This is a genomic window from Streptomyces sp. NPDC007983 (assembly GCF_042958345.1).
Lineage (GTDB): Bacteria > Actinomycetota > Actinomycetes > Streptomycetales > Streptomycetaceae > Streptomyces.
Genome location: NZ_JBIBJI010000003.1, coordinates 623,926 through 737,864, shown reverse-complemented (window position 1 = coordinate 737,864; position 113,939 = coordinate 623,926). Strand labels below are relative to the sequence as shown.

At 72.5% G+C, this 113,939-nt stretch carries 95 protein-coding genes and 4 pseudogenes (1 of these 99 running past the window's edge); 57 read left to right on the top strand and 42 right to left on the bottom strand.

Annotated features, from left to right (window positions below):
* Positions 1-1,371, top strand: partial view of an IMP dehydrogenase gene (guaB, locus tag ACFZCY_RS12485; protein ID WP_055557377.1) — the 3' portion only. It extends 132 nt beyond the left edge of the window; only the last 1,371 of its 1,503 coding nucleotides appear in the window; its start codon lies off the left edge, out of view; the stop codon is at positions 1,369-1,371.
* Positions 1,372-1,465: 94 nt separating this feature from the next.
* Positions 1,466-2,590, top strand: a complete 1,125-nt coding sequence (locus ACFZCY_RS12480) for a GuaB3 family IMP dehydrogenase-related protein (protein ID WP_063736842.1) — start codon at positions 1,466-1,468, stop codon at positions 2,588-2,590.
* A gap of 64 nt (positions 2,591-2,654) precedes the next feature.
* On the opposite strand, the gene ACFZCY_RS12475 is transcribed toward ACFZCY_RS12480, so the two are convergent.
* Complete coding sequence (locus ACFZCY_RS12475; RefSeq protein ID WP_391171707.1) at positions 2,655-3,326, bottom strand: hypothetical protein; 672 nt, start codon at positions 3,324-3,326, stop codon at positions 2,655-2,657.
* 322 nt (positions 3,327-3,648) lie between these two features.
* On the opposite strand from ACFZCY_RS12475, the gene ACFZCY_RS12470 reads away from it, so the two are divergent.
* Positions 3,649-4,797 carry a rod shape-determining protein MreB gene (locus ACFZCY_RS12470; protein ID WP_391171705.1) on the top strand — a complete coding sequence of 383 codons (1,149 nt, stop codon included), beginning with the start codon at positions 3,649-3,651 and terminating at the stop codon, positions 4,795-4,797.
* Between the two features lie 108 nt (positions 4,798-4,905).
* On the top strand, positions 4,906-7,101 hold the full coding sequence (locus ACFZCY_RS12465; protein ID WP_391171703.1) for a DUF6049 family protein: 2,196 nt from the start codon (positions 4,906-4,908) through the stop codon (positions 7,099-7,101).
* Positions 7,102-7,110: 9 nt separating this feature from the next.
* Here the strand turns inward: ACFZCY_RS12465 and ACFZCY_RS12460 are convergent, their stop codons facing one another.
* Entirely contained in the window at positions 7,111-8,382 is a 1,272-nt protein-coding gene (locus ACFZCY_RS12460; protein ID WP_391171701.1) for a nucleotide sugar dehydrogenase, read from the bottom strand.
* Between the two features lie 233 nt (positions 8,383-8,615).
* Here ACFZCY_RS12460 and ACFZCY_RS12455 point away from each other — a divergent pair, with 233 nt between their 5' ends.
* The gene (locus ACFZCY_RS12455) at positions 8,616-10,322 is read left to right on the top strand and encodes an FAD-dependent oxidoreductase (RefSeq protein WP_391171699.1); all 1,707 of its coding nucleotides are present in this window, start codon (positions 8,616-8,618) and stop codon (positions 10,320-10,322) included.
* Between the two features lie 18 nt (positions 10,323-10,340).
* Here the strand turns inward: ACFZCY_RS12455 and ACFZCY_RS12450 are convergent, their stop codons facing one another.
* On the bottom strand, positions 10,341-11,525 hold the full coding sequence (locus ACFZCY_RS12450) for a serine hydrolase (protein ID WP_391171697.1): 1,185 nt from the start codon (positions 11,523-11,525) through the stop codon (positions 10,341-10,343).
* Between the two features lie 212 nt (positions 11,526-11,737).
* Between ACFZCY_RS12450 and ACFZCY_RS12445 the strand changes: the two genes are divergently transcribed.
* A complete protein-coding gene (locus tag ACFZCY_RS12445; RefSeq protein WP_391171695.1) occupies positions 11,738-13,801 on the top strand; it encodes a protein kinase in 2,064 nt (687 codons plus the stop codon).
* A gap of 163 nt (positions 13,802-13,964) precedes the next feature.
* Positions 13,965-16,643 (top strand): protein kinase, encoded by a 2,679-nt coding sequence (locus ACFZCY_RS12440; RefSeq protein WP_391171693.1) that lies wholly within the window; start codon positions 13,965-13,967, stop codon positions 16,641-16,643.
* Between the two features lie 5 nt (positions 16,644-16,648).
* On the opposite strand, the gene ACFZCY_RS12435 is transcribed toward ACFZCY_RS12440, so the two are convergent.
* Entirely contained in the window at positions 16,649-18,217 is a 1,569-nt protein-coding gene (locus ACFZCY_RS12435; protein ID WP_391171690.1) for an AMP-binding protein, read from the bottom strand.
* Positions 18,218-18,370: 153 nt separating this feature from the next.
* Here ACFZCY_RS12435 and ACFZCY_RS12430 point away from each other — a divergent pair, with 153 nt between their 5' ends.
* The 3 genes from ACFZCY_RS12430 to ACFZCY_RS12420 all read left to right on the top strand — a co-directional run bounded on the left by ACFZCY_RS12430 (position 18,371) and on the right by ACFZCY_RS12420 (position 21,603).
* Positions 18,371-19,534, top strand: a complete 1,164-nt coding sequence (locus ACFZCY_RS12430; RefSeq protein WP_391171688.1) for an acyl-CoA dehydrogenase family protein — start codon at positions 18,371-18,373, stop codon at positions 19,532-19,534.
* Between the two features lie 8 nt (positions 19,535-19,542).
* Positions 19,543-20,532: an acyl-CoA dehydrogenase family protein gene (locus tag ACFZCY_RS12425; protein ID WP_391172134.1), complete on the top strand. Its 990-nt coding sequence runs from the start codon at positions 19,543-19,545 to the stop codon at positions 20,530-20,532.
* Positions 20,533-21,003: 471 nt separating this feature from the next.
* Positions 21,004-21,603 (top strand): ATP-binding protein, encoded by a 600-nt coding sequence (locus ACFZCY_RS12420; RefSeq protein WP_391171686.1) that lies wholly within the window; start codon positions 21,004-21,006, stop codon positions 21,601-21,603.
* Positions 21,604-21,885: 282 nt separating this feature from the next.
* On the opposite strand, the gene ACFZCY_RS12415 is transcribed toward ACFZCY_RS12420, so the two are convergent.
* On the bottom strand, positions 21,886-22,812 hold the full coding sequence (locus tag ACFZCY_RS12415; RefSeq protein ID WP_391171683.1) for a cyclase family protein: 927 nt from the start codon (positions 22,810-22,812) through the stop codon (positions 21,886-21,888).
* 98 nt (positions 22,813-22,910) lie between these two features.
* Between ACFZCY_RS12415 and ACFZCY_RS12410 the strand changes: the two genes are divergently transcribed.
* The 4 genes from ACFZCY_RS12410 to ACFZCY_RS12395 are packed head-to-tail and all read left to right on the top strand — an operon-like array spanning position 22,911 to position 27,704.
* A complete protein-coding gene (locus ACFZCY_RS12410; RefSeq protein ID WP_391171681.1) occupies positions 22,911-23,822 on the top strand; it encodes an SDR family oxidoreductase in 912 nt (303 codons plus the stop codon).
* 40 nt (positions 23,823-23,862) lie between these two features.
* A complete protein-coding gene (locus ACFZCY_RS12405) occupies positions 23,863-25,164 on the top strand; it encodes an acyl-CoA dehydrogenase family protein (RefSeq protein ID WP_391171679.1) in 1,302 nt (433 codons plus the stop codon).
* Positions 25,161-26,624 (top strand): aldehyde dehydrogenase family protein, encoded by a 1,464-nt coding sequence (locus ACFZCY_RS12400; RefSeq protein WP_391171677.1) that lies wholly within the window; start codon positions 25,161-25,163, stop codon positions 26,622-26,624. The genes ACFZCY_RS12405 and ACFZCY_RS12400 overlap by 4 nt, the downstream gene beginning before the upstream one ends.
* Before the next feature lie 27 nt (positions 26,625-26,651).
* On the top strand, positions 26,652-27,704 hold the full coding sequence (locus ACFZCY_RS12395) for an alcohol dehydrogenase catalytic domain-containing protein (RefSeq protein WP_391171675.1): 1,053 nt from the start codon (positions 26,652-26,654) through the stop codon (positions 27,702-27,704).
* On the opposite strand, the gene ACFZCY_RS12390 is transcribed toward ACFZCY_RS12395, so the two are convergent.
* Entirely contained in the window at positions 27,626-28,708 is a 1,083-nt protein-coding gene (locus ACFZCY_RS12390; protein ID WP_391171673.1) for a helix-turn-helix domain-containing protein, read from the bottom strand. The genes ACFZCY_RS12395 and ACFZCY_RS12390 overlap by 79 nt on opposite strands.
* A gap of 43 nt (positions 28,709-28,751) precedes the next feature.
* Here ACFZCY_RS12390 and ACFZCY_RS12385 point away from each other — a divergent pair, with 43 nt between their 5' ends.
* Positions 28,752-30,128 (top strand): MFS transporter, encoded by a 1,377-nt coding sequence (locus ACFZCY_RS12385; RefSeq protein WP_391171670.1) that lies wholly within the window; start codon positions 28,752-28,754, stop codon positions 30,126-30,128.
* Here ACFZCY_RS12385 and ACFZCY_RS12380 read toward each other — a convergent pair.
* The 4 genes from ACFZCY_RS12380 to ACFZCY_RS12365 all read right to left on the bottom strand — a co-directional run bounded on the left by ACFZCY_RS12380 (position 30,103) and on the right by ACFZCY_RS12365 (position 35,299).
* Positions 30,103-30,726, bottom strand: a complete 624-nt coding sequence (locus ACFZCY_RS12380; RefSeq protein ID WP_391172132.1) for a flavin reductase — start codon at positions 30,724-30,726, stop codon at positions 30,103-30,105. The genes ACFZCY_RS12385 and ACFZCY_RS12380 overlap by 26 nt on opposite strands.
* Before the next feature lie 64 nt (positions 30,727-30,790).
* Entirely contained in the window at positions 30,791-31,609 is an 819-nt protein-coding gene (locus ACFZCY_RS12375) for an enoyl-CoA hydratase-related protein (protein ID WP_391171668.1), read from the bottom strand.
* Between the two features lie 73 nt (positions 31,610-31,682).
* A complete protein-coding gene (locus ACFZCY_RS12370; RefSeq protein WP_391171666.1) occupies positions 31,683-33,923 on the bottom strand; it encodes an acetate--CoA ligase family protein in 2,241 nt (746 codons plus the stop codon).
* A gap of 218 nt (positions 33,924-34,141) precedes the next feature.
* Complete coding sequence (locus tag ACFZCY_RS12365; RefSeq protein WP_391171664.1) at positions 34,142-35,299, bottom strand: NAD(P)-binding domain-containing protein; 1,158 nt, start codon at positions 35,297-35,299, stop codon at positions 34,142-34,144.
* 198 nt (positions 35,300-35,497) lie between these two features.
* Between ACFZCY_RS12365 and ACFZCY_RS12360 the strand changes: the two genes are divergently transcribed.
* The 7 genes from ACFZCY_RS12360 to ACFZCY_RS12330 all read left to right on the top strand — a co-directional run bounded on the left by ACFZCY_RS12360 (position 35,498) and on the right by ACFZCY_RS12330 (position 41,856).
* Entirely contained in the window at positions 35,498-35,932 is a 435-nt protein-coding gene (locus ACFZCY_RS12360; protein WP_391171662.1) for an OB-fold domain-containing protein, read from the top strand.
* A gap of 179 nt (positions 35,933-36,111) precedes the next feature.
* Positions 36,112-37,827, top strand: coding sequence for an ATP-binding protein (locus tag ACFZCY_RS12355; RefSeq protein ID WP_391171659.1), 1,716 nt, complete (start codon positions 36,112-36,114; stop codon positions 37,825-37,827).
* Positions 37,824-38,240 carry a roadblock/LC7 domain-containing protein gene (locus ACFZCY_RS12350; protein ID WP_391171657.1) on the top strand — a complete coding sequence of 139 codons (417 nt, stop codon included), beginning with the start codon at positions 37,824-37,826 and terminating at the stop codon, positions 38,238-38,240. Before ACFZCY_RS12355 ends, ACFZCY_RS12350 begins: the two co-directional genes overlap by 4 nt.
* A complete protein-coding gene (locus ACFZCY_RS12345; RefSeq protein ID WP_391171655.1) occupies positions 38,237-38,638 on the top strand; it encodes a DUF742 domain-containing protein in 402 nt (133 codons plus the stop codon). The genes ACFZCY_RS12350 and ACFZCY_RS12345 overlap by 4 nt, the downstream gene beginning before the upstream one ends.
* Positions 38,619-39,245, top strand: a complete 627-nt coding sequence (locus ACFZCY_RS12340) for an ATP/GTP-binding protein (RefSeq protein WP_391171653.1) — start codon at positions 38,619-38,621, stop codon at positions 39,243-39,245. The genes ACFZCY_RS12345 and ACFZCY_RS12340 overlap by 20 nt, the downstream gene beginning before the upstream one ends.
* Positions 39,242-40,609, top strand: a complete 1,368-nt coding sequence (locus ACFZCY_RS12335; protein ID WP_391171651.1) for a cytochrome P450 — start codon at positions 39,242-39,244, stop codon at positions 40,607-40,609. The genes ACFZCY_RS12340 and ACFZCY_RS12335 overlap by 4 nt, the downstream gene beginning before the upstream one ends.
* An 11-nt stretch (positions 40,610-40,620) precedes the next feature.
* Positions 40,621-41,856 (top strand): cytochrome P450, encoded by a 1,236-nt coding sequence (locus ACFZCY_RS12330; RefSeq protein ID WP_391171649.1) that lies wholly within the window; start codon positions 40,621-40,623, stop codon positions 41,854-41,856.
* A 26-nt stretch (positions 41,857-41,882) separates the two neighbouring features.
* Here the strand turns inward: ACFZCY_RS12330 and ACFZCY_RS12325 are convergent, their stop codons facing one another.
* Together ACFZCY_RS12325 and ACFZCY_RS12320 are read right to left on the bottom strand one after the other, a co-directional pair.
* The gene (locus tag ACFZCY_RS12325; protein WP_391171647.1) at positions 41,883-42,596 is read right to left on the bottom strand and encodes a pyridoxal 5'-phosphate synthase; all 714 of its coding nucleotides are present in this window, start codon (positions 42,594-42,596) and stop codon (positions 41,883-41,885) included.
* Between the two features lie 54 nt (positions 42,597-42,650).
* Entirely contained in the window at positions 42,651-43,820 is a 1,170-nt protein-coding gene (locus tag ACFZCY_RS12320; RefSeq protein ID WP_391171645.1) for an acetyl-CoA acetyltransferase, read from the bottom strand.
* 68 nt (positions 43,821-43,888) lie between these two features.
* Here ACFZCY_RS12320 and ACFZCY_RS12315 point away from each other — a divergent pair, with 68 nt between their 5' ends.
* Entirely contained in the window at positions 43,889-45,100 is a 1,212-nt protein-coding gene (locus ACFZCY_RS12315; protein ID WP_391171643.1) for an acyl-CoA dehydrogenase family protein, read from the top strand.
* Between the two features lie 17 nt (positions 45,101-45,117).
* On the top strand, positions 45,118-45,603 hold the full coding sequence (locus ACFZCY_RS12310; RefSeq protein ID WP_391171641.1) for a nitroreductase/quinone reductase family protein: 486 nt from the start codon (positions 45,118-45,120) through the stop codon (positions 45,601-45,603).
* Between the two features lie 183 nt (positions 45,604-45,786).
* On the opposite strand, the gene ACFZCY_RS12305 is transcribed toward ACFZCY_RS12310, so the two are convergent.
* Entirely contained in the window at positions 45,787-46,434 is a 648-nt protein-coding gene (locus ACFZCY_RS12305; protein ID WP_391171638.1) for a TetR family transcriptional regulator, read from the bottom strand.
* 355 nt (positions 46,435-46,789) lie between these two features.
* Here ACFZCY_RS12305 and ACFZCY_RS12300 point away from each other — a divergent pair, with 355 nt between their 5' ends.
* From ACFZCY_RS12300 to ACFZCY_RS12290, 3 genes are all read left to right on the top strand, one after another.
* Complete coding sequence (locus ACFZCY_RS12300) at positions 46,790-47,713, top strand: VOC family protein (protein WP_391171636.1); 924 nt, start codon at positions 46,790-46,792, stop codon at positions 47,711-47,713.
* Between the two features lie 197 nt (positions 47,714-47,910).
* Positions 47,911-50,580, top strand: coding sequence for a PQQ-binding-like beta-propeller repeat protein (locus ACFZCY_RS12295; protein WP_391171634.1), 2,670 nt, complete (start codon positions 47,911-47,913; stop codon positions 50,578-50,580).
* A 131-nt stretch (positions 50,581-50,711) separates the two neighbouring features.
* A complete protein-coding gene (locus tag ACFZCY_RS12290; protein WP_391171632.1) occupies positions 50,712-51,290 on the top strand; it encodes a hypothetical protein in 579 nt (192 codons plus the stop codon).
* A gap of 12 nt (positions 51,291-51,302) precedes the next feature.
* Here ACFZCY_RS12290 and ACFZCY_RS12285 read toward each other — a convergent pair whose 3' ends face one another.
* From ACFZCY_RS12285 to ACFZCY_RS12275, 3 genes are read right to left on the bottom strand one after another with little or no spacing between them, the layout of a single operon-like run.
* Complete coding sequence (locus tag ACFZCY_RS12285) at positions 51,303-52,079, bottom strand: enoyl-CoA hydratase-related protein (RefSeq protein ID WP_391171630.1); 777 nt, start codon at positions 52,077-52,079, stop codon at positions 51,303-51,305.
* Entirely contained in the window at positions 52,076-52,528 is a 453-nt protein-coding gene (locus ACFZCY_RS12280) for an OB-fold domain-containing protein (RefSeq protein WP_391171628.1), read from the bottom strand. The genes ACFZCY_RS12285 and ACFZCY_RS12280 overlap by 4 nt, the downstream gene beginning before the upstream one ends.
* 8 nt (positions 52,529-52,536) lie before the next feature.
* Positions 52,537-53,682 carry a lipid-transfer protein gene (locus tag ACFZCY_RS12275; protein ID WP_391171626.1) on the bottom strand — a complete coding sequence of 382 codons (1,146 nt, stop codon included), beginning with the start codon at positions 53,680-53,682 and terminating at the stop codon, positions 52,537-52,539.
* A gap of 101 nt (positions 53,683-53,783) precedes the next feature.
* Here ACFZCY_RS12275 and ACFZCY_RS12270 point away from each other — a divergent pair, with 101 nt between their 5' ends.
* Positions 53,784-55,385 (top strand): FadD3 family acyl-CoA ligase, encoded by a 1,602-nt coding sequence (locus ACFZCY_RS12270; protein ID WP_391171624.1) that lies wholly within the window; start codon positions 53,784-53,786, stop codon positions 55,383-55,385.
* Between the two features lie 89 nt (positions 55,386-55,474).
* Here ACFZCY_RS12270 and ACFZCY_RS12265 read toward each other — a convergent pair whose 3' ends face one another.
* From ACFZCY_RS12265 to ACFZCY_RS12255, 3 genes are all read right to left on the bottom strand, one after another.
* Positions 55,475-55,654 (bottom strand): hypothetical protein, encoded by a 180-nt coding sequence (locus ACFZCY_RS12265; protein ID WP_391171622.1) that lies wholly within the window; start codon positions 55,652-55,654, stop codon positions 55,475-55,477.
* Between the two features lie 228 nt (positions 55,655-55,882).
* Complete coding sequence (locus ACFZCY_RS12260; RefSeq protein ID WP_391171620.1) at positions 55,883-56,140, bottom strand: hypothetical protein; 258 nt, start codon at positions 56,138-56,140, stop codon at positions 55,883-55,885.
* Positions 56,141-56,355: 215 nt separating this feature from the next.
* Positions 56,356-59,292 carry a BTAD domain-containing putative transcriptional regulator gene (locus ACFZCY_RS12255; RefSeq protein ID WP_391171618.1) on the bottom strand — a complete coding sequence of 979 codons (2,937 nt, stop codon included), beginning with the start codon at positions 59,290-59,292 and terminating at the stop codon, positions 56,356-56,358.
* Between the two features lie 254 nt (positions 59,293-59,546).
* On the opposite strand from ACFZCY_RS12255, the gene ACFZCY_RS12250 reads away from it, so the two are divergent.
* Positions 59,547-60,773, top strand: a complete 1,227-nt coding sequence (locus ACFZCY_RS12250) for an amidohydrolase family protein (RefSeq protein ID WP_391171616.1) — start codon at positions 59,547-59,549, stop codon at positions 60,771-60,773.
* 132 nt (positions 60,774-60,905) lie between these two features.
* On the opposite strand, the gene ACFZCY_RS12245 is transcribed toward ACFZCY_RS12250, so the two are convergent.
* Complete coding sequence (locus tag ACFZCY_RS12245; protein WP_391171614.1) at positions 60,906-61,952, bottom strand: helix-turn-helix domain-containing protein; 1,047 nt, start codon at positions 61,950-61,952, stop codon at positions 60,906-60,908.
* 173 nt (positions 61,953-62,125) lie between these two features.
* Here ACFZCY_RS12245 and ACFZCY_RS12240 point away from each other — a divergent pair, with 173 nt between their 5' ends.
* The 5 genes from ACFZCY_RS12240 to ACFZCY_RS12220 all read left to right on the top strand — a co-directional run bounded on the left by ACFZCY_RS12240 (position 62,126) and on the right by ACFZCY_RS12220 (position 67,666).
* The gene (locus ACFZCY_RS12240) at positions 62,126-63,073 is read left to right on the top strand and encodes a TIGR03619 family F420-dependent LLM class oxidoreductase (protein ID WP_391171612.1); all 948 of its coding nucleotides are present in this window, start codon (positions 62,126-62,128) and stop codon (positions 63,071-63,073) included.
* A 10-nt stretch (positions 63,074-63,083) separates the two neighbouring features.
* Complete coding sequence (locus tag ACFZCY_RS12235) at positions 63,084-63,878, top strand: glucose 1-dehydrogenase (protein ID WP_391171610.1); 795 nt, start codon at positions 63,084-63,086, stop codon at positions 63,876-63,878.
* Between the two features lie 104 nt (positions 63,879-63,982).
* Positions 63,983-65,110 (top strand): LLM class flavin-dependent oxidoreductase, encoded by a 1,128-nt coding sequence (locus tag ACFZCY_RS12230; RefSeq protein ID WP_361485363.1) that lies wholly within the window; start codon positions 63,983-63,985, stop codon positions 65,108-65,110.
* 62 nt (positions 65,111-65,172) lie between these two features.
* Entirely contained in the window at positions 65,173-66,915 is a 1,743-nt protein-coding gene (locus ACFZCY_RS12225) for an amidohydrolase family protein (protein WP_391171607.1), read from the top strand.
* A gap of 7 nt (positions 66,916-66,922) precedes the next feature.
* On the top strand, positions 66,923-67,666 hold the full coding sequence (locus ACFZCY_RS12220) for a glucose 1-dehydrogenase (RefSeq protein WP_391171605.1): 744 nt from the start codon (positions 66,923-66,925) through the stop codon (positions 67,664-67,666).
* A 6-nt stretch (positions 67,667-67,672) separates the two neighbouring features.
* On the opposite strand, the gene ACFZCY_RS12215 is transcribed toward ACFZCY_RS12220, so the two are convergent.
* Positions 67,673-67,903, bottom strand: coding sequence for a hypothetical protein (locus tag ACFZCY_RS12215; protein WP_391171603.1), 231 nt, complete (start codon positions 67,901-67,903; stop codon positions 67,673-67,675).
* 6 nt (positions 67,904-67,909) lie between these two features.
* Positions 67,910-68,254 (bottom strand): hypothetical protein, encoded by a 345-nt coding sequence (locus ACFZCY_RS12210; protein ID WP_391171601.1) that lies wholly within the window; start codon positions 68,252-68,254, stop codon positions 67,910-67,912.
* A 117-nt stretch (positions 68,255-68,371) separates the two neighbouring features.
* Between ACFZCY_RS12210 and ACFZCY_RS12205 the strand changes: the two are divergent.
* Positions 68,372-68,549 (top strand): annotated as a pseudogene (locus ACFZCY_RS12205) (transposase); the annotation flags it as partial.
* Between the two features lie 55 nt (positions 68,550-68,604).
* On the opposite strand, the pseudogene ACFZCY_RS12200 reads toward ACFZCY_RS12205, so the two are convergent.
* The 3 genes and pseudogenes from ACFZCY_RS12200 to ACFZCY_RS12190 form a co-directional block, all read right to left on the bottom strand.
* Positions 68,605-69,418, bottom strand: a pseudogene (locus tag ACFZCY_RS12200) (FG-GAP repeat domain-containing protein); the annotation flags it as partial.
* A 183-nt stretch (positions 69,419-69,601) separates the two neighbouring features.
* Positions 69,602-69,802 carry a DUF397 domain-containing protein gene (locus tag ACFZCY_RS12195; protein ID WP_391171599.1) on the bottom strand — a complete coding sequence of 67 codons (201 nt, stop codon included), beginning with the start codon at positions 69,800-69,802 and terminating at the stop codon, positions 69,602-69,604.
* Positions 69,799-70,668, bottom strand: coding sequence for a Scr1 family TA system antitoxin-like transcriptional regulator (locus ACFZCY_RS12190; RefSeq protein WP_391171597.1), 870 nt, complete (start codon positions 70,666-70,668; stop codon positions 69,799-69,801). Before ACFZCY_RS12190 ends, ACFZCY_RS12195 begins: the two co-directional genes overlap by 4 nt.
* Positions 70,669-70,864: 196 nt before the next feature.
* On the opposite strand from ACFZCY_RS12190, the gene ACFZCY_RS12185 reads away from it, so the two are divergent.
* From ACFZCY_RS12185 to ACFZCY_RS12165, 5 genes and pseudogenes are all read left to right on the top strand, one after another.
* The gene (locus tag ACFZCY_RS12185; protein WP_391171595.1) at positions 70,865-71,314 is read left to right on the top strand and encodes an ATP-binding protein; all 450 of its coding nucleotides are present in this window, start codon (positions 70,865-70,867) and stop codon (positions 71,312-71,314) included.
* Positions 71,315-71,560: 246 nt separating this feature from the next.
* Positions 71,561-72,529 carry an endonuclease/exonuclease/phosphatase family protein gene (locus tag ACFZCY_RS12180; protein WP_391171593.1) on the top strand — a complete coding sequence of 323 codons (969 nt, stop codon included), beginning with the start codon at positions 71,561-71,563 and terminating at the stop codon, positions 72,527-72,529.
* Between the two features lie 662 nt (positions 72,530-73,191).
* On the top strand, positions 73,192-73,359 hold the full coding sequence (locus tag ACFZCY_RS12175; protein ID WP_391172149.1) for a hypothetical protein: 168 nt from the start codon (positions 73,192-73,194) through the stop codon (positions 73,357-73,359).
* Between the two features lie 51 nt (positions 73,360-73,410).
* Positions 73,411-74,100 (top strand): FCD domain-containing protein, encoded by a 690-nt coding sequence (locus tag ACFZCY_RS12170; RefSeq protein WP_391171591.1) that lies wholly within the window; start codon positions 73,411-73,413, stop codon positions 74,098-74,100.
* Positions 74,097-74,450: pseudogene (locus ACFZCY_RS12165) on the top strand (phosphotransferase); the annotation flags it as partial. The gene ACFZCY_RS12170 and the pseudogene ACFZCY_RS12165, both read left to right, overlap by 4 nt.
* Before the next feature lie 192 nt (positions 74,451-74,642).
* Here the strand turns inward: ACFZCY_RS12165 and ACFZCY_RS12160 are convergent.
* A complete protein-coding gene (locus ACFZCY_RS12160) occupies positions 74,643-75,563 on the bottom strand; it encodes an alcohol dehydrogenase catalytic domain-containing protein (RefSeq protein WP_391171589.1) in 921 nt (306 codons plus the stop codon).
* A gap of 85 nt (positions 75,564-75,648) precedes the next feature.
* On the opposite strand from ACFZCY_RS12160, the gene ACFZCY_RS12155 reads away from it, so the two are divergent.
* Positions 75,649-76,224: a TetR family transcriptional regulator gene (locus ACFZCY_RS12155; protein WP_391171587.1), complete on the top strand. Its 576-nt coding sequence runs from the start codon at positions 75,649-75,651 to the stop codon at positions 76,222-76,224.
* Here the strand turns inward: ACFZCY_RS12155 and ACFZCY_RS12150 are convergent.
* Complete coding sequence (locus ACFZCY_RS12150) at positions 76,106-76,540, bottom strand: DUF397 domain-containing protein (RefSeq protein ID WP_391171585.1); 435 nt, start codon at positions 76,538-76,540, stop codon at positions 76,106-76,108. The two genes, ACFZCY_RS12155 and ACFZCY_RS12150, sit on opposite strands and share 119 nt — an antisense overlap.
* Here ACFZCY_RS12150 and ACFZCY_RS12145 point away from each other — a divergent pair.
* Both ACFZCY_RS12145 and ACFZCY_RS12140 read left to right on the top strand, forming a co-directional pair.
* Positions 76,491-76,634 (top strand): annotated as a pseudogene (locus ACFZCY_RS12145) (endonuclease/exonuclease/phosphatase family protein); the annotation flags it as partial. The gene ACFZCY_RS12150 and the pseudogene ACFZCY_RS12145 sit on opposite strands and share 50 nt — an antisense overlap.
* Positions 76,635-76,643: 9 nt before the next feature.
* A complete protein-coding gene (locus tag ACFZCY_RS12140; protein WP_391171583.1) occupies positions 76,644-77,459 on the top strand; it encodes an APH(3'') family aminoglycoside O-phosphotransferase in 816 nt (271 codons plus the stop codon).
* 12 nt (positions 77,460-77,471) lie between these two features.
* On the opposite strand, the gene ACFZCY_RS12135 is transcribed toward ACFZCY_RS12140, so the two are convergent.
* Positions 77,472-78,992: a CehA/McbA family metallohydrolase gene (locus ACFZCY_RS12135; RefSeq protein WP_391171581.1), complete on the bottom strand. Its 1,521-nt coding sequence runs from the start codon at positions 78,990-78,992 to the stop codon at positions 77,472-77,474.
* Between the two features lie 165 nt (positions 78,993-79,157).
* On the opposite strand from ACFZCY_RS12135, the gene ACFZCY_RS12130 reads away from it, so the two are divergent.
* Entirely contained in the window at positions 79,158-80,012 is an 855-nt protein-coding gene (locus ACFZCY_RS12130; RefSeq protein WP_391171579.1) for a TIGR03619 family F420-dependent LLM class oxidoreductase, read from the top strand.
* 121 nt (positions 80,013-80,133) lie between these two features.
* Positions 80,134-82,728 carry a bifunctional FO biosynthesis protein CofGH gene (locus ACFZCY_RS12125; RefSeq protein WP_391171577.1) on the top strand — a complete coding sequence of 865 codons (2,595 nt, stop codon included), beginning with the start codon at positions 80,134-80,136 and terminating at the stop codon, positions 82,726-82,728.
* Here the strand turns inward: ACFZCY_RS12125 and ACFZCY_RS12120 are convergent.
* Positions 82,708-84,669 carry a heavy metal translocating P-type ATPase gene (locus ACFZCY_RS12120; protein WP_391171575.1) on the bottom strand — a complete coding sequence of 654 codons (1,962 nt, stop codon included), beginning with the start codon at positions 84,667-84,669 and terminating at the stop codon, positions 82,708-82,710. The two genes, ACFZCY_RS12125 and ACFZCY_RS12120, sit on opposite strands and share 21 nt — an antisense overlap.
* A 67-nt stretch (positions 84,670-84,736) precedes the next feature.
* Between ACFZCY_RS12120 and ACFZCY_RS12115 the strand changes: the two genes are divergently transcribed.
* Positions 84,737-85,093: a metalloregulator ArsR/SmtB family transcription factor gene (locus tag ACFZCY_RS12115; protein WP_391171572.1), complete on the top strand. Its 357-nt coding sequence runs from the start codon at positions 84,737-84,739 to the stop codon at positions 85,091-85,093.
* A gap of 67 nt (positions 85,094-85,160) precedes the next feature.
* On the top strand, positions 85,161-85,607 hold the full coding sequence (locus tag ACFZCY_RS12110) for a GNAT family N-acetyltransferase (protein WP_391171570.1): 447 nt from the start codon (positions 85,161-85,163) through the stop codon (positions 85,605-85,607).
* Between the two features lie 10 nt (positions 85,608-85,617).
* On the opposite strand, the gene ACFZCY_RS12105 is transcribed toward ACFZCY_RS12110, so the two are convergent.
* A complete protein-coding gene (locus ACFZCY_RS12105) occupies positions 85,618-85,878 on the bottom strand; it encodes a hypothetical protein (RefSeq protein WP_391171568.1) in 261 nt (86 codons plus the stop codon).
* Between the two features lie 84 nt (positions 85,879-85,962).
* Complete coding sequence (locus tag ACFZCY_RS12100; protein WP_391171566.1) at positions 85,963-86,310, bottom strand: MerR family transcriptional regulator; 348 nt, start codon at positions 86,308-86,310, stop codon at positions 85,963-85,965.
* A gap of 916 nt (positions 86,311-87,226) precedes the next feature.
* Here ACFZCY_RS12100 and ACFZCY_RS12095 point away from each other — a divergent pair.
* From ACFZCY_RS12095 to ACFZCY_RS12075, 5 genes are all read left to right on the top strand, one after another.
* Complete coding sequence (locus tag ACFZCY_RS12095; protein ID WP_391171564.1) at positions 87,227-87,430, top strand: cold shock domain-containing protein; 204 nt, start codon at positions 87,227-87,229, stop codon at positions 87,428-87,430.
* 243 nt (positions 87,431-87,673) lie between these two features.
* Complete coding sequence (locus ACFZCY_RS12090; RefSeq protein WP_391171562.1) at positions 87,674-89,125, top strand: DEAD/DEAH box helicase; 1,452 nt, start codon at positions 87,674-87,676, stop codon at positions 89,123-89,125.
* Between the two features lie 58 nt (positions 89,126-89,183).
* On the top strand, positions 89,184-89,582 hold the full coding sequence (locus tag ACFZCY_RS12085) for a CBS domain-containing protein (RefSeq protein ID WP_391171560.1): 399 nt from the start codon (positions 89,184-89,186) through the stop codon (positions 89,580-89,582).
* A gap of 53 nt (positions 89,583-89,635) precedes the next feature.
* Positions 89,636-89,944, top strand: a complete 309-nt coding sequence (locus tag ACFZCY_RS12080; RefSeq protein WP_391171558.1) for an SCO5918 family protein — start codon at positions 89,636-89,638, stop codon at positions 89,942-89,944.
* Between the two features lie 327 nt (positions 89,945-90,271).
* On the top strand, positions 90,272-91,396 hold the full coding sequence (locus ACFZCY_RS12075; protein WP_391171556.1) for an ADP-ribosylglycohydrolase family protein: 1,125 nt from the start codon (positions 90,272-90,274) through the stop codon (positions 91,394-91,396).
* Here ACFZCY_RS12075 and ACFZCY_RS12070 read toward each other — a convergent pair.
* The 3 genes from ACFZCY_RS12070 to ACFZCY_RS12060 form a co-directional block, all read right to left on the bottom strand.
* The gene (locus ACFZCY_RS12070) at positions 91,374-92,684 is read right to left on the bottom strand and encodes a glycosyltransferase 87 family protein (RefSeq protein WP_391172129.1); all 1,311 of its coding nucleotides are present in this window, start codon (positions 92,682-92,684) and stop codon (positions 91,374-91,376) included. The genes ACFZCY_RS12075 and ACFZCY_RS12070 overlap by 23 nt on opposite strands.
* A gap of 249 nt (positions 92,685-92,933) precedes the next feature.
* Positions 92,934-94,505, bottom strand: a complete 1,572-nt coding sequence (locus ACFZCY_RS12065; protein ID WP_391171554.1) for a sodium:solute symporter family protein — start codon at positions 94,503-94,505, stop codon at positions 92,934-92,936.
* Positions 94,506-94,819: 314 nt separating this feature from the next.
* Entirely contained in the window at positions 94,820-95,599 is a 780-nt protein-coding gene (locus tag ACFZCY_RS12060; protein WP_391171552.1) for an SDR family oxidoreductase, read from the bottom strand.
* A gap of 143 nt (positions 95,600-95,742) precedes the next feature.
* On the opposite strand from ACFZCY_RS12060, the gene ACFZCY_RS12055 reads away from it, so the two are divergent.
* Positions 95,743-96,615: a hypothetical protein gene (locus tag ACFZCY_RS12055; RefSeq protein ID WP_391171550.1), complete on the top strand. Its 873-nt coding sequence runs from the start codon at positions 95,743-95,745 to the stop codon at positions 96,613-96,615.
* Positions 96,616-96,758: 143 nt separating this feature from the next.
* Here ACFZCY_RS12055 and ACFZCY_RS12050 read toward each other — a convergent pair whose 3' ends face one another.
* The 3 genes from ACFZCY_RS12050 to ACFZCY_RS12040 all read right to left on the bottom strand — a co-directional run bounded on the left by ACFZCY_RS12050 (position 96,759) and on the right by ACFZCY_RS12040 (position 99,188).
* The gene (locus ACFZCY_RS12050) at positions 96,759-96,968 is read right to left on the bottom strand and encodes a DUF397 domain-containing protein (RefSeq protein WP_055557831.1); all 210 of its coding nucleotides are present in this window, start codon (positions 96,966-96,968) and stop codon (positions 96,759-96,761) included.
* A 178-nt stretch (positions 96,969-97,146) separates the two neighbouring features.
* The gene (locus tag ACFZCY_RS12045) at positions 97,147-98,019 is read right to left on the bottom strand and encodes a helix-turn-helix transcriptional regulator (protein ID WP_123105023.1); all 873 of its coding nucleotides are present in this window, start codon (positions 98,017-98,019) and stop codon (positions 97,147-97,149) included.
* A gap of 422 nt (positions 98,020-98,441) precedes the next feature.
* On the bottom strand, positions 98,442-99,188 hold the full coding sequence (locus ACFZCY_RS12040) for a GPP34 family phosphoprotein (protein ID WP_361485284.1): 747 nt from the start codon (positions 99,186-99,188) through the stop codon (positions 98,442-98,444).
* A gap of 256 nt (positions 99,189-99,444) precedes the next feature.
* Between ACFZCY_RS12040 and ACFZCY_RS12035 the strand changes: the two genes are divergently transcribed.
* Together ACFZCY_RS12035 and ACFZCY_RS12030 are read left to right on the top strand one after the other, a co-directional pair.
* Positions 99,445-102,147, top strand: coding sequence for a D-alanyl-D-alanine carboxypeptidase (locus ACFZCY_RS12035; protein WP_391171546.1), 2,703 nt, complete (start codon positions 99,445-99,447; stop codon positions 102,145-102,147).
* Positions 102,148-102,334: 187 nt separating this feature from the next.
* Positions 102,335-104,245, top strand: a complete 1,911-nt coding sequence (locus ACFZCY_RS12030) for an MFS transporter (RefSeq protein ID WP_391171544.1) — start codon at positions 102,335-102,337, stop codon at positions 104,243-104,245.
* Between the two features lie 6 nt (positions 104,246-104,251).
* Here the strand turns inward: ACFZCY_RS12030 and ACFZCY_RS12025 are convergent, their stop codons facing one another.
* From ACFZCY_RS12025 to ACFZCY_RS12005, 5 genes are read right to left on the bottom strand one after another with little or no spacing between them, the layout of a single operon-like run.
* Positions 104,252-105,550, bottom strand: a complete 1,299-nt coding sequence (locus ACFZCY_RS12025; RefSeq protein ID WP_391171542.1) for an extracellular solute-binding protein — start codon at positions 105,548-105,550, stop codon at positions 104,252-104,254.
* Complete coding sequence (locus ACFZCY_RS12020; RefSeq protein WP_391171540.1) at positions 105,547-106,479, bottom strand: hypothetical protein; 933 nt, start codon at positions 106,477-106,479, stop codon at positions 105,547-105,549. Before ACFZCY_RS12020 ends, ACFZCY_RS12025 begins: the two co-directional genes overlap by 4 nt.
* Positions 106,476-107,948 carry a VWA domain-containing protein gene (locus tag ACFZCY_RS12015; RefSeq protein ID WP_391171538.1) on the bottom strand — a complete coding sequence of 491 codons (1,473 nt, stop codon included), beginning with the start codon at positions 107,946-107,948 and terminating at the stop codon, positions 106,476-106,478. The genes ACFZCY_RS12020 and ACFZCY_RS12015 overlap by 4 nt, the downstream gene beginning before the upstream one ends.
* A gap of 12 nt (positions 107,949-107,960) precedes the next feature.
* Complete coding sequence (locus ACFZCY_RS12010) at positions 107,961-110,294, bottom strand: tetratricopeptide repeat protein (RefSeq protein WP_391171536.1); 2,334 nt, start codon at positions 110,292-110,294, stop codon at positions 107,961-107,963.
* Entirely contained in the window at positions 110,291-111,952 is a 1,662-nt protein-coding gene (locus ACFZCY_RS12005) for a trypsin-like peptidase domain-containing protein (RefSeq protein ID WP_391171535.1), read from the bottom strand. Before ACFZCY_RS12005 ends, ACFZCY_RS12010 begins: the two co-directional genes overlap by 4 nt.
* Before the next feature lie 548 nt (positions 111,953-112,500).
* Between ACFZCY_RS12005 and ACFZCY_RS12000 the strand changes: the two genes are divergently transcribed.
* Positions 112,501-113,253, top strand: coding sequence for an IPT/TIG domain-containing protein (locus ACFZCY_RS12000; RefSeq protein WP_391171533.1), 753 nt, complete (start codon positions 112,501-112,503; stop codon positions 113,251-113,253).
* A 36-nt stretch (positions 113,254-113,289) separates the two neighbouring features.
* A partial coding sequence (locus tag ACFZCY_RS11995) for an IPT/TIG domain-containing protein (RefSeq protein ID WP_391171531.1) occupies positions 113,290-113,939 on the top strand: 650 nt, incomplete at its 3' end.

The window sequence follows — 113,939 nt, the reverse complement described above, 5'->3', positions numbered from 1 at the left end:
AACGTGCGGGTGAACGTACCGCTGCTGTCGGCCGCCATGGACAAGGTCACCGAGGCCCGGATGGCCATCGCCATGGCCCGCCAGGGCGGCGTGGGCGTGCTGCACCGCAATCTGTCCATCGAGGACCAGGCGAACCAGGTCGACCTGGTGAAGCGGTCCGAGTCCGGCATGGTCACCGACCCGATCACGGTCCGGCCGGACGCCACGCTGCACGAGGCGGACGCGCTGTGCGCGAAGTTCCGCATCAGCGGCGTCCCGGTCACCGACGCCGCGGGCAAGCTGCTGGGCATCGTCACCAACCGGGACATGGCCTTCGAGGTGGACCGGGGCCGTCAGGTCCGCGAGGTCATGACCCCGATGCCGCTGGTCACCGGCAAGGTCGGCATCTCCGGTGACGACGCGATGCAGCTGCTGCGCCGCCACAAGATCGAGAAGCTGCCGCTGGTCGACGACGCGGGTGTGCTCAAGGGCCTGATCACGGTCAAGGACTTCGTGAAGGCCGAGCAGTATCCGAACGCGGCGAAGGACGACGAGGGCCGGCTGGTCGTCGGCGCGGCCGTCGGCGTCGGCGACGAGGCGTTCGACCGGGCGCAGGCGCTGGTCGAGGCCGGGGCCGACTTCCTGGTGGTCGACAGCGCCCATGGGCACAGCCGGGGCATCCTCGACATGATCGCCAAGGTGAAGTCCAATGTCTCGGTCGACGTGGTCGGCGGCAATGTCGCCACCCGTGACGGCGCCCAGGCGCTGATCGACGCGGGCGTGGACGGGGTGAAGGTCGGCGTCGGCCCGGGCTCCATCTGCACCACCCGGGTGGTCGCGGGCATCGGCGTCCCGCAGGTGACCGCGATCTACGAGGCGGCCCGCGCGTGCCACGCGGCCGATGTGCCGCTGATCGGCGACGGCGGCCTGCAGTTCTCCGGCGACATCGCCAAGGCGATCGCGGCCGGCGCGGACACGGTGATGCTGGGCAGCCTGCTCGCCGGGTGCGAGGAGTCGCCGGGCGAGATGGTCTTCATCAACGGCAAGCAGTTCAAGTCCTACCGGGGCATGGGCTCGCTGGGCGCGATGCAGACCCGCGGCCAGGCCCGCTCGTTCTCCAAGGACCGCTACTTCCAGGACAACGTGCTCTCCGAGGACAAGCTCGTCCCCGAGGGCATCGAGGGCCAGGTGCCCTACCGCGGCCCGCTGGCCTCGGTCGCCCATCAGCTGGTCGGCGGCCTGCGCGCCTCCATGGGGTACGTCGGCTCGGCGTCCGTGGCGGAGCTGAAGGAGAAGGGCCGCTTCGTGCGGATCACCTCCGCGGGCCTCAAGGAGAGCCACCCGCACGACGTCCAGATGGTCTCCGAGGCGCCGAACTACTCCGGGCGTTAACCCGCGGGACCCCCGCGCGACCCCCGCGCGACGGGCCGCGCGCGGGGGATGGCGATACTGGTACGGCAGAACAAGCCAGCGAAAGGCACCCCACGTGACTGAGATCGAGATCGGGCGCGGCAAGCGCGGCCGCAGGGCGTACGCGTTCGACGACATCGCCGTCGTGCCGAGTCGTCGCACCCGGGACCCGAAGGAGGTCTCGATCGCCTGGCAGATCGACGCCTACCGCTTCGAGCTGCCGTTCCTGGCCGCCCCGATGGACTCGGTGGTCTCCCCGCAGACCGCGATCCGCATCGGCGAGCTGGGCGGCCTCGGGGTGCTCAACCTCGAGGGCCTGTGGACCCGGTACGAGGACCCGGAGCCGCTGCTCGCCGAGATCGCCGAGCTGGACGAGCGCACCGCGACCCGCCGGCTCCAGGAGATCTACGCCGAGCCGATCAAGGAAGAGCTGATCGGGCAGCGGCTGAAGGAGGTGCGCGACTCGGGCGTGGTCACCGCCGCCGCCCTGTCGCCGCAGCGCACCGCGCAGTTCTCCAAGGCCGTGGTGGACGCCGGGGTCGACATCTTCGTCATCCGGGGCACCACCGTCTCGGCCGAGCATGTCTCGGGTGCCGCCGAGCCGCTGAACCTCAAGCAGTTCATCTACGAGCTGGACGTCCCGGTCATCGTGGGCGGCTGCGCCACGTACACCGCCGCGCTGCACCTGATGCGCACCGGCGCGGCCGGGGTGCTCGTCGGGTTCGGCGGCGGCGCCGCCCACACCACCCGCAATGTGCTGGGCATCCAGGTGCCGATGGCCACGGCGGTGGCCGATGTCGCCGCCGCCCGCCGGGACTACATGGACGAGTCCGGCGGCCGCTATGTGCATGTGATCGCCGATGGCGGGGTCGGCTGGAGCGGCGATCTGCCGAAGGCGATCGCGTGCGGCGCCGACTCGGTGATGATCGGCTCGCCGCTGGCCCGGGCCACCGACTCGCCGGGCCGTGGCCACCACTGGGGCATGGAGGCCGTGCACGACGAGGTGCCGCGCGGCAAGCGCATGAACCTGGGCGTGGTCGGCACCACCGAGGAGGTCCTGCTCGGCCCCTCGCACACCCCGGACGGGTCGATGAACTTCTTCGGCGCGCTGCGCCGGGCGATGGCGACGACCGGCTACTCGGAGCTGAAGGAATTCCAGCGCGTCGAGGTGACGGTGGCCCCGTCGAACGACAAGCGCTGAGCGCACGCGCAGGACATGGGGAAGGCCCCGGCCGCATCGCGGCCGGGGCCTTCCCCATGCTGTGCTAGCGGTTGCTGACCCGGAAGGCGGTACCGGCGGCGGCGATCGGGGAGAGGATCATGAAGATCCAGGTGATCGCGTCGGCGTCCTTCTTCCAGGTGTCGAACAGGTCGCCGAAGTGGTCGAAGAAGATCTCGTTCGCGGACGGGATGTCGGCGGAGGCCGCGGCGGCGCCACCGATCTTGTCCACGTAGTTGGCGGTCGCGTCGTTGAGGATCATCGCGTAGCCGTACAGCTCGCCGAGGAAGATGGCGACGAGCGCCAGAACCGCGCCGACCACCCACAGCGCGACGTTGCGGCCGCCGAGCTTGGCGACCACGAGGCCGACGAGCGCGCCGAGGGCGACACCGGCGTAGGCGAACTTCCGGACCTCCGGCGGATTCGACTCGGTGTCCGCGAGCGAGCTCAGCAGGAACGCGTACGCCAGCGCACCGACGACAGCGGCCACGATGGCGGCACCGACCGCGGCGAGCGGGTTGCCCTGGCGGCCCACCTGCGGCGCGGGCGGCGGGAATCCGCCGCCGAACTGCGGCTGGGACGCGCCGGGCTGCGGGTGCTGCGCCTGCGCCTGCGGGTAGCCGTAGCCGGGCTGCGGCGGGGCGGGCTGCTGCGGGTAACCACCCTGCTGCTGCGGGTAACCGCCTGGCTGCTGTGGCTGCTGCCAGTTCTGGCTCATGAAATCCCCCGGGGATGAAGGTGATTCGCGTTCGGGGACAGCCGTGGCCGAAATGCGGCGACGGCGGGGAACGCGAAAGATTCGAGCCATAAAGTAACAGGAGTGCATGACAATCAGACAAGTCACTTCTGGGGTCCGTGACACGCCTGGGACCAGACGGAGACATGGTGTCCCGGTAAAGACGGACATTGATCCGCTATTCGGTGACGCGCCGGGCGCCCGGGATGCGGATCAGTCGTACAAGTGGGGCGGGGAGTCCGCGCGGTGGAGCGAATATCCGCGGCGACAGGACAGAATCCGGCATAAGCAATAATGTCAACTTATGGCGCAGAACAAGTCGTTCACTGGGCGAGACATGGGCATCGACCTCGGCACCGCGAATACGCTGGTGTACCTGCGGGGCAAGGGCATCGTGCTCAACGAACCGTCGGTCGTGGCGGTCAACACGGCCGACGGCAGTGTGCTGTCGGTGGGTTCGGCGGCAAAGGAGACCATGGGGCGGACCCCGACGAACATTGTCGCCGTTCGACCGCTCCGCGATGGGGTCATCGCCGATTTCGAGGTCGCCGAGCGCATGCTGCGGTACTTCATCAAGAAGGTGATGGGCAGCCGGCGGCTGGCCCGCCCCCGCGTCGTCGTCTGTGTGCCGTCCGGCATCACCGGCGTCGAGCGTCGCGCGGTGATGGAGGCCGCGACCCAGGCCGGGGCGCGGCAGGTGCATCTGGTGGAGGAGCCGATCGCGGCGGCGATCGGCGCGGGCCTGCCGGTGGGCGAGCCCACCGGCTCGATGGTCGTCGACATCGGCGGCGGTACGACGGAAGTCGCCGTCGTCTCGCTGGGCGGCATCGTCACCGCGCGCTCGGTGCGCACGGCGGGCGACGCGATGGACGTCGCGATCAGCACGTACGTCAAGAAGCAGTACGCGCTGGCCATCGGCGAGCGGACCGCCGAGGAGATCAAGGTGTCGATCGGGTCCGCCTCGCCGACCGGCTCCTGGTCCGCGCCGCGCGGCGGAGCGTTCGCCCGGCTGACGGAGCGCAATGTCGAGGTGCCCGACAGCGGTGACAACGAGGACACCCAGGCCCTGCAGCCGCCCGACCGCTGCACCATCCGCGGCCGGGACCAGGCCACCGGGCTGCCCAAGGTCCTCGAACTCACCGCGGACGAGGTGCGGCACGCGCTCGCCGAGCCGGTGGATAGCATCGTCGCCGCCGTCCGGTCCACGCTGGACGAGACCCCGCCGGAGCTGGCGGGCGACATCATGGACCGCGGCATCGTGCTCACCGGCGGCGGCGCGCTGCTGAGCGGCCTGGACGTACGGCTCGGCCGTGAACTGGACATTCCGGTGCTGGTCGCCGACGACCCGCTGGACTGCGTCGCCGTCGGCACCGGCCGCTGCGTCGAGGACTTCGCTTCGCTGCGGGCCGCGATGGACGCCAGCCCCCGCCGCTCGGACACCGTGCGGGTCTGACGCCCCGCCGCACCCCACTCCATCGGGCCGCCCCGGCGTGCGGCCCGGCAGCCGCCGTGGTCGGCTGGTGACCGGACCGGTTCGTCAGGCGGGAGGTACGGCGGCGAGGTGACGGCGGGAGCACGGGTGTACGGGTGGACGATCGCCGTGGCGGTCGCGCTGCTCCTGCCCGGCGGGCCCGCCACCGCCGCCCCGGCCGCTGCCGCCGACAGCGCCGCCACGCCCGTCGGCACGCCCGCCGCCCCGGCCGCGCGCGCCCCGCGCCCGTACCCGCTCACCGTCGAACTGCGGTCGCTGAGCCCCACCGTGGTCCGCCACGACGGCGACCTCAGGATCAGCGGCAGCGTCACCAACACCTCCGGGCACCGCGTCACCGGCGCCCACATCGGCGTGCGCATCGGCGCGGCCGGGTCCGCCGACACCCGCGGCGCGCTCGCAGACCACGCCGCGCGCACCACCCTGACCCGCGCCGACGGCGCCGAAGTCGCCGCCCACACCGCCCGCCTCGCCCGGCTCGGCGCCCACGCCGCCGGGCGCCGCTTCGATCTGACCGTGCCCGTCTCCGGCCTCGGGCTGGACGGCCCGGGCGCGTATCCGCTCACCGTGACCGCGACCGCCGCGGACGGCCGGGTGCTCGGCCTGACCCGCGGCTATCTCCCCGCCTACCCCGACGGCACCGGCCTGGAGCGGCTGCGCACCAGCGTCCTGTGGCCCCTCACCGACGTCCCCCACATGGAGGCGCTGACCCGGCGCACCGGCGACGGCAGCGTGCTGCCGGTCTTCCGCGACGACGCGCTGACCGCCGCGTTCGGCCCCGGCGGGCGGCTGCGGCGGCTGGTCGAACTGGGCGAGGACGAGCCGGTGACCTGGGCCGTCGACCCCGATCTGATCGTCCAGGCGCAGGCCATGACGCGCGGCTACCGGGTGGCCCGCACCCCCGGCAGCAGCGATCCGCAGGAGGCCGGGCCGGGCAGGGGCGGCCGGGAGGCGGCCGGGTGGCTGGCCGCGCTGCGCAAGGCGGTGCGCGGCCGGGACGTCATCGCCCTGCCGTACGCGGACCCCGATCTGGCCTCGCTCGCCCGCGGCGGCGACCCGGCGCTGGCCGCGCTGCTGCGACGCGCGTCCGCCACCGGCACCAGCGTGGTGAACCGGGCGTTGGGCGTCCGCGCCCGCGCGGGGGTGGCCTGGCCCGCGGGCGGCATGCTGGACGCCGGGATCGCCGGGTACGCGCGGCGGCTCGGCCTGGACACGATGCTCGCCTCCGGCGAGGGGCCCGACTCCTACGGCGCGGCGCTCGTCGCCGGGGGCGCCACGGACGACGGGCCGGTCGCGCTCGGTGGCGGCGGCACCGCGCTGACGTACGACGCGACCCTCGCCTCCCTGCTGTTCCGCAGCCACCCGGCCGGGGGCGCCGCCGGGGCGCCCGCCCGGCTCGCGCTGCGGCAGCGGCTGCTGGCCGAGACCCTGACGGCGGTACGGGAGCTGCCGTACGCGGCGCGCGACCTGGTGCTCGTACCGCCGCGCCGGATGCCGGTCGGGGTCGGGCGGGCGCTGCTCTCGGCGCTGGCCGCGGGTCAGGAGGCGGGCTGGCTGGAGCCGTCGCGGTTCGGGGACGGCCTGCGGGCGCCGGAGGCGGGGGAGTTGCGGGACGGCGGCCATCCGGCCGGGCTGCGCGCCACCGAGCTGCCGCCGGAGCGGCTGGCGGCGGTGGCCCGGGACCGGCGGCGGCTGCGCGCGCTGGCCATGGTGCTGTCCGACGCGCGGGCCACGGTGGCGTCGGTGCGGGCGGCGCTGGCCCGGTCGGTCTCGACGGGGTGGCGGGGCGACGCGGCGGGGGCGCGCGCGTACCAGGAGGGTGTGGCCCGCTATCTGACCGCGTCGATCGCCTCGGTGCGGCTGGTGCCCAAGTCGAGGGTGGTGGTGACCGGGGGCTCCGCGACCATCCCGGTCACGGTCGCCAACGGGCTGCAGCAGGACCTCACCGGGGTCGAGCTGCGGGTGCTCTCCAGCCGCCCGGAGCGGGCCCGCGCGGTCGACCGCGCCGTGGACGTACGGGCGTCGCGCGCGGTGAGCCGTACGGTACGGGTCCGGGTGAGCGCGCACGCGAACGGGCCGGTGCGGCTCACCGCCCAGCTCTACACCCGCGCCGACGGGCGGCCGTGGGGAGCGCCGATGACGTTCACCGCCGAGGTGCGCTCGGTGCCGTCGGGCGCGGTCGCGTTCGTCGCGGGCGGGGTGGGGCTGATGGTGCTGGCGGCGACCCTGCGGCTGCGCAGCGCGCGGCGGCGGGGCGTCCGGAAGTGAAGAGCCCCCTCAGAGGCGGTGGGCGGTGCCCGCCGGGCTCGCGCCGCGGGTGTCCAGCAGCAGCTGGGCCTTGGCCGCCAGGCCCTGCAGGTCGTAGGTGCGGTGGTGCTGGAGCAGGACGGTCAGGTCGGCCTCGGCCGCCGCCTCGTACAGCGCGTCCGCGCGCGGCACCGGGCGGCCGAGCACCCGCCAGCCCGGCACATACGGATCGTGGTAGCTCACCTGGGCGCCCAGCTCCATCAGCCGGGCGGCGATCTCGCGCGCCGGGGAGCCCTCCTCGTCCGCCACGTCCGGCTTGTAACTGACGCCGAGCAGCAGGACATGGGCGCCGCGCGCCGACTTGCCGTGCTCGTTGAGGAGCGCCGTACAGCGCCGGGTGACGTAGCCCGGCATCCGCCCGTTGACCTGCTGCGCCAGCTCGACCATGCGCAGCGGCAGGCCGAGCCCGCGCTGCGGGTGGGTCATCCGGTCGCATTCGATCGGCGCGCCGTGACCGCCGACGCCGGGGCCCGGGCGGAAGGACTGGAAGCCGAACGGCTTGGTCTCGGCGCAGCGCACCACGTCCCACAGGTCGACGCCGTTGTCGTGGCAGAACGCCGCCATCTCGTTGACCAGGGCGATGTTGACGTGCCGGTAGTTGGTCTCCAGGACCTTCACCGTCTCGGCCTCGCGCGGCCCGCGGGCGCGGACGACCTTCTCGGTGAGGCGTCCGTAGAACGCGGCGGCCGCCTCCGTGCAGGCGGCGGTGAGGCCGCCGATGACCTTGGGGATGTTGGCGTAGCCGTAGGCGCGGTTGCCGGGGTCGAGGCGGCCGGGGGAGTAGGCGAGGTGGAAGTCGCGCCCGGCCCGCAGCCCGGACCCCTCCTCCAGAAGCGGACGCAGGAATTCCTCGGTGGTGCCGGGGTACACGGTGGATTCCAGCAGAACAGTGGTGTGCGGGCGCAGCCACCCCGCCAGCGTGCGCGCCGCCTCGCCGACCGCGGACAGATCCAGCCGGCGGTCCTCGCCGAGCGGGGTGGGCGAGCAGATCACGGCGGTGCGGACCCGGCCCAGATCGGCCGGGTCGGTGGTGGTCCGGAAGCCGCCGGAGATCATCCGGCGCAGCTCGGCGGCGGTCAGCGAGCCGTCGCCCGCCCCGGTGGGCAGCCGCCCGGCCCGCAGCTCGTCGGCGGCCCGGGAGTCCGGGTCGTAGCCGACCGTACGGACACCGGCGGCGGTGGCGGCCTGGGCGAGCGGGAGGCCGAGATGGCCGAGTCCGATGACGGCGAGATCTGCGGGCATCACTTCGTGCCGTCCTTCCCGAGGCGATTCCGGATGGCGCAAAGGCAGACTAAGCGGAAATATGACTCGTATTCAGTATTGACGGAGGGTGGCGACGCGGTGTTGCGGTCACCGGCAGGGGACGGCCCGCGCGGCGGCCCGCCAAGGGCCCGGCCCCGGCATGGCACGGCAGGGAGAAAGCCAGGAAAATCATCACGCGAGCGTCGTGACGTCGACCACAACGGGAGGCAGCGGTGAAGACACCGGCACTGGGACCGGCCGAGCGCGGCGAGGCGCTGGCCCGGATGGCGGACCGTGAGCTGGACGTGCTGGTCGTGGGCGGCGGCGTGGTCGGCGCGGGCACCGCGCTCGACGCCGCGACCCGCGGCCTGGAGACCGGACTGATCGAGTCCAGGGACTGGGCCTCCGGCACCTCCAGCCGCTCCAGCAAGCTGGTCCACGGCGGCCTGCGCTACCTGGAGATGCTCGACTTCGCCCTCGTCAGAGAGGCCCTGAAGGAGCGCGGACTGCTGCTGGAGCGGATCGCTCCGCACCTGGTCAAGCCCGTCCCGTTCCTCTACCCGCTCAAGCACCGGGGCTGGGAACGGGCCTACGCCGGGGCGGGCGTCGCGCTCTACGACGCGATGTCGATCTCCTCCGGGCACGGCCGCGGGCTGCCCGTCCACCGCCACCTCTCGCGCACCCGCGCCCTGCGCGTCGCCCCCTGCCTCCGCAAGGACGCCCTGGTCGGAGCGCTCCAGTACTACGACGCCCAGGTGGACGACGCCCGCTTCGTCACCTCCCTGGTGCGCACCGCCGCCCGGTACGGCGCACAGGTCGCCAACCGGGCCAGGGTGGTCGGGTTCCTGCGCGAGGGAGCGCGCGTCGTCGGTGCCCGGGTGCATGATCTGGAGCAAGGGGGTGAGTTCGAGGTCCGGGCCCGCCAGGTGGTGAACGCCAGCGGGGTGTGGACGGACGAGACACAGGCGCTGATCGGGGAGCGCGGCCAGTTCCACGTCCGCGCGTCCAAGGGCATCCACCTCGTGGTGCCCAGGGACCGCATCCACTCCACGACCGGGCTGATCCTGCGCACCGAGAAGAGCGTGCTGTTCGTGATCCCGTGGGGGAGGCACTGGATCATCGGCACCACCGACACCGGCTGGGACCTGGACAAGGCGCATCCGGCCGCCTCCAGCGCCGACATCGACTACCTGCTGGAGCACGTCAACGAGGTCCTCGCGGTGCCGCTGACCCGCGACGACGTCGAGGGCGTCTACGCGGGGCTGCGCCCGCTGCTGGCCGGGGAGTCGGACGCGACCAGCAAGCTCTCGCGCGAGCACACGGTCGCCCACCCGGTGCCGGGCCTGGTGGTGGTCGCGGGCGGCAAGTACACGACGTACCGGGTCATGGCCAAGGACGCCGTGGACGAGGCGGTGCACGGCCTCGACCAGCGGGTCGGGCCCTGCGTCACCGAGGACGTGCCGCTGGTCGGCGCCGTCGGCTACCAGGCGCTGTGGAACGCGCGGGCGCGCATGGCCCGCCGCACCGGGCTGCACGTCGCCCGCGTCGAACACCTGCTGAACCGGTACGGCGCGCTGACCGAGGAGGTGCTGGAGCTGATCGCCGCCGATCCGTCGCTCGGCGAACCGCTCACCGCCGCCGACGACTATCTGCGCGCCGAGGTCGTCTACGCCGCCTCCCACGAGGGCGCCCGCCACCTGGACGACGTCCTCACCCGGCGCACCCGCATCTCCATCGAGACCTTCGACCGGGGCACCCGCGGCGCCCGCGAGGCGGCCGAGCTGATGGCGCCGGTCCTGGGCTGGGGGCCGGAGCAGATCGACAAGGAGGTCGAGCACTACGAGAAGCGGGTGGAGGCGGAGCGCGAATCGCAGCGGCAGCCGGACGACCTGACGGCGGACGCGGCCCGGCTGGGCGCCCCGGACATCGTGCCGCTGTAGGCGGCGAGCCCCGGATGGTCATCGGTTCGGGCAGAACACCGCCGTGAGCAGGGCGGTCTCGGCCTTCGCGTCCGGCGGCCCGGCGCTGTTGAGGCGGTAGACGAGGGTGCGGCGGCCGTCGCGGGTGGCCACGGCCAGCGCGTACGAGCCGCTGACCTCGCCGTTGTGCCCCCAGACCGTCGTCCCGCACGGCAGCCGCACCGGGAACAGGCCCATCCCGTACCGGCCGCCGGACGCCGAGGTGTCCTCCATCCGCCGCAGCTGGGCCTTCGGCACCACCGCGCCGCGCAGCAGCGCGCCGAGCAGACGGGACAGATCGCCCAGCGTGGAGATCATCTCGCCCGCGGCTCCGGCGGAGGACGGGTCGAGGTCGGTGACATCGCGCCAGCGGCCGCCCCGGGAGTCGTACGCGCGGCCGTGCGGGGCCGGGAGGGTGGTGCGGACGCCGGGGAACGAGGTGTCGCGCAGGGCGAGCGGATCGAGGACCCGGCGCTCGGCCTCGGCGGCGTACGGGCGTCCGGTGACCCGCTCGACGATCATGCCCAGCAGGACGTAGTTGGTGTTGGAGTAGTGCCACTTCGCCCCGGGCGCGAAGGCGGGGCGGTGGGTGAGAGCGGCCCGCACCAGGGAGGCGGGGCTGTGCGCCTCCGTACGGCCCGCGCCGTCCGCGCCGTCCGCGCCATTCGTGCCGTCCGTGCCCCCCGTGGCCGACAGCTGACGCGCCAGCACCGGGTCGGCGGTGTAGTCGAACAGCCCGCTGGTGTGGGTGAGGAGCTGACCGAGGGTGATTTTTCGGCCATTGTTGCCATGGCCGCGCACCAGCCCCGGCAGATGCTGCTCGACGGTGTCGGCCAGGCCGAGCCTGCCCTCGCCGATCAGCCGCAGCGTCAGCGCCGCGATGACGGTCTTGGTGACGCTGCCCGCCCGGAAGCGATCGTCCCGATCGACGCGCCGCCCGCTCCGGGTGTCCGCGACCCCGGCCGCGGTGAACCGGGCCCCGCCCCCGTCCCGGACGAGCGCCGCGGCCGCGGGCGCCGTGCCGTCGGCCACCAGCCGCCGCAGGGCCGTCCGTACGGCACCGCGCTCCTCCCGCTCGGCGGCCTTCCGGCCCCCGCCGGCCACGCTCGCGCGGGCGTCCGCGTCCGCCGTACAGCCCGACAGGGCGACGGCCATGGCCGCGACCAGCGCCACGACGGTCGGCATACGGCCTCGCCTGTGCCATCGTATGGCGGAGATGGGCATGACACGGGCCTCTCGTTCCCTGCGGACCCCCGATGTTCGCAGGTGCACGCAACGGCCGCCGCACCGTGCCCGCTCCACCGCCCGGACCCCGGGCTTTCCCGGGGTCGCGGATGAGAGACAATGGACGCTCTCCCAGGGTGGGTTCAGGGTGGGTTGATTCGCAGAGGGGTCGCATGTCGGAGGCTGAGAAGACGCAGGGTTCGACTGGGCGCCTCCTCGCCGGGCGATACCGGCTGGGGGAGATTCTCGGTCAGGGCGGCATGGGCACCGTCTGGCGCGCGAGCGACCAGACCCTCGGCCGTACGGTCGCGGTCAAGGAGCTGCGCTTCCCGTCCAGCGTCGAGGAGGACGAGAAGAGACGGCTCATCACCCGCACGCTGCGCGAGGCGAAGGCGATCGCCCGGATCCGCAGCAACGGCGCCGTCACCGTCTATGACGTGGTCGACGAGGACGACCGCCCCTGGATCGTCATGGAGCTGATCGAGGGCCGCTCGCTCGCCGACGTCGTCCGGGACGACGGGCCGCTCACCCCCCGGCGCGCCGCCGAGGTCGGCCTCGCCGTCCTCGACGTGCTGCGCGCGGCCCACCAGGCGGGCATCCTGCACCGCGACGTGAAGCCGTCCAACGTGCTGATCTCGGACGACGGCCGCGTCGTCCTCACCGACTTCGGCATCGCCCAGGTCGAGGGCGACCCGTCCGTCACCTCCACCGGCATGCTCGTCGGCGCGCCGTCCTACATCTCCCCGGAGCGGGCCCGCGGCCACAAGCCCGGCCCGCCGTCCGACCTGTGGTCGCTGGGCGGCCTGCTGTACGCGGCGGTCGAGGGCGTACCGCCGTACGACAAGAGCACGGCCATAGCGACCCTCACCGCGGTCATGACCGAGCCGGTGGAGCCGCCGAAGAACGCGGGCCCGCTGGAAGAGGTCATCTACGGTCTGCTGGTCAAGGACCCCGACCAGCGGCTGGACGACGCGGGGGCGCGGGCGCTGCTGGAGCACGCGCTGAGCGCGCCGGAGGACACCGCGTCGAAGAAGGTCCCCGCCGACGCCACCCGCACGATGAGCCTGCCGCCCGCCCCCTCGGCGGAGGACGAGGCGGCCGCGGAGGCCAAGTCCGCGGCGGTCGCGGAGCGCGCCCGGGGTGCGCTGAAGTCCGTACGGAACGCGAAGACGGAGCAGAAGGCGGACCCGGCGAAGAAGCCGGAGACGTCGAAGAAGGCCGATTCCGCCAAGCCTTCGAAGTCCGCGGCGGCCGCGGCAGGCGCGCAGTCCTCGAAGAAGGCCGACCTCACGAAGAAGGGGGAGCCGGCTGCTGGTTCGGCTTCCTCCTCGGCCTCCGCTTCCTCCTCCGGTTCCGGGAAGCCCGAGGACGCGTCCGGTCCGTACCGCCCGGTGCCGCCCCGCGCCCCGATCACCGATGTGGTGTCCAAGCGGACGCTGATCATCATCGCGGTCGTCGTGGTCGCCATCGTGGCCACCGTGCTCGCCGTCGCCTTCAGCGGCGGCGGTGACGACGACAAGGCCAAGGGCACGGGCGGCGCCAAGGCGTCGGCCTCGGCCGGGGCGTCGGGCGACCGGCAGGACGGCAAGGACACCGGCGCGTCCGGCGGGGCGAACACCCAGTCCCCGGACGGCAAGACGTCCGGCGGATCGACGGAGCAGGCCGGCTCGGACACGTCCAAGGGCGGCGACACGGACGACGACGGCGGCAAGGGCAAGGGCGGGAGCGGCAGCGGGGACGACGGCGGGAGCGGCGGCAAGGGGGAGGGCAAGGGCGGCTCCCTGCCCGGCGGCTACGAGACCGTCAAGAGCTCCGACTTCCCGTTCACCATGGCGATGCCCAAGGGCTGGTCGGTGCACAACGGGAGCTACAGCGGCAGCCGAAAGTACTACGGCGGCTCCAGCATCCCGCGTATCCAGATCGACTTCACCTCCTCCCCGAAGCCGGATGCGGCGGCCGAGTGGCGCAAGGGCGAGGCCGCCGCGCGGAGCAGCATGTCCGGCTACAAGAGCCTCGGCATCAAGACGGTCTCCTGGCGGGGCTACCCGAGCGTCGCGGACTGGAGGTTCGAGCGTGACCAGGACGGTAAGCACGTACGGGTGCTCAACCGCGGCTTCAAGGCGGACGGCAGCCACGGCTTCTCCATCATGATCACTTGCGAGGCGAGCAAGTGGGACGACAAGGAGTGCAGGACGCTGCGCGACATCGCGTTCAAAACCTTCGACATCACGGACTGAGCACTCCTGTCGGCGAAGCGTCGTGCGGGCCCGTATCGTGAGTGCCCGTAGACCGTGCGCAGTCGCATGAACCCGCCAAAACGACCACAATTGACGGCCTAGCACTGTGCTGATCGCATACAGGGACGTTGATCGCGCCTGATCGTGCGCCAGGGGAGGCGTCGTGGACGAGTACGCGGGCCGGGTACTGGCCGGCCGCTATCGCCTGCCCCTGCCGCCCGCCGACGAGTACGAGTTCGTCGAGACCCGCGCCTTCGACACCTACAGCGGCCAGCAGGTCCATCTGCGGCAGATACCGCTTCCGGAGGTCGTCGACGCCGAAGTCGTCGACGCCGAAGTCGTCGACGACGACGGCCACCCCGGCGGCGGGCTGAACGGGGCGTCCCGTACGGCCCGGGGCGGCGACCCCGCCGTACGGCGCGCGCTGGACGCGGCGACCGCGGCGGCGCAGATCCCCGACCACCCGAGGCTCGGCCAGGTCTTCCACGTCTTCGCGGAGGCCGGAAGCCTGTGGATCGTCAGCGAACTCGTCGCCGGGCGCCCGCTCGCCGCGCTGCTCACCGAGCGGAACCTGTCCCCGCACCGCGCCGCCGAGGTCGCCAACGACGTGCTGACGGCGCTCCGCGCGCTGCACGCCCACGGCTGGACGCACCGCAACGTCACCACCCGCACGGTGCTGTTGTGCGACGACGGCCGCGCGATGCTGACGGGCCTGGCGGCGGGCGCGGCGGAGGAGGCACTGTGCGGCTACGACCCGGTGCCGAGGCCGCCGGACGAGCAGTCTCCGGCTTCCGGTCCCGCCGCTCCCGCCGCTCCCGGCCCCGTCTCCGGGCCCGCGTCGCCGCCGGACGCGCGCGCCGCGGACGACGGGTACACCCCCACGCCGCCCGCGGGCACTCCCATCGCCGGCGCGCCCACCCCGGCCCTTCCGCACGGCTACGAGAGCGCCGCGCCAGACCAGCGGCCCGGCGGGGAGCGCCCGGAGGAGTGGCCGGAGCCGCGTCCCGGCGCGCAGGGCCCGGTCTACCGCGACCAGGGCGCGTCGGGCGGCTTCCCCGCTCCGCGCGGCGCGGGCGGCGGCGGTCAGGGGCCCGAGGCGCACGGATATCCGGACTTGGCAGGACCGGAAGCCGAATGGGCCGTCGGCGGCTCCGGTCACATTCCGGCGCAGGGCGCGGGGGACGACCCACAGGGCGTCGCGGACGACGCGCAGGGAGCGGCCGCGCGCGCCGCGCGGGCGAAGGCCATCGCCGCGTACGCGGCAGGAGCCCGCGCGGCCGCCGCACGGGCCGGCGCCGACGCCCCCCGGTACACCCCCCAGGAATTGGGCCCGCTCACGGGCGGCGCGCCCTGGCCCGATTCCGCTTCCGACCCCGCCTCCGGTTCCGTTTCTGGTTCCGGTTCCCCCTCGCCGGAAGGCGCCACCGTGCCCCGGCAGCCGAACGGTGAGGACGGCGGCGCTTCCTGGGACGGCGGCGGCACGACGGACGGCGACCCGCCGCGCGGCCCCACCACCGCGCTCGCCGCCGAACGGGCCCGGCAGGCGCGGATCGTCGTGGTCGGCGCCGTCACCGAGCGCTGGGCGCCCGAGCAGGCCGGACCCGTACACGAGAACTGGCGGCTGGCCCCGCCCGTCGGCCCCGCCGCCGACCTGTGGGCGCTGGGCGTGCTGCTCTTCCGCGCCGTCCAGGGCCACGCCCCGTATCCGGAGGAGAACGCCGCCGAGCTGGTGCAGATGGTGTGCGCGGAGGCACCCGCCTACGCGGAGGAGTGCGGTCCGCTGCGCCCCGTGGTCGAGTCGCTGATGCGCCAGGACCCCACCGAGCGGCCCGACTTCGAGGAGCTGCGCGGCTGGCTGCGGTCGCTGATCAGGTCGGCGCCGGAGCCGGACGTCGGCAGCAGCACGGTCACCGTGCCGTCGATCGGGCCGGGCGGCGCGTCCGACCCGAAGCGGCTGCCGATCGTGCGCCGCCGGGGCTGGCTGGTGCGCAAGGGCCGGGGCCGCCCGGACCGGGCGGCGGCCGCGCACGGGCGGCACAAGCGGGCGAAGCAGGCCGCGCGCGAACCGGGCCCGGCCCAGCGGCGGGAGGCTCCGCGGCGCGAGGCTCCGCGGCGGGAGCAGGCCACGGGCCGCAAGCCGCGCAGGCTGGGGCGGGTGCTGCTCCTGCTGATACTGCTGGGCCTGGCGGCGGCGGTGCTGTACGCGATGATGTTCATGCCGCGCACCGAGGACACCGGCGGCCAGGGCCGTACGGGGTCGGCGGGCGCGGGGAGCCCGGCGCCCACCAGCGCCCACGACCCGGCGTCACCGTCCGGTGAGGGCAGCGAGGACGACGGCTCGGCGGACCCGGGCTCCGACGAGCCCCAGTCCACCGAACCGGCCGGTCTCGCGAAGGGCTTCGCGGTCCGCAAGGACCCCAAGGGCTTCTCCGTCGCCGTCCACGAGGGCTGGACCCGGCGCGGCGAAAACGCGCGCGGCCAGATCCGCTACATCGGCGGCGACATCGAGCTGGTGATCGTGGCGGGACGGGACAAGGTGTCCGAGTTCGGCGGCGACCCGATGGCGTACCAGCAGAACCGGGAGGCCGAACTGGCCGCCTTCCGCGACTCGGCGTGGGCGTCGTCCTCGGGGCTGAAGCGGATCGACGTCGGGAAGACGGCGATGGCCGAGGGCCAGTTCAGCTGGCGGGACAGCAGCGGCCGCAATGTGTACGCGCGCAATCTGGCGATGCTGATCGGCGGCCGCTACCACGTGGTCCTGGCGATCGGCCCCGCCGACGAGCGCCGCACGGTGAACCGCCACTTCGAGCAGGCGACGGCCACGTACAGCACGACGGGCTGATGGCCTCAGCGCCCGGGCCGAGGCGTCGCCGCGGCGCCCCCGAACCGCTCCCGCAGCCGGTACTTCAGCACCTTCCGCAGCGTGTCGTTCCGCGGCAGCGCGTCCACCACCTCCACCCTCTCCGGCACCTTGTGCACCGACAGCCCCACCCCGCGCAGATAGGACCCGACCCCCTCAACCGTCAGCGGCGCGGCCCCCACCGGTTGCTCCACCACGGCGCACACCACCTCCCCCCGCTCCGCGTCCGGCAGCCCGATCACCGCCACATCCCCCACATCCGGATGCCGGTACAGCAGCTGCTCGATCTCCTTCGCGGAAATGTTCTCGCCCTTACGGATGATGATGTCCTTGGCGCGCCCCGTGAGCACGAGATGACCGCTTTCCGTCAGATGACCGAGGTCGCCGGTGCGGAAGAAGCCGTCGGCGTCGAACGCCTCCCGGGTCTGCGCCTCGTCCAGATATCCGGCGCACACCGCCTCGCCCCGCAGCCGCACCTCCCCGTCCACGACGCGGATCTCCATCTCCGCGGGCGGGCGCCCCTCCGTCGTCGCCAGAGCCTCGTCGGTGTCGTCCGGCGACCCCATCGTGATCATGGGAACCTCGGTCATCCCGTAGCCGTGCGTCAGGCGGCACCCCAACTCCCGTACCACCTCGTAGTACAGCTCGGGCGGCTTGGGCGCGCCGCCACCGGCCAGCAGCCGCAGGGTCGGAATGAGCGGGCGCGCGGGGTCCTTGCGCTGCTCCGCCAGGAACATGGAGTAGAAGGCGGTGCTGCCGCCCGCGACCGTCACCCCGTGCCGCCGGTACGCGGACAGCGACTCCGGCAGCGCGAAGTGCTCCAGCAGCACGGCGGGGAAGCCGTACAGCAGCAGCATCACCGTGTAGTCGGGCCCGGCGACATGCGCGTACGGGAAGGCCATCGACCCGATGTCGTCCGCTGTGAGCCGCAGCGCGTGGGCGAGACAGGAACCGGCGGCGATGAGGCTGCGGTCGGTGTGCAGCACGCCCTTGGGGTCGGAGGTGGTGCCCGAGGTCCAGTAGATCCAGCGGACGGCGGTCCCGTCGGTGGGCGGCGGCGGCAGATGCGGCGGCGCCTTCGGGTCGGCGACCGGGAGCGCGTCGTACGCCTCGAAGACCAGCGGCGACTGCGGCAGCCCGGCGGCCAGCCGGTGCGCCATCGCCGTATGGTCGAAGCCGCGCCACGTCCCGGGGACGGCGAAGAACCGCGCGCCCGAGGCGCGGAGCGCGTACCCCACCTCGCGGTCGCGGTAGTACGGGATGAGCGGGGTCTGTACGGCGCCCAGCCGGGCCAGCGCCAGCGTCAGCACGACCGTCTCCAGCCGGGTGGGCAGCTGCCAGGCGACCCGGCTGCCGGGGCCCACCCCCATCGCGTACAGCCCGGCCGCCGTGCGCTCCGCGCGGGTGCGCAGGGCGCGGAAGGTCAGCCGCCGGTCGTGCCGGCCGCTGGCGGCGGCCTGGATCAGCGCGGGGGCGTCCGGGGTGAGCGCGGCGCGCCGCTCCAGCAGTTCCCACAGCGTCGCCGATGCGCCGAGGGCGTGTGCGGTGTCGGTCATCCCGGCCTCCCGTGGCCGAATCCGTTGACCTGACGGATAGTCAGATAGTGCGGGAAGCGTAAGGCCGTCCGTCTTGTCGGTCCAGAGGGTGCGGATTAGCCTTCCCCTGCCGCCTGATCTGACGAGACATCAGAAAAGGGAGGACGGCCGCCGATGGATCTCGCCTTCACCGAGGACGAGGAGGACTTCCGGCGCGGACTGCGCGCCTGGCTCGCGGACGTCCTCCCCACCCTGCCCGACCGCCCCGACCCCGCCGACTGGCCCGCCCGCCGCGCCTACGACTGCGGCTGGCAGCGCAGGCTGTACGACGCCGGATACGCCGGACTGCACTGGCCCGAGGACGCCGGAGGCCGCGGCGCCACCCCCACCCAGCACCTGATCTTCCTGGAGGAGACCGAACGCGCGGGCGCGCCCTACGTCGGCGCCAACTTCGTCGGCCTGCTGCACGCCGGACCCACCATCGCCGCCGAGGGCACCCCCGCCCAGCGGGCCCGCTGGCTGCCGCCGATCCTCCGCGGCGACCAGGTCTGGTGCCAGGGCTTCTCCGAACCCGACGCCGGATCCGACCTGGCCGCCTTGCGCACCCGGGCCGTACGGGACGGCGACCACTACGTCGTCAGCGGCAGCAAGATCTGGACCTCGCACGCCGAGATCGCCGACTGGTGCGAACTCTTGGTGCGCACCACGCCTATAAACCCCGACACGCCGAAGCACCGGGGCATCACCTGGCTCGCGCTGCCCATGGATGCGCCCGGCGTGACCGTACGGCCGCTGCGCACCCTCGCCGGGACCGCCGAGTTCGCCGAGGTCTTCCTGGACGAGGTGCGGGTGCCCGTGGACCACCGGATCGGGGCCGAGAACGACGGCTGGCGGGTGACCATGGTGACCCTCTCCTTCGAACGCGGCACGGCCTTCGTCGGCGAGGTCGTCGCCTGCCGACGGGTGCTGGAGGCCCTGGCCCGTACCGCCAAGGCCAACGGCCGCTGGGACGACCCCGTACTGCGGAGGCGGCTCGGTCGGCTCGCCGCCGACTGCGCGGCACTGTGGCGGCTCACCCAGTGGAACGTGAGCGAGGCGCAGCGCACCGGCGGGGTGCCGGGCGTCGGCGGCTCGGTCTTCAAGCTCCGCTTCTCGGAGGTACGGCAGGAGCTGTACGACGCCGCCGCCGAAGTGCTGGGCCCGGACGCGCTGGACGCCGGGCACGAGTGGGTCGCGGACCGGCTGTCGTCGCTCTCGTACACCATCGCGGCCGGAACCTCACAGATCCAGCGGAACATCGTCGCCGAGCGCATCCTCGGCCTGCCGAAGGGGCGGTGACCAGGGGCATGGACTTCCAGCTCGACGACGACCAGCGGGCGCTGCGGGACGGTATGCGCGAACTGCTGGAACGGCGCTTCCCCCGCGCCCGGTTACGGAGGGTCGTGGATGGCTACGAACGCAGCGCCGTGACGCTGGACCGTGCCCTGTGGCGGGAACTGGGCACCGCCGGATTCTTCGCGCTGCGGCTGCCCGAGTCGGCGGGCGGGGTGGGGCTCGGACTGCCGGAGGCGGTGCTGGCCATGGAGGAGGCGGGCCGGGCGCTGCTCCCGGGGCCGCTGGTCGCCACCCAGCTCGCGGCGGGCTTGGAGACGGCCGGCGCCGCCGAGGGGGCGGCCGTGGTCACCGCGCTGGACCTCGGCGCCGGGGCCGCGGCGGACCCGCTGGTGGAGCATCTGGCCTCGGCCGACGCCGTGCTGGTGCTGAGCGGCGAGGACGCCGGGGTGGTTCCGGCGGACGCGCTCGCGGACTCGGCCCGGCCGATACGCTCCGTCGACCCGGCCACCCCGCTGCACCGTGCGCACCCGCAGGCCCTGCCCCCGGGGGCGTCCGGGGCCGCCGCCCGGCTGCGGCGCGAGGCGGCCCTGCTGACCGCCGCCCAACAGCTCGGCAGCGCCTCCCGTACGGTCCGGATGGCGGTCGACCACGCCACGGCGCGCACGCAGTTCGGCCGCCCGATCGGCGCCTTCCAGGCCGTCCAGCACCTGTGCGCGCGGATGCTCGTACGCGCCGAATCAGCCAGAAGTGTGGTGTACGCCGCCGCGGTCACAGAAGACGCGGGTGACATCGCCGCCGCCAAACTGCTCGCCGACGAGGCGGCCGTCCGTAATGCCCGCGATTGTCTTCAGGTGCACGGAGGGATGGGTTTCACCTGGGAAGCAGATGTCCACCTGCACCTCAAGCGGGCCTGGGTGCGCGCCGGGCAGTGGCAGACGGCGGCCGGGGCCGAGGAGGAACTGGCCGCCGGACTCCTGTTGACCGCTGAAACAGGTTTGTAACCGGGCTCCATGGATACGCCTGAATTGTTGGGATGTCGCATTCTCTGGGGAGATCCCCGGAGGCTTTGAGGTGACCGAGCGTTGATATCGGGTTGTTTCCTAGGCGTGACTCGTCACAGGGGAGAGTCGGGCTCCGGCTCGGGTACTCTCCGTGGGGTGCGAGCGGTTTTGGGGTACAACGAACCCGGCGTGGCCCGTGGGGCGACTCCGGGCACGCCGATGTGCCCCGCTCGCACGGGGTGCGCTCCGGCCATGCCTCGCTGTTCGAGTCATCGGGGCGTGCGTCGCACAGTATGCCCCACGCATACTCCTTGGCGCTGGAATATGACCGAAGCGCTTGTTGGGGTGACTGTACGTCAACCATGCTCTTTCGCACGGGGGTACCTCCCGGCCGCAGCCGGGAGAGAGTCACGTTCCGTGACCTCTTGGAGGTATGAGGCGATGTGTCCGCCGGTTCGGATGGTGTGAGCGGTGCAGGTGCTTCAGATGCAAATGGAGGTCCGACCCGACCCCGCGGAGGTGAGTCGTGCCCGTCGGTGGGCGCGTTCGCGGCTCGCCGGATCCGGGATCGGGGCCGACGAGCCGCTTGCCGAAACTTTGATCCTGCTCATCTCCGAGCTCGTCACCAACGCCGTGGTCCACACCGGCTGTCCCGCGGTGTTGCGGATGCGCTTCCCCGCGCAGACCGGCACCGGCGGCGGTAGCGGCGGTTCCGTGGAGCCCTCCGCCGGCAAGGGGCCCGAACTGGGCACGGTCCGGGTCGAGGTCGCCGACGCCAGCGCCCGCGCGCCGCGTCAGCGCCGCGCCGACGAGGAGTCCACCAATGGCCGCGGGCTGGAGCTGGTCGACGGACTCGCTGACCGCTGGGGCTGGCAGCCCGAGGGCGCGGGCAAGCGCATCTGGTGCGAAATCGACCGCGGTCGGCGGGAAGAGTGCGTGGACGGCGCGGAGCGCGTCGAAGGCGGCGATCACGGGGGGCGTGACGAGTCGCTTCTGACGGGGCGTGGCGCCTCCCATGCGTCATCACATCTGGGGCGGACTCCACAAAGTCCAGACCAGGTGTTGACGTGACGTGGCCGAGTGATCACTCTAGGATCAGCGATTCGTCGCGAGGGGACGCCGAGGGCTATGTGGTCCCTGTGAACCGTGTGTTCGCGGGGCCGTTCCTTGGCGAGTGCGGGTCGCGGCCCGGCGTCTGATCAGGGCTCGACGCCGGAGCCGGGTGGCGGTGCGCGATGCCGTGCTCGGGGTGTGCATGAGCGCACCGCCGCCCGATAGGCCCCACTTGCCCGTCCCCTCGCGTTCTCTGCTCTCTCCGGGGTCTCCTTCTTGGTGCTCTTCGCGGCGCCGGCCTCAGAGGATCGCGACGGGCGCGACCGGGGCGCCGGTTCCGCCGGTGAACGGCTCGGGCGTGGCCGACAGCAGGAAGGTGTAGCGCCCCTCCTCGGTGCAGGCCGCCGACAGCTCCTCCAGATTCCAGTTCTGGCCCTGCGGCATGCCCATCTCGACCAGGTCGAGGGCGTGGACGGGCAGCCACAGGTTGTCGATCTCCGGTGGGAAGATCTCGAAGGTGAGCGTGTCGTTGGCGACCGCGGCCACGTCACGGGCATGGAACCACTCGGGCGTACGGAGCGACAGGCCCGGCGACGGATACGCGTACGCCTCCCTCTCACCCGCGAGATACCGCTGGATCTGCCCGGTCCGTACGAGCACGATGTCGCCGGGCCGTACCGGGGCCTGGGCCAGCTCCTCGGCGGCGGCGAGGTCTTCGGGGGTGACGGCATGCCCCTCGGGCAACCGGTCAGCGCCCCGGGCGCGCGCGACGTCGAGCAGCACTCCGCGCGAGACGATGTGCCGCGCCGTGTGGATGCCGCTGAAGGCCGCGCGGTCATGGGCGGTGACGGACGCGGCGGGGCGGCCGTTGTAGAGCCTGCCGGAGTGCGAGACATGGGCCAGCCCGTCCCAGTGGGTACCGGCCTGCAGCCCCATCGTCACGGCGTCGTCGCTGGTGGCGACCGTGCCCGGGCCGAACACCTCGGCGTTCACGGCGACCATGGTGTGCAGCGGATTGACCCGTCCCGGGATCATCCCGGTCTGGATGCCGTCGTGCCGCAGCGGAACCGCGAGCGGGACGCGGCGGCCGGTGCGCACCGCCGCGGCCGCGTCCTGGACCACCGCGTCGGTGATCAGGTTGAGCGTGCCGATCTCATCGTCGGCCCCCCACCGTCCCCAGTTGTTGACGCGCTTGGCGATGTCGTGGAACTCGGGTGGCAGCGACATGGTGCCTCCTTCGGTCGGTTCCGTTCCAGGGCTTGTACTCGGCGCGGGTCTGCTCAAAAATCTAACGGTCCGTCAGAAACTGCGGGAGGGGACGCGACGTGGGCAACTTCTTGGACGGCAAGGTCATCGCCGTCACCGGGGCCGGGCGCGGCATCGGACGAGCCGTGGCCCTCGCCTGCGCGGCCGAGGGCGCGAAGGTCGTCGTCAACGACTACGGGGTCTCGATCGAGGGCGGCGAACCCACCAGCGAGATCGCCGAAGCGGCGGTCAAGGAGATCGCGGCGGCGGGCGGAGAGGCGGTCGCGGTCGCCGACGACGTCTCCACCATGGCCGGTGGCCGGCGCATCGTGGACACCGCCGTCGAACGGTTCGGGCGGCTCGACGGCGTGGTGTGCGTGGCCGGAATCCTCCGCGAACGGATGCTCTTCAACATGAGCGAGGAGGAGTGGGACCCGGTCGTCGCCACCCACCTCAAGGGCACCTTCACCGTCTTCCGCGCCGCGTCCGCGGTGATGCGGCGGCAGCGCTCCGGCACCCTGATCGGCTTCACCAGCGGCAACCACCAGGGCAGCGTCGCCCAGGCCAACTACGCCTCGGCCAAGGGCGGCATCATCTCGCTGGTCCGCAGCGCGGCCCTGGGCCTGCACAAATACGGCGTCACCGCCAACTGCGTCGCCCCGGTCGCCCGTACCCGCATGTCCGCCAATGTGCCGATGGAACTGAAGGAGATCGGCGAACCGGAGGACGTCGCGGCCCTGGTCGTCTACCTGCTGAGCGAACGGGCCCGCGAGGAGAAGATCACCGGACAGGTCTATACGATCGCGGGCCCCAAGATCGCGGTCTGGGCCCAGCCGAGGGAACTGCGCGCCGGATACGCCGAGGGCACCTGGACCCCCGAGAAGATCGCCGACTTCCTGCCCGGCACCGTCGGCACCGACCCCATGCCGCTGCTGGCCCAACTCGAAGCCATGGCCCAGGCCGCCGCAACCCACCAGCGCCCCAACGCGTGACCCGCACGCCCACCGTGCGACGTGAGGAAGGGGAGAGGCCGTGGACTTCGCCTTCGGGCCCGGGGACGAACACTTCCGCGACGAGGCACGCGCCTGGCTCGACGCCCACCTGACCGGCCGGTTCACCCGTCCCACCGACACGGCCACCACCGCTGCCGCCGCTGCCGCCACTGCCGCCGCGCAACGCGCCTGGGAACGCGAACTGGGCGGCGGCGGCTGGATCGGGCTCGGCTGGGACCGCACCCACGGGACCTACGGAAACCGGGCCGCCACCCTGACCCAACAGGTCGTCTGGGCCGAGGAATACGCCCGCGCCGGAGCCCCCGTCCGATTCGGGCACATCGGCGAGAACCTGCTCGCCCCCACCCTGCTCGAACACGGCGACCAGGCCCAACGCGCCCGCTTCCTGCCCCCCATCGCCCGCGGCGAGGAGCTGTGGTGCCAGGGCTACAGCGAACCCGACGCCGGCTCGGACCTCGCCGGAGTGCGCACCCGCGCCGTCCGCGACCCGGGCGACGGAACCTACCGCGTCACCGGCCAGAAGATCTGGACCTCCCACGCCCGCGAAGCCGACTGGTGCTTCGTCCTGGCCCGCACCGAGGAGGGATCACAACGCCACCACGGGCTGTCCTTCCTGCTGGTGCCCATGGACCAGCCGGGACGCGTCGAGGTCCGGCCGATCCGGCAGCTCACCGGCACCGCGGAATTCAACGAGGTGTTCTTCGACGGGGCCCTCGCCCGCCCCGACCACCTCGTCGGCGGCCCGGGCCGGGGCTGGAGCGTGGCCATGAGCCTGCTGGCCGTGGAACGCGGAGTCTCCACCCTGGTCCAGCAGATCGGCTTCGCCCAGGAACTCGACCGCGTCATCCGACAGGCCCTGGAGACCGGCGCCGCCCGCGAACCCGTACTGCGCGACCAGCTGATACAGCAGTGGGCCGAGCTGAAGGTCATGCGTTGGAACGCCCTGCGCACCCTGGGCGGCGCGGGGAATCCCCCCTCCGGGGGCCCCACCCCCACCCCCTCCCCTCCCGCCCCCTCCACCCCCGCTCCCCACCGCCCCGCGCCCCCTCGCCCCACGGCGCACGATGCCGGGGCCCCCAGTGTGGCCAAGCTGCTGTGGGGCGGCTGGCACCGGCGGCTCGGCGAGCTGGCCGTGCGGGTGCGGGGCGCCGCCGCCGCGCTCGGACCGGTGCGCTGGACCGAGGACCGGCCGTATGAACTCGACGCCGCGCAGCGCCTCTTCCTCTTCTCCCGCGCCGACACCATCTACGGCGGCTCGGACGAGATCCAGCGCAACATCATCGCCGAGCGCGTACTCCACCTCCCCAAGGAGCGCAGATGAAGACGTACGGGCACTGGATCGGCGGCTCCTGGCGGGCGCCCGGGGCCGGGCATTACGCGGTCGTCAACCCGGCCACCGAGGAGACCGTCGGCCGGGCGCCCGAGGCCGACGAGGCCGATGCCGACGCCGCGGTGCGGGCCGCGCGGGCCGCGTACGACGGCTGGTCGCGCACCGCCCCCCGGGAGCGCGCCGCCGTACTCGACCGCGCGGCCGACCTGCTCGCCGAGCGCGCCCCCGGCCTGGTGCCCCTCCTCCAGGCGGAGACGGGCGCGACCCTGCGGGTGACCGCGGCCCTCCAAGTGCCCCCCGCGGCCGACCGCTTCCGCCGCTACGCGCGCGGCGCCATGGAACCGGACACCGTCCCGCTCGCCCCGCTGCCGGTCGCCGCCAGCCCGCTGGCGCCCGGCGGGCTGATCGGCGCGGCGGCGGTCCGCCGTCCGGTGGGTGTCGTCGCCTGTATCACCTCCTACAACTTTCCCCTCGCCAATCTCGCGGGCAAGGTCGCCCCGGCGCTCGCCATGGGCAATACGGTCGTCGCCAAACCGGCCCCGCAGGACCCGCTGGCCTGTCTCGAACTCGGCCCGCTGCTGACCGAGGCCGGGCTCCCGGACGGTGTCTTCAATGTCGTCACCGGCTCGCGCGCGGCCGCGGGCGAGGCGCTGGTCGCGCACCCCGGTGTCGACATGGTCAGCTTCACCGGATCCACCGCCGTGGGGAAGAAGATCGCCGAATCCGCAGGCCACTCGATGAAGCGCACCCTGATGGAACTAGGGGGCAAGGGCGCGGCCATCGTCCTTGGGGACGCCGACAAGCGAGTGATCGCGTCGGCGGTCGGGGCGGTCGGTTCGACCTTCTCCTTCCACAGCGGGCAGATCTGCACGGCGCCGACTCGGGTGCTCGTCCATCGATCGCTGTACGAGCGGGTGGTCGCCGCACTCACAGATTACGCAAAGTCACTGACGGTGGGGGACCCTGTGGATAACTCCACGATCGTGGGTCCGCTGATCTCAGCGGCCCAGCGCGATCGGGTCGAGGCGTACCTCGCCGGGGCCCGTGAGCAGGGCGCCCGCATCGTCACCGGCGGTGAACGTCCGGCTGTCAAGCCCGGGTTCTACGTCGCGCCGACCCTCATAGCCGACGCCGACCCCGGCATGACCGTGGCCCGCGAGGAGTTGTTCGGCCCGGTCGTCGTGGCCCTGCCCTTCGACGACGAGGACGAGGCGGTGCGGATCGCCAACGGCACCCCGTACGGCCTCTACGACTACGTCTTCAGCGCCGACGCGGGCCGCGCCTGGGCGCTGGCCGCCCGGCTGCGCAGCGGAAACGTCGGCATCAACACGGTTCAGCGCCACCCCGAGACGCCGTTCGGCGGCTTCAAGCACAGCGGTGTCGGCCGCGACGGCGGCTCGTTCGGGCTGCACGCGTACAGCGAACTCCAGTCGGTGGTCTGGGCCTCCTGAGGGCCCCGGAGGTGGGGGAGAACGGGTATGAGAGGCGTTGTTTTCGATGGCGAGGCGCCCCGGGTGGTCGACGACCTGGAGGTACGCGGCCCGGGCCCGGGCGAGGTGCTGGTGGCCGTGGCAGCCGCCGGGCTGTGCCACAGCGATCTGTCCGTCATCGACGGCACCATTCCGTTTCCCGTGCCGGTGGTGCTCGGCCACGAGGGCGCGGGCGTGGTCGAGTCGGTGGGGCCCGGCGTCACCCATGTCGCGCCGGGTGACCACGTCGCGCTCTCCACCCTCGCCAACTGCGGTACCTGCGCCGACTGCGACCGTGGCCGCCCCACCATGTGCCGCGCCGCGATCGGCAGGCCGAGCCGCCCGTTCCACCGCGGAAACGGCGAGCGGCTGTTCAACTTCGCCTCCAATTCCGCGTTCGCGCAGCGCACGCTGGTCACGGCCGTCCAGGCGGTGAAGATCCCGGACGAGATTCCGCTCACCTCGGCCGCCCTCATCGGCTGCGGCGTCCTCACCGGCGTCGGCGCCGTCTTCAACCGGGCGCGGGTGGACCGCGGCGAGTCGGTCGTCGTCATCGGCACCGGCGGCATCGGGCTCAACGTCCTGCAGGGGGCCCGGATCGCCGGGGCGACCACCGTCGTCGCCGTCGACAACAACCCGGCCAAGGAGCCGCTGGCCCGGCGCTTCGGCGCCACGCACTTCGCCGGCTCGCCCGAGGCCGTACGGGAGATCCTGCCCACCGGCGCCGACCACGCCTTCGAATGCGTCGGCTCCACCCTGCTCATCCGGCAGGCCGTCGACCTCCTCGACCGGCACGGTCAGGCGGTGCTGCTCGGGGTCCCGCCCGCGGACGCCGAGGCGGCCTTCCGGGTCTCCTCCCTCTATCTGGACAAGTCGATCCTGGGCTGCCGCTACGGCTCCGCGCGCCCGCAGCGCGACATCGCCCTGTACGCGGAGCTGTACCGGCAGGGCCGGCTGCTGCTGGACGAACTCGTCACCCGCGTCTACCCGATGGAGGACTTCGCCGCGGCCGTGGACGACGCCCGCGGCGGGCGGGTCGCGCGGGCCGTCCTCACCTTCTGATCGGGCCCGTCCTCCGAGGCGGAGGCCCGGAAGGTGCGCCGGTACGCGCTGGGGGAGACCCCGAGCGCGGCCTGCAGATGCTGCCGCATCGAGGCGGGCGTGCCGAAGCCGGCGTCCCGTGCCACCTGGTCCACCGACAGGTCCGTGTCCTCCAGCAGCTGCCTGGCCCGCTCCACCCGCTGCCGCGTCAGCCACTGGCCGGGGCTGACGCCGACCTCCTCGCGGAAGCGTCGGGTGAAGGTGCGGACGCTCATCGACTCCTGGGCGGCCAGGTCGCGCAGGGTGAGGGGACGGTCGAGGCGGCCCAGCGCCCAGGCGCGGGCCGAGGTGGTGGTGGCCTGCTGCGGCGCGGGCACCGGGCGCCGGATGTACTGGGCCTGGCCGCCGTCGCGGTGCGGCGGCACCAGGCTGCTCCGGGCGACCTCGTTGGCGACGGCGGTGCCGTGGTCGCGCCGTACGAGGTGCAGGCACAGGTCGATACCGGAGGCGACCCCGGCGGAGGTGAGGACGTCGCCGTCGTCCACGAACAGCACATCCGGATCGACCGCGATGGCCGGGAAGAGCCGCTGGAAGTGGTCGGTGCTGCTCCAGTGGGTGGTGGCGGGGCGGCCGTCGAGCAGTCCGGCGGCGGCGAGCACGTACGAGCCGGTGCAGATGGACACCCAGCGGACGCCGGGGCGGGCGTGGGCGAGGGCGGCGGCGAGCGGTGCGGTCAGCCGGCCCTCCTTCTGGACCGGCCCGAGCCCGTGCGAGGCCGGAACCACGATGGTGTCCGCCTCGGCCAGGGCTTCCGGGCCCCGCTCGACCATGATCGGGAAGTCGGCGTCGGTGGTCACGGGGCCGGGCACGGGGGTGCAGGTCACCACCTCGTACAGCGGCCGCCCGGCGGCGGAGCGGGCCTTGCCGAAGATCCGGTAGGGGATGCCCAGTTCGAAGGGGATCACGCCGGGCAGGGCGAGCACGACGACGCGATGGAGCTTTTCGGTCATCCCGGGCTGAGGCATGGCTCCGGCCTCCTGTCGCGGCGGTGTGGCCCGATCCTAGCGAATGCTGTCCCACGGGCCACTCGTTCGCGGGGAGGCGCCGCCCGATGCTGGTCCGGTGACGCAGACAACCGAACGTCCCCAGGCCCCCGGACAGAACGCGAAGCCGGGCCGGGCCCGCGTACGCCGCCCGCACCGGGCCTGGCTGGTCGCCGCCGTCGCCTTTATGACGATCACCATGGCGGCCGGATTCGCCTCCCTGCCCGGACTGCTGATCGACCCGCTCCATGAGGAGTTCGGCTGGTCGCGCGGCACCATCGGCTTCGCCGTTTCCGTCAACCTCGCGCTGTACGGGCTCACCGCGCCGTTCGCCGCCGCCCTGATGGACCGCTTCGGCGTCCGTCAGGTCGTCGCCGCCGCGCTGACGGTCATCGCCGTCGGTGGCGGTCTGACGGTCTTCATGACGTCCCCCTGGCAGCTCATCCTGTGCTGGGGCGTGCTCGTCGGCCTCGGCAGCGGGGCCATGGCGCTCGCCTTCGCCGCGACCATCACCAACCGGTGGTTCGTCGCACGGCGCGGCCTGGTCACCGGCGTCCTCACCGCGGGCGGGGCGTCCGGCCAGCTGGTCTTCCTGCCGCTGCTCTCCTGGATCGTGGAGCGGCAGCACGACTGGCGGCCCGCCGCCATGGTCGTCACGGTCGCCGCCCTCGCCATCGTGCCGTGCGTGGTGCTGCTCCTGCGCGATTACCCGTCCGACGTCGGGCTCACCGCGTACGGGGCCGACGGCCCGCCCGCCCCCAGGCCCGCCCCGCGGCGGGGCGCCGCCCGGCGCGCGGTGACGGCCCTCGTCTCGGCCTCGCGGACCGGTACGTTCTGGCTCCTCGCCGGGACGTTCGCGGTCTGCGGCGCCTCGACGAACGGCCTGGTCAAGACCCACTTCGTGCCCGCAGCGCACGACCACGGCATGCCGGTGACGGCGGCCGCGGGCCTGCTCGCGGTGATCGGCGTCTTCGACATCGTGGGGACGATCGGCTCCGGCTGGTTCACCGACCGCTTCGACGCGCGGCGGCTGCTGGCCGTGTACTACGCGCTGCGCGGGCTGTCCCTGATGGTCCTGCCGCTGCTCCTGGACGACGCGGTGCGTCCGCCGATGATCTTCTTCATCGTTTTCTACGGGCTCGACTGGGTGGCCACGGTACCGCCGACGATCGCGCTGTGCCGGGAGTGGTACGGAGAGGACAGCGCCATCGTGTTCGGGTGGGTACTGGCGTCGCACCAGGTGGGCGCGGGGATCGTGGCGTTCGCCGGGGGCATGGCGCGGGACGCGTTCGGGTCGTACGACCTGGTCTGGTACGGCGCGGGCGGGCTGTGCGCGGTGGCGGCGCTGATGGCGCTGATGATCCGGCGGGGTGCCGCTACCGCCCCGGCGCCAGCCCTGTGAACGCGCCGCGGTGGAAGAGCAGGGGGCCGTCGGCCGCCGCCTGTTCGTCGGTGTCCAGGGCGCACACCCGGCCCACCACCACCAGATGGTCGCCGCCGGTGTGGACCGTGTGGACGGTGCAGTCGATCCAGGCCGGGGCGCCCGTGAGCCGGGGGGAGCCGGTGACGGGGCACGGGGTGTAGGGGACACCGGCGAACTTGTCCGGCCGGTCCGCGGAGCTGATCGCGAACGACCGGCACAGCTCGGCCTGCGCCGCGCCCAGAATGCTGACGCAGAAGACGCCGCTGCGGGCGATACGGGGCCAGGTCGTGGACGTACGGGCCACCATGAAGGCGATCAGCGGCGGGTCGAGGGACAGCGACGTGAACGACTGGCACGCGAAGCCCGTCGGGCCCGCCTCGTCGGTGGTCGCGATCACGGCGACGCCGCTCGCGAAGTGGCCCAGGACCCGGCGGAATTCCGCCGGGGACAGGGGCGGGCGCTCATCCTCCTGTACGGCGCGCAGCGCGCGGCGCGCGCTGGGCCTGGGCGGGGGCGGTGGCCCGGCGGTGGTGGGCGAACCGGCCGAGCGCAGATAGCGGACGGCGGTGGCGGCCATTCCGGCGTGTCCCATCATGGTTTTCGCATCTCCTCGTTGTTCCGTCTCTCTTCCGGAGGTCCGCTCAGCGGCCCCGGTAGACCGGCGTGCGGCGTTCGACGAACGCGCGGACGCCCTCGTTCGCGTCGGCCGTGGTCATGTTGGTCTCCTGGGCGGCTGCCTCGGCGGCGAAGGCGGCCGCCCGGCCGGACTCCAGCGAGGCGTTGACCAGCGCCTTGGTGGCCGCGAGGGCGCGGGTGGGGCCCGCTGCCAGGCGTTCGGCCCAGGCGCGGGCGGTCTTGGCCAGTTCGCCGTCCGGTACGACGCGGTTGACCAGCCCCAGCCGTTCGGCCTCGGCGGCGGGCAGCGCGTCGCCGAAGAACAGCAGCTCCTTCGCCCGCTGGGGGCCGATCAGCCGGGGGAGGAGGTAGGCGCCGCCGCCGTCGGGGACGAGTCCGCGGCGCACGAAGACCTCGGTGAAGGTGGCCGATTCGGCGGCCAGGACCAGATCGCAGGCGAGCGCGAGATGGGCGCCGAGCCCCGCGGCCGTGCCGTTGACGGCGGCGATGACGGGCTTCTCGCAGTCGAGTACGGCGGTGATGAGCCGCTGCGCCCCGCCGCGGATCAGCCGGGCGACGTCGCCCGCGATCCGCTCGGCCGGGGCGGAGGGGGCGCCGCGCAGATCGGCGCCCGCGCAGAAGCCCTTGCCGGTGGCGGTGAGCACGACTGCCCGCACGGCCGGGTCGGCGGAGGCCTGATCGAGCCGCAGAATCAGGCGTTCCCGCTGGTCGGGGGTGAGGGCGTTGAGGGCGGACGGGCGGTCGAGGGTGATCCAGGCGACCCCGTTGTCAGTGGCGTGCCGTACAACGGAATCGAGCACTTCTTCGGGGGAGGGAGACGTCATGGGCAGGCTCCTCGGGCTGTGGGCGCGGCGCGTGCGCTCGGCGGCGTACGGGCGGTCAGCGGCGTACGGGCGCTCAGCGGCAGATCGCCAGCGCGTCGAGGGCGACCGCGCCCTGGCCGCGGGGCAGCACCATCAGGGGGTTGACGTCGAGTTCGGCGAGCTGGTCGCCGAGTTCCAGGGCCATGCGCTGCACCCGCAGCACGACCTCGACCAGGGCGTCCACATCGCACGGGGGCGCGCCGCGTACGCCGTCGAGGAGGGCGTGGCCGCGCAGTTCGGCGAGCATGGCGCGGGCCTGGTCCTCGCCGAACGGGGGGACGCGGACGGCGGTGTCGCGCAGCACCTCCACGAGCACGCCGCCGATGCCGACGGTCACGGTGGGCCCGAAGAGGTTGTCGTGGGTGACGCCGACGACCATTTCGACGCCGCGCTCGACCATCTGGCACACCAGGACGCCGTCGAGTTCGACGCCTTCGTAGCGGGCGATGTCGGTGAGTTCGCGGTAGGTGTCGCGGACCTGGCTGGCGGAGGTCAGGCCGAGGCGGACCAGGCCGAGTTCGGTTTTGTGGGCGAGCTGGGGCGCGGACGCCTTCATGACGACGGGGTAGCCGACGAGTCCGGCGGCGCGGACGGCCGCGGCGGCGCTGGTGACGAGCTGTTCGCGCGGCACCCGGATGCCGTAGGCGCGCAGCAGCTGCTTGGCGGCGTGTTCGCTCAAGCGCTGGCCGGGGCGCAGCAGTCCGCTCGCCTTGCGCATCGACGGGGAGGGGGTGCGCGGGGCGTCGTCGAAGGGGGAGCGGTAGGAGGCGGTGAAGCGGTGGTGGCCCAGATAGGCGCGGACGGCGGTGAGGCAGTTGCCGACGGTGCGGAAGGTGGCGACGCGGGAGGAGCCGAGCAGGGTGGTGCGGTAGGCGTCCTCGGTGCCGACGGGGGAGCCCCACACCACGCAGACGAGTTTGTCGGTGCGTTCCGCGGCGTCCACCAGGTCCTGGGCGAGCTTGTCGCTCATCGGCGGGAAGGGGCCGGTGATGGGGCAGATCAGTACGCCCACGGCCGGGTCGGCGAGGATCGCGTCGATGATTTTCGGGCCGCGCCAGTCGCCCACGGGGTGGCCGCCGTTGTCGACCGGGTTGGCGACGCCGAGGTCCGCGGGGATCCACTGGTGGAGTTCGGCCTGCTTCTCGGCGGAGAGGACGGGCATCGGGAGCCCGGCCGCGGTGGCGAGGTCGGCGACGTGGGCGCCGGTGCCCCCGGAGATCGAATACACCACGACGCCCTCGGCGCGCGGGGGCCGGGCGCGGGCGAGCAGCGCGGCGGTGTCCTGGAGTTCGTCCAGGCCGTCCACCCGGATCACGCCGAACTGGCGCATGGCCGCGTCCACGACGGTGTCCGCGCCGGTCAGTTTGCCGGTGTGGGAGGCGGCGGTGCGGGCGCCGGTCTCGGTGCGGCCGACCTTGACGGCGACGACGGGCACCTTGGCGCGGGCGGCCCGGTCGGCGGCGAGGAGGAAGCCGCGGCCGTCCTTGAGCCCTTCCGCGTACAGGGCGATGGCGCCGACCTCGGGCCGGGTGGTGAAGTACGAGAGGAAGTCGGCGCTCTCCAGGTCTGCCTCGTTGCCGGTGGGGGCCCAGTGGCTGAGCCGGATGCCCAGTTCCTGGAGGGTGTAGAGGGGGCGCCCCTGGTGGCCTGACTGGGTGATGAGGGCGATGGCGGGCCCTTCGAGGTCGTCGCGGAACTCCTCGAAGGCGTTGAGGTTGGTGTTGGGGCCCAGCAGCCGCAGCCCGGCGCGGCGGGCGGCGGCGGTCAGCCGGGCCTGGGCGGCGGCGCCCTCGGCGCCGGTCTCGGCGAAGCCGGAGGCGAAGACGACGGCGAACTTGACCTTGACCTGGGCCAGTTCCTCGAGGACCGGGAGGGGGTCGCGGACGAGGAGGACGGCGAGGTCGACGGGTTCGGGCAGTTCGGCGACGGACGGGACGCAGGGGAGGCCGAAGACGGCCGGACGGGAGGGATGGACAGGGTGCAGCCGGGCGCCGACGCGTGTCGCCCAGGCCAGGAGCTGCCGGGTGATGCCGGTGCCCGGGCGGCCTTCGGTGTCGGATGCCCCGATGAGGGCCACCGCTTCGGGGCGGAAGAAGCGGTCCAGGTCGGGGACGTCGGAGTGCAGCGGCCGGCCGCTGACGTCCAGGTCCTCGGCGTCGTCGAGGGCCGAGGCGCTGCTGTGGACGTGGACGGCGGGGCCGGGGGGCCGCCCGCAGGCGACGGCGCGGGCGTGACGGGAGTTGGTGGTGAGGGTGCCGTGAGTCGATCCAAGCATTGGGTATCCGCCACTCCTGCTCGTTGGCCAATAACCAGGTAACTGACGCCCAGTCACATTACTGAGTGGTCAGGCTACAGAGCTGACGGGCTGTCAGGAATGCTCGGTGCGCGGAGAACACGCAGGGTGACGGCGCGCGGTTACCGGCGGTACGGCGCGACGGCAACAAGAGCGTGCCCGTCCGGCGGCGTGCTCACGCCGCCGGATGGGCGGCGAAATCAAGCCGTCGTGCGGGACACCATCCCGGCGATCTTCTTCGCGTCCAGGGCCAGTTCGCGCAGCATGCCGCTGATCGGGTTCGTATAGCCCGTGAAGTACAGGCCCGGTGCGGTGCGCAGGGTTCGCCTGCCGTGGGTGAGCGGATGCCCGCGGTCGTCCAGTACGCCCAAGTGCCCGGCCAGGTCCTCCAGGCCGCGCCGGTAGCCGGTCGCCGCGATCACCGCCTCCGGGCCGATGCGCGAGCCGTCGGCCAGCACCACCTTGTCCTGATCCAGCGACTCGACCGCGGCGACCACCTCCACCCGCCCCGTCCGCACCGCGTCCACCAGCCCCACGTCCTGCACCGGGATCGCGCCCTGCCGCACCCGGGTGTAGAGCCCGGTGTCCGGCCACGGCAGTCCGTGCGCGGACAGATCCGGCATGCTCAGGCGGCACATCACCCGCGCCGCCCGGTCCACCGCGCCCCGCGGCAGCCGCCGCACCAGGATGCCGGTGCGCTGCGCGGGCCAGCCCGCCGTCGAACGGCGCAGAATGTGCGGCACGGTGCGAATCGCCAGCCGCACCCGCGCCGCGCCGCCCTCGACCAGGTCGACCGCGATCTCCGCGCCCGTGTTGCCGGCCCCCACCACCAGCACGTCCCGGCCCTCGTACGGGCGGGCGTTGCGGTAGCGGTGGGCGTGCAGCAGTTCGCCGGTGAAGGTGTCCCGGCCCGGCCAGTCCGGCAGCCGCGGCGTGTGGTTGTAGCCGGTCGCGACCACGGCCACCGGCGAACACAGCTCGCGCCCGCCGCCGGCCCGCAGCACCCAGCCGGTGTCGTCGTCGGCCCGGTCGATCCGGGTCACCTCCACACCCGTGGCGATCTCCAGCCGGTGGTGCTCCGCGTACCGCTCCAGATAGCGCACCACGTCGTCCCGGGCGACCCAGCGCCCGTACGCGCGCGGGATCGGCAGCCCGGGCAGCGCGGAGAGGCGGCGGGTGGTGTGCAGGCGCAGCCGGTCGTAGTGGCCCCGCCAGGAGGCGGCGACCGTATCGGACTTCTCCAGGACCACGGCGTGGATGCCGCGCCCGCCCAGTGCGGCGGCGGTGGCGAGCCCGCCCGGTCCGCCGCCGATCACATAGACGGGTGAGGGGGATCTCGCGGGGAGACTGTCGGCCATGGTGGCGAGCGTAGTCGGCTGCTTGACGGGTTTCGGTCAAAGGAATTCCGAATCGGTTGCGGATCGGTCACGGGCACTGTGGGCCGGGTGTCCCCGCCTGCGGACCGCCCCTTGCGCGCTCCCCTCCGGCCGCCGGAAACTGATGTGCCGTCAGAAAGGGTGGTGTGCCGCCGTGCGGCGGCCGGAAGGAGTGTGCCCATGAGCGGCCCCGACGCCTCCGCCGCGCCCCGCTTCGACCTGCCCGAACCCGACCCCTTCACCCGGCCCTACTGGGACGCCGCCGCCGAAGGGCGGCTGCTGATCCGCCGCTGCGCCGGCTGCGGCCGGGCCCACCACTACCCCCGCGAGTTCTGCCCGCACTGCTGGGGCGAGGACGTCGCCTGGGAGGACGCAAGCGGTGCCGCCACCCTCTACGCCTGGTCCGAGGTGCACCGCAACGACCTCCCGCCGTTCGGCGCCCAGGTCCCGTACACCGCCGCCGTCGTGGATCTCGCCGAGGGGCCGCGGATGATGACCCGGATCGTCGACCACCCAGCGGACGGGCTGCGCGCCGGTATGCGGCTGCGCGTCGCCTTCCGGTCGCTCGCCGACGGGGCCCCGGCCGTCCCCGTCTTCCGGCCGCTGCCTGAATGATCAGGCCGAATTCTCATCTGCGATCAAAATAATTTGATGATCAATCTTGAACAATCACTCGGCCAAGTGCCTAGACTGACGGCCTAACTTCCGCCTTTTACCGAGGACTTACTCTTCCGAGCCATGCCCGAGGCGCCCGGCGGCTGTTGCCTGCTTCACCTCCCGGCCGCGAGGAATCGATGACTCCGATACACCCCGATCAGCGCGAGCGGTCGCGTGTCCACCGGTGGGACTCACCCGCCAGGCGGGCCTTCCTCGGCCTCCTGGTGACGGTCCCCGTGCTCGGCATCGCCGGGTGGGCGGCGGCGGCAGCCGCGCCCGACGCGGCGAGACCCGCGGTGATCGGGTGCGCGGTGGTGGCCGGGGTGCTGGTGAGCGCCGCGGTCGCCGCGGCGGCCCACGGCGGCGCGGCCCGTGCGCGCGCCGCGATGGCCGTACGGGCGCTGGAGTTCCGGGCGGCGCAGGCCGAGGCACGGGCCGCCGAGGCCGGGGCCATCGCGGAAACGAACCGGCTGGCCGCCGAGCGCGCCGAAGCCGAGGTCCGCGAGCTGAGGGAACGGGCCGCCGCCTCCGAGCGGCGGGCCACCGCCGCGGAACAGGAGGCCGCCGCGTCCGTCCAGCGGACCGCCGCGGCCGAGCGGGACCTCGGCCACACCGTCGGCACCGCGCTGCCCGCCCTCGTCGAGCAGCTGCGCGGCCGGGTCCCGGTGGAGGAGGCGCTGGCCGGGATCGGGCAGCCCGCCACCGGCCCGCTGCGCGACCTGCTGCGGACCGTGGGCGGCGAACTGTCCCGGGAGCGGCAGAAGCGCACCGAGATGGTGGCCGCGTTCCGCAGCATCGCCGGTCGCCTCCAGGCGCTGGTCGCCGGTAACCTCGCCCGGCTGCGGGAGATGCAGGACCGCTACGAGGCCGACGCCCTCGACGACCTCTTCCAGCTCGACAGCACCACCTCGCAGACCGGCCGGATGGCCGACCGCATCGCCGTCCTCACCGGCGCGCTGTCCGGCAAGCACTGGCCCAGGCCCATCGTGATCTGGCGGGTGCTGCGCGCCGCCACCTCCCGTATCGAGGGGCTGGAGCGGGTCGAGATCCGTTGCACCAGCGAACAGGCCGTGGTCGGTGCCGCCGCCGAGAAGGTGATCACGCTCCTCGCCGAGCTGATCGACAACGCCGTGAGCTTCTCGCCGCCCTCCACCGTCGTGAACGTCTACGTCCAGGAGGTTCCGCGCGGGCTCGCCGTCGAGATCGCGGACAGCGGCCTCGCCATGCGGCCCGACATGCTCGCCCGCGCGCAGCAGGCGGTCGCCGACGACCCGTCGAGCATGCTGAAGCTGTCCGGCACCCGGCAGGGTCTGCTGGTGGTGGGCATGATCGCCCGTAAGTTCGGGCTGCGCGTGCGGTATCAGGCCTCCGCGACCGGCGGTACGGCGGTCACCGTGCTGATCCCGCAGCAGCTGCTCACCGAGCCCCGCGCCGATCATCACGCCCCCGACCACGAGGCGCCCGGTCACGAGGCGTCCGGTCACGATGCCCCGGGCCGCCGCGCCGCCGCGCCCCCGCTCCCCTCCCGCAGGCCGCCGTCACCGTCGTGGTCGCGGCCCGAAGAGCCGTCCGGAGAGCCGTCCGGAGAGCCGTCCGGAGAGCCATCCGAGGAGCGGTCCGGGGAGCCGTCCGAGGAGCGGTCCGGTGCCCATCCGCTCACCCCCGAGGGGCTGCCGAGGCGCCGGCGCAAGCAGGTCGAGACCGGCACCGAGCGGGGCGCCGAGCCACCGGCGCCGCCACCTCCCGTACGCAAGAAGCCCGCGGAGGCGGGGAACCGGTTCGGTTCGTTCCACACCGCCGTCAAGCAGGACCGCACTCGCACGACACCACGCTCGGAAGGCACGACCTCATGAACCCGCATGATCTCGACTGGAAGCTCGACGCCCTGCTGGCGAAGACGCCCGGGGCGCGGCACGCGCTCGCGGTGTCCAACGACGGACTGGTGATCACCCAATCCTCCGATCTGAGCCGGTCGGAGGCGGAGACGCTGGCCGCCATCGCCTCCGGGATCCAGAGCCTGGCCAGAACGGTGTCGACCAAGTTCGGCGACGGCTCCGGCAGCGTGGAGCACTCCCTGGTCGCGGTCGGCGGTGCGGTGCTGATGACCGTCGAGGCGGGCGAGGGCGCCCATCTCGCGGTGCTCGCCCGGGAGGACGCCGACCCGGGGATCGTCGGCAACAGCATGTCCGTCCTGGTCGACGGGCTCCTCTCGTACATCACCTCGCCGCAGCGCGTGCCCGGGGAGGAGGGCGGCGCGACGGCATGATGCGCTGGGACGTCCATGAACAGCCGGACCGGCTGTTCGCCGCGACGGGGGGACGTAGCCGCGCGTACACGGAGTTCGATCTGGTGTCACTGGTCGTCAGCGAGTCCGAACCGGCCGCGGGCATGGCCCCGGAGGCGGTTCAGATCCTGCGGCTGTGCCGCCATCCGATGGCGCTGGTGGAGGTCTCCGCGCGGTTGCGCATGCCCGTGGGCGTCGTCGCGATCCTGCTGTCCGATCTGCTCGCCGAGGGCCGGATCTCGGTCCGCCATCCCAGCAGCGGGGCCGGTGGCACCGGGCGGCCGGCCCCGCGGGGTGCCGGGGCCGCCGCCCCGGCACGGCCCCGACTGCCCGATACCGGCCTGGTCCGAGAGGTTCTCGTTGCACTCAAAAATCTCTGAGACGGTCGACGAGACGGTCGATGTCGAGGCCCCGTTGAGCGATACGGCCCGCGACGCGGTGAAGATCGTGATCTCGGGCGGCTTCGGCGTCGGCAAGACGACCTTCGTCCGGGCCGTCAGCGAGATCGACCCGCTGACGACCGAGGCCGTGATGACCGAGAAGGGCGTGGGGATCGACGAGGTGGCCGGGGTGGAGGGCAAGTCGGCCACCACGGTCGCCTTCGACTTCGGCCGGATCAGCGTCACCGAGCGGATCGTGACGTATCTGTTCGGCGCCCCCGGCCAGAGCCGCTTCCGGTTCCTGTGGGACAACCTGTTCCTGGGCGCCTGGGGCGCGGTGGTCCTGGTGGACACCCGGCGGCTGGCGGACTCGTTCCCCGTCATCGACCACCTGGAGCGCAAGGGGATGCCGTTCGTCGTCGCCCACAACCGCTTCGACGACAGTCCGGACCACACCCTGGACGCCATACGCGGCGCGCTCGACCTCGCGGACGGGATACCGCTGGTCGCCTGCGACGCCCGCTCCCACACCTCGGGGAAGGACGTCCTGGTGGCGCTGCTCGACCATCTCCACACCCTGTCCGCCGCCCAGGAGGCCGCTTCGTGACCCAGCCGACCTCACCATCCGACGAACCCGGCGCACCAGGCGCACCGGACGAGCCGGGCCCGCGCGGCGAACCCGCCCCGACGGAGTCCGACCCGACGGAGTCCGCCCCGCCCCCCATCGAGCAGCCCGCGTCCCACGAGGACGCCGTCGAGCTGTTCGGCCCGCGCTTCCAGGACACGCCCGCCGAGGTCTACCGGGAGCTGCGGAACACCTACGGACCGGTCGCCCCCGTGCTGCTCCCCGGCGGCGTCCCCGCCTGGCTGGTCCTCGGCTACCGCGAACTGCTGCGCGTCACCGAGAACACCAAGGTGTTCGGGCGCGGTTCGGCCCGCTGGCGGCTGTGGCCGCAGATCCCGCCGGACTGGCCGCTGCGTCCGATGGTCGAGGACAACGGGTCGCTGCTGTACCGGGAGGGCGACGATCACCGCAGGCGCGCCGGAGCGGTCGGATCCGCCCTCGAAGCGGTCGATCTCAATCAGATACAGGACGCGACCCAGTCGTTCGCGCAGGGTCTGATCGAGAAGCTGAGCGAGGGCAGCCGGGCCGATCTGATCGCCGACTACGCCCATCCGCTGCCGGTGCTCGCCCTCAGCCGCGTCCTCGGCCTGTCCGACTCCGAGGGCGTCACCCTGGTGAAGGCGATCAACGACATGGTGGACGGCGGCCCCGACGCCCTGCGCGGGCAGATCGAGGTGCGCGACACCATGGAGCGGCTGGTGGCCCGCAAACGCCGGGACCCCGGGCCGGACACCACCTCCCGGATGCTCGCCGACCACGCCGGTCTCACCGATCAGGAGGTGGTCGAGGACCTGATGGTCCTCACCCTCGCCGGACACCAGCCCTGCACGGACTGGATCGGCATGACCCTGTGGCTGCTGCTCACCGACCACGACTACGCGGCCGACATGGGCGGCGGCCGCCGCTCGGTCCGCCAGGCCATGCACCAGGTGCTGCGCGACCACACCCCGGTGCAGATCTTCGCGGGCCGTTTCACCACCCAGGACACCGTGCTGGGCGCGACCCGCATTCCCGCCGGGGACCTGGTGCTGCTCGGGCTCGCGGGGGCCAACACCGACCCCTATATCCGTCCGCAGGCGGCGGGGGCGGCCGGGCCGGAGGGCCACAACGCCTATATGTCGTACAGCCACGGCGAACACCGGTGCCCGTACGCGGGGCAGTGGATCGCCGAGGTCGTCGCCCACACGGCCGTCGAGACGCTGCTGGAGCATCTGCCGGACGTGGAGCTGGCGGTGCCCGCGGACGAGCTGCGATGGCGCCCCTCGCCCTGGCTGCGCGGCCTGACCTCGCTGCCCGTCACCTATACGCCCGCCCACTCATACACCGGAGGCTTCGGATGGGACTGACCGAGGAAACGATGGGAACGACCAAGGAACGACCCCTCCTGCTCGACCCGACGATCCGCAGCTCCGCCGAGGAGAGCGAACTCCTCTACGCGGCCGGGCCCGTGGTCCGGGTCGAGCTGCCGGGCGGGGTGTCCGCCTGGGCCGTCACCCATGATGCGCCCGCGCGCGAGGTGATGCGCGACAGCCGCTTCGTGAAGGACATCGGCCAGTGGGGTCCCTGGACGCGCGGCGAGATTCCCGCGGACTGGCCGCTGATCGGCCTGGTCGACCTGGGGACCTCGCTGGTCAGCACGGACGGCGCCGAGCACCGGCGGCTGCGCCGCCCGGTGGCCCGGGAGTTCACCCCGCAGCGCGTGGAGGCGCTCCGCGGCCGCGTCGAGGAGATCACCCGCGAGCTGCTCGACCGGACGGCGGAGGCCGCCGCGGCGGAGGGCTCCGGCGGGGTGGTGGACCTCAAGGACACCTTCGCGTTCCCGCTGCCCATCACCGTGGTCGGCGAGCTGTTCGGCATGCCGGTCGAGTGGCACCGGCCGCTGCGGAAGCTGTACGACAGCTTCTTCGACGACAACGCCGCCCCCGAGACCGTCCACGCCACCCTGCGGGGGCTGTACGACTACATCGCCCGGCTGGTCCGGCTCAAGCGCGACGAGCCCGGCGCCGATCTCACCAGCGCGCTGCTGTCGGAACTCGGCGACGACCCGTCGGAGGAGGCCGTCGAGGAGCTGATCGCCACCATCCAGGTCATGATCACCGCCGGGCACGAGACCAGCGTCCATGTGATCGTGAACGCCGTACGGTCGCTGCTGGGCGACCCCGGACAGCTCGAACTCGTCCACAGTGGCCGGTACGACTGGGACGACGTGGTCGAGGAGAGCCTGCGGCTGGACTCCCCGACGCTGAACTTCCTCTTCCGCTTTGCCACCGAGGACATCGACGTCGCCGGAACGCTGATCCGCAAGGGGGAGGGCGTGGTCATCTCCTACGGCGGCATGGGACGCGACCGCGCCCAGCACGGCGCGGACGCCGACCGTTTCGATATCGCCCGCCGCCCCCGGCACACCTCCTTCGGTCACGGCCCGCACAGCTGCCCGGGCTCCGCGCTCGCCCGGCTGGAGACCACCATCGCGCTGCGGGAACTCTTCGCCCGCTTCCCGGACCTGCGGCTCGCCGACCCGGACGGGCCCCTGGAGCGCTCCCCGTCGGTCATCGTCAACGGCCACCGGGCGCTGCCGGTACGGCTGGCCTGATCAGGGGGCGTTCAGGGCCGGGGCGGTCAGGGCCACAGCAACTCGCGCCGCCAGCCGCCGCGTTCCTCCGGGGCGCGGCGGTAGCGGAGCCGGACGTGCCGGCGCCGCGCCTCCTCCTGGTAGAACTCCACCTCGTCCGGCTCCAGGACGTACAGCGTCCAGGTGGGTGCGGCGGCGTCCGGTTCGCGCCCGGCCCGCTCGTACGCGTCCGCGAAGGCCCGTTCCAGATCCTCGTAGGAACCGAGCACCGCGCTCTGCCGTCCCGCCCCGGCCAGCGCCGCCGCCAGCGCGGCGGGGGAGCGGCCGCGCAGATCGGCCGCGCTCGCCTCGGGCCCGGCCTCCGTCACGCGCCCGCTGATCCGGACCTGACGTCCGGGGCGCATCCAGTGGAAGCCCAGCGACGCGTACGGGTGCTCGGCCAGCTCGCGGCCCTTGCGGCTGGTGTGATGGGTGCCGAAGTGCCAGCCGCGGGCGTCGGCGTCGTGCAGCATCACCGTGCGCAGGGACGGGCGGCCGTCCGCGCCGGCGGTGGCGAGCATCATCGTGTGCGGGCCCGGTTCGCCGTCTTCGGCGGCCTCGCGCAGCCACCGCCGGAACAGCGGAAGCGGCGCGTCCGGAGCCTGCGCCGGGTCGAATACGGGCAGCTCGGCCGCGTGCGGGACGCGCAAGCCGCGCAGCAGCTCCCGGAAGGCCTGGGTCTCGGCCCGGTCGTCGGCCGCGTCATCACGTACGTCGCTCATGGGATCCCCATCCGATCACCCGGCGCCGGTCCGGGCAAGGGGAGGAGCCCCGGCTCAGCCGCGGCCGAGCACGACCGTGCCGGAGGAGCAGAACCAGCCGCCGGTCCCCGAGGCCACGGCCAGTTCCGGCAGCCGCCCGCCCGCCTTGCGCACCTGCCGCGCCCCCGCCTCGCCGCGCAGCTGCCGTACCGCCTCGACCAGCAGGAACAGCCCGCGCATCCCGGGATGGCAGGCGGACAGACCGCCGCCGTCGGTGTTGACCGGCAGCGCGCCGCCGAGCGTCAGCCGCCCACCGGAGGCGAACGCGCCGCCCTCGCCCTTGGCGCAGAAACCCAGGTCCTCCAGGGTCACCAGCGTCATATAGGTGAACGCGTCGTACAGCTCCGCCACATCGATCTCCTCCGGCCGCACCCCCGCCCGCGCGAAGGCGTCGCGCCCGGAGGCCGCCGCGGGCGAGACGGTGAAGTCGTCCCACTCCGACATGGCCGAGTGCGAGACGGCGGTGCCCGAGCCCAGCACCCACACCGGGGCCTTGGCCGTGTCCGCGACGAGCTCCCCGGCCGCCAGCAGCACCGCGCAGCCGCCGTCCGAGCGGATGCAGCAGTGCAGCTTGGTGAAGGGGTCGGCGATCATCGGCCCGCTCAGCACGTCATCGACCGTGATCGGTTCCCGGAACATCGCGTCCGGATTGTGCGCGGCGTTGGCGCGCGCCTGCACGGCGATGTCCGCGAGTTGTTCGAGGGTGGTGCCGTACTCGTGCATATGGCGGCGCGCGGCCATCGCGTACTTGGCGACGAGGGTGTGGCCGTACCCCACCTCGAACTGGAGCGGTCCGCGCGCCCCGAAGGAGAGGTTCGCGGTCCGGCGGCCCGCCCGGATGTCGGCGCGGGCGGTCGAGCCGTAGACGAGGAGGACGGCGCGGGCGTGCCCGGCGGCGATGGCGTCCGCCGCGTGCGCCGCCATGACCTCCCAGGTGGCCCCGCCGACGGCGGTCGAGTCGGTCCAGCCGGGCCGCAGCCCCAGGTACTCGGCCACCTCCACGGGCGGCAGCGTGCCGAGCCCCGCCGAGGCGAAGCCGTCCACCACCGAGCGGTCGAGGCCGGAGTCGGCGAGCGCCCGGCGGGCGGCCTGGGCGTGCAGGGCGTACGGGGTGGGGCCGTCGACGCGACCGCAGTCGGCGAGGGCGACGCCGGCGACGGCGACCTTACGAGGGGCAGGCGTCATGGATCTGACGGTACATCAGATTGCTGGGCTAGTATGACTGGTCGTCAGGAACGGGAGGTGCTCGTCCGATGGATGCCGCGCTCAGCGAGGAGCAGGAGGAGATCCGGCGCACCCTGCGGGAGCTGCTGCGGGGGCGGTGCGGCGGCGACGAGGTCAAGGCCGCGGTCCGCACCGCCGCCGGATACGACGAGGCGCTGTGGGGGCGACTCGCGCGGCGGCTGGGCCTCCCGGGGCTGGCCCTGCCCACGGCGTACGGCGGCGTCGGCTGCGGGCCCGTGGAGCTGGCGCTCGCCTGCGAGGAGACCGGGCGGGCGCTGCTGCCCTCGCCGCTGCTGGCCACCGCCGTGCTCGCCGCGCCCCTGATCACCGCCCTCGGGACCGGCGCGCAGCGCGCCGAGCTGCTGCCGCGGATCGCGGGCGGCGAGCTGACGGCGGCGCTCGCGGTGCCGGGCCGGGCGCTGTCCCGGGCGCTGGGTCTCGACGGGGAGGCCGGCGGCCGTGATGAGGCGGACTGGGCGGGCGGCGGCCGCGCGGGCGGCGTCCAGGCCCGGGCCCGGGACGGCGGCTGGCGGCTGTACGGGCAGGTGGAGCAGGTGCTCGACGGACACAGCGCCCAGCTGCTGCTGGTCGCCGCCCGCGCCGGGGGCTATACGCGCGGCCGCACCCTGGTCTTCGCCGTACGGGCGGGGGCGGCCGGGCTGGTCCGCACCCGGCTGACCGCGCTGGACGAGACCCGGCCGCAGGCCCGTATCGAGCTGCGGGACGTCCCGGCCGAGCTGCTGGGCGAGGACGGCGCGGACGTGGCGGGCGCCCTGGCCGGGCTGGGCGGTCCGGCGGCGGCCGTCCTGGCGGCGGAGGCGGTGGGCGCGGCGGACGCGGCCCTGGCCCGTACGGTCGACCATGTACGGACGCGGGAGCAGTTCGGCCGCCCGATCGGTTCGTTCCAGGCGGTCAAGCACCGGCTGGCCGATGTGTACGTCGCGGTGCGGGCGGCCCGCTCGGCGGCGTACTACGCGGCGTGGGCGGCGGACGGGCCGGAGGCCCCGGTCGCGGGCCCGCTGGCGCTCGCGTCGGCGCTGGACGCGCAGCGGGCGGCCGCGGGCGAGGCCGTGCAGCTGCACGGCGGCATCGGCATCACCTGGGAGCACGACGCGCATCTGTACCTGAAGCGGGCCGCCTCCGACGAGCTGCTTTTCGGCCCCGCCCACCGGCTGCGGGCGCGGGCGGCCGACCGGGACGGGCTGTTCGCCCCGGCCGCCGCAACGGCGGTGACGGTCTGATGCCGCCGGGGGCGCGGATGACACGGCTCGTACAGAAGGTGTCGTCGGGGCGCGCCTTCGCGCGGCTCGCCCCGCACGTCGTCCCGGCCCTCGACCGGGCCGTCCACCGGCTGACCCGCGGCCGGGTGCTGCCGAGCGCGCGGATGCTGCCCAGCGTGATCCTCACGGCGCGCGGCGCGAAGTCCGGGCTGCCCCGCCGTACGCCGCTGGCCTGCATGCCGGAGGAGGGCGGCGGCTGGATCCTGGTCGGCAGCAACTTCGGCCGCCCCGGCCACCCCGCCTGGACGGCCAATCTGCTGCGCCACCCGGACGCGGAGATCAGCTGGCGGGGCCGCGACATCCGGGTCCGGGCCCGTCTGCTGGAGGGCCCGGAGCGGGAGCGGACCTGGTCGGCGGTGGTGGCCTTCTGGCCGCCGTACGCCGGCTATCAGGCGCGGGTGGAGCGCCGGATCCGGCTGTTCCGCCTGGAGCCGGTGGAGCCGTGGGCCGGGCCGGAATCGTGAGGCGCCCAGGGGGACACCGGAACCCCGCGCCCGAAACGGCCGCGGCGGGCCACTCGTGTCGAGTGACCCGCCGTGACATGACAGGACGTGCTGGCCCGCCGACCGGGCCCGGCCCGGCGTCGGCGCGCGGATGTGCGCGGGGGCGCGTACGGGCGCGCGGGCGCCGTGGTGAGCGCCGCCGCGCTATTTCGGCGGCTTCCGGCCGGTGATCCCCAGATGCACGAGCAGCGCCAGGCTCGGCTTCAGGTCGGCCTGCTTGACGCCCCAGCTCTGGAACCCCTTCTGGTGGGCGGAGACGGCCGCCAGCATCGCGACGAGCGAGCCCGCCACGGCGGCCGGCTGGACGTCCTTGTCGTACCGGCCCTTGGACTGAAGCTCCTTGATCGCGTCCGTCAGCGAGTTGGTGACGGAGTTGAGGATCTTCATGCGGATCTTGTAGAACCGCTTGTCCCCCTCGGCCGCGCCGAGGTCGACCACACGCAGAATGGCGTCGTGTTTGCGCCAAAACGAGAGGAAGCCGTCGACCAGCTCGTCGGCCGCCGTGGCGCCGGACTTGCCCGCCCAGGAGCGCCCGGCGACCAGTTCGGTCAGGCCCGCGCCCTCCTTCGCCATCTCCTCGGCGATCTCGAGGACGGCGCCCTCCACATCGGGGAAGTACTGGTAGAACGTCGCCGGTGAGGTGCCTGCCTTACGGGCGACATCGATGACTTTGACGTCTCGGTACGGGGATGTGCTGAGCATCTCGCCGAGGCAGTCGAGCAGCTTCTGCCGCGTCGCCTGCCCGCGACGACCGGCCACCCGACCGTCGACGGTGCGTACTTGTCCTGTCATGCCGTCAGCTTACCGAGGGGTGATCGAAGCGCGATTCGACTGCGTGCAAATGGGGTTCGTGCGGGATGAGAGGGTTTGTGAGCCCTCCTCGGCAGCTTGGAATGGCTGATTCCGGCCCCATCCGATGGCCTCTCGTACGCCGCCAAGCCGCTTCTCGCCGCTCCGCCATGCGGGTGAATCGTGTTATCAACAGGCTGTGGATAAGAAGCGTGGATGACCGGGCCGGGGCCTGGTGGCGCGGACCAAGGATTGGCCAAATATTTCGACTTCCGGAGCGGGCATCCGGGACGATCCCCCGTTAGCGTGGCAAACGCGGTAAAGACCGCGAACAGGAGGATGCGGGAGGACTCGGGTCATGGTCCAGTGCGTGGAAGGCGTGCCCTGCTGGGCGGACGCGATGCTGCCCGACGTCGCGGCGGGCCGCCGCTTCTACGGCGAGCTGTTCGGCTGGACCTTCGCCGAGGGCGGCGCGGGCTACCGCCCGTACACCTGGGCCCGGCTCGGGGGTGAGGACGTCGCGGCCCTGGTGCCCAAGTCCGACGGACGGATGCCCACCGTCTGGAACGTCTACCTGGCCACCGAGGACGCCGCCGCGGCCACCGCCCGGATCCGCGAGGCGGGCGGCCGGGTGATCGTCGCGCCCCGGTGGATCGACGACCTCGGCGTCATGGCGACCGCCGCCGACCCGGGCGGCGCGGTCTTCGGGCTCTGGCAGACGGGCACCCACCCCGGCTTCGCCCGCCGGGGCGTCCCCGGCAGCTACGGCTGGACCGAGGTCCACACCCGGGAGCCGCGGGTGGTGGACGCCTTCTACCGGACGGTCTTCGGATACGAGGCGCGGCCGGTCCGGGGGCGGGCCCCGGCGCCGGATACCGGCGAAGAGGCCGGACCCGCCGGACCCGCCGAATCCGCCGAACCCGGGCCGAAGCGCCCCGCCGGACCCGCCGGACCCGGGCCGAAGCGCCCCGCCGACGTCCTGCTGTGGTCACCGCGCGGCGAGCCCGCCGGACCCGGCCACGCCGTCGCCGGGCGGGTCGTGCTCGGGGAACCGCACCCGGCCGAACTGCCCGCGCACTTCCTGACGTACTTTGTGGTGGCGGACTGCGATCATGCGTCGCGTACGGCCCAACGGCTGGGCGGGCGGGTTCTCAATGAGCCCGAAGATACGCCGTACGGGCGTTTCGCGGTCCTTGCGGACAATCAGGGCGCGCATTTCGCGGTCATCGACACCTCGCAGGGGACCGAAGGAGCAAGGGAGAACAGGGCGGGGCGGGGCTGAGGGCGGTCCGGCGGCCGGGCGGTCGAACCGGACGGGCTCCGGCTCCGTATCGCCCGATGACACGACGAATTGCCCCCGGGTTCGCAACCGCCGCCTTCGCCAGAGAGAATGCAGGATGCGTGCCGCCGGTTGGTTTGTCGGTGAGACGCTGCACGGGGCTGTATTTTTTCAAGCCCCCACGGGGAGGTGGCAGGCAAGTGGTGGAGCAGCTGACGCAGCACGATCCGAGGCGGATCGGTCCCTTCGAGGTGCTGGGCCGGCTTGGCGCGGGCGGCATGGGGCTCGTCTATCTGGCACGTTCGGCGTCCGGCCGACGGGTCGCGATCAAGACGGTCCGGACCGAGCTCGCCGAGGACCAGTTGTTCCGCGTCCGCTTCACCCGCGAGGTGGAGGCGGCCCGCGCGGTCAGCGGCTTCTACACGGCCGCGGTCGTGGACGCCGATCCGCGCGCCGCGGTGCCCTGGCTCGCCACGGCCTACGTCCCCGCGCCGTCGCTCGAGGAAATAGTCAATGAGTGCGGGCCGATGCCGGCGCAGGCGGTGCGCTGGCTGGCGGCCGGGGTCGCCGAGGCGCTGCAGTCCATCCATGGCGCGGGCCTGGTCCACCGGGATCTGAAGCCGTCGAACGTGCTGGTCGTCGAGGACGGCCCGCGCGTGATCGACTTCGGTATCGCCTCGGGCGTCTCCAACACCCGGCTGACGATGACCAATGTCGCCGTGGGCACGCCCGCCTACATGTCGCCCGAGCAGGCGCGCGACTCGCGCAGCGTGACGGGCGCCAGCGACATCTTCTCGCTCGGCTCCACCCTGACCTTCGCGGCCACCGGCCACGCCCCCTTCCACGGCGCGAACCCGGTCGAGACGGTGTTCATGCTGCTGCGCGAGGGGCCGGACCTGACCGGGCTGCCGGACGAGCTGCGCCCCCTCATCGAGTCGTGCATGCAGATGGAGGCCGACCGGCGGCCGTCTCCGGCCGATCTGCAGTCGCAGCTCGCCCCGCATCTGTTCGCCTCCAACGCCGACGACAGCGGTACGGCCTCGGCGTGGCTGCCGGGCGGCGCGGTCGCGCTCATCGAGCGCAAGCGCAGCGGGCGCAACCAGGTGGCCCGCTCCTCGCGGCCCGCGTCCGGCTCCTCCCGCCCCTCCGGGAGCGGCGGGGCCGGAAGCCCGGCTTCCGCGCCGCTGCCGCCCGAGCGGCCGCCCGCACCGCCGTCGTACGCCCCGGCCGGGGCCGACGGGCGCGGCGGCGGCCGGCACGGGGCGCCCGCCGGAGCGGGCGGCTGGGAGCCGGTGGGCACGGGTGACCCGCGCGGCGGCCTGCGCGCGCCCGACGCGCCCGGCCCGTCGAACGCGCTCAGCTCCATCGGCCCCGGGCGGCACGCCGCCCCCTCCGCTTCCGGGCCGTCCGCCCCGTCCCCGTCGGCTCCGTCCGCGCCCGTCCCGTCCGCGAGCGCGCCCGCTCCGGCGCCCGCCCCGCTGACCACCGGGGCCGACGGGCCGGTCCGGCTGCACAACTCCCAGGTGGCCATCGGCCCCGGGCTGCGCGCCGCCGACACGCGCGACCCGCACGCGCGGCACGACACCGGCCCCGCCACGGGCTGGGTGCGGCCGCCGGGGATGACCACCGGCGGGCCGGGCGGGGGCGAGGCCGCCGCCACGGGCGCGGTACCGCCGCCCACCCACTCCCCGTCCACCGACGCGGCCGAGCCGCCGGGCGCGGCGGGCCACGGCCGCTGGCGCCCCTGGCGGTTCCGCATGTCGAACGATGTGTGGGGCACCCCGGCGGTCGCCGGTGACCTGCTCTATGTGACCTCGTTCGAGGTGCACGCGCTGGACGTGGGCACCGGGCGGCGGCAGTTCAAGACCCGCGACGTGGCCTGGGCGATGGCCGTGGAGGGCGGCCGTATCCACGCCTCCGACGGCCCCACCCTGTACGCGCTGGACGCGACGGACGGCTCCGAGCGGTGGCGGCTGTCCACGGACGGCTGGGTCTACTCGCTCAAGGTCGACCGCGGCACGGTCGTCACCGGCACCCGCGGCGGCGGCGTGCAGGCATGGGAGGCGGCCAACGGCGAGCTGCTGTGGGAGATGCAGGGCATCCAGACCGACTTCGAGACGCCCGAGTCCGGCCCGGCCGTGCACGACGGCACGGTCTTCGTGTGGTCGGACGCCCGGCTGCGCGCCCTGGAGGCGCGTACGGGCGCGGAGCGCTGGTCGTACCCGGTCGGCGACACGGCCTCCTGCGGCGGGGTGCCGCTGCGGCTGCTCTCGGCGCCCGACGGGGTCGTGTACGTCTCGGCCGGTACCCGGGTGCTGGCGATCGACATCGCCCGCGGGGAGGTGCGGTGGCGTTTCGAGGCGCCCGCCGTCTTCCTGAGCGCCCCGGCGTACGCGCCGGGGCCCGCGGTGACCGGCGGCGGTGTCTACATCGCCGACTACCTGGGCACGGTCTACGCGCTGGACGCCGCCAACGGCCGCGACCGCTGGCGCATCGCCACCGAGGCGCGCGGTTCGATCGAACCGGTCCTGGTGGCCGACGGCTCCGTCCACCTGGGCAGCGGCAGCGCCCTGTACACGCTCGACGCCGTCACGGGCACCCCCAAGTGGCGCTTCGCGGCGGGCGGCGACGTCATCGGCTCCCCGGTCGTCGCCGACGGCCGCGTGCACTTCGGCTCGGCCGACCACTGCCTCTACACGGTCGACGCGGCAGGCGGCCAGCTGCGCTGGAAGCTGGCCACGGGTGGTGAGATCACCGGTTCGCCGGTGGCGGCGGGCGGCGTGGTGTACGCGTGCAGCAAGGACCGCTGCGTATACGCGCTGGACGCGGTCAAGGGCACCGGCCAGTCCCGCCCCGCGCCCCGTCCGTAACGGCCGTGTACCCAAAGGTCATGTGCCCTCCGAAGTGACTATGGGGTACGGCACGGCGTTGCTAGGGTGGCGTGCACTTGTCAACCAACCATAGGTTGGCTTGATTGCAGCTTTTCCACGGGGGTAATTCCATGCAACGCCGTTCCTTGCGCCTGCCTGCCGTCGCGCTGGTCGGACTTCTCGCGCTCACCGGATCGCTCACCGGATGCGGAAAGAAGAAGAGCCACGGCCTCGGAGGGGGCAACGACGGATTCGTCTCCGGCGGCACCGGCGGCGACGAGCCCGCGTCCGGCCCCAGCGGACTGTCCAGCGACATCCCCACCGATCTGCCGAGCGGGCCCTCGGACCTGCCGTCGTACGGCGCCCCGACGCCCTCGGACCCCTACTCCTACTCCGCGCCGCCCACCTACAACCCGGACGCGACCAGCGAGACGAGCGGCACCAACTGCCGCTACGACCAGTCGACCAGCCAGTTCAAGTACGACGTGACGGTCACCAACACCGACACCACCCGCAGCTTCCGCTACTCGATCAGCACCAAGTGGAACGACTACGCGGACGAGGGGCTGCTCGGCTACGACAGTCAGGACGTGACCGTGCTGCCCGGCCAGAGCGAGACGTTCACGGCCGCCGCGAGTTACACCATCACCAAGCGCACCCAGTACACGTGCCAGATCAGCCTGGCCAGCAAGTCGCCCACGAGCAGCTGACGCACGTCCGGGTCACCGGGTACGGAAACCGGGCGTGCGGGCCGCGAAGAGCGCGGCCTGCGCGTCCGGCGGCCGGTTCCCCAGGGCGATCAGCTGCGGGGCCCGGGCGAGCGCCTGCGTCAGCGCCGCCTCCTTCGCCGCCCACACCGCCCGTACGGTGCCCTGGACCGCCTCCGTCGGGTACGACGCGATGACGGCGGCGGCCCGCACCGCCGCCGTCACCGCCTCGCCCCGCGGCACCACCTCGCTGACCAGCCCCGTCTCATAGGCCCGCCGCGCCGATACCCGCTCGGCCGTGCCCATCAGCGCCATCCGCGCGACCTCCCCGGCGGGCATGCGCTGCGCCATGTAGACGGCCTCGTACGCGCTGACCATCCCGTAGGAGGTGTGCGGGTCGAAGAAGGTCGCGGTCTCGTCGGCGACGATGAACTCGGCCTCGCCCAGCAGATAGAACGCCCCGCCGCAGGCCATCCCGCCCACGGCCGCCACGACCGGCTTCCACAGGTCGTTCGCCTTGGGGCCGATGTCCCGCAGCGGATCGTCCATCGCGTACGGGGACGGCGGCTGCGGGACCGTGACCGAGCGGTCGATCCCGGTGCAGAACGCCCGCTCGCCCGCCCCGGTGAGCACCACGGCCCGCACCGACTCGTCCCCGCGCAGGTCCCGCCACACGGAGGCCAGTTCGGCGGCCGTCGCCAGGTCGATGGCGTTGTGGCGCTCGGGCCGGTCCAGGGTGACGACCGCGACGCCGCCGTCCCGGATCTCCGTCACGACTGTCACGGCCGTCATGGCCGCTCCAGCAGCCAGCGCACCACGGTGGGCCCGCCCGGCATGGGGTGGAAGACGGCCCGCACCGGCGCCCCGATCCGTATCCGCGCCGGGTCGACGGAGTTCAGCGCGGCACCGGCGGACGCGACCAGGTTCCCCACCAGCCGGATCCGCGGGGCCTCCGCCAGTTCGACGAGGATCACGTTGTACGGGGCCTGCGCCGCGTAGGCGGGCAGCAGCGGCGGATGCGGCAGGACGTACGACCAGATCCGGCCACGCCCGCTCGTCTTCGTCCACAGGCTGTCGAAGGACTGGCAGTGCGGGCAGCAGGGCCGGGGCGGGAAGCGCGGTTCACCGCAGCCGGCGCAGGTCTGGACGCACAGCTCGCCGCGGGCGGCGTACTCGAAGAAGGGCGCGCCGTCCTCGTCGGGCACGGCATGCAGCAGCTCCGGTTCCGGCAGCGTGGTCATGCGGATCGTCAACTCCTCAGCAGCAGGGCCGATGTGGGAACCCCCTCGCCCGCCGTGACCAGGCAGGTCGCGGCGTCGGGGACCTGGGCGGTGCTGGTGCCGCGCAACTGTCTGACCCCCTCGGTGATGAGGTTGAAGCCGTGTACGTACGCCTCGCTCAGCCCGCCCCCGCCGGTGTTGAGCGGCAGCCGCCCGCCCAGCTCCAGCGCGCCGCCCTCCGTGAACGCGGCGCCCTCGCCGCGCCCGCAGAAGCCGTAGCCCTCCAGGGACAGCGGGATCAGCGGGGTGAACGCGTCGTAGATCTGCGCCACGTCCACGTCCTGCGGGCCGAAGTCGGCGCCTTTCCACAGGCGGCGGGCGGCGGTCCAGGAGGGGCCGGTGAGCGGGTCGTCGTTCCAGTAGTTGACCATCCCGTGGTGCTGGGCCGGCAGGCCCTGGGCGGCGGAGTGGACGTACACCGGCGGGCGGGCGCAGTCGCGCGCCCGCTCCGCGGAGACGACGACGCAGGCCAGCGCGCCGTCGGTCTCCAGGCAGTTGTCGAACAGGCACAGCGGTTCGCTGATCCAGCGGGCGGTCATGTACATCTCGCGGGTCAGCGGCCGTTCGTACATCATCGCGGCGGGGTTCTGGTTGGCGCGGTTGCGGCAGGCCAGCGCGACGTTGAAGAAGTGGTCGCGGGTGGCGCCGTACTCGTGCATGTAGCGGCGCGCCAGCAGCCCGATCTCGTCGGCGGGCCGCAGCAGCCCGTACGGCCGGGTCCACTGGGCGGGGGTGGGCAGCTGGACGCGGGTGTTGGTCCAGGGCCGGGGCCCGCTGCCGCGCTTGCGGGAGCGCCAGGCCACGCCGACGCCCGCCTGCCCGGTGGCGATCGCGGCGGCCAGATGCGCGACGGTCGCGCAGGAACCGCCGCCCCCGTAGCCGACCTTGCTGAAGAAGGTCACGTCGCCCGCGCCGATCGCCTTGGCGACCTCGACCTCGTCGGTCTCCTCCATGGTGTACGAGGCGAAGGCGTCCACCTCGGAGGGGGCGATCCCGGCGTCGTCGAGCGCGGCCAGGATCGCCCGGCAGGCGAGCGTCTTCTCGGATTCGGGGAGGCGTTTGGCGAACGCGGTCTGGCCGATGCCGACGATCGCCGTCGCGTCCTTCAGGCCCATGGCCACCTCCGTACGTCGCGGTCACCGGTGCTGACAGCGGGGAAGGCTACCGCTAATCTGACGGGTAGTCAGCTAGTGGGATCCTGGTGCGGAGGCGTCTCATGGCGGAGTGGCAGACCATCCCGGCGCTGATACGGGCCGCGGCGCGCGCTTACGGGGACGCGACCGAGGCCGTCGTCGAGGGCCGCGCCCGGATGTCCTACGCCGACCTCGGCGCCCGCGTCGAACGGGCCGCGGCCGCGTGCGTCGCCTCCGGCGTCGAGCGGGGCGACCGGGTCGCGATCTGGGCGCCCAACACCGCCGACTGGATCGTGGCGGCCCTCGGCGCGGTCACCGCGGGCGGCGTCCTCGTCCCGGTCAACACCCGCTTCAAGGGGGCCGAGGTCGCGTACATCCTGCGGCGCACCCGGGCCACCCACCTGTTCATCACCGGCACCTTCCTGGGCGCCTCCTACGTGGCGTCACTGCGCCGGGCGGCGGAGCGGGGGCCCGGCCTGGGGGTTCCGCTGCCGGGGCTGCCGTATCTGCGCGAGGTGATCGTCCTCGCCGGGGACGCGCCCGAGGACTTCCGCACCTGGAAGGACTTCCTGGCGGCGGGCGAGTCCGTGCCGCCGGACGCCGTACGGGAGCGGGCCGACTCCGTACGCCCGGGCGACCCGTCCGACATCACCTTCACCTCCGGCACCACGGGCGACCCCAAGGGCGTGGTGATCACCCATGCGCAGACCCTGCGGGTCTACGACACCTGGAGCGAGGTGGCGGGGCTGACCCACGGCGACCGCTATCTGATTGTCAACCCCTTCTTCCACACCTTCGGTTACAAGGCGGGGATCATCGCCTGCCTGATGCGCGGCGCGACGATGGTGCCGCAGCCCGTCTTCGACGCGGACACCGCGCTCACCCGCATCGCCGCCGAGCACATCAGCGTCCTGCCCGGCCCGCCCACCCTGCACCAGGCGATCCTGGACCACCCGGCGCGCGACGCCCATGACCTGTCCACGCTGCGCCTGGTCGTCACCGGCGCCGCCGTCGTCCCGCTGGAGCTGGTGGAGCGGCTGCGCTCCGAACTGCGCGTCGCCACCGTGCTGACGGCGTACGGCCTGACCGAGGCGTCCGGCACCGTCACCATGTGCCGCCGGGGCGATCCGCCGGAGACCATCTCCGCCACCTCGGGCCGCGCCATCCCGGACACCGAGATCAAGGTCGTGAGCCCGCTGGGCGACCCGCGCCCGCCGGGCACTCCCGGCGAGGTCTGGGTCCGCGGCTACCACGTGATGCGCGGCTACTTCGAGGACCCGGTCGCCACCGCCCGCGCCATCACGCCGGACGGCTGGCTGCGGACGGGCGACATCGGCGTCCTCGACGCGGAGGGCAATCTGCGGATCACCGACCGGATCAAGGACATGTTCATCGTCGGCGGCTTCAACGCCTATCCCGCCGAGATCGAGCGACTCCTCGCCCGCCATCCCGACCTCGCCGATGTCGCCGTCGTCGGCGTTCCGGACGCGCGCCTCGGCGAGGTCGCCAAGGCCTTCGCGGTCCGCCGCCCGGCCGCCACCGTGACCGCCGAGGACCTGATCGCCTGGTCCCGCCGCGAAATGGCCAACTACAAGGTGCCGCGCCATGTGGAGTTCGTGCCGGAACTGCCGCGCAACGCGAGCGGCAAGGTGCTCAAGCACCAGCTCCGGGGCCGCCCGGCCTGAGGCCCGCCGGGCCCGCACGGCAACGACGCCGTGGGGCCGGGCCGTAGCGGCCCGGCCCCATGCCGCCGTTGACGGTCCGGAGGTGGTGGTCAGTGACCGGCTTCGCTCGTCGAGGAGGCCGGAGCCAGCGGCGCGGGGCTGTCCGGGTGGGCATCCTGCGTGACGCCCACACGGTCCGGATGGGCGTCGGCCACGGCCGGGGCCGCGGTTCCGGCGGCTATCGCTGCTGCGAAGGCGAAGGAGACGAGGGCCTTCTTCGAGTAGGTCATACCAACTCCTGAAGCTGCACGGGCGTTTGCTAAGTGAAACGCAAGATTACTGATATGTGAATAAGTGTTCGATGAAGCTGTCTTGAAATCATCGATAAATGGCGCAAGCACGACATGTGCGACTCATGTACGGCTCGCTATGGCGAGGGCCGGGGTTGGTGGCCTCCCCTCCGGCCCACCAACACCGGCCCCGCCATGCCGTGCTCCGTCGGCGGCCGCCGACGGTCTCTACTTGGTCGCGCTGTCCGGGTGGCTGTCGAGCGTCGTGATCTCGGCGGCGCCATCCGGGTGGCTGTCGGCCTGGAGCGGCTTCGTGCTGTCCGGGTGGCTGTCCTCAGTGCCGATGCCCGGGCTGTCCGGGTGGCTGTCCAGCGTGCCGATGCCCACCCCGTCCGGGTGGCTGTCGGCCTTGAGCGGCGACGGGCTGTCCGGGTGGCTGTCGAGCGGCCGATAGGCGTCCGACGTGGGCTTCTTGTCCTGACTCACCAGGATCAACTCCATTGAACTCGGTCGGTTGGGGCGCACAACGCCCGTCCGGCGACTCCCCCGTGGGTCGCCGGACGGGCACAAGGCCGCTCACCCTAAAACGAGGCAAGGAGTGGCCTCTTCACCGACCCGTCTGCCCCCCGCGGGGACGGATCGACAGCACTAAGACTGCCGGTCCGGGATAAACGATTGATGAACGTGCCGCGGTAGCCCTGCTACGCGGTCGCCATGGGCGCCATCAGGGCCCGTACTTCCTCCGCCTCCGCGGGGTTGTTCAGCTGCTCGTAGATGGACAGGGCCTCCTGCCAGCAGGCCCGGGCCCGGTCCGTCTGGCCCATCAGGGCCAAGGCCTGGCCCAAGACCTTCAGCACGGTGCCGCGACGGAACTCACCGCCCACGAAGCGCAGCGCGAGGGCCTGTTCGGCATGGGTGGCCGCCTCCGGCGGACGGCCCGCCGCGAGGTGGACCTCGGCCAGCCGGGCGTGGGTGGAGCCTTCCCAGAGGCGCTGCCGGTTCTCGCGGAACAGGGTGAGCGCCTGCGTCAGCTGGTCGAGCGCCTCGTCGTATCGCCCGGCCTGGTGGAGCGCGATGCCCAGGGCGAACTTTCCGTTGGCGACCCGCAGGGCGAGCCCCAGGCCGCTGTAGATCTCGACGCCTTCGGCGGCGAGTTCGATGGCGCTGTCGGTGTGGCCCATCGCCGAGTGGGCCCGCGAGATGTTGCACAGCGCGCCGGCGATGCCCGGCCGGTTGTCATCGGCGCGGAACGATTCGAGCGCCTGGCGGAAGTACGCCTCGGCGTCCTCGTACCGCTTCTGGTAGAGCGCGATGATGCCGCGCTCGTTGGGCACCTCGCAGCCGGGAACCGGGTCCTCGGCCGCCAGGGCGAGCTGCATGGCCTGGCGGCCCTCGTACTCGCCCTGCTCGTACCGGCTGGCCATCCAGTGCAGATGGGAGAGGGTGAAGCGGGCACGCCCCTCCGCGCGCGGATCGGTGGCGCGTGCCCCCGCGTCGCGCACGGTCTGGGCCGCCGCCTCGTACTGCCGGGAGTTGGCGCCCGACTCGCCGAGGTCCTTCGCCGCCACCAGGAGGTCGGCCGCGCGGCGCAGCGTGGCGCCGGTTGCCAGCTGCTGGACGCAGGCCAGCAGGCAGTGCGCCTCGGCGAACATCCAGTCGAGCGCGGCGGCCGAGTCCCGGAAGTCCAGCCCCGGGTACCGGGTCGGCTCCAGATGGTCCACCAGCCGGTCCCCGGGGCGGGCCAGGGCGAAGACCCGGGCGGCGGAGGCGAGGTAGAAGTCCAGCAGCCGGGACAGCGCGGCGTCGCGCTCGGACGGCGGCATCTCGTCCCGCTCCGCGCATGCACGCGCGTAGAGCCGCACGAGGTCGTGGAAGCGGTAGCGGCCGGGGGAGGCGGACTCCAGGAGGCTGGTGTCCACCAGGCTCTCCAGCAGGTCCTCCGCGTCGTCGACGTCCATGTCCAGCACGGCCGCCGCCGCGGCGAGCGAGATGTCGGGGCCGTCGGCCAGGCCCAGCAGCCGGAAGGCGCGGGCCTGTTGCGGTTCGAGCTGGCCGTAGCCGAGTTCGAAGGTGGCCTTGACCGCGAGGTCACCGGCGCGCAGCTCGTCCAGCCGCCGGCGCTCGTCGCCGAGCTTGCCCGCCAGGGCGGAGACGGTCCAGGTGCGGCGGGAGGCGAGACGGGAGGCGGCGATGCGGATGGCCAGCGGCAGGAAGCCACAGGCCGCCACGACGTCCATCGCGGCCTCGCGCTCGGAGCCGACCCGCTCCTCGCCGACGATGCGGGTGAACAGCACCAGCGCCTCGTCGGGGCTCATCACGTCGAGGTCGACCAGGTGGGCGCTCTCCAAGTCGACCATCCGGTGGCGGCTGGTGATCAGCGCCGCGCAGCCCGGGGTGCCGGGCAGCAGGGGGCGCACCTGGGCGGCGTCGCGGGCGTTGTCCAGCAGCGTCAGGACGCGGCGGCCGTCCAGGAGGGAGCGGAAGAGCGCGGCGCGCTCCTCGACGCCGTCGGGGATGGCGTTGTCGGCGGTGCCCAGGGCGCGCAGGAAGGAGCCCAGCACGGCGCCGGGGTCGGCGACCAGGGGGCCCGAGCCCTGCAGGTCGACGTAGAGCTGGCCGTCGGGGAACTGGTGGCGTGCGGCGTGTGCGACGTGCACGGCCAGGGTGGTCTTGCCGACGCCGCCGATGCCCGCGACCGCTGACACGGCCATGACACGCCCTTCGGCGGTGGCGAGTTGATCGCTCAGCTCCTTGATGAAGGGCGCCCGCCCGGTGAAGTCCGAGACCGTCGCGGGCAGCTGGGCGGGGCGTACGAAGCTCGCGGCGCCGCCGCTCGGCTCCTCGGCGGCGTGCGCGGAGACCGCCAGCTCCGCGTCGGCCTCCAGGATCCGCTGGTGCAGCGCGGACAGCTCGGGGCGCGGGTCCACGCCCAGCTCGTCGGCGAGCAGCCGCCGGGTGTCGGCGTAGACGGCCAGGGCCTCGGCCTGCCGTCCGCTGCGGTACAGCGCCAGCATCAGCAGCTCGCGCAGCCGCTCGCGCAGCGGGTACGAGGCGGTCAGCGCGGTCAGTTCGGAGACCGCCTCGGAGTGGTGGCCGAGCTCCAGGTCCAGGTCGAGCCGGGTCTCGATCAGGGAGCGGTACCACTCGTCCAGCCGGGTGCGCTGGGTCTCCGCGTACGGACCCGGCACTCCGGCCAGCGGTTCGCCGTCCCACAGGTCGAGCACCTTGTTGAACAGCTCGCGCGCCCGCGTGCGGTCCCCGGAGTGCTGCGCCTTCTCCGCCTCGGCCGTCAGCTGCTCGGCCACATCGGTGTCCAGGGCGCCCAGGCCGATCCGGATCGCGTAGCCGCCCGATTCGCTCACCAGTATCTCGGAGTCCGGCCCGAACGCCTTGCGCAGCCGCGAGGCGTACGTGCGCAGTGCGGCGATCGCCGCCTCCGGCGGCTCGGTGCCCCACAGGCCGTCGACCAGCTCGGGCGCGGTCGCGGTGCGCCCGCCGCGCAGCAGCAGCGCGGCCAGCAGCGCGCGCTGCTGCGGCGAACCGGTGTTGATCGCCTCGTCGCCCCGCCAGGCCCGGACGGGGCCCAGCACGGTGAAGTACAAGTGCTGTCCTTGCACCCGCTCCCTTTCGCCGCCCATGGTCTCCCCCTCGCCTGTCCTTCCCCGTTCGCACGGGTCAGTTTGCCTTGTCAACGCCTTCCGCGTCAGTAGGGCCCCCACGTCCTCCACAAGCCCGCCATAGTTGTCCGAAGTGACCATGTTGCGTGGCGCGACGCTTGCGCCGGAAGGGGCGTCCCGGGGGCGGGGAAGGGCCTCGGCGAACGCGCGGTGAACCCGGAGGGAGTCCGCACCGATAACTGACACTCCGTCAGATCGGCGCTACCGTGAACGGCATGGAGAGCTTCCCGGAGATCATCTCGGTGGACGACCACACGGTTGAGCCCCCTCACGTCTGGCGGGACCGCCTCCCGTCGAAGTACCGCGACACCGGCCCGCGCATCGTCCGGGCGCCGCTGAAGGAGATGACCTTCGTCGGCGGCAAGTTCGCCCCGAAGATGGGCGCGCCCGGCGACGACGGGCCGATCGCCGACTGGTGGGTGTACGAGGATCTGCACCGGCCGCTCACCCGGCTGGACACCGCCGTCGGCTACGCCCGCGACGAGGTCCGGCTGGAGGCCATCACCTACGAGCAGATGCGGCCCGGGTCCTACGCGGTGCCCGACCGGCTCGCCGACATGGACGTCAACCACGTCCAGTCCGCGCTGTGCTTCCCGACCTTCCCGCGCTTCTGCGGGCAGACCTTCACCGAGGCGGGCGACCGCGAGCTGGGGCTGCTCGGGGTGCGCGCGTACAACGACTGGATGGTGGAGGAGTGGTGCGGCCCCGAGGCACGGGGCCGGCTCATCCCGCTGATCATCATCCCGCTGTGGGACGCGGAGCTGGCCGCCGCCGAGGTGCGGCGCAACGCCGCGCGCGGGGTGCGCGCCGTGTGCTTCTCGGAGATCCCGCCGAACCTCGGGCTCCCCTCCATCCACACCGACGCCTGGGATCCCTTCTTCGCGGCGTGCGACGAGACCGGCACGGTCATCGCCATGCACATCGGCTCCTCCTCCCGCATGCCCTCGACCTCCGCCGACGCGCCCCCGGCGGTGGGCTCCACCATCACCTTCGCCAACTGCTGCTTCTCGATGGTCGACTGGCTGATGAGCGGCACGTTCGAGCGCTTCCCCAACCTCAAGATCATGTACGCGGAGGGCCAGATCGGCTGGATCCCGTACATCCTGGAGCGCGCCGACGTGGTCTGGGAGGAAAACCGCGGCTGGGGCGGCGTCGCCGACAAGGTGCTGCGGCCGCCGTCCGAACTGTTCGCCGAGCATGTCTACGGCTGCTTCTTCGACGACGCCTTCGGGCTGCGGAACCTCGACGCGATCGGCGTGGGCAACGTCCTGTACGAGACGGACTACCCGCACTCCGACTCGACCTGGCCGAAGTCCCGGGAGGTCGGCGAGGCGCAGATGGGCCACCTCGCGCCGGACGTCGTGGAGCGGATCGTACGGGGCAACGCGATCGAGCTGCTGGGGCTGACCGCCGACGGGCTCTGGGCCGGACCGGGGGCGTAGCGGGCGCCCGTGCGCCGGCTCCCCAGGAGCCGCGCCCGTGCGCCGGTTCACTCAGGAGCAAGGAAGTGTCCACTGCCGGTCAATGACACCCGCCGGGCGCTCCGGCAGGCTGGGCGCATCGGTCCCGCTCGCCTACGACGTCCCGGACGACGGGGGCGGGACGAAGGGCCCGGGCCCTGTGCCTGCCGGACGCCACGGGGGAGCGTCCGGCACGGGGGTCCTGAGCGCCAGCTGCCGGTAGTCGCTCGGCGGCATGCCGTACGCGGCGCGGAACGCGCGGCTGAAGACGGCCGGGTGGGCGAAGCCCCATCGCGCCGCGACCTCGTGCAGAGGGGCGGCGGCCAGGCCGGGGTCGGCGAGGTCGTGCCGGACGCGGTCCAGGCGCTGCCGCCGGATCCATCCGGAGACCGTGGTGTCCTGGTCCCGGAAGAGCCGGTGCAGATAGCTGACGGAGATGTGGTGCGCGGCGGCGACGGCAGCCGGTGTCAGCTCCGGGTCGTGCAGATTCCGCTGGATGAAGTTCTGCACGCGCAGGGTCAGGGTCCGCCGGCGGCTCTCGGGAGGTACGGCGTCCTCGGCCTCGACGGCATGCGCGAGCACCGCCGTGGTCAGGTCGATCAGCACCGAACCCAGGCGCGGCCCGTCGGAGGGCCGGTACGAATCGCTGTCCGCGGACAGCCGGCTGAGGAACCCGGTCAGCAGGGCGCCGACGCCATCCCGTCCCGGGATGGGCCGGGCGAGCAGCCGGTCGATCCGGTCGTGGGGGACCGGAATCAGCGCCTTGGGGATCTCCAGGCCCACGCCCTGGGGAGGGCCGCCGAAGGCCACGCAGTCGTAGGGGCGCGAGGTGTCGACGACGTACAGGCCGCCGGCGGAGTGCGCCGCCTCCTCGCGGGCCTGGGAGACCTGGAGGTTCGCGCCTTCGAGGAAGGAGAAGTGGTACAGCTCGGGGTCCGACTGCCGGATGAGCTTCGGTGTCCGCCGGAAGGTCATCGGGTGGAACTTCGTGGGCCATACGTGGGCCGCGCCGACCTCCAGGATGCGGACCTGTCCGCGGAAGTCACCGGTGTGTTCAGTGCTCATCTCCATGGGGGCCATGAGCTTCGCCATCTGCTCGCGCCAGAAGTCGAACCGGTCGGCTCGGGGGAGTTCGTCGCACCGGAACACCGTCTCGATCATCACGTGCCCTCGTGTCTGCCCTCATACGGGTGTGCGCTACAGCGGGTGAAGGTCGGGCCACAGCCACCGTACGTTAGCACCAGGGCTTGTCTGACGAACCGTCAGATACGACGATGGCGGTCCACCGAGGGGCCACCACGGTCCACTGCGGTCCACCGACAAGGAGGCCCGGCATGCGCGTCCTGCCCCGGGGCCGGTTGAGCTACGGCATGCAGCTGCCGATCCAGTCACAGAGCACCCTCTACGCCGAACCGTGGGAGGCGGCCGCCGGTCCGGACGACCTCGTCGCCCTCGCCCGCGCCGCCGACCGGTCCGGCTTCGCCTACGTCGCCGTCTGCGACCACGTGGCGATCCCGCGGCGGCTGGCCGCCGCGATGGGCACCGTCTGGTACGACCCGGTCGCCACCCTCGGCTACCTGGCGGCGGCCACCGAGCGGGTGCGGCTGCTCAGCCATGTCGCCGTCGCCGCGCTCCGGCACCCCCTGCTCACCGCCAAGCAGTACGCGACGCTCGACCACCTCTCCGGCGGGCGGCTGATCCTCGGGGTCGGCGCCGGGCACGTACGCGAGGAGTTCGACGCGCTCGGCGTCGACTTCGACGCGCGCGGTCCGCTGCTCGACGAGACGGTCGACGCGCTGAAGGCGGCGCTGGGGCCGGAGGAGTTCGCGGACTTCCACGGTGAGCGCTTCACGTACCGAGACCTCGGCCAGGCCCCGCGCCCCGCCCAGTCGCCGCGCCCCCCGCTGTGGGTGGGCGGCTCCTCGCCCGCCGCGCTGCGCCGGGCCGCCGTCCGGGGCGACGGCTGGCTGCCGCAGGGCGACCCGCGAGACCGGCTCCCCGCCCGGATCGCCCGGCTGCGCGCGCTGCGCGAGGCGGCGGGTATCGAGGAGCCCGCCGAGATCGGCGCCATCGCCGAGCCGCTGTACGTGGGCGAGCCGTCCTGGCACGTGGGGCGCCGCACGCTCACCGGGAAGCCGGAGCGGCTGGCCGAGTCCCTGCGCGCGTACGCGGCCATGGGTGTGGACCAGATCCAGGTGCGGTTCCGCAGTCGGAGCCGCGTCGAACTGACCGACCAGATGGCGGCCTTCGCGGCCGACGTCGCCCCGCAACTCAACGCTTGAGGAGGCCATCGTGGGCAAGCTGGACGGACGCGTCGTGATCGTCACGGGTGCGGCGCGCGGGCAGGGCGAGCAGGAGGCGCGGCTGTTCGCCGCCGAGGGCGCGAAGGTGGTGCTCGCGGACGTCCTCGACGACCAGGGCGGCGCCGTGGCGAAGGAGCTGGGAGAGGAGTCCGCCCGTTACATCCACCTGGACGTGAGCCGCGAGGACGACTGGGCCGCCGCCGTGGCATGCGCGAAAGACGCCTTCGGCACGGTGGACGGGCTGGTCAACAACGCGGGCATCCTCCGCTTCAACGAGCTGACCAGCACCCCGCTGGAGGAGTATCTGTCCGTCGTCCAGGTCAACCAGGTCGGCGCCTTCCTCGGCATGCGCACCGTCGCCCCGGAGCTGGCGGCGGCGGGCGGTGGCACGATCGTCAACACCGCCTCGTACGTCGCCCTCTCCGGCATGGCCCTGCTGACCTCGTACGCCGCCACCAAGGCGGCCATCGTCGGGATGACCCGGGTGGCCGCGATGGAGCTGGCGGGTAAGGGCATCCGGGTCAACGCGGTGTGCCCCGGCGCGATCGACACCCCCATGAGCAACCCCGCCCGGCTCGACCCGGCGGCGGACACGGCCCATGTGGCCGAGGCGTCGGAGGCGGTCGACGGCCTCTACCGCAAGCTGGTCCCGATGGGCCGCATCGGCCGCCCCGAGGAGGTCGCCCGCCTGGCGCTCTTCCTCACCTCGGACGACTCCTCGTACATCACCGGCCAGCCGCTCGTCGCCGACGGCGGCTGGCTGTGCGGCGTCTCGGTCTTCTGACGGCTCCCCGGGGCCGGGCGTGCCCCTTGACGCCCAACCCCGCCGGTGCCATGGTCGAACCCAAATCTGACGGTACGTCAGATAGAGCAGAGGCGGTGACCCCCTTGGAATTCGGACTGTTCGTACAGGGATACGTGCCGGAGCGCCGACGCCGCGCCGACCCCGAGGCCGAGCACCACGCCCTCATCGAGGAGACCGAGTACGTCATCCAGGCCGACCGATCCGGCTTCAAATACGCGTGGGCCTCCGAGCACCACTTCCTGGAGGAGTACTCCCACCTCTCCGCGAACGACGTCTTCCTCGGCTACCTCGCCCACGCCACCGAGCGCATCCACCTCGGATCCGGCATCTTCAACCCCCTCCCGCAGGTCAACCACCCGGTGAAGGTCGCCGAGAAGGTGGCCATGCTCGACCACCTCTCCGGCGGCCGGTTCGAGTTCGGGTCGGGGCGCGGGGCGGGCAGCCACGAGATCCTGGGGTTCATCCCGGGCGTCACGGACATGAACCACACCAAGGAGATCTGGGAAGAGACCATCGGCGAGTTCGCCAAGATGTGGCTGCGGGACGAGTACCCGGGCTTCCAGGGCAAGCACTGGTCGCTCCCGCCCCGCAAGGTGCTGCCCAAGCCGTACGGAGCGGGCCACCCGGCCATGTGGTACGCGGCCGGCTCCCCGTCCTCGTACGCGATGGCGGGCCGCAAGGGCCTCGGCGTCCTGGGCTTCTCCATCCAGAAGGTGTCCGACATGGAGTGGGTCCTCGACTCCTACAAGAACGCCGTCAAGGACGCCGACCCGGTCGGTGGCTTCGTCAACGACAACGTCATGGTGACCTCGACCGCGATCTGCGCCGAGACCCACGCCAAGGCGGTCGAGATCGCGCTCGGCGGCGGCCTCAACTACCTCCAGTCCCTCCTCTTCCGCTACCACGACACCTTCCCCCGCCCGGACGGCATCCCGGAGTGGCCCGAACTCCTCCCCGAATACACCGAGGAGATCATCGAACTGCTCATCGCCGAGGAGCTGATGATCTGCGGCGACCCGGACGAGGTCTTCCGGCAGTGCAAGCGGTGGGAACAGGCCGGGGCCGACCAGCTCTCCTTCGGGCTGCCGATCGGCATCGGCTACGAGGACACCATGAACACCATCAAGCTCATCGGCGAGCACGTCATCCCGAAGATCGACACCGATCCGGTGCACCGCACGACCCGCTTCCGCCGGACAGCGAACGGATGACAGCTGACAGATATCAGCTGATGTCATACAGATAACGGCTGACGCCAGAAGGGACCCCACCCGTGCTCGACCACCTCATCAAGGGCGCGACCGTCGTGGACGGCACGGGCGCGCCCTCGTACACCGCCGACGTCGGCCTGCGCGACGGCCGGATCGTCACCGTCGCCGAGCCGGGTTCCGTCGCCGAACCGGCCCGCGGCGGCGAGGACGCCACCGGGCTCGTCCTCGCGCCCGGCTTCGTCGACCCGCACACCCACTACGACGCCCAGCTCTTCTGGGACCCGTACGCCACCCCCTCCATGAACCACGGCGTCACCACCATCGCGGGCGGCAACTGCGGCTTCACCCTCGCCCCGCTCAACCCCGAGCGCCCCGGCGACGCCGACTACACGCGGCGGATGATGAGCCGGGTCGAGGGCATGTCGCTCGTCGCCCTGGAGGAGGGTGCGCCCTGGAACTGGCACGGCTTCGGCGAATACCTCGACGCCCTGGAGGGCCGGACCGCCGTCAACGCGGGCTTCATGGTGGGCCACTGTGCGCTGCGCCGCCACGTCATGGGCCCGGACGCGATCGGCGGACAGCCCACCCCCGACCAGATGGAGGCGATGCTGCGGCTCCTCCACGAGGCGATGGACGCGGGGGCGTGGGGTCTTTCCACCACCCAGTCCTCCACCCACGCCGACGGCGACGGCCGGCCCGTCGCCTCCCGGCACGCGCGCCCCGAAGAACTCCTCGCCCTGTCCCGGGCCGTAGGCGAGCACGAGGGCACCCAGATCGAGGCCATCGTGGCGGGCTGCCTCGACCGGTTCGCCGACGAGGAGATCGACCTCCTGGTGGAGATGAGCGCCGCCGCCGGCCGCCCCCTCAACTGGAACGTCCTCACCATCGACGCCGCCGTCCCCGAGCGCGTCCCGCGCCAGCTCCTGGCGAGCGAGCGGGCCCGTGAGGCGGGCGGCCGCATCGTCGCCCTCACCATGCCCATCCTCACCCCCATGAACATGTCGCTCGGCACGTTCTGCGCGCTCAACCTCATCCCGGGCTGGGGAGACATCCTCGGCCTGCCCATCCCCGAGCGCATCGCGAGGCTCCGCGACCCGGCCGTACGGGCGGAGATGCTGCGCCGCGCGAACAGCCCCGAGGCCGGGGTCTTCCGGCGGCTCGCCGACTTCGAGCGGTACGTCATCGGCGATACGTACAGCGAGGCCAACGCCGGACTCACCGGCCGCGTCGTCCGCGACATCGCCGCCGAGCGCGGACAGGACGCCTTCCACACTCTGGTGGAGATCTGCGCCGCCGACGAGATGCGCACGGTCCTGTGGCCGATGCCGACCGACAACGACCCGGCCAGCTGGGAGCTGCGGCGGCAGACCTGGGAACACGAGGACGTCATGCTGGGCGGCTCCGACGCGGGCGCCCACCTGGACCGGATGTGCGGAGCCCCGTACACCACCCGCTTCATCGGCGACTGCCTGCGCGGCCGGAAACTGGTCGGCCTGGAGCGGGCCGTGCAGATGCTGACCGACGACCCGGCGCGGCTGTTCGGCCTGCGCGAGCGCGGCCGGATCGCCGAGGGCTACCACGCCGATCTCGTCCTCTTCGACCCCGACCGCATCGACGCAGGTCCGGCGAGGCTGGTGCACGACCTCCCCGGCGACAGCCCCCGCCTGGACTCCCGGGCGGCGGGTATCGTGAGCGTCCGGGTCGGCGGCGTCGAGACCATCCGCGACGACGAGATCACCGGCGCGATACCGGGGAAGGTGCTGCGCTCGGGCCGCGACACCCACAGCGTGTCCACGCGGGGCTGAGGCCCCGATGCCCCGCGTCGCCCTCGTCACCGGCGCCTCGCGCGGTATCGGCCTGGCCGTGGCGAAGGCGCTGACCGCCGACGGCACGGCGGTGTGCGTGACCGCACGTGGTGCCGCCGAACTGGACGCGGCCGTAGGCGAGCTGGGCCCTGACGCCCTCGCCTGCCAGGGCGATGTGGCGGACCCGGCCCACCTCGACGAGGCCGTCGCCCGCACCCTGGCCGCCTTCGGTCGCCTCGACATCCTCGTCAACAACGCCGCGACCAACGCCCCGCTCGGCCCGCTGATCGACGCCGACCCGCTCGCCTGGCGCGGGGCCTTCACGGTCAACGTGGAGGCCCCGCTCCGCCTGGCCCAGGCGGCCTGGCGCGCCTGGATGCGCGACCACGGCGGCGCGATCGTCAACATCTGCACCGAGGGCACCCACGGCGTGGGCCCCGGCGTCGGCGCCTACGGCGCCAGCAAGACCGCCCTCCTCCGCCTCACCCGCCAACTCGCCGCCGAACTCGCCCCGTCCGTCCGCGTCAACGCCGTCTCGCCGGGCCTGATCCGCACCGAGATGGCCCGCTTCGTCTGGGACCGCGACGAACCCGCCATCGCCGCCACCCTCCCCCTGGCCCGCATCGGCGAACCGGAGGACGTGGCGAACGCCGTCCGCTGGCTGGTCTCCGACGAGGCGTCCTGGATCACCGGCACCGACCTGGTGGTCGACGGCGGCCGCCGCGTCCGCGCGGCCTACCGCCCCGCATAAGGCCTGCTACTGGTGCGACTCCTCGGGCGGGGTGATCGCGTGCCGGTGGGCGTAGACGATGGCCTGGGAGCGGTCGCGGCTGCCCGTCTTGGCGAAGATCTGGTTGATGTGGGTCTTGGCCCCGGCCTCGGACGGCCCGGTGTCGCTCTGGCCGTCGGCCTGGAGGACGCGTTCGCGCATGCCCGCCAGTCCGAAGCGGCAGTTACGAAGCTGGACCCGAGCAGCGCGGTCCTCCACGGTTGCTCATCGTTCGGCGTCCCCTTGCGGATCGCTGTCGCTCTCCTCGGTTCCGTACTCCGCGCGGAGCTGTGCGACCCGCTTGTCCTCCGTTCCGCGCCGCGCCACCAGGCCGGAGATCAGCGCGGCGCCCCCACCGACGACGAGTGCTGTTGCCGCTACCAACACGGCGCGGAGTACCGTCGACAGCTGGTAGTGCGCCGACAGCTTCCATGCGATGTACGCGCTGGCGCTCAGTGCGCAAACGCCCCACACGACGGAGACGCAGCCATTTACCTGCCGTTCTGTGTGCTTTTCCGCAACTTTGGGCCCGAAGATGTACTTGCCGGCAGGGGCAGGGGGTTCAGTCATGCTGATCGCTCACCACTCGTACTCGTCGTTCCAGGGCGGTAGTGGCTACCGCCCCCACAGCCTGTTGTGCTCAGGGACAGAACGATTGACCTACCCAACTCCTCGGCTCACACTCCCAGCGAGCGGCTGCGGCAGCAATTCGAGGGCGTGCTCTGGAAGTTCCGCCCGGGAGCCCAGTGGCGGGGAGATGCCGGACCGGTGCGGCGCCTGGTCCACCGTGCACAACCGGTTTCGGCAGTGGCGGGACGCCGGAGTCTTCGAGGCTCTGCTGAAGGGCGTGATCGCCGAGGCGGCAGAGCGGCACCCGTTACGGGGCCCGGGACTACGTGCCCGGGACAGCAAGCATGTACCTACGAACCTTGATCCTTGCTGGGGGCGACCGGGAGGGAAGCCTCGTCGCGGCCCGTACCGTCGGTGATCCACCATCTGTCCTCGCCGAGAAGGGTCAGTTCGGCGCGGCCGTCGCCGTCCCAGTCGTGGACGGCGAAGAGCGTGCCGTCGTCGGGGCCGTCGTCACCCCGGCACGGACCGCTTGATGGAGTGCCAGGGTTTCGATCCGAGCCCGTGCTCGGAGCCGCCCCGCAGCACCTCGATCCGCGCGTCCCCCGCCTCCTTCTTCTTGGTGAGCTGTACGGCCAGGTCGTCGCAGCCATCGCCGTTGAAGTCCCCGACGGCGAGCCTGGCGCCGAAACCCTCCTTGAAGTCGCCGCCGTCCATGGTGACCCACTTCCCCGGCTCCTTCCCGTAGCGGACGCTGACCTGGCCGCGCCGGTGCGGTGTGTCGACCTCGTCGTAGCTGTCGACGAAGCTCCGACCGATGGCGATGTCCTGGCGCCCGTCCCCGTCGAAATCGCCGAAGACGATGTTCTCGCCCTCCGGCAGCCGCTCGGGTTCCTTGCTCAGGCCGCCGGCGGTACGGGCGCCGCCGGTGAACAGCAGGGGCGGATCCCACGGAGAGTCGTAGAGCGCGAGATCGGTGGATCGGTCGTCGTTCGCGTCCCCGGCGACCAGTACGGGTGACGCGCCCTCGTGGACCGGGCTTGGGATCTCCACGGTCCTGACCGGGGCGCCGGAGCGCTTGAACGGTCCCTTGAGGACGACCAGTTCCCGAGCCTCGTTCGAGTCCCTGAACACCGCGAGGTCGCTGTGGCCGTCCCCGTCGAAGCCCGGGAGGGTCACCGACGTGCCGCTCACCCACCTCGACCATGTGGCACACGGCCGCCAGCACGTTCTGCTTCACCGGCGACGCAAACAGCTGGTCGACTACGGCAAGGTCCACTACTGACGGCGTTCGGCACGCCGTGGGCCCCGGCACGCGCCGGTGCCCACCGTGCGTCTGCGCTGTTCCTAGACCTCGAACGTTCCGCGCTCGATGCCGAGGAGGAACGCCTGCCATCCCTCACCGGTGAAGCGGAGAGACGGGCCGTCAGGGTTCTTGCTGTCCCGCACGGCCCGACCGCCCCCGGCCGTGACCGCGATCTCAACGCAGTTTCCCTCTTGCCCGGAGTACGACGATTTCCGGTAAGGGCCTATAACCTCAGGGGTCACTTCGCGTCTTCCTCGCTGCTCCGCAGTACGCGCCGGATGAGTCGTGTGCTTTCATCCGGCCCCAGTGCCGCCGATCGTAGTAGGTCGAACGCGTTGGTGTAAGCGCTCAGATCCTCAGGGTCCTCAAGCACCGACGTGCCCCTCAGGTTCTCCATGGTCACGGCTTCAACGGCCGGGTCGGAATCGAAGCTGAAGGAAGAGAACGCGGAGGTCGTACCGGCCAACACTCCCGCAGTGAACGGTAGGACCTGAATGGTTACGTTCTGCCTGCCCGCGACATCGAGGATGGTCGACAACTGCTCCCGGTGAATCTGCGAGTTCAGCAGCGGGTGCAGAATCACAGGTTCCCAGATAATGACCGCGTACGACGTTCCCCCGGACTCGATCTGTGCCTGCCGTGCCTGACGCACCTTGACCAGTTGCGCGACTCGCTCCGGATCGACATAGTTCGGCCCTGCGGTAATGCTTGCCTCGGCGTAGGCGGCGGTTTGCAATAGGCCAGGAATAAGGACGGGCTGCCACTCTCGGATATAGGTGGCGTCGTCCTCCAGCGCGATGTGGTCAAGATAGTCCGGCCTCAGGTGCGCCGCGTGCTCAAGCCACCAGCCACGCTTGTTCGAGCCCTTGGCCAACTCCTCCAGCCTGGACCGTACTTTCGCGTCGTCCACGCCGTACGCGTCCAGCAGTAGACGCACGTCGATGACGCGAGCGCTCACGTGCCCGGTCTCAATCCGGCTGATCTTGGCCGTGGAGGACGCGATCACCTCAGCGGCTTGCGATTGGTCGAACTTGGCGGCTTGCCGGTACCGCCTGAGCGCTGCGCCGAGCCGCCTGCTCCGCACAGTCGGCCGTCCCCCTGCGGGCATTGATCCTTCCTCTCCTCGGGCACCGAGCCTGCTGGCGCCGATCAACCACTGTACGGCCGTCCCATCCCACACAGGGTCACGAAAATGCAAGCTTGCATGAGTATCACTTGCGACTGTAGGGGTTGCATGTCTAACTTTAGGCGCATGCGCCGCTACAGAGCGCAGTCTTGACGAACCGTCAGGGGGTACGTCTGTCATGCCTGAAACCGCTACGGACGAGTCGCGCCGGGACACCTTCCGGATCGCGAAGCGCATAAGGAACGTGCCGGGAGCGCGGGCGCGGGTGAGCAAGTCCCTTGCGGACTGGGGCGTGAGCGGCACCGTCGCGGACGACGTGATCCTGTCGGTCGGCGAACTGGTGTCCAACGCCATCCGGCACTGCCGCGTGACCTTCGCCCACGTCGAGGTCAGCGTCTCTCTGCAGGGCGAAGACGTGGTGCTGGAGGTGTCGGACCCCGACGGGGACAGGCTCCCGCGCCTCCGCGTCGCCGACGCCGACGAGGAGGGCGGCCGTGGTCTCTACATGGTTGAGCAGTTGGCGCACACATGGGGGTATCGGAACCGGGGGTGCGGAAAGTGCGTATGGGCGCGGTTCGTCGCCGTGGAAGAACCGGAGGTGAAGGGTGGCACTGGAACCGACGCTTGAGCAGCGGCTGAAGAGCTGCCGGAGCACGGCCGTGCACCTGGGAATGCGAGACGGCTACGTCCGGTCCCACCCTCGCCATGTCGCTCGGCGGAACGGTGTGCGCAACGCAGCGAGCCGTGCCGCATACGGAGTACTCGCCACCGACTCGTCGGTCCAGACGGCGCCCGCCAGAAACTGATTCGCCCGGGTGATCGTCTCCGGGGGTGGGCCCGAACGGATGGGAGGCGGTGGACGGTGGAGGCGGAAATGCTGCGTTGGGCGGGGCGTTGGGGGCAGCAGGGCACCAAGGGGCGGTCGGCCTGGACGCGGGGGCGGGGGCTCGCCGTGCCGGCGGTGCTGACGGGTGGGTTGCTGGCGTTCCACCGGGCGGTGCCCAACTCCGTGGGGCGCCTGGGCAGTCTGCTGGAGGCGTTCCTGCCGTGGCTCGGTCTGGCGGTCGCAGGTCTGTTCGGCGTGGCGCTGCTGCGGCGTTCGGCCGTCGCGCTGGTGGCGCTGCTGCTGCCGGTGGTGGCCTGGGCGTATCTCTTCGGCGGGCTGCTGCTGCCCGGGGAGACGGAAAGTGACCTGCTCGTCGTGCAGCACAACGTCAGCGACGAGAACACCGACCCGGCGGGGACGGCCCGCGCCCTGGCCGACGCCGGACCCGACCTCATCGCGCTGGAGGAGCTGGTGCCCACGGCGCTGCCGGTCTACGAGAAGGCGCTCGCCCGGGAGTACCCGTACCACGCGGTCCGGGGCACCGTAGGGCTCTGGTCGCGGCATCCGCTCACCGGCGTCCGGCTGGTGGACATCAAGCCCCGGGGGGTCGGGGAGGGCTGGAGCCGCGGACTGCGGGCCGTGGCCCGCACTCCGCGCGGTGAGATCGCCGCGTACGTCGCCCATCTGCCCTCGGTCCGCGTCGGGGTGAACGGCCTCGCGTCCTCCCGGCGCGACGAGAGCGCCGGTCTGCTGGGCAAGGCCATCGCGGCCGAGAAGGTGAAGCCGGTGATCCTGCTGGGCGACCTCAACGGCACGGTCGACGACCGTGGACTGTCCCCGCTGACCTCCCGGATGAACGTGGCGGAGCGAGGCTTCGCCTTCAGCTTCCCCGCGGGCCTCCCGCTGGCGCGGATCGACCAGGTCATGGCCCGCTCGGCGCGCGTCGGCCACATCCGCACCCTGCCCGCCACCGGCAGCGACCATCTGCCGGTCGCCGCCAGGGTCGCCCTGGGCTGAACGGCCGATCGGCCTCACCGGATCGTCTTCAACGCGTATGGCCTGTGCCATCCGTGCTCCTCGTCGTAGCCGCCTGCCGTTCAGCCGATGTGCCGGTGCGGGGCCCCTTGACATGCCGCCGCTCTTGGGCACAGTCTTACCGCCCAATACGCAGAGCGCAATATATTGGAGCTCGGATGAGCGCACCACCTACCCAAACCACCAGCACAGACGCACGGTCCGGGTCGCGGCCGGGGCTTCTGCGGCGATGTCTGCGGATGCCGATCGGCGTGCAGTCGATCATCGCCGTCGGGCTCGGCGCCCTCATCGGCGCCCTCGCACCGGGCGTCGGCGAGCATTGCCTGTCGTCGAAGGATCGGTTGACGACACATAGCTGAGCGTCGGCGTGGGCGCGGACGGGCACCGGGCGCTGGTCTCCTACGGCGAGATCTCCCCGGGCTCCGGCAACCGGGGCGCGATCCTGGGCCGTCGAGCAGTACGGGGCACCGCCGGCCCGACCCCGGCTGGTCGTGACCGGCGAGGTCACCGGTGGGCGCGACGTCAACGACGTCGTCGAGCTGGACGTCGTGCGCGTCGAGCCCACCGGCTGACTCCGAGCGACCTCAGCGGTGTGCGCGGGGGTGTAGCGCTCGCCCATCACCCGGTCGCTCAGCGGGTCCGGGGTGACCGCCTCGACGTCGCGGGTCCACAGCGAGTACTCGCTCTGCACCGCGGTGATCGGATGCACCGAGATCCCCCTCGGACTTCCCGCCGACGCCGTCGATGTCCCCCTCATCGATCCGGCCGCCCTCCTGGCCCGGACCCTCGTCCGCCGGGCCCGAGCAGCCTGAGCGACGAGGAAGGCCGGTGCACCACGGAGAGGGCGATGTATTGTGCGCAATATGTCACTCGACAGCCCTGTCTCCCGCCGCCTCCTCAGTGACGAGGTCTTCCACCGCCTGCGCGACTCCATCGTGCGCGGTGAACTGCCCCCGGGGGAGAAGGTCAAGGACAGCGAGCTGGCCGAGCGTCTCGGGCTCAGCCGCACCCCGGTGCGTGAGGCGCTCGCCCGGCTCGCCGACATCGGACTCGTCGAAGCCAAACCGGGCGTCTACACCCGCATCACCACCCTCAACCGTCGCGATGCCGAAAAGACCCTCGTGGTCCTGCGCGCACTCGACCAGCTGGCCATGGAGACCGCCGTGCCGGTCATGACCGAGCAGGATCTGCGGCAGATGCGCGAAGCCAACCGGGACTTCGAGCGCGCCGTCGCCGACAACGACATCGCCGCCGCCCTCGCCGCCGACGACCGCTTCCATGCCGTCCCCATCGCGGCCGCTGACAACCCCGTACTCAGCCGGATCGTCGAACAGGTCCACCCGCAGATCCACCGCATCCTCCACCGCAAGTTCTCCACGCTGCTCGGCGGCGGCCGCAACACCATCGAGCACCACGACCAGCTCGTCGACGTCTGCGCCACCGGTGACCCGCGTGCCGCCGCCGAACTCTCCGGACGCCACTGGTCCGAACTCGGCGGACACATCAACCAGCTCTTCGACACCAACCAGTTCGCCGAAGCGGCGACCTCTTGAGGCCGCCCGCGGGCCGTGGGGGCGGCGGGTGGGAGCCCGTCACCGCCGGGGAGTCCGGGGCCGCTGTCTTCCGTTCCGATGACGGCTCGCGGTACGCGAAGTGCGTTCCCGCGCGCCAGGCGGCCGCGTTGGAGGCGGAGTGGGACCGGGTCGCGTGGCTTCACGCGCAGGGTGTGCCGGGCGCCCAAATCCTCGACTGGCGCGTCACCGATGCCGGCGCCTGCCTGGTGACCAGCACCGTGTCAGGCGTCCCCGCGGACCGTGTCCCGGCTGCCACGCTCCACGCGGCGTGGGAGCCGATCGCCGATGCCGTGCGGCGACTGCGCGATCTGCAGCTCCAGCCGTGCCCTGTCATGGCGCGCTCCTCAGGTCTCCATCAGGGACTGGTCGGGGGACGCCCCGCGTCCGCGGGGTGGGGAATGGACTCTCTGGGCTGCTCCGAGCTCAACTGGGTGCGTGGATCCGCACCGTTCACCAGTACCACCTTTCCGCCGCGGGTCCGCTACTGACCCTGCGGCCGGACCGGCGGCCCGAAGACCCGGTCACAGCGTGATGACGACCTTGCCGTGGACGTGGCGCCCGGCTTGCAGGGTCACGGCGTCGCGAACGTTCTCGATCGGGAAGGTCGCGGCGATCGGCACGGTGATCCGACCCGCGAGGATCGCGTCGGTGATCCGCTCCAGGGCGTCCGGCTCCGCGTCGACGCCGCTGGTCGCGCGTACGCCGCCGGGCGGGTTGGGCCCCGCGGCGATGGTGGAGACCCGCTCGGGCGGTACGCCGAGCGCGAGCGCGGTCTCGGCCGTCTCGGTGCCGAACAGGTCGGTCGCCGCGGTCACGCCACCGGGGGCAGCCGTCCGTACCCGGCCGCCCAACCCGGCGCCGTATGCCACGGGTTCGGCGCCCAACCGCCGCAGGAAATCGAACGTGCCCTCCGAGGCGGTCCCGATCACCCGGGCACCGGCGAGCTTCGCGAGCTGTACGGCGAACACACCCACACCGCCGGCGGCCCCGCCGATCAGGATGGTGTCGCCGGACCGCAGGCCGACGGCCGCCAGCGCGGCGGCGGCGGTCAGCCCGGCCACCGGAAGCGTGCTCGCCACCTCGTCGCTGATGCCCTCCGGCGTGTGAAAGAGCGCATCCGCGGGCGTGGTGACCACCACGAAGTCGGCAACGGCTCTGCCCATCGCGCCTCCGTGGACGCGGTCGCCCACGGCAAACCCCGTGACGCCGTCGCCGACCTCGTCCACGACGCCGGCGAAGTCGTATCCGAAGCCGGACGGCACGGTGATGCCGAACTGCGCCGCCGCCTCGGGCGTCGAGGCAAGGATCCAGTCCATGGGATTCAGCCCGGCGGCCGCCACCCGGACGCGGACCTCGCCCGGACCCGCGTGCGGCTCCGGGACCTCGCGCAATTCCAGTACCTCGGGACCTCCGAACGTCTCGTACATGACGGCTCGGCTCATGGCGGACCTCCAGCAGGCCAGGGTGATGAGACTTGGTCCCATCACCATACACGAGTGACGGGACCAAGTGCCGTACGCTGTTCCCATGGCTCGCTGGCAACCCAACGCATCAGAGCGACTCGCCCTCGCCGCCCTCGACCTCTTTGCGGAGCGGGGCTACGAGAACACGACGGTGATCGACATCGCGGAGCGCGCCGGGCTGACGAAGAGCACGTTCTTCCGGCACTTCCAGGACAAGCGGGAAGTGCTCTTCGGTGGCGACACGATGGCCGAACTGCTCGCCCAGGAGATCGCCGCCGCACCGGCCACGGCCCCACCGCTCGAAGCGGTGGCTCTCGCCCTGGACGCGGTCGGGAGGGAAGCCTTCACTGCCGCTCGTCGCGCACTCGGCGCCCGCAGGCGGGCGGTGATCGCTGCCAACCCGGAACTGCGGGAACGCGAGGCGCTGAAGGGCCTCCGCCTCACCGCGTCGATGGCCGACGCGCTCAAGCGCCGCGGCGTCCCCGACGTGCCCTCGCGCGTGGCCGCGGAACTGGGCGCGCTCACCCTGCGGATCGCCTATGAGCGCTGGAGCGACGCGCCTGACGCCGAAGAGTTCGGCGACGTCGCCCGGCGAGCACTCGGCGAAGTGCGAGCGGCCAGCTCCACGTCCCTCGGCTGAAGCGCCGGAGCATTCCGCTCCGCCGCGACCGCCGCGTTCTGCCCGGATCTGGCCTCAGCCGCGTGATCCCTTGGCCGTTGACGCGACGTGGGCCTCCGGCCGCTGCCGGAGGCCCACGTCGTTTGCGCTGTTCCTGGCCTTCGAATGCTCCGCGCTCGATGCCCAGCAGGAACGCCTGCCATCCTTCACCGGTGAAGTAGAGGGGTGGCCGGTCGAGGTCCTTGCTGTCCCGCACGGCCCAACCGCCCCCGGCCGTGGCCGCGATCGCGTCCAGCTTCCCCGCCGGTTTCCCGCTGGCCCGGATCGACCAGGTCATGGCCCGCTCGGCGACTGTCGCCCACCTCCGCACCCTGCCCGCCACCGGCAGCGACCATCTGCCGGTCGCCGCCCGGGTCGCCCTGGGTTCGTAGGCTGAGGCTGTGATCGATACGAGGGCGCTGCGCACCCTGCTGCCCGCGGGCCGTGGGGGCGGCGAGTGGAAGCCCGTCACCGTCGGCGAGTCCGGGGCCGCTGTCTTCCGCTCCGACGACGGTTCGCGGTACGGGAAGTGCGTTCCCGCGCGCCAGGTGGCCGCGTTGGAGGCGGAGCGGGACCGGGTCGCGTGGCTTCATGCGCGGGGTGTTCCAGGGGCGCGGGTGCTCGACTGGCGGGTGACCGATGCGGGCGGCTGCCTGGTGACCGGCGCCGTGGCGGGTGTGCCCGCGGACCGTGTCCCGGCCGCCACGCTCCACGCGGCGTGGGAGCCGATCGCCGATGCCGTACGGCGGCTCCACGATCTGCCGCTCCAGGAGTGCCCCTTCAGTCGCGACCTCCGGCAGATGTTCGCCACCGCGCGCGAGGTCGTGGCGCGGGGCGCGGTCAACCCGGAGTTCCTCCCCGTCGACCAGCAGCGCACCCCTCCCGGCGAACTGCTCGCGCGTCTTGCCCCACAGGTCGAGGACCGTCTCGCCCAGGAAGCCGCCGACGCGGTCGTCTGCCACGGGGACCTGTGCCTGCCCAATATCGTCCTCGACCCGACGACCCTGACCGTCTCGGGCTTCATCGACCTCGGCCGCCTCGGACGGGCCGACCCCTACGCCGACATCGCCCTCCTGCTCGCCACCGCCCGGGAGACGTGGCCCGATGACCGGCAGGCCGACGCCGCGGAGGAGATGTTCGCCGACCGCTACGGCATCGCGCTCGACCGTGACCGCGAGCGGTTCTATCTCCACCTCGACCCGCTCACCTGGGGATAGGGACAGCGGACATCAGTGGCCGCGCTCGCCCAGCCAGATCGGGTTGGTCAGGGCGACCATCGGGCCCGGTATGCCCGACGCGCCGCCGTCCGCCGCGGGGTGGCGGATCTCAGCGCGGACGTAGGCCGCGTAGGAGGGCGTGGTCCTCCACTCGACGGTGCCGGAGCCGGAGTCGGGCAGGGTGGTGGTGTACAGCGGGCCCTGGTCGGTGATGAAGCGGACCTGGGGACCTGTGCCCGCGCCCGTGACCTTCAGGCGGACCGTCACCTCCGCGTCGGCGGCGACCGCCAGCCGGTCGGCGATTCCGGCGTGGTGGCCGCGGCCGTCCACCGCCTCGAAGGTGAGGTCGACCTCGGAGGACTCGGCGATCCAGCAGCGGCCGGAGCGGATGCCGTCCTGGAGGGCGTCGCGCGACAGGTCGTCGGCGAGGACGACGGTCTGGGGGAGGCCGACGGGCGAGGGCTCGCGGTGGGAGTCGCTGTGGCCGACGGCGGGGAGCCAGCGGCCGTCCCCGCGGGCGGCGGCGACCAGGGTGTTGTCCCATTCCAGGACGGTCGCCTCGTCGTCGGGGCCGAAGTCGGCGTTCCACACCTCGACCGCGTCCGCCTCGTTGAAGCCGAACTTCCAGTTGCAGCCGACGCACGTGCCGTGCGGGTGGGCCGGGATCACCAGGCCGCCCGCCTGCCGGATCTTGCGGGCGAACTGGCCGAAGCGGTTGTCCCGGGCGCGGTAGCGCCAGTCGATGAAGGTGCCCGGGGCGATGCCGAGGGCGACCACATGGCCGTTCCGGGTGGTGATCTCCTCGCCGGTGATGATCAGCAGGTCGTCGCCCCACAGACCCTCGAACGCGCCGTGGGCCGAGGTGGTGTTGTGCTCGGTGGTGGTGATGAAGTCGAGCCCGGCGGCGCGGGCGGCGGCGGCCAGCTCGGCCGGGGTGCGCTTGCCGTCGGAGTGCACGGTGTGCAGATGGGAGTCGCCCCGGTACCAGGCCCGGCCGCGCCCCTTGGCGCGCTGCGGCGGGTAGACCGGCTTGGGAGTGGTGCCGGGCGGGCCGAACCGCAGGGTGACGGTGACCTTGTAGTCCAGGCCCTGCGGGGCGACCGTGTAGGGGCCGAGGACGACATGCCAGGTGCCCGCCCGGACCGGCCCGGCGAGGTAGCCGGGGGTGGCCTCCGCGGCGCTGATCGCGAACTCCGTACGGGCACCGCCCGACCAGCCGCGGAAGCCGCGCCCGCCCAGCTCCGTACCGCGCTCGTCGAAGATGCCGATGTCGCACGCGTTCCCCTGCGTGCCCGCCGGGACGGCCGGTTTGTCGTACGAATAGGAGACGGCGATCTCGCGGACTCCGCTCGGCACCTCCACCGGCAGATAGACGAAGTCCGGGGAGCCGGTGGGGAGGTGGCCGGTGATCGTACGGGACTTCTCATCGCCCCCGTCCGCCGCGTCGGCCTGCGCGAACGACACCGGGTCGAGCGTGAGCACGCCCGCCGCGCCCGCGAGAGCGGAGAGCCTGAGTACGTCCCGTCGCTGCATGCCTGCCCCCACAGTCGGATTCGTGTCACCCGCGTCACACCGTTGTACGCGTGGATGACATCCGCGGAAAGGCCTGTGGATAACTCGAAGGCGGAGAGGGAACATACGTCCCCCACGCGTCTCTCGTACGTCACACACGTCCCTTGCGGCAGGAGCGGCCCCTTCATGCGCATCGCGACCACCGTCTTCCTCACCGACGAGACCGTCCGCCCCGCCTGGCTCGGGCGCGAGCTGGAGCGGCGCGGGTTCGCCGGGCTGTATCTGCCCGAGCACACCCACATCCCGGTCAGCCGTGAGACCCCCGCGCCCATGGGCGAGCCGCTGCCGCGCCCGTACGGCCGCACCCTCGACCCGTTCGTGGCCCTCGGCCAGGCAGCCGCCGTCACCGAGCGGCTGGGGCTCGGCACCGGCATCTGCCTGGTCGCCCAGCACGATCCGGTCGGCCTCGCGAAGAGCGTGGCCACCCTCGACTTCCTGTCCGGCGGACGCTTCACCTTCGGCGTCGGCTACGGCTGGAACGTCGAGGAGGCCGCCGACCACGGCACCGTCTGGGCGGAGCGCCGCGAACTGGTCCGCGACCGGATGGCGCTGATGCGCGCCCTGTGGGCGGAGGAGCCCACGGCCCATCAGGGCCCGTACGCGTCGGTACGGGCGAGCCTGGCGTACCCCAAACCGGTGATCCGGGAGCGCCCGCCCGGCGCTCCCCTCACCGGGCCGCGCACCCTGATCGGCGGGGCGGCCGGGCCGCGGCTGTTCGCGCACATCGCCGCGTACGCCGACGGCTGGCTGCCGATCGGGGGCGGCGGCCTCACCGAAGCCCTCCCCGAACTGCGCCGCGTCTGGGCGGACGCGGGGCGGGACCCGGCGGCACTGGAGGTGGTGCCGTACGCGGTGCGCCCCTCGCCCGGCAAGCTCGCCCACTACGCCGCGCTCGGCGTCGAGGAGGTCGTCGTGCAGCTTCCGGCCGGGGACGAGACGGAGATCCTGCACACCCTGGACGCCTGCGCGCGGTACCTGTAGGCGAGTGCCTGTAACCGGCATGAATATTCCCGGCACCAGGGCCGAATTGTCGTGATCAGACCCACAAAACCGCAGGCCCGGCCGGTCTGGCGGTGTCGGACACCACTCGTATGCTCGGAGGATGACCACGAGCGCGCAGGGAAATGAACCGACGCCCCCCACGGCCAACGCGATGCGCCGTGCGCTCAAGCGCGCCCGCGAGGGCGTGGCGCTGGACACCGCCGAGGCGGCGGTGCTGCTCCAGGCGCGCGGGGACGACCTGAAGGATCTGGCCGCCTCCGCCGCGCGCGTGCGGGACGCCGGTCTGGAGGCCGCGGGCCGTCCCGGGGTCATCACCTACTCGCGCAGCGTCTTCATCCCGCTCACCCGGCTGTGCCGCGACAAGTGCCACTACTGCACGTTCGCCACCGTCCCCGGCAAGCTGCGCCGCGAAGGCCACGGCATGTTCATGTCCCCCGACGAGGTGCTGGACATCGCCCGCCGCGGCGCCGAAATGGGCTGCAAGGAAGCGCTGATCACGCTCGGCGACCGCCCCGAGGACCGGTGGCCCGAGGCGCGCGAATGGCTGGAGGCCGAGGGGTATGACGACACGATCGCGTACGTACGGGCCATGGCGATCCGCATCCTGGAGGAGACCGGGCTGCTGCCGCACCTCAACCCCGGCGTCATGACCTGGACGGACTTCCAGCGGCTCAAGCCCGTCGCGCCCTCCATGGGCATGATGCTGGAGACCACGTCCGAGCGGCTGTGGAGCGAGCCCGGCGGCCCGCACTACGGCTCCCCGGACAAGGAACCGGCCGTCCGGCTGCGCGTCCTGGAGGACGCGGGCCGCAGCTCCGTACCGTTCACCAGCGGGCTGCTGATCGGCATCGGGGAGACGTACGAGGAGCGCGCCGAGTCGCTGTTCGCGCTGCGCCGCGTGTCGCGCTCGTACCACGGCGTCCAGGAGGTCATCGTCCAGAACTTCCGCGCCAAGCCGGACACGGCAATGCGCGGGATGCCGGACGCGGAGCTGGACGACCTGCTCGCCACCGTCGCGGTCGCCCGGCACATCCTGGGCCCCTCCGGCTGCATCCAGGCGCCGCCGAACCTGGTCGACGCGGAGTACGAGCGGCTGATCGGCGCCGGTATCGACGACTGGGGCGGCGTCTCCCCGCTCACCCCGGACCACGTCAACCCCGAGCGCCCCTGGCCCCAGGTGGACGAGCTGGCCGAGCGGTCCGCAGCCGCCGGATTCGAACTGCGCGAACGGCTCGCGGTCTACCCCGAGTTCATCCAGCGCGGCGAGCCGTGGCTGGACCCGCGGCTGCTGCCGCACGTGCGCGCACTGGCCGACCCGGCCACCGGCCTCGCCCGCCCGGACGCCCGGCCCGCCGGGCTGCCCTGGCAGGAGCCCGACGAGGCCTTCAGTCCTTCGGGCCGCACCGATCTGCACCGCACCATCGACACCGAGGGCCGCACCGGCGACCGGCGCGACGACTTCGACGAGGTGTACGGCGACTGGGAGGCGCTGCGCGAGGCCGCCGCCCCCGGCATGGTCCCGTCCCGGATCGACGCGGACGTGAAGGCCGCCCTGTCGCAGGCCGCCGACGACCCCACCCGGCTCACCGACCCCGAGGCGCTGGCCCTCCTGCACGCCGACGGGCCCGCGCTGGACGCGCTCACCCGCATCGCCGACGACCTGCGGCGCGCGGCCGTCGGCGACGACGTCACGTACATCGTCACCCGCAACATCAACTTCACCAACGTCTGCTACACCGGCTGCCGCTTCTGCGCCTTCGCGCAGCGCCGCACCGACGCCGACGCGTACACCCTCTCCCTGAACCAGGTCGCCGACCGCGCCCAGCAGGCGTGGGACGTGGGCGCGGTGGAGGTGTGCATGCAGGGCGGCATCCACCCGGACCTGCCCGGTACGGCGTACTTCGACGTCGCCCGGGCCGTGAAGGAGCGCGTCCCCGGGATGCACGTCCACGCGTTCTCCCCGATGGAGGTCGTCAACGGGGCCACCCGCACGGGGATGTCCATCCGCGAATGGCTGACCGCGGCGCGCGAGGCGGGCCTCGACACCATCCCCGGCACGGCGGCCGAGATCCTCGACGACGAGGTGCGCTGGATCCTCACCAAGGGCAAGCTGCCGACCGCCACCTGGGTGGAGGTCATCAAGACCGCGCATGAGCTGGGCATCCGCTCGTCCTCGACGATGATGTACGGCCATGTCGACCAGCCGCGCCACTGGCTGGGCCATCTGCGGCTGCTGGCGGAGATCCAGCAGGAGACGGGCGGCTTCACCGAGTTCGTCACCCTCCCCTTCATCCACACCAACGCCCCCGTCTACCTCGCCGGTATCGCCCGCCCCGGCCCCACCACCCGCGACAACCGCGCCGTGACGGCCATGGCGCGGATCCTGCTCCACCCGCACATCCCCAACATCCAGACCAGCTGGGTCAAGCTCGGCACCGAGGGCGCGGCCGAGATGCTGCGCTCCGGCGCCAACGACCTGGGCGGCACGCTCATGGAGGAGACCATCTCCCGCATGGCGGGCTCCTCGTACGGCTCCTACCGCTCCATCCAGGACCTCATCGGCATCGCCGACCTGGCGGGCCGCCCCGCCCGCCCCCGGACGACGACCTACGCGGACGTCCCGGAGGAGCGGCAGACGGCGGCCCTCGCCTCGGACGGCCACCTTCCGGAGCTGCTACCGGTGCTCGGCGACTGAGCCGCCCCGCCAGGCCGCTTCGCGCAGCAGCCGCAGCCCGTTGAGGCCGACGAGGACCGTGGAGCCCTCGTGCCCGGCGACGCCGAGCGGCAGCGGCAGCTGCCCGGCCAGGTCCCAGACGACCAGCGCGGTGATGCAGACACCGGCGATGACCAGGTTCTGGACGACCAGGCGCCGGGCGGTGCGGGAGAGCCGTACGACGGCGGGCAGGGCGGCCAGTTCGTCCCGTACGACCACGGCGTCGGCGGTCTCCAGGGCCAGGTCGGAGCCCGCCCGGCCCATGGCGACGCCGGTGTGGGCGGCCGCCAGGGCGGGCGCGTCGTTCACGCCGTCCCCGACGACCAGGACGCGGCGCCCGGCGCCGGCCAGCTCCCGTACGGCGGCCACCTTGTCCTGCGGCAGCAGCCCGGCGCGTACGTCGTGGATGCCGGTCTCGGCGGCGAGGCGGCCGGCGGCGCGCCGGTTGTCGCCGGTGAGCAGCACCGGCCGGGAGCCGGTCAGCGCCGCGAGACCGTCGACCGCTTCCGCCGCGCCGGGACGGAGCCCGTCGGCGAGGCCGAGCACCCCGGCCGCCCGGCCGTCCACGAGGACGGCGACGGCGGTGCGGCCGGCCGCCTCCACCTCGGCGACTTCTTCATACGCCTCTGGTAGCACCCGGGCGGGCGCCCCCACCCGCACCTCACGCCCGTCCACCGTCGCGGTGACACCCAGCCCGGGCGCGGAGCCGAACCCCTCGGCGTCCGGCACCTGTATCCCGCGTCCCGTCGCCGCGTCCACGACGGCTCGGGCCAGGGGGTGTTCGCTGGGCCGCTCGGCCGCGGCCGCGAGCCGCAGCAGCGCGTCCTCGTCCAGCCCCGCACCTGGCAGCGGGCGCACCTCGGTCACCCGGGGCGTGCCCTCGGTGAGGGTCCCTGTCTTGTCCAGGGCGACGGCGTCCACCTGACCCAGACGCTCCATGACGACCGCGGACTTCACCAGCACGCCATGGCGCCCGGCGTTGGCGATCGCCGACAGCAGCGGCGGCATGGTGGCCAGCACCACCGCGCACGGGGAGGCGACGATCATGAAGGTCATCGCGCGCAGCAGCGTCGGCTGAAGCGCCGCGCCGAACGCGAGCGGGACCGCGAACAGGGCGAGCGTGGCGGCCACCATCACCAGGGAGTACCGCTGTTCGACCCGCTCGATGAACAGCTGGGTGGGCGCCTTGGTCTCCGACGCCTCCTGGACCATCCGTACGATGCGGGCGATCACCGAGTCCGACGGGTCGCGCTCGACCCGTACCCGCAGCGCCCCGGTGCCGTTGACGGTCCCGGCGAACACCTCGTCCCCGGCCGCCTTGGCGACGGGCAGCGGCTCGCCCGTGATGGTGGCCTGGTCGACGTCGCTCTCGCCGTCCAGGATGCGCCCATCGGCCCCGACCCGCTCCCCGGGCCGGACCAGGACCGTGTCCCCGACCGCCAGCGCGTCGGCGGCCACCGTCTCCTCGCCCCCGCCGGGCAGCAGCCGGGTGGCGGTCGCGGGCGCGAGGTCGAGCAGCCCGCGCACCGAGTCGGCGGTCCGCGCGGTGGCGACCGCCTCCAGGGCGCCGGAGGTCGCGAAGATGACGATCAGCAGCGCGCCGTCCAGCACCTGCCCGATCGCCGCCGCGCCGAGCGCCGCGACCACCATCAGCAGATCCACGTCCAGCGTCTTGTCCTTGAGGGCCTTCAGCCCCTCCCACCCCGGCTCCCAGCCCCCGGTGACATACACCGCCCCGTACAGCGGCCCCCACGCCCAGCCGGGCGCCCCGCCGAGCTGCGCCGCCAGCGCGACCAGGAACAGCACGAGCGCCGCCAGCGCCCAGCGGGCCTCCGGCAGGGCGAGTACGTGGGTACGGCGGCGGGGTACGGCCGAGGGCCGGGCCGTCGGGGGCGCGGAACGGGTGGTGAGCGTGGACGTCATGGCCGCACACCGTACCAGCAACACTTGAACAAGTATTCATGCATAAGGTGGTCCGTAGGATGAGCCCATGGGCCATGGAGCACAACCCCCCGCCGGCGACGCCGCCGCCCCGCGCGCCCGTCTCACTCCCGAGAACGCCCCGACGGTCGCCGCCACCCTCCAGGCCCTCGCCACCCCCTCACGCCTGCTGATCCTGGCCCGCCTCCGCGAGGGCCCCTGCCCGGCCACCGAACTCGCCGAAGCCGTCGGCATGCAGCAGTCCGCCTGCTCCCACCAACTCCGCCTGCTCCGCAACCTCGGCCTGGTCACCGGCACCCGCCAGGGCCGCTCCGTCGTCTACTCCCTCCACGACAACCACGTGGCGGAACTCCTCGACCAGGCCCTCCACCACGTCGAACACCTCCGCCTGGGCGTCACGGACTGAGCCCGCGCCCGACAGGCGAGGAGAAAACGCGTGCCGTGCGGCTCGGTGGACTGCCATGCTGCGCGCCATGACAACCGATGACGGACCTGGTCCCACCCTGACCACCGGCGGACGCGACAGCGAACTCGAGAGGCGGTTGACCGAGGAGCTGGTCGCCTTCAATACGGCCGCTACGGGCGCGGCCGACCGTGGCGCGTTCTCGGTCAAGGCCGACGATGAAGCGGGCGAGTTGGTCGGTGGGCTGTCCGCGTGGACGTGGGGTGGCCTGTGCGGCATCGAGCTGCTGTGGGTGCGCGAGGGCAGTCGTCAGGACGGCTGGGGCAGCAGGATTCTGCGGGCGGCCGAGGACGAGGCGCGTCGGCGCGGCTGCGATCGCGTCGTGGTTTCCTCGTTCACCTTTCAGGCTCCCGGTTTCTACGAGCGTCACGGCTACGCCGAGACTGGCAGGACGCTCGGCATCCCCGGCGGCCACGCGGACGTGCACCTGTTCAAGCGGCTGACCGGCGAACCGTAGGGGCGACGCTTCAGGTGTCGTAGCCGGTCAGACCATCGGCGTCATCGTTGAGCCGCTTGAGGTCCACGTCGCTGAGGAACGGCAGCAGGGCGCCGCAGTCGAGGCAGGCGCGGGCGAAGTCGACGTCGAACGCCGGGCGGAGCTTGTAGGCGCGCGGGCGGGGGAACTTGAGCCGGAGGCGGTCGTTCTGGCCTTCGAGCGTCCTGAGCTGCCCGACCGGGGTCAGTCGACTGGATCCACATGTTCCGCAGCGCAGTACCCCGGTTCCCATTCAAGTGACGATACATCAGGAAATCAGCTCGCCCCCGGGCGTTGAGGAAGCCGCCCGAAGGGGCCGGGGGGCGATGGGGCGTGGTCAGGAAGGCTCGGGCTGGTTCGATTCGGCGACGGGCCCCCGCAGCTCTTCGTTGAGCCGCCGGGCTTCTTCCAGCTGATCTTCGAGGATGACGATGCGGCAGGCGGCATCGATCGGAGTGCCCTGGTCGACGAGTTCGCGAACGCGTGCCGCGATGCGCAGCTGGTAGCGGGAGTAGCGGCGATGGCCCCCCTCGGAGCGCAGGGGGACGATGAGGCGGGCTTCGCCGACGGCCCGCAGGAAGGCGGGTGTGGCGCCGATCATCTCCGCTGCGCGGCCCATGGTGTACGCGGGGTAATCGTCGTCATCGAACTTGTCGGTGGCTCGCTCTCGGGGCTTCGAATTCATTGCACCTCTCTGTGGGACGCGTCGAGGGGCCCTGGTGCCATTTGGCACCAGGGCCCCGAGGGTTCAACACCATCTACCGGCGCTGTGCGCCGGCCTTCTGTTTCCGCTGCCCGCCCTGGGGGCGAGGCGCGGGGATCGCGGCTGCGTGACCGGGGACCACCTTCCAATCCGGGGCCTGCGGTACCCGAGCGGACCAGGTCCTTGCCCGGGCGATCCTGATGGCGTCGCCTCCTCTCCTGTTTCTCTCGCTGCTCTTGCTGGAACTGCTGTCGTGCTTCATGCGTGGTGGCCCTGCGGCCACCCGGCCCGGCAGCCAGTGGCGGGACCTTCCTGCACTTCCCGGCCCTGCCACTCCGCTGTCGTGCCGTGTTCTGCTCGCGGCAGTTCGTCTCTGCCGCGCCTGACTGACGTCCTTGGCTACGCGAGAAACAGTACCCACATGAGCGCCGTATGTCTACTGCGGCCGATGCAGGTTTACCTCCATTGCCGCAACAGGCCCAGGACGGCCCGGGCCCATGGGGCCGGGGAGGCGAAGGTGAGGGTGCGGCGGCGGGGGCCTCGGTCGCCACCTCCGCCGTCCGCCGCGAGGCCGTCTTCCCGACGGCCCGTCGGCCCGCGGTGGCGTTCTCCCCGCCGATGCCCAATATGTAATGCCGCGACTGCAGAAATAGCTTCTGAATTGGTAGTGAGTTTTTGCCTCGCCGAGTGTGACTGTCAATTGCCGTGCATGACCCGGCGTGCCGTGCTACCGTCGTTGTCAGTTGCAGTTGTGGTTCCCAGACTTCAAGTGTCCTCGCCGTCGTACGCGGCGGGAATGCTTTGTATTTTCCGGTGCATTTCCGGAGGGGCGATCATCGCGGCGACGCGGGGTCCGCAAAGTGTGGGCTCCGGGCACTGCGCCCGAAGGAGATATGGCATGACTACTGGCACCGTGAAGTGGTTCAACTCGGAAAAGGGCTTCGGCTTCATCGAGCAGGACGGTGGCGGCCCCGACGTCTTCGCCCACTACTCGAACATCGCCGCCCAGGGCTTCCGTGAGCTGCAGGAGGGCCAGAAGGTGAGCTTCGACCTCACGCAGGGCCAGAAGGGCCCGCAGGCCGAGAACATCGTTCCCGCCTGACGCTGACGCGTACAGCGACGTCGGGGCCCGCACCTTGGGTGCGGGCCCCACTCGTTTTCCCCGACGATCCGGCATCTCGAGCGTCCGCCTTGCCGGCGTATGTCGATCATCTTTCGACGCGATGGGCACACCTCTTCCGCCCCACTTCGTTTCGTTTACCTATTCGGTTCGTTCTTGCGATTCTTTTCTGCGCGGCTCACTGCTGCCGAGAATTCCTCGACGTGCCGCATCGAGGAAGGCCGCATGAAACGCACTGCCCGAACGAACAACCGTTCCGTCCGCCCCCGCTCCGGTGGGAACGGCCGTCGTCCCGCCGCGCCGCAGGGAGAGTTCGCCCTGCCCGTCACGCGTACCCCCGCCCTGCCTCCGGCCGAGACCTTCGCCGAACTGGACATGCCGCCCGCGCTGCTGGCGGCCCTCGCCGCGGAAGGCATGGCCGTGCCGTTCCCGATCCAGGGCGCCACGCTGCCGAACTCCCTCGCGGGCCGCGACGTCCTGGGCCGTGGACGTACCGGCTCGGGCAAGACCCTCGCCTTCGGCCTGGCCCTGCTGGCCCGTACCGCCGGACAGCGCGCCGAGTCGCGCCGGCCCCTGGGGCTGGTCCTGGTTCCCACCCGGGAGCTGGCCCAGCAGGTCACCGACGCGCTCGCCCCCTACGCCCGGTCGCTGAAGCTGCGGCTGGCCACCGTCGTCGGCGGTATGGCGATCGGCCGGCAGATCAGCGCTCTGCGCGGCGGAGCCGAAGTCGTCGTCGCGACTCCCGGGCGGCTGAAGGACCTCATCGACCGTGGTGACTGCCACCTGAACCAGGTCGGCGTCACCGTGCTGGACGAGGCGGACCAGATGGCCGACATGGGTTTCATGCCTCAGGTCACCGCGCTGCTGAACCAGGTCCGGCCCGAAGGGCAGCGGATGCTCTTCTCGGCCACCTTGGACCGCAACGTCGACCTTCTGGTCCGGCGCTACCTGGCCGACCCGGTGGTCCACTCCGTCGACCCCTCGGCGGGCGCCGTCACCACGATGGAACACCACCTGCTGCACGTGGACGGCGCCGACAAGCACGCCACCACCACTGAGATCGCCGCCCGTGACGGCCGGGTGATCATGTTCCTCGACACCAAGCACGCGGTGGACAAACTCACCCAGCACCTGCTGAACAGCGGCGTCCGCGCCGCCGCCCTGCACGGCGGCAAGTCCCAGCCCCAGCGCACCCGCACGCTCGCCCAGTTCAAGACCGGCGATGTGACGGTACTGGTGGCCACCAACGTCGCGGCCCGCGGCATTCACGTGGACAACCTCGACCTGGTCGTCAACGTGGACCCGCCCAGCGACCACAAGGACTACCTGCACCGCGGCGGCCGCACTGCCCGGGCCGGCGAGTCCGGCAGCGTCGTCACCCTCGTCCTGCCGGGCCAGCGCCGCGACATGGCCCGGCTCATGAGCACGGCCGGCATCACTCCGCACAGCACCAAGGTCCGCTCCGGCGAAGCGGAACTGAGCCGCATCACCGGCGCCCAGGCCCCCTCCGGTATCCCCGTCACCATCGCCATGCCGGTCGTCGAACGCGCCAAGCGCGGCGGCTCGTCCTCGCGGGGACGGCGTAGCCGACCGGCCCGGGCCCGCCGCGCCGCCGGATCGACCCGGACGGGGTCGGGGGCCTCGCAGCGGCGGTCCACCCTCGGCTCGGCCGCGTAGGCCCGGGACCGGACGTTCACGTACGGCTCGTTGGACCACCACAGCACGGAGGCTCTCCATGACGATGGTTCACCCGCACCCCCGCCCCACGAGCTGCTCCCCCAGGACAGCCGATGACGCGATGAGCCCGCCCGGGCCGCAGGCCGGAGACGACATGTTCGTCGACGTGGCCCTGTCGGTCCTCGTGGGCGCCCGTGCCGACCATCTCCTCGTCCGTGACGAGGACGGCCGGTGTGCCGGACTGGTGGCCCGTGCCCAGCTGAGCGCCCACCGCGGCGCCTCCTGGTACACCGAGGAAACCCGGTTGCGGGACCTCCCGCACGACCGGGGGCCCTTCACCTCGCCCGTGACGGCTGTGAGCGAAGCGGAACGCAGGATGCGCGAGCGCGCGCTGCGGGCTTCACCGGTGGTCGACGAGGACGGTTACGCCCTGGGAGTCCTCGCCCTCGCCCGCTGATCTCTCCGGCCGGCCATCCGATTCCGGCCTCTCTTCGACCCTGTTGAGGCATTATGCGCTGTGTTATCGCCCGCTTCCCCTTCGATCTGATCAAGAGTGAGGTCGAGCAAGCGATGGCAGGTATCAAACCCGAAACCGTGACGGGGGACTCCGTGCTCATCGGCCGCCGTCAATACCCCGTCAAGCAAGTGGGCGCGGTCATCACCCGTCAGGACCGCCGTGACTTCACCGCCGACGAGGTCACCCGAGCACTGACCCGTCTCGGTTTCACCTGCCGTTCCCTTCCCGTATCCGCACCCGACGCGGGCCATACGCCACTTGAGACCGCGTCCGCGCTGCTCGGCTCCCCGGAACCTGCCTGACCGGGACCGACACGCCCGCACGATGAGGGCCCCGACCGCACGGCGGTCGGGGCCCTCATCCGTGCCTGCGGCGCGATGCATTCCGCCGTCCCGGGAATGCCGGGGCTTCCCCGTAAGATCTGCCGCGCGATGGGAACGCCGCTGCGCGTTGTGCACTGTCCGTTATCCGGTGCGCCATTTCGGAATGAGGTGGTCCGCCGCACTACCCGTGATGACGCCTTCACCATTCGCTGCCCCATTGACGCCATCCGGAATCAATCAAAGAGTGTCCATTACAGTTCAAGGCACTCCAGGGCCATACACGTACCGAAGAAAAGGGGAAAGGTCGTGACCGCAACCGCCAGCGCAGCGACCGGCGTATGGGGCCGCGCCGAACAGCAGGACTTCCGCAGCCGGGTACGGGGCTGTCTGCTCGGCGGGGCGATCGGGGACGCCCTGGGGGCGGCGGTGGAGTTCTCCTCGCTGGCCGACATCCGGGCGAACCACGGCGCGCAGGGCGTGACGGACTTCCTGCCCGCGTACGGGCGGCGCGGCGCGGTCACCGACGACACCCAGATGACGCTGTTCACCGTGGACGGCCTGATACGCGCCCAGGTGCGCCGCGACACCGGTGCCTGGCATCCGCCCACCGACATCCACGCCGCGCACCGCCGCTGGTACGCCACCCAGCGCGACTGGGGCCCCGACGAACGCCGCGAGGACGACGGCTGGCTGGCCCGCGAGGAATGGCTGTACGCCCAGCGCGCGCCAGGGCGGGCCTGTCTGACCGGGCTCGGGGACGCGACCATGGGCACCCTGGAGGCGCCCAAGAACCCCGACTCCAAGGGCTGCGGCGCCGTCATGCGCTCCGCGCCGTTCGGGCTGCTGGTGGGCTGGGAGCCGCAGCTGGTGTTCCAGCTGGCCATCGAGTGCGCGGCCCAGACCCACGGCCACCCCACGGGCTACCTGGCGGCCGGCGCGTTCTCCCTCATCGTGCACGGGCTGGCGCGCGGGGAGGCGCTGGACGGCGCCGTCCAGCGCACCCTGGCCCATCTGGCGGGCCGCCCCGGCCACGAGGAGACCACGGACGCGCTGCGGCGGGCGCTGGGCGCCGTACGCCAGGGGCTGCCGACGCCCGAGCGGGTCGAATCCCTCGGCGAGGGCTGGACCGGCGAGGAGGCGCTGGCCATGGGGCTGTACTGCGCCCTGGTCGCCGAGGACGTACGGCACGGTCTGCTGCTCGCCGTCAACCACGGCGGGGACAGCGACTCCACGGCGGCGATCTGCGGCAATCTGCTGGGCGTGCTGCACGGCGAGACGGCGCTGCCGCCCGCGTGGCTCGCCGAGGTGGAGGGGCGCGGCACGATCCTGGAGCTGGCGGACGACTTCGCGATGGAGATGACCCAGGGCCCCGCCCTGCACGGCCCCGAGAACTCGGCCCCCGCCTGGCTCAGCCGCTACCCGCGCGCGTGAGCGTGCGGGACTCGGGACGACGCGGCGCCACGGGCTGAGCGGGGGTGCCCCCGCCGCCGCGCACGGCGCGGTAGGTGACCCACGCCGCGGTCGTCAGGAAGGCGACGCCGATGATCGGGTAGACGGCCGTCATCAGCATCTGGAGCGGGGTCTGGTGCAGCTCGACGCGCTGTTTCACGCTGTGCGGGGCGTACCAGATCATGAAGGAGCAGAAGAGCAGACCGGTCAGCGCCGTCCAGCCCGCCCAGGCCCGGGACGCGCGGCGGACCGTCTCGACGGCGAGCAGCAGCACCATCGGGACCGCCCACACCCAGTGGTGGGACCAGGAGACCGGGCTGACCATGAGGGCGGTGACGGCGCAGCTGACGGCGGCCCAGGCGCGGGCGTGCGGGAGGGCGCGGTCATCGGCGAGCTGGGCGGCGACGGCGGTGGCCAGGCCGACGCAGCCGGTCAGAATGGCGGCGGCGAGCCACCACGGGCCGGGGTCGGGGGTGTGCAGGAAGCGGGCGAGGGCGCCGAGGAGGTTCTGGTTGCCCGAGCCCTCGACGTCGCCGGGCCGGTCGGTGGCGAACACGATCTGGGTCCAGAAGCGGTTCGAGTCGTACGGCAGCGCCAGCGCCGCCAGGCAGACCGTCCAGGCGAAGGCGGCCGTGGCGACGCCCGCCCGCCGCAGGTGGTCGCTTGCGAAGCCGTGCCCGGCCCGCAGCCGCCGGACGGCGTCGATCAGCCCGGCGGCCGCGAGGAAGACCACGAAGAGCCCGGGAGTCAGCTTGATCCCGGTCGCGATGCCGGTGCCGAACCCGGCCCAGCGGTGGCCCGGCCGGCGGGTCAGGTCCCACAGCACCAGGACGGCGACAGCCAAGTTGATCTGGCCGTAGCGCAGGGTCGTCCACACCGGTTCGCACCAGACCGCGACCCCGGCAAGCGCCAGGACGGCGGCGGCGCGCGGCGCCCGGCGCGGGCGGCCGACGAGCCGCAGCGACAGATGGGCGAGGGCGACCATCAGGGCCAGGTTGGCGGCGGTGCCGAAGGTGCGCAGGACGCCCGTGCCCATGACGGTCAGCGGGGTGAACAGCATGGCGGCGAACGGCGGGTAGGTGTTGGGCAGATGGTGCACGGTCGCCCGCATGTCGTACAGGTCCGCCGCGTTGCGTACGGTCCAGCCCTCGGCCTGGTAGACCAGCAGATCGACCATGGACACGTGGGCGGCCCGCTGCGCGACCCAGAAGCCTGTGAAGGACAGCAGACAGAACACCGCCGCGCACAGGATGGGACGCCGGGCGATCATCTGTGTCGCGGTCACGGGGTCGCTCCAGAGGTGCGTGAGGGCGGCAAACGGCACAGGCGGCCGACGATAGTACGTTCCGGATGAGGGTCCTGAGAGGGGGGATGGTTGCCTGGGGATGCCGTAAAGCTCCACTTCAGGGCGCCCGGACCGTTCCGCTTCACACAAAAGGGGCCACACGGCGAGGGCCCCGGTCACCGAAGGAGCGAGGGTGACCGGGGCCCGGTGGGGCTGCCGCCGTGCGGCGGGGCGTCAGTCGGACGCGCCCGCGACCGTCGTACGGCCGGTGGCGTCCGGTGCCGGAACCGAGCGCGCGGCGCCCGCCGCGCCCGGCCCGCCGTCGTCCGAGTTGAGCGAGGCGAGGATGGCGTCGCGCTCGGGGGTGTCCTCCGGCTTCAGGTAGCCGACGACGATGAAGAGTACGAGCGAGACCGCGAGCGGGACGGCGACCTGGTACTCCAGGTTGACGCCGCCGTCGATCGCGTCGTTGATCGGGTAGTTGACCAGGTAGAAGGCGATCAGGCCGAGACCCCAGCTGGTGAGCGCCGCGGTCGGCCCGGACTTGCGGAAGGCCCGCAGCATGCCGAGCATCAGAGGGATCGCGATCGGGCCCATCAGACCGGCGACCCATTTGATGACGACGGTGATGATGTCGCCGAAGAAGGGCGAGTTCACCTGGGTGGCGATGCCCATGGACAGGGCGAGGAAGAGCAGCGTGGTGTAGCGGGCGGCGAGCAGGCCGGTGCGGGTGCTCCACTGCCGTACGGACTTGAAGATCGCGGGCATGATGTCGCGGGTCACCACGGCGGCGATCGCGTTGGCGTCGGAGGAGCACATCGCCATGGTGTGCGAAAAGAAGCCGACGATGACGAGCCCCAGCAGACCGTGCGGCAGCAGGTGTTCGGCCATCTCGGCGTACGAGTCGGCGGGCTTGTCCGTCTTGATGATGAGCGGCGCGACCCACATCGGGAAGAACAGCACCAGCGGCCAGACGAACCACAGGACGGCCGACAGCCGGGCCGAGCGCTTGGCGGAGTGGGCGCTGTCGGTGGCCATGTAGCGCTGCGCCTGGTTCCACATGCCGCCGTTGTACTCGAAGGTCTTGATGAAGAGGTAGGAGAGCAGGAAGATCAGCGTGTAGGGGCCGACGGTCGGTTCGGCGTGGCTGTCGGGCAGGTCGTCCCAGACGGTCCAGAAGGTGCTGAAGCCGTCCAGCTCGTTGAGCACGGCGATCAGCATCGCGATGCCCGCCACCAGCTGGATGACGAACTGGCCGAGTTCGGTGAGCGCATCGGCCCACAGCCCGCCGACGGTGCAGTAGATGGCGGTGACCGCGCCCGTGATCAGGATGCCCTGGTTGAGCGAGACGCCGGTGAAGATGGAGAGCAGGGTGGCGATGGCCGCCCACTTGGCGCCCACGTCGACGATCTTCAGTAACACCCCGGACCAGGCGAGCGCCTGCTGGGTGGGCAGGTTGTAGCGGTTCTTCAGGTATTCGAGGGGCGAGGCGACGCCCAGTTTGCTGCGCACCCGGTTGAGGCGCGGCGCGAAGAGGTTCGCGCCGATCGCGATGCCGATGGCGATGGGGAAGGACCAGGTGACATAAGAGGTGATGCCGTATTGGTAGGCGATGGCCGCGTAACCGGTGAACATCACGGCGCTGTAGCCGGACATGTGGTGCGAGATGCCCGACAGCCACCAGGGCATCTTGCCGCCGGCGGTGAAGAAGTCGCTGACGTTGTCCACGCGCTTGTGGGACCAGACGCCGATGCCGACCATGACGCCGAAGTAGCCGATGAGTACAGCCCAGTCGAGACTGTTCATGTCCCCTCCCAGGGGTCCGCCTTGTGAACGGGAGCGCACTTCGCCGCGACGTTCCTTTGGGCGGTTCCCCCGAGCGGGAGCGGGGTACTTCCCGGATTGAACCGCTTGTCCGGGCGGCCGGTCAAGGGTTCGAGAGGTCACGAATGTGAACACAAATCAGAGAGAAGAACGATTTTACGGTTTCTTGACCTCCTCAGGCGTTGTCGTGCACGCGTCCGCGAATCCAGGATGAGCGGGCACTTCGTCAGACGCACACCCACGCATCGAGGGGTCGGTACGGGAGCGGGATCCCGAAAGGCCGGACAGGAGTCGCGCTAGCGCATCAGTTCACCGGCGTTCACCAGCAGCGACTGCCCGGTGATCGCCCGGGCCCGGTCGGAGGCCAGGAACACCGCGGCCTCCGCCACATCGCCGTCCGTCGCCAGATCGGGCAGCGCCATCCGGCCCGCGAGCCGCTGCTCGATCTCGGCCTCGGGCAGCCCTTCCGCGTGCGCGGCGAACTGGACGTACGCCCGCACCGGCGGCCCCCACATCCAGCCGGGCTGCACGGTGTTGACCCGGATCCGGTGCGGGCCCAGCTCGCGCGCGAGCGCGTACATGGCCGAGGTGAGCGCCCCTTTGGATGCCGCGTACGCGGCCTGCCGCACCTCGGTGGGGGCGGCGAGCGACGACTGCGTGCCGATGAGCACCACCGCGCCGCCGTTCCGTTTGAGCGCGGGCAGGCAGGCCCGGGTCATCCGGAGCGTCCCGAACAGGTTGACGTCCACCACGCGCCCCCAGGACGCGAAGTCGGCGTCCTCCAGCCCGCCGAAGTGGCTGTCCAGGGCGGCCACGTTGACGACGGCGTCGATCCGGCCGAAGCGGTCCAGGGCGAGCGCGGCCAGCGCCTCGCACTGGGCCTCGTCCGCGATGTCGGTGGCCCGGTGGGCGGTGCGCGTGCCGCCCGGGTCGAGCTCCACGGCGGTCTCGGCCAGCCGCTCCGCGGTCCGCGCGCCGAGGGCGACGTTGGCGCCCTCGCGCAGGCACGCGGCGGCGACGCGCTGACCGAGGCCGGGGCCGACACCGGAGACGATGACGGTTCTGCCGCTCAGCATGGGGCCTCCTCGGGGCTGACGCCGCGTCAGGTTAGGCGCGCGGGCCGGATATGACCAGACCCGGTTCGCGCCGAATGCCGTACGGCGCGGATCGTGCCGCACCCCCTCCCCAGCTGACGCGACGTCAGCTACACCTGATGGGCATGACGAGCGACGCGAGCGAGGACACACGCGGCGAGCCGGAGGACACACTCGCCGCGCGGTACGGCGAACTGGCCTCCGTCGGCCCCTACGGGGTGCGCCCGGGGCACGCCCTGATCACGATGGTCGAGCCGCATCCCGGCCATGAGTACGCGTACAACCGCTGGTACGAGGACGACCACTTCATCGCGGGCGCGATGGCCATGCCGTGGATCTACGCCGGGCGCCGCTGGGTGGCCACCCGCGACCTCCAGCGGCTGCGCTACCCGGCCAAGTCGGCGGTCGCCCAGCCGGTCACCGCGGGCTGCTACCTCACCGTCTACTGGCTCACCGAGGACCGCTACGCGGAGCACATGCGGTGGACGGTCGGCATCAACAAGCGGCTGAACCGGGACGGCCGGGTGTTCCAGGAGCGCACGCACGTCCTGACGGCCTTCCACGACCGGGAGGCGACCGTCTACCGGGACGGGGCGGCCGGGCCGCGCGACCACCACGCCCTCGACCACCCCTACGCCGGGCTGGTCCTGGAGGTCATCGAGAGCGAGGGCCCCGAGCGGCGCGGTGAGCTGCTCGACTGGCTCACGTCCCGTCATCTGCCCCGCCGCCTGGCCGGCTCGCCCGCCGCGCTGGTGACCGTCTTCCGCCCCACCCCGCTGCCGTCGGACCGGATGGCGTACGTCAAGCAGGTGGAGGGCGTCGACACCAGGCTGACGCTGCTGTGGTTCCTGCAGTGCGATCCACGGATGTGCTGGGAGGAATTCCTGACGGGTCTCGACACCGATGTGGAACGGTCCGGTCTGGGCCGGGTGGAATTCGTCGCGCCGTTCATTCCGACGATTCCCGGGACGGACCGCTACGTCGCGGAACTTCGATGAAGGCGGGGGATAAGGCGGAGGGAGGCATGCGACGAGCCCTCTCGGCAGGGACGGCGGCCGGTCGAGAGGGCTCGGTGGCTGACTCGCGAATCTGCGGTTCTGCGGGGCCGGACCGCGCTGCCGCGGCCGGTCGAACAGCAGGATCAGCCGAGGTCGAAGGCTCCGCCGTGGACATCGGCGACAAAGGCCGACCAGGAGGCGGGGGCGAAGCTCAGCGTCGGTCCGTGCGGGTCCTTGGAGTCGCGCACGGCGATCTCGTCGACGACCGGGGAGGCGACCTCTACGCACGCGCCGTTTCCTGCGGAGTACGAGGATTTCACCCAGGTACTCGTCTTTCCCTGCTGAATGGACACAATTGCTCCGATGCGTTTTGTTGACGAGATGCACCCCCGTTTGGAGGCGAGGCCGACGTTACTCGTCAACATCGTCAGGAAAGGTGGCCATTCACTCGACCGGGTGGCATATTCCACCGGCCCCTTCCATGGCGGAGTGCGGAGGTGTACGCTCCGCACTCGCTCCCGACCGGCGTCGTCAGCCCTCCCCGTGCCGACGCGCGTGGTCCTGCGCCACCTCGGTGATGAACTGGCGGCTCTGGTCCACGTTCAGCGCCTGGGCCCGCAGATGCTCGTACATCATGCTGTAGCTCTGCACATCGGTGAGCTTCTCCAGATAGAGGTCGCTCGTCACGCCCTCCAGATAGACGACGCTCGTATCCGACTCGTCCGAGAACTCCAGGATGGTGAACTGCCCGCTCATGCCCGGATGCGAGCCCATGCCGAACGGCAGCGCCTGCACCGTCACATGCGGCTCGTGGCTCATGCGGACCAGGTACTCCAGCTGATCGCTCATGATCTTGTGGTTGCCGACCACGCGCCGCATCGCCGCCTCGTCCACCACGGCCCACAGCCGCAGCGGGGTCAGCGGATCGGTGATCCGCTCCTGCCGCCGCAGCCGCACCTGCACCCGCTGGGCGATCTGGTCCGGGGCGACCTCGGGCAGCGCCCCGCTGATGACCGCCTCCGCGTACTCCGGGGTCTGCAACAGCCCCGGCATCACCTGGGGTTCGTAGACCCGCAGCGACGCCGCGTCCGTCTCGAAGCCGATGTAGACGCTGTACGGGACGTCGCCGAAGGCGTTCCACCAGCCCTGCTGGCGCGACTCCTTCGCCATTTGCATCAGGGAATCGACCAGGGCCTTGTCCTCGACCTTGTAGGTCCGGCAGAGGTCGCGCACATCGCGCTGGCTGATGCTGCGACGGCCGTTCTCCAGTCTGCTGATCTTCGACTGGGAGACCATCAGCTCCTCCGCCACCTCCTCCGCCGTCATTCCCTTCTCCTGGCGGAGCCTGCGCAGTTCCTGGCCCAACCGGCGTCGCCGGACAGTGGGGCCGACGTTCGATGTCACGGGACGTGCACCTCCGGCTTCGTACTGCTGATACATGCTGTTCAGCAGCCTGCCACTACCGGACCCGGCCGCGCTGGGAAATGGCCCGACAAAGACCGTACAAAGGGCGGTCGAACGCGCGCGCGGGGCGGCGGGACGGCCGGTCGTCCGGAACGGCCGTCCCACCACCCCGCGCTTCAGCGGCTCCCGAACCGGGTCGGTGGGGACTGCGGTGCGGTCGGTGGAGCGGATTGGTGCTCGGTGGTGCTGTATCGGTTCTGCGGGCTCTCGCGAGCCCCGGTGGTGCCCTGTGGTGCCCTGGATACGTGCCCTGTGGTGCCCTGTCGCGCGCTGTGGTGCTCCGGGGGCTCCTCGGGGTGCGGCGGGGCGCTCGCGGCGTTGCGCGGCGTCCTGGGGCGCCCTGGGGGCCTCCTGGTGAGGGGTCAGCGCGCTCCGACGCGGGCCATGCTCCCGCGACGGGACGGCTGAGCCGGCACCCCGGCCGCGGGCTCCGCGGCGCGTGCTGCCGGCTGTCGGCCCGGGGCCGGCGCGCGCCGTGGCTGCGCCGCGACACCGTTCTGCACGTCCATCACGGCGTGCGCCACCAGACCGCCCATCGGGTCGTGCCTGATCAGATCCCGGAGCCTGGAGCGCGAGGAGCGCCCCTCGTTCCCGGGATACAGGTGCTTGCCGAGCCCGACCGCATGGGCCAGGGCGGCGAGCGCCGCGGTCCGCGGGTCCGGCGGTACGCCGGTGCGGATCGCACTGTCCAGCCGGGACCTGATCTCCCGGCTGATCGCCGTGTCCGTCGCCTGGTAGCGAGTCGTCGGCAGTACCCCGCACATCTGGCCCGCCACGGCATGCACCATGCCGCACCGCTCCAGGTGCGTGAGATACGTCTGGCGCAGCCCCAGCCGGGGCCCGCCGATCCAGTGGACAGCCCGAACCGGGCTGCCGCGTCGACGCAGCAGCTCCAGTGCGGAGTCCAGAGTTGGATCTCCGGTCGGCCGTGGCAGCACCACGGCGATACGATCCCCGTCAGGGGCTATCCGTCCGGCCAAGGCCAGCTCTACTAGCTGTGCCCCGGCCAGACCGAGGTCGAGCGACTGCGGCTGCGCCGTGGTACCCGTGGTCGGGTCCAGGGCGAGCAACAGAAGCTCCTCCGGAATTGTTCTGCGGCTCCTGCCCATCCATGCCTCCCCGCGTGGATGAATGACAGGGTGACCCCTGCCACATTGGTCTGTCGAGAGTGCCTGGGGGATTTGGGTGGGAACCAGTAGGTATGTCTTTCTCGTCTAGCAGGTGAGTGATCACCCTGAGGCGCTCTCCGGTGGTGGCGTTGCATGGCTGCGCGCCGGACACACAGGACACTGGTTGATGGTTGTAATGCGGGACGCGGCGCCAGGAGGCGCCCGGCGTCCCGTGTGACGTATCGAGGAGGCATCGGTGGCGGGCGAGTCCCCCGGCAGGTCGGATCAGCAGAAGTCGTCGGGGGAGACGGCTAGGGGAGCACGCGATCCGCGGCTCACGGCCTCCCGTGAAGAGGGGGCCGGCGGCGGGCGTTCGGCGATCGCCGTCGCCGAGGACGCGTCCGAGTCGGCTCCCGCGGAACCGGAATCGGAGCGTCCGGAAGTCGCGGGCGACGGCGATACGTCTGATGTTCGCGAAAGCGAAGACAGTGAATCGGTCGAAGCGGAAGCGGAGTCGGGCGACACGGAGGCCGAGTCGGGTCTGCCGGTCCGCCCCAAGGGCGAGGCGTCCCCGTCGGACGCGGCGGACAAGCCTGGCAAATCCGATGAATCCGACGAATCTGGTGAATCCGGCGAGACGGGCAAGCCGGAGGGGAGCGACAGCCGTCTGCGGGAGGCTGTCGCGGCCTGGGTCGGGTCCGGCGAACCGGACGCGGATGCGGACGCGAAGGCGGAGGCCGAGGGCGAGGACAAGCCGTCGGACGCCCCGGTCGACCAGCGGACGACATCGCTCCGTACGAAGGACGTCCCCGCTGAGGCGAAGGGCGACGACGACGCCGAAGAGGCCACGTCCGGCGATGCCCCTTCGGAGACGCCGGTCGATCGGAAGACCGCGGTGTTCCGTACGACGGACGTACCCTCCGACGCCAAGGCGGAGGCGGAGGCCGAGGATTCGGACTCGTCCCGTCCGGCGAAGGCGGGCTCCGGCGACGCGGGCGATGAGGACGGCGAGGACGACGCCTCCAGCGCCGAGGGCGAGGCCGAGGACGCCGACGTCAAGGGCGCCAAGGGCGCCAAGGGCGCCAAGGACGCCAGGGACGTCAAGGGCGCCAAGGACGCCAAGGACGCCAAGGACGCCAAGGCCGACGACAAGCGCGCCTCCGGTGGGCGGCGTCCGGCATGGGCCGATGACGACGGGGACGAGGACGAGGGCGACGCGAAGGCCGCGTCTGACGACGGCGACGACAAGCCGTCGGGCGGCCGGTCCGTCGATCAGAAGACCGCCGTCTTCCGCGCGCCCAAGGTGGACGACAAGCCCATCGACCGGCCCACCGCCGCCTTCGGCGTGCTCCCGGAGAAGAAGAAGGGCGTCGACCAGCCGACCACCGCCATCAAGGCGCTCCCCGGCGACGACGCCAAGGGCGCCAAGAAGCGGGCCGAGAGCGGGAACGAGCGCACCAGCAAGTTCGTACCGCTGCGCTCCGCCGACGACCCCGCCCCCGCCAAGGCGAAGGCGAAGGCCGAGCCGAAGACCGAGGCGAAAGCAGAGCCGAAGGCAGAGGCGAAAGCACCGGCGAAGCCGGAGACGGCGGCACCGGCGAAGCCGGGCGAGCTGCCGGAGACCGAGCGCACCAAGCAGCAGCCGCTGCCGCCGCAGACGCCGGACGGGAAGCAGCCCGCGCCGCTCGATCTGCTGGCGCAGCTGACGAACAAGCCGCCGAAACCCGAGACTCCGGTCCGGACGGCGGTGCGGCGGGTCAAGATCTGGACGCCGTTGGTGCTGCTGCTCGTCGTCCTGCTGGGGATCGCGCAGGCGGTGCGGCCGCTGCCGGACCCGGAGCTGAAGCTGACGGCCGACGCGTCGTACGCGTTCAAGGGCGACAAGCTGGCCATGCCGTGGCCGGGCGAGGGCCAGTCCGCGGCCGAGGTCCAGGGCGTGGGCAGCCTGGGCACGTCGGGGGCGCAGAAGCCGGTGCCGATCGCCAGTGTCACCAAGGTGATGACGGCGTACGTGGTGCTCAAGGAGCACCCGCTGAAGGCCGGTGCCGAGGGCCCGCGCATCGAGATCGACACGACGGCCGCCAAGGAGTCGGAGTCCGCCGACGAGTCGCGGGCGTCGGTGAAGAAGGGGCAGAGCTTCACCCAGCACCAGCTGCTCCAGCTGCTGCTGATCAACTCCAGCAACAACATCGCCCGGCTGCTGGCCCGCTGGGACGCGGGGTCGCTGGACGCGTTCACCAAGAAGATGAACGACGCGGCCAAGAGCCTGGGCATGAAGAACACCACCTACACGGACCCCAGTGGGCTCAAGGAGTCCACCAAGTCCACCGCGGCCGACCAGCTCAAGCTGGCGAAGGCGGCGATGGAGTCCGACGCGTTCCGCGAGGTCGTGGCGACGCCCAACACCGAGATCCCCGGCCTCGACGGCAAGATCTACAACAACAACAATCTGCTGGTGAAGCCGGGCGTGATCGGCATCAAGACCGGTTCGTCCACCCCGGCCGGCGGCGCGCTGATGTGGGGCGCGGTGCGGACGATCGACGGCAAGAAGCAGCGGATCCTCGGCGTCGTGCTCGAGCAGCGCGCGCCCACCACGCTGGACGCCAGCCTCCAGCTGGCCCAGACGGAGAGCTACAAGCTGATCAGCACCGTGCAGGACGCCCTGACCTCGGCGACCGTCATCAAGAAGGGCGACGTCGTCGGCCAGGTGGACGACGGCCTCGGCGGGACGACCCCGGTCGTCGCCACCAAGGACCTCAAGGCGGTCGGCTGGGCGGGGCTGAACGTCGACATCGAGATCGGTGACGGTGGCAAAACCATTCCGCACTCGGCGAAGGCGGGCACCGTCGTCGGCCAGGTGACCGTGGGCAGCGGACCCGGTCAGGTCAAGGCGCCGGTGGCGCTGCAAAACGACTTGTCCGAGCCGTCCTTCGGGGCGAAGCTGACCCGTATCACCTGACCTGGGCTTCGGGCACCGGCGCGGGAGCCGCGCCGGTGTCCGTAGCCGCTGACGAACCGCCTCGCGTGCTAGCGTCGCATGATGCCCACGACCCTGACTCGCCCCGACCAAGGCGAACCGTGGGGGACCGGCGCGGGGTTGAAAAGATGAACAGGGGCAGACCTCGGGGGAGACGGGGAGAGCCGCAGTGACCACCGTGGATCCGACACGGGCCGATAAGAACGGGAGCTCGGAGGAGAGCACCGCGGCGCGAATACGCCTGCCCGCGCAGCGCTCGCCCACCGCACCGGACGATCAGGCGGCGGAGGCGGCCCGCGGAGGTGAGGCGGCCGGTCGGACGGGCTTGCTCCGGCGCGCCTGGTACGCCCTGCGCCGCCCGGTGCCCGCCGCGCTGGCCGCGGCCGCGGTGCTGCATCTGCTGTGGGTGGCGCTGCTCGCCAACAGCGGCGGCGATCTGGCCGCGCAGGACGCCTGGGCGGAGTTCGCGCTCCAGCATCCCGACTCGGCGTACAACCTGGCCTGGTACGGCGGCATGCACCCGGTGTCGTACAGCGTCATCTCGCCGTATCTGATGGCGGTCCTCGGCGTGCGGTCGACCATGGTGATCGCCGGGACGCTGTCCGCGGGGCTGCTCGCCCTGCTGCTGGTCCGCAGCCGCTCGGTGGCGCGGCCGATGTGGCCCGCCCTGTACGGCGCGTTCGCGCTGGTCTGCAACGCGATCTCGGGCCGGGTGACCTTCGGGCTCGGCGCGATGTTCGGGCTCGCCGCGGTGGCGGTGATCTTCGCGTGGCCGGTGCGGTGGCGGTCCCGGCACTGGCATCACCGGACCGGCCGGTTCCTGCTGGCCGCCCTGCTGTCCGGGGTGTCGACCATGGCCAGCCCGGTGGCGGGCCTGTTCGTGGGGATAGTGGCGGCCGCGCTGTGGCTGACCAAGCGGCGTCCGGCCGCGTACGCGCTGGGCGTCACCCCGACGCTGGTGGTCGCGCTGTCCGCGTGGCTGTTCCCGTTCTCCGGTGAGCAGCCGATGTCGTTCGGCTCGGCGGTGCTGCCGCTCATCGCCGGACTCACCGCCTGGCTGCTGTCCCCGGCCGACTGGCGCACGGTGCGGGTCGGCGCGGCGCTGTACTCGCTCGGTGTGGTGCTCACCTGGCTGATCCCCTCCCAGATCGGCACCAACATCTCCCGGCTGGGCATGATCTTCGGCGGGGTGGTGGTGATCGCCGCGCTGAGCGAGCGCCGCATCCGGCCCGCCCGCGCCGAGTGGCGCACCACGCGGCCCGGACAGCGGTGGACCGCGCTGGTGCTGGCGCTCGCGACGATCACGGTGTGGCAGCTGGTCAAGACCGGCGACGACGTCATCCACACCACCCCCTCGGCGGCCTGGGCGCGGGAGCTCGCGCCGCTGGTCGACCGGCTGAAGCGGGTGGACGCCGGCCGGGGCCGGGTCGAGGTGGTGCCGGTGCGCAGCCACCGCGAGTCCTCCGCGCTCGCCCCGTACGTCAATCTGGCGCGCGGCTGGAACCGGCAGCGGGACCTGGACCGCAACCCGATCTTCTACGGCGACAACACCCTCACCCCCACGACCTATCACGACTGGCTCAAGCGCTGGGCGGTGCACTTCGTGGTGCTGCCCGCCGACAACCCGGACCAGGGCGCCGAGAAGGAGTCCCGGCTGCTGCTGGACAGCAAGCTGCCGTATCTGCGGCAGGTGTGGTCGGACGCCAACTGGAAGCTGTACGAGGTGAAGGACCCCACGCAGCTCGCCGACCCGCCGGCCACCGTGGAGCGGGCGGGCGCGGACCAGCTGGTGCTGAAGGTGCGGGAGCGCGGACCGGTCCTGATCCGCATCCCGTACTCGCCGTGGCTGGGCCTGGTCGACTCCAAGGGGCGCAGCGTCCACGCGCCGAAGGCCGACCGGCACGATGAGCTGCCGGTCAACCGCCAGGGCTGTCTGACCAAGGAGGTCGAGGACGCCGAGGCGGGGCAGCCGCAGGACGAGTGGACCGTGCTGCACGCCCCGCGCCCCGGCACGTACCGGATAGCGGGCAAGTACCAGCTGCCGCGCGGCACGCCCTGCCCGGAGGAGATGGCCCCGTAGGGGGTGTCATCCGCAGACGGTCGGCAGCCAGGGCTGTCCGTGCTCCCGGTGCAGATCGGTGCGGACCTTCTCCAGGCTGGTCAGCAGCGCGTCCGGGCCCTTGCCGACATCGCTGAGGTAGGCGAGGGCGGCGCGCTGGAAGGCCAGCCGCATCCGGGTCGGCATGGCGTCGGACGCGTCCAGGCACAGGGAGCCGGAGTCCCTGAGCGTGCGGGCGATCCGCCGGGCCACGCCGCCCTTCCACACGCGGAGGGGGACCTTGCTGTTCGCGAAGAACGGCGGGGTGCCGCCCTGCGGTTGTTCCGCCCAGGCCGTCTGGTGATCCGCCTGGGTGAGGTACGCCAGGAGCTGTCGCGACTGCGAGGTCTTGCGGAACATCACCGCGAAGTCCGCGGACACCTCCCGGGCGGTGGTGCGCCGGTCGGCGTCGGGGATCAGCCCGCTGGAGAAGTCGAAGGCGGCGCGGTCACGGTCCTTCGCCGCGTAGCCCCCGCGGATGAACGAGCCCTGGTGCTCCAGCGCGCACGGGGGCCGTGCGGCGAACAGCTTCCGGCCGGCGGCCCGGAAGTCGGTGAGCAGCGCGGTGCGCGCCGCGCCCTTCCCGAACAGGGAGCCCCAGGTCCGCCACGCCTGCTTGACGCGCGGGTCCGTCCAGTCCAGGCGGCCGGTCGCCCACGCCTCGTAGACGGCCTTGCCCTGCTGCTGGAGCAGGATGTCCTCGACCCAGTCGGTGCCCGGCCAGCCGGAGGTCGCGTCGCCGCCCATTCCGGCGCACCACTGGCCGTCCCGGGCGGCGAGGAGGGGCAGTTCGCTCGGGTCGTGGCGGTCCCGGTCGTACCAGACGATGCTCTTCAGGTCGGCCTTGACCGCGATCCCGTAGACCGCTCCGTCCCCGCGCGGTGCGGGTTTCCACAGCGGGCCGTCGTAGGCCGCGAGGGTTTTCGCGGGAAGCAGCTTCTGCAGGGGCTCCAGGGCATCCGCGTAGGTGGCCAGTTCGCCCGGGGTGGGCAGGACGGCGATGTCGGGCGCGGTGCCCGCCTTCACCTCCGAGGACAGCACCTCGCGCAGCGCGGTGGTGCCCTGGTAGTCGACCCGGATGCCGGTGTCCCGGGTGAACGACTGGAGCAGTTGGCGGAAGGCCGTGCCCTCGTGTCCGGTCCAGGTGGCCAGCACGCTGACGCTGCCGTGCGACCGCTGTCCGCCGGTGTCGCCCACACCGACCGCGGTCAGCACCACCAGCCATAGCCCGAGGATCGCCGCGCTCACGTTCCAGGAGCTGCCGCGGGGGCTCGTCCGGGCGCTCATCGCGGCTGGAACCTGTACTCGTTGATGCGCGGCTGGAGCCCGATGAGGATCAGCGCGGCGAGGGTCGCTCCGCCCAGGGGGATCCAGCCCCCGGCCCCGGCCCGCCAGTGGGTGCCCCGCATGGTCGCCGCCACATTCTTGGCGGTCTCGCCGCCGCTGGAGCCGATGTCCGTCCGGTGCAGTGCGCGCCCCGCCGAGGCCAGCCGCTCCTGGGTCTGGTACGCGAAGGCGGCCAGCGGCACCACCGCGATCAGCAGCGCGGTCGCCGCGATCAGCCAGGGGTTGACCAGCCGGCGGAAACGGTGCCGCAGATACCGCTGGGTGAGGACGAGCAGCACCGCGAGGGTGAGGAACAGCGCGGGCACCAGCACCCACCAGGCGAACGTCAGCAGCCCGCCGAACGAGGTCTGCGTCCGCAGCACCTTCTGCTGCCCCTTCTGCACGATGCCCAGCCGGGCCAGGATGCCGTCGTCGTCCCGGGTGAGCATGGCCGTGGCGTAGCTCAGATAGGCGTCGCGCAGATCGTCGTTGCCGCGGTTCACATACGCCTGCTCGACGAGGTCGCTGTACGAGGAGACCAGCCCGGTGATGGTGAGCAGCGACTGACGGGCCTCCTTGCCGCCGGTGGTGCTCTTGACGGCCTGGGCGAGGCTCTGGTTGGCCGTGGAGAGTTCGTTGCGGTAGTCCTCGCCGAGCCCCTCGACGTCGGTGGTGGGGCCGGTGAGGCTGCGCCTGGCCTTGTCGTTGGAGGCGTGGAGGGCGTCGATCGCGGCGGCCACCTGCAGGATCGCGGGGGTCGACCGGTCGCTGACCGCCGCGCAGTTGCGGCTGACGCCGTAGTACGCGGCGAACAGCGTGGTCACCGCCACCCCCGTGACGACGAGCAGCGCGGTCAGCCGCCGCACGAGGAAGGCCCGGGTGCCGCTCATGACGCCCCCGCCGGGCGCAGCGGGGTTTCGCACTTCTGGCAGTACGCGGCGGTGGCGGGCGCGGTGCGGCGGCAGGACGGGTTGGGGCAGAGCTGGTCCGGTCCGGTGGGGGCCGGGGCGAGGGCGGCGCCGGTGAAGCGGACGCTCTCCTCGGTGACGATCATCGCCGAGTTGAGGTCCAGCGGCCGGATGGGCTCCCGGATCCGCACCTCGCCGGTGGCGGCGTCGACGATGTGGACCAGCCCGCGCAGCCGCTCCAGCATCTTGGCGCTGCCCAGCCCGTGCGCGAGCCGGACGGCCTGCCCCCACTGCCGCCGGGCCTCCTCGCGGTCGCCCGCCTCGTACGCGTCGCAGCCCGCGGTGATGGCGAGGCCGAGGTCGGAGTCGGCGCCGTAGTGCGCCAGCCGGGGATCGACGCGGGAGGACAGCAGCAGGTCGTCGGTCCACTGGACGAGCACGGACTGCGCGGCGGGCGGCGGAAGCTCCGTATCGCCGTCCAGCAGGAGGTCGACGGTGGCCAGTTCGACGTCCTCGCCCACCGGATCGCCCTCGGGGTCGGCGAGGACGCACAGATGGAATTCGCGGGACTCGTCGCCCCAGGCGCCGGTGCGGCACTCCCAGGTGCGCGCGTCGGGCCGGGTGCCCTCGTCGGTGAGGTCGGCCCGGGTGGGGTGCACCTGCTTCACGAAGCCGATCCGGCCGCCCGCCCGGGTACGGACCCGGATCCGCACCCCGGCCAGCGCCTTGGCCATGGAGGCGCGGGTCATCTCCGCGAACTCGGTGGCCAGCGCGGAGTCGTCGAGCACGGCGTCGGCGCGGCCGTGCAGTCTGCGCACGATCTCCTTCAGCTCGGTGGCGTCCCAGCCGTCGCCGATGCCGCGCGCGTCGCAGGTGAAGTGCGGGGCGCAGGCGTCCAGCACCTTGTCCAGGTATCCGGCCGCGTCGTGTTCGTTGCGGCCGTCGGTGAGCAGCAGGGTGTGCCGGATCGCGGCGGGGCGGCTGAGGTGGAGCCGCCGGGCGAGGTCCAGCCAGGCGCCCATGGCCGTGCCGCCGATGGCGGGCAGCCGGGCCGCGACGCGGGCGGCGGCGGCCCTGGTGTCGGGCCCCGCGACGGCCATGCCGCCCGCGAACGGATAGACGACCTGGGCCTGTTCGGTGCCCTCGATGATCGCGAAGTGGGTGCCGTCGCGGAGCACGTCGACGGCGGTCGCGGTCGCCCGGCGTGCCGCCGCGATCTTCGTCGGGGGCCAGCCCATCGATCCTGAGCAGTCGATGACGATGACCTCGGAGGCGGCGGTACGGGCCGCGGCCGGGCCGAGCCCGCGGGTCTCGACGCTGACGACGGCGTGCATCTCGGCGCGCCCCCCGGCGGCCGGGAGGTACTTGTTCTGGTGCACGCGCAGCGTGATGGCGGGGCCGTCACCCTCGCGGCCCCCGTCCCCGTACAGCCCGTCCTGGTCCTGGCTCATGTGATCCCCCTGTCAGACGCCGGTCATGGGCCGGATGGCGTTGGCGCGGTCGACCAGCACCCCCAGCGCCTCCGGGGTGTCGGCCTGCCGGGCGAGATCGCGCAGCACCGCTTCGAGCCACGACCGCACCGACAGCTCGTCGTCGCCCTCGCCGAGCAGCAGCCCGGGGTCGGCCGGATCGCCCGGGGCCGCCGGGCGCAGCGTCCAGTCGAGCGCGGCCTCCAGCACCTCCGCGGTGAGCCGGTCCCGCGCCTGCCCCTGGGCGCGCCCGTCGTCCAGATACAGCCGCGGCAGCCGGGTCAGCACCTCCACCAGGTCCTCACCGGTGGGCTGCCCGCCCGGCTGGGGGCCGAGCCGCCCGGCGAGCACCCGGACCGCCGCGATCCGGGCGGCGTCGTAGTGGCGCGAGACCTTCGGCACCCCGTCGAGGACGGTGACCGCCCCGCCCCGGTCCCCGGCGGCAAGCCGCAGCCGGGCCAGCCCGAAGGCGGCGCTGCCCTGGGAGTGGTTGCGCTCCCACACCGCCTCGTAGAACCGCTTGGCGGCCTCGTGGTCGCCCAGGTGCTCGGCGCAGTAGCCCAGCGCCAGCTTGGGCGCGTACTCACCGGGCAGCGCGCTGTACACCTCGTCGAACGCGCGCCGCGCCTCGGCCACCGCGCCGCCCGCGAGCCGCAGCAGGGCGCGGTGCCAGGCGGGCCGCCAGTCGTACGCGGCGCCGCTGCCGATGATCTCCTCGGCGGCCGTCAGCTCGGCGGCCGCCCGGTCCAGCGTCCCCAGGTCCAGATAGGCGCGGCAGATACGGAAGCGGATCTCGGCCGAGGGGTACGGGAACGCGCCCAGCTGCTCGATCAGCCGCCGCGGACTGCTGTCGGTCGGGGTGTTGAGCAGGGCGGCGCCCGGGTCCGCCGCGTCCGGGAACGGCACCGGCAGCCCCGGCGGCACCCGCTCCGGAGACGGCAGCCCCTGGGCGAGGGCCCGGCCCGGATCGCCGTCCAGCCAGTGTTCGAGCCCCGGGATCCGGCCGAGCCCGGCGTCCAGCAGCGCGGCGGTCGGGGCGAACAGCGTGGACGGCTCGGGCTGCTCCTCCCGCAGCCGCAGCGCGTGGATCTCCCTCAGCACGCCCCACAGCTGCTCGGACATCTCGCCCGCCGACCCGAACCGCCGCAGCGGATCGTGGGCGGTGGCGCGGGCCAGCACCCGCCGGTACGACTCGGCGCCCAGCCCCGGCGGCGCCTGCGCGGGCAGCCGCGCCTTGTCGGACAGCGACCGCAGGGTCGCGCCGACCCCGTACAGGTCGTGCCGCTCGGTGAGCGGGCCGCCCCGCCGCGCCTCGGGGGAGGCGAACACCTCGGTGATGACGGGCGGATCGCCGCCCCGCTGCCCGAGCCGCCGGACCGCGCCCAGGTCGATCATCTTGACCCGGCTCTCGTAGTGCATCACGTTGCTCGGCTTGAGGTCGCAGTACAGCAGCCGCTCGCCGTGCAGATAGCCGACCGCGCGCAGCACCAGACAGCCGTACGCCAGGATGTGCTCGTACAGCCGGGGCCCGTCGTACGGCGGCATGGCGTCCGCGATGCAGTCCCGTATCTGGGCGAGCGTCATGCCGCCGACGAACTCCATCACGATGTAGCCGGTGAGCCGGTCGCTGCCGGGCTCGGGCTGGGTGACGTAGTTGATGATGCGGACGATGCCGGGGTGGTCGAGCATCGTCAGATAGCGGCGCTCCTCGACCGCCGCCCGCAGCGCCGCCTCGTCCTCGTTGTTGATCAGGCCCTTGATGGCGACGGGCTGCCGCTCCAGCTGGGTGTCCTCGGCGAGATAGACCCAGCCGAGCCCGCCGTACGCGACGCAGCCGATCACCCTGTACTGGTCGCCCAGCAGATCACCCGGGCGCAGCCGCGGGGTGAAGTCGAACGGGTGGCGGCAGCGGGGGCAGAACCCCGCCGACAGCGCGGGTTCCCCGTTGTACGGCGCGCCCACGGTCTCCTCGCAGCCCGGACGGCCGCAGATCTGGCCGCGGGACGGGGGACGCGGATCGTCGAGCACGAGGTCGGTGAGGGAGGGGAGTTCGACGCGCGGCAGGTCCAGCAGATCGTCCCCGGCGGGCCCCAGGGTGAACTTCCGCGCCGCGTCGCGGCGGCGGGCGCGGTCGGTGGCCGTGGTCGACCCGGACCGCAGGCTGTCGCTCCCCGTCCGAGGGCCGGTTGCCCTAGCAGCTGTGGGCTCGGCAGGGGCGGCGGGCCGGGGTCTGCGGCCGCACTCGGCGCAGAAGCCGCGGTCGTTGATCCGGCCGCGGCCCCCGCCGGGGCAGTCCGCGCGGACACACACCGCACCGGCCGTCGTCATGGCGCCTCCCCCTCCGGCCGCGGGTGCGGCGGCGTGTGCACGGCCTGTACGAAGCGGTCGACGGCGCGCCGCGCGGCCGCCACGTCGCAGGGCACCGCGGTCAGCTCGCGATGGGCGGCGCGCTGGAGCGGGAACAGCTCCCGGCGCTCCGACGCGGCCTTCGCCCCGAGCAGCGCCGCGTACGCGTTGAGCAGCCCCTTCAGCTCCTTGACCTCGTCGCGCTGGGCGTCGGCCGTGCGCAGCGCCGCCTCGGCCCGCTCCCGTACCGCCCGTACCGCGTGCTCGAACGCGGCCAGCTTGGCGACGATGTGATGGGTGCGCAGCTCGGGGTCGCCGCGCAGCCGGGTCAGGTTGATGCGCAGCGCCGGGGCCTCCGCCGGATCGGATGACGCGCGCGCCCCGGCCCCGGTGGCCTCCCGCTCCAGCCCGGTGGCCTCGGCTACCCGGGCGGCCAGCTCGTCCAGCCAGGCGTCGATCCGCTCCGGCTCGGGGCGGAACAGCTCCTCGGCCAGCCGCAGTACGGGCGCGTGCGGGTCACGGAAGACCAGCATCAGCCGGGCGCCCAGGTCGGCGAGGAGCTTCATGAAGCCGATCAGCGCCTCAGGATCGCTCGCCCGGTCGAGTCCCACGGCCACGATGGTCAGCGGTACGGCGTTGGCCCGGATCCGGCTGAGCGGGGAGGTGTCGCCGGGCGAGCGCACATCCATCCGGTCGGCCACCCGGAGGGCCACCTCGGTGTCGGTGCGGCCGGTGACGTCGATGGCCAGGTCCACGCTGCCCAGCGGCGGTACGGTGCCGTGCGGCGCGGCGGACACCGCCTCGTCGTCGCCGCCCCCGGACAGCTCGCGGTCGGCGAGGGTCACGGCGCGGCTGAGCGCCTCGTAGCGGCCGCTGTCGTCGTGCGCGATGACGACGGTCTCCACGTCCGCGACGCCCGCACGCCGCCCGGCCAGGGACTCGCGGCGCAGCCACAGGGCGAGCCGCTGCGCGAACGGGATGTCCAGCACCTCCCGTTCGCCGGAGGTGAGCCGGGAGACGAGCCGCGCGTCGACGACCCGGTCGCCGCCCACGACGTCGCGGAGGAGCGGGAGGTGACGCAGGATCGTTTCGATGTGGATCATGTTCGACCGCAGCCGGCGCTCGTCGGCGGGGATGTCGGGGGCGTCGTCGTAGCGGTTGACGATCATCCCGATGACGTGGCCGGTCTTCAGGTCCTCCACCCCGGCGCCGCTGCATCCGCGACGCACCACGTCCCCAGGGGAGTCCGGGATCAGTTCCAGCCACTCCGCGCGCGGGCCGACGGCGCCCGCGATCTTCGCGTAGAACCAGGTGCCGTCGTCGTTGTGCTCCGGGAAGCCCAGGTTCCGGACCTGTCCCAGCGGCTCCGGCGACAGCCGGTACAGGGGCGCGGCGTGCTCGGCGGGCTGCGGGCGGTCCAGCGTGAGCAGCGCGATGTCGCCGCATCCGTCGGAGCGCCGGGGCACCCAGCAGCCCGGGGCGACCCGCGCGGTCACGGGGGCGGCGTCGGGCACCTGCACCAGGTCGACGAGGACCTGCGACGCGGGCACCGGCCGGCCGTCGTCCGGGATGACATGGGCGCACGTCAGCACGGTGTCGCCGCCCAGAAGGATCCCCGCCCCCAGGATCTCGCCGGTCATGCCGCGGATACGAACCCGCCAACACCCCCCGGCGGAGGACTCATTGACGGGAATGTTCATGTCCGCCCCCATGTGGCAAGAGGATACGCCCGCGGGGTGCGGAAGTGACCCCTTCGTCCGATGGGTCACGGGAAAGGGTGAGTGGGCGGCGAAAGGCCCGGCCGCGCGCGCTCCCGCGCGGTCACCACGGGCCCGGCGCGAGGGCCGCGAGGACCCGTGGCGGTCGCACGCCCCGCCATTCGAGTGATGCCAGGTCACACTTCTTGTGGACGGACTCATTCCGATGGATTACTGAAAATGTGCGGTATGGCCTCCGCCGGTGTTCCCGGCGAACCGGCCCCCGCACCCTCGCCGGTCCCGGGCGCCAGGCGTACCGCGCGAGGGGGCCGGGCGGGCGTCCCCAACGACCCGGCGGCGCACATCGCATTCTCCTGCGAGCGCGAGCGGGTCCGACCCGCCCGGCCCGTCTCTCCATCCCTTCCCGTTCCGTCCTCTGAGCCGCCTTCGGACCTCCGGGCCCGCTCAGTCTTCAGCAGGGAGTAAACGCCATGCCCATCTCTCCGAACCAGGGGTCGACCGGCGGTGGCACCGTGGTCACCATCACCGGTTCGAACCTCGCCAACGCCTCCGCCGTGAAGTTCGGCAGCAAGAACGCCACCATTACGGCCAACACGCCCACCTCGGTCACCGTGATCTCCCCCTCCGGCACCGGCGCGGTCCCGGTGACCGTGACCACGCCGGGCGGCACCAGCAACCCGCTGACGTTCTACTACGTCGGTGCGCCCTTCAAGTCCGGCCTCAGCGCCTCGTCCGGGCCGCTCGCGGGCGGCAACACCATCACCATCACCGGCACCGGTCTGTCGACGGCCAGCTCCGTGTCCTTCGGCGGCACCACCGCCACGCCCACCGTCACCTCCGACAGCAGCATCAGCGTCACCGTGCCCGCGGGCGCCGCGGTCGGGTCCGTCGGCGTCAGCGTCACCACCGCGGGCGGCACCAACAACGGCCTGTCCTACACCTATGTGGGCGTGCCCACCGTCTCCGGCTTCGCGCCCACCTCCGGCCCGGCCTCCGGTGGCACCGCGGTGACCATCACCGGCACCAACCTGGACACCACGCAGTCGGTCACCTTCGGCGGCATCGCCGCGCCGTTCAGCGTCATCAGCTCCACCACCCTGTCGGCGGTCTCGCCGCCCACGGCGGACGGGGCGCCCGGCCCCGCCGACATCACCGTCACCAACCAGGCGGGCTCCGCGACCGCCCCGACCCCGTTCCAGTACCTCGCCGGCCCCGGTATCTGATCACCCCTGGGACGTTCCGCCGGAAGGAGCAGCACGTTGAGCACCCCTCACGCCGCAGGCCCGGAAACGGGTTCCAGGGCAACCGCCGCACGCGCGGTCTCGGCGGCGTCCCCTCCGGTGATCAGTTCCGTCAGTCCCGCCTCCGGAGCACCCGGGGGCGGGACCGTCGTTACCATCACCGGCACCAACTTCAACCAGGCGACGGTGGTCCGCTTCGGGACCGCCCTCGCCCCGGCCTTCACCGTCGTGTCCGCCAACCAGATCACCGCCACCGCCCCGGCGGGCACCGGCAATGTGCTGGTCACGGTGACCACGCCGGGCGGCACGAGCAACGGGGTGGGCTTCAGCTACGTGTCCGCCCCCGCCCCCGTGCTGAGCGGCGTCTCGCCCGCGCAGGGCCCGGCCGCCGGGGGCACCACGGTGACGCTGACCGGCAGCGGTCTCGCCGGGGCGACGGCGGTCCGTTTCGGTTCCACGAACGCGTCGTCGTTCACCGTGGTGTCGCCGTCGCAGATCACGGCGGTGGCGCCGCCGGGGGCCGCCGGTCCGGTGCAGATCACGGTGACCGGTCCGGGCGGTACGAGCAACGGGGTCACCTATACGTACGTCGCCGGCCCGGTGCTGAGCGGCGTCTCGCCCGCGCAGGGCCCGGCCGCCGGGGGCACCACGGTGACGCTGACCGGCAG

Coding starts and splice junctions, on each gene's coding strand:
- ACFZCY_RS12475 (WP_391171707.1), bottom strand. CDS start 3,326: ATGAGCCAGAACTGGCAGCAGCCACAGCAGCCAGGCGGTTACCCGCAG.
- ACFZCY_RS12470 (WP_391171705.1), top strand. CDS start 3,649: ATGGCGCAGAACAAGTCGTTCACTGGGCGAGACATGGGCATCGACCTC.
- ACFZCY_RS12460 (WP_391171701.1), bottom strand. CDS start 8,382: ATGCCCGCAGATCTCGCCGTCATCGGACTCGGCCATCTCGGCCTCCCG.
- ACFZCY_RS12450 (WP_391171697.1), bottom strand. CDS start 11,525: ATGCCGACCGTCGTGGCGCTGGTCGCGGCCATGGCCGTCGCCCTGTCG.
- ACFZCY_RS12445 (WP_391171695.1), top strand. CDS start 11,738: ATGTCGGAGGCTGAGAAGACGCAGGGTTCGACTGGGCGCCTCCTCGCC.
- ACFZCY_RS12435 (WP_391171690.1), bottom strand. CDS start 18,217: ATGACCGACACCGCACACGCCCTCGGCGCATCGGCGACGCTGTGGGAA.
- ACFZCY_RS12430 (WP_391171688.1), top strand. CDS start 18,371: ATGGATCTCGCCTTCACCGAGGACGAGGAGGACTTCCGGCGCGGACTG.
- ACFZCY_RS12425 (WP_391172134.1), top strand. CDS start 19,543: ATGGACTTCCAGCTCGACGACGACCAGCGGGCGCTGCGGGACGGTATG.
- ACFZCY_RS12415 (WP_391171683.1), bottom strand. CDS start 22,812: ATGTCGCTGCCACCCGAGTTCCACGACATCGCCAAGCGCGTCAACAAC.
- ACFZCY_RS12400 (WP_391171677.1), top strand. CDS start 25,161: ATGAAGACGTACGGGCACTGGATCGGCGGCTCCTGGCGGGCGCCCGGG.
- ACFZCY_RS12395 (WP_391171675.1), top strand. CDS start 26,652: ATGAGAGGCGTTGTTTTCGATGGCGAGGCGCCCCGGGTGGTCGACGAC.
- ACFZCY_RS12390 (WP_391171673.1), bottom strand. CDS start 28,708: ATGCCTCAGCCCGGGATGACCGAAAAGCTCCATCGCGTCGTCGTGCTC.
- ACFZCY_RS12385 (WP_391171670.1), top strand. CDS start 28,752: ATGCTGTCCCACGGGCCACTCGTTCGCGGGGAGGCGCCGCCCGATGCT.
- ACFZCY_RS12380 (WP_391172132.1), bottom strand. CDS start 30,726: ATGGCCGCCACCGCCGTCCGCTATCTGCGCTCGGCCGGTTCGCCCACC.
- ACFZCY_RS12375 (WP_391171668.1), bottom strand. CDS start 31,609: ATGACGTCTCCCTCCCCCGAAGAAGTGCTCGATTCCGTTGTACGGCAC.
- ACFZCY_RS12370 (WP_391171666.1), bottom strand. CDS start 33,923: ATGCTTGGATCGACTCACGGCACCCTCACCACCAACTCCCGTCACGCC.
- ACFZCY_RS12365 (WP_391171664.1), bottom strand. CDS start 35,299: ATGGCCGACAGTCTCCCCGCGAGATCCCCCTCACCCGTCTATGTGATC.
- ACFZCY_RS12360 (WP_391171662.1), top strand. CDS start 35,498: ATGAGCGGCCCCGACGCCTCCGCCGCGCCCCGCTTCGACCTGCCCGAA.
- ACFZCY_RS12355 (WP_391171659.1), top strand. CDS start 36,112: ATGACTCCGATACACCCCGATCAGCGCGAGCGGTCGCGTGTCCACCGG.
- ACFZCY_RS12350 (WP_391171657.1), top strand. CDS start 37,824: ATGAACCCGCATGATCTCGACTGGAAGCTCGACGCCCTGCTGGCGAAG.
- ACFZCY_RS12345 (WP_391171655.1), top strand. CDS start 38,237: ATGATGCGCTGGGACGTCCATGAACAGCCGGACCGGCTGTTCGCCGCG.
- ACFZCY_RS12330 (WP_391171649.1), top strand. CDS start 40,621: ATGGGAACGACCAAGGAACGACCCCTCCTGCTCGACCCGACGATCCGC.
- ACFZCY_RS12325 (WP_391171647.1), bottom strand. CDS start 42,596: ATGAGCGACGTACGTGATGACGCGGCCGACGACCGGGCCGAGACCCAG.
- ACFZCY_RS12320 (WP_391171645.1), bottom strand. CDS start 43,820: ATGACGCCTGCCCCTCGTAAGGTCGCCGTCGCCGGCGTCGCCCTCGCC.
- ACFZCY_RS12315 (WP_391171643.1), top strand. CDS start 43,889: ATGGATGCCGCGCTCAGCGAGGAGCAGGAGGAGATCCGGCGCACCCTG.
- ACFZCY_RS12310 (WP_391171641.1), top strand. CDS start 45,118: ATGACACGGCTCGTACAGAAGGTGTCGTCGGGGCGCGCCTTCGCGCGG.
- ACFZCY_RS12305 (WP_391171638.1), bottom strand. CDS start 46,434: ATGACAGGACAAGTACGCACCGTCGACGGTCGGGTGGCCGGTCGTCGC.
- ACFZCY_RS12300 (WP_391171636.1), top strand. CDS start 46,790: ATGGTCCAGTGCGTGGAAGGCGTGCCCTGCTGGGCGGACGCGATGCTG.
- ACFZCY_RS12290 (WP_391171632.1), top strand. CDS start 50,712: ATGCAACGCCGTTCCTTGCGCCTGCCTGCCGTCGCGCTGGTCGGACTT.
- ACFZCY_RS12285 (WP_391171630.1), bottom strand. CDS start 52,079: ATGACGGCCGTGACAGTCGTGACGGAGATCCGGGACGGCGGCGTCGCG.
- ACFZCY_RS12280 (WP_391171628.1), bottom strand. CDS start 52,528: ATGACCACGCTGCCGGAACCGGAGCTGCTGCATGCCGTGCCCGACGAG.
- ACFZCY_RS12275 (WP_391171626.1), bottom strand. CDS start 53,682: ATGGGCCTGAAGGACGCGACGGCGATCGTCGGCATCGGCCAGACCGCG.
- ACFZCY_RS12270 (WP_391171624.1), top strand. CDS start 53,784: ATGGCGGAGTGGCAGACCATCCCGGCGCTGATACGGGCCGCGGCGCGC.
- ACFZCY_RS12265 (WP_391171622.1), bottom strand. CDS start 55,654: ATGACCTACTCGAAGAAGGCCCTCGTCTCCTTCGCCTTCGCAGCAGCG.
- ACFZCY_RS12255 (WP_391171618.1), bottom strand. CDS start 59,292: ATGGGCGGCGAAAGGGAGCGGGTGCAAGGACAGCACTTGTACTTCACC.
- ACFZCY_RS12250 (WP_391171616.1), top strand. CDS start 59,547: ATGGAGAGCTTCCCGGAGATCATCTCGGTGGACGACCACACGGTTGAG.
- ACFZCY_RS12245 (WP_391171614.1), bottom strand. CDS start 61,952: ATGATCGAGACGGTGTTCCGGTGCGACGAACTCCCCCGAGCCGACCGG.
- ACFZCY_RS12240 (WP_391171612.1), top strand. CDS start 62,126: ATGCGCGTCCTGCCCCGGGGCCGGTTGAGCTACGGCATGCAGCTGCCG.
- ACFZCY_RS12220 (WP_391171605.1), top strand. CDS start 66,923: ATGCCCCGCGTCGCCCTCGTCACCGGCGCCTCGCGCGGTATCGGCCTG.
- ACFZCY_RS12210 (WP_391171601.1), bottom strand. CDS start 68,254: ATGACTGAACCCCCTGCCCCTGCCGGCAAGTACATCTTCGGGCCCAAA.
- ACFZCY_RS12190 (WP_391171597.1), bottom strand. CDS start 70,668: ATGCCCGCAGGGGGACGGCCGACTGTGCGGAGCAGGCGGCTCGGCGCA.
- ACFZCY_RS12185 (WP_391171595.1), top strand. CDS start 70,865: ATGCCTGAAACCGCTACGGACGAGTCGCGCCGGGACACCTTCCGGATC.
- ACFZCY_RS12180 (WP_391171593.1), top strand. CDS start 71,561: ATGCTGCGTTGGGCGGGGCGTTGGGGGCAGCAGGGCACCAAGGGGCGG.
- ACFZCY_RS12170 (WP_391171591.1), top strand. CDS start 73,411: ATGTCACTCGACAGCCCTGTCTCCCGCCGCCTCCTCAGTGACGAGGTC.
- ACFZCY_RS12160 (WP_391171589.1), bottom strand. CDS start 75,563: ATGAGCCGAGCCGTCATGTACGAGACGTTCGGAGGTCCCGAGGTACTG.
- ACFZCY_RS12155 (WP_391171587.1), top strand. CDS start 75,649: ATGGCTCGCTGGCAACCCAACGCATCAGAGCGACTCGCCCTCGCCGCC.
- ACFZCY_RS12150 (WP_391171585.1), bottom strand. CDS start 76,540: ATGACCTGGTCGATCCGGGCCAGCGGGAAACCGGCGGGGAAGCTGGAC.
- ACFZCY_RS12135 (WP_391171581.1), bottom strand. CDS start 78,992: ATGCAGCGACGGGACGTACTCAGGCTCTCCGCTCTCGCGGGCGCGGCG.
- ACFZCY_RS12130 (WP_391171579.1), top strand. CDS start 79,158: ATGCGCATCGCGACCACCGTCTTCCTCACCGACGAGACCGTCCGCCCC.
- ACFZCY_RS12125 (WP_391171577.1), top strand. CDS start 80,134: ATGACCACGAGCGCGCAGGGAAATGAACCGACGCCCCCCACGGCCAAC.
- ACFZCY_RS12120 (WP_391171575.1), bottom strand. CDS start 84,669: ATGACGTCCACGCTCACCACCCGTTCCGCGCCCCCGACGGCCCGGCCC.
- ACFZCY_RS12115 (WP_391171572.1), top strand. CDS start 84,737: ATGGGCCATGGAGCACAACCCCCCGCCGGCGACGCCGCCGCCCCGCGC.
- ACFZCY_RS12110 (WP_391171570.1), top strand. CDS start 85,161: ATGACAACCGATGACGGACCTGGTCCCACCCTGACCACCGGCGGACGC.
- ACFZCY_RS12105 (WP_391171568.1), bottom strand. CDS start 85,878: ATGGGAACCGGGGTACTGCGCTGCGGAACATGTGGATCCAGTCGACTG.
- ACFZCY_RS12100 (WP_391171566.1), bottom strand. CDS start 86,310: ATGAATTCGAAGCCCCGAGAGCGAGCCACCGACAAGTTCGATGACGAC.
- ACFZCY_RS12095 (WP_391171564.1), top strand. CDS start 87,227: ATGACTACTGGCACCGTGAAGTGGTTCAACTCGGAAAAGGGCTTCGGC.
- ACFZCY_RS12090 (WP_391171562.1), top strand. CDS start 87,674: ATGAAACGCACTGCCCGAACGAACAACCGTTCCGTCCGCCCCCGCTCC.
- ACFZCY_RS12085 (WP_391171560.1), top strand. CDS start 89,184: ATGACGATGGTTCACCCGCACCCCCGCCCCACGAGCTGCTCCCCCAGG.
- ACFZCY_RS12080 (WP_391171558.1), top strand. CDS start 89,636: ATGCGCTGTGTTATCGCCCGCTTCCCCTTCGATCTGATCAAGAGTGAG.
- ACFZCY_RS12070 (WP_391172129.1), bottom strand. CDS start 92,684: ATGATCGCCCGGCGTCCCATCCTGTGCGCGGCGGTGTTCTGTCTGCTG.
- ACFZCY_RS12065 (WP_391171554.1), bottom strand. CDS start 94,505: ATGAACAGTCTCGACTGGGCTGTACTCATCGGCTACTTCGGCGTCATG.
- ACFZCY_RS12060 (WP_391171552.1), bottom strand. CDS start 95,599: ATGCTGAGCGGCAGAACCGTCATCGTCTCCGGTGTCGGCCCCGGCCTC.
- ACFZCY_RS12055 (WP_391171550.1), top strand. CDS start 95,743: ATGACGAGCGACGCGAGCGAGGACACACGCGGCGAGCCGGAGGACACA.
- ACFZCY_RS12040 (WP_361485284.1), bottom strand. CDS start 99,188: ATGGGCAGGAGCCGCAGAACAATTCCGGAGGAGCTTCTGTTGCTCGCC.
- ACFZCY_RS12025 (WP_391171542.1), bottom strand. CDS start 105,550: ATGAGCGCCCGGACGAGCCCCCGCGGCAGCTCCTGGAACGTGAGCGCG.
- ACFZCY_RS12020 (WP_391171540.1), bottom strand. CDS start 106,479: ATGAGCGGCACCCGGGCCTTCCTCGTGCGGCGGCTGACCGCGCTGCTC.
- ACFZCY_RS12015 (WP_391171538.1), bottom strand. CDS start 107,948: ATGAGCCAGGACCAGGACGGGCTGTACGGGGACGGGGGCCGCGAGGGT.
- ACFZCY_RS12010 (WP_391171536.1), bottom strand. CDS start 110,294: ATGACGACGGCCGGTGCGGTGTGTGTCCGCGCGGACTGCCCCGGCGGG.
- ACFZCY_RS12005 (WP_391171535.1), bottom strand. CDS start 111,952: ATGACCGGCGAGATCCTGGGGGCGGGGATCCTTCTGGGCGGCGACACC.
- ACFZCY_RS12000 (WP_391171533.1), top strand. CDS start 112,501: ATGCCCATCTCTCCGAACCAGGGGTCGACCGGCGGTGGCACCGTGGTC.